Below are 115343 nucleotides of genomic sequence, written 5' to 3'. Positions count from 1 at the left end.
TTGGCTACGCCACCGTTACGCTGCAGCGCGGCGAAGGGGTTGCGACCAAAGCTGCGCACTTTCGCGCAGCGGGTCGGCGCCATCAGCGCACCGTGGAAAAACAGGTGCACGCCGGCGTTCAGGCCTTCGCCCAGCGCGGTCAACGCGCCGCTGACGTTTTCCCAGGCATCGCTGTCAGGCACGCCGGCCGGCAGCATCGAGCCGGTAAACACCACCGGCGCCGGCAAACCCAACAGTTGGAAACTCATGGCCGCTGCGCTGTAGGCCAGGGTGTCGGTGCCGTGCAGGATCAACACCGCATCGCAGCCCTCGTCCACGGCCTCGACCACGGCACTGCGCAGGCGCTGCCAGTAAGCGGGGGTCATGTTGGCGCTGTCGATCAGCGGCGCCATTTCGCGAAAGCGCCAGGCTGGCAATGGCGCGTCGGCCAGTTGCTCGCGCATGCGCGCTTCGAAGCCGGACGCGGGCGCCAGGCCATTCGCGCTGGCCTGCATGCCAATGGTCCCGCCGGTGTAGAGCACCATCACGTTGTTAGCTGGTTGCATGAACAAATCTCCTGAACGAAAAACGCCGCCGGGCCCAGAGCATGCCCAAGGCCAGGCGGCGTGTCATCTATCTAGCTGCGCTCAGCGTTGTACTTGAGCGTTCAGTTCAGCCGATGGGGCCGCGTCCGGTTTTGCCGGGTTGGCCGGCCAGGCCTTGCGGTCCAGATCCAGGTCCGGGAATTGGCTGGAATCGAACACCGGGGTCTTGATGCCCGCAGCGCGTTGGCGGTCGTAGTCGTCCAGCACACGCATGGCGATCTTGAACAGGAACGCCAGGGCGAACAGGTTGACGAAGGCGAGCATGGTCATGGTGATGTCGGCGAAGGCGAATACGGTGCCCAGGTTCTCGATCGAGCCCCAGAAAATCAGCACCAGCACCAGCGCGCGATAACCCATCAGCACCTTACGGTTGTTGCCCACCAGGAAGCGCAGGTTGCTCTCGCCGAGGTAGTAGTTGTACATGATCGAGGTGAACACGAACAAAGCCAGGGCCACCGAGATGAACATGCGGCCCCAGTCACCGACCACAGCGGCCAGGGAGTTCTGGGTCAGGGCAATGCCGTCGCCTTCAAAGCCTGGGGTGTAGAAACCGGAGAGCAGGATCAGCAGCGCGGTGCAGGTGCAGATCACGAAAGTGTCGAGGAAAACGCTGAACGCCTGGACCACGCCTTGGGCGATCGGGTGTTCTACGGAAGCCACCGCTGCCACGTTAGGCGCACTGCCCAGACCGGCTTCGTTGGCGAACACGCCGCGTTTCACGCCCATGATGATCGCGCTGCCTACCAGGCCACCGAAGGCTTGGTCGAGGCCGAAAGCGCTCTTGACGATGGTCGCGAGCATGGCCGGCACGTGGTCGAATTGCAGCACGATCACGTACAGGGTCACGGCGATGTACACCAGGGTTTTGACCGGGACCAGCAGGTCGGCGATGGACGCGATGCGCTTGATCCCGCCGATGAACACCAGGCCCAGCAGCACCGCCAGCGCGAGGCCGGTGTAGGTGGTGTCGAGGCCGAAAGCGTTGTTCAGCGAGTGAGTCACGGCATGGGCTTGCAGGCCGTTGAAGGCGAAGCCAAAGGTCACCAGCAGCAGGAACGCCATGACCATACCCAGCCAGCGCTTCTGCAAACCGTGCTGGATGTAATAAGCCGGGCCGCCACGGTAGGTGCCCTCTGCGTCGGTGCGCTTGTACAGCTGGCCGAGGGAGCATTCGATGAAGCTCGACGACATACCCACCAGCGCGGTGACCCACATCCAGAACACGGCACCCGGGCCGCCGAGGGTTACGGCAATACCGACACCGGCGATGTTACCGGCGCCCACGCGACCGGCGAGGCTGAGCATCAGCGCCTGGAACGAGCTGAGTTGGCCGGAGCTGCTCTTCAAGCTGTCTTTGAACACCGAGAACATGTGGAAAAAGTGACGCAATTGAACGAAACGCGAGCGGATCGTGAAATAACCGCCGAGCCCGACAATGAGCACGATCAGTACTTTCCCTGAGAGGAAGTCGTTGATGACTTCGAGCATGGAGTGTTCCTCGCTGATTTTTCTAATGGCAAACGCAGGACGGTCCGACACGTCGCATGGCACCAGGCAGTGCGCGACAGTTCGACCCCAATCCTTTTGCGGGTGTTGTTATTCATGCGGTTTCGCGCTGTACCGGGCCTCGTTACCGACGGCCGCAGACGCGAGAGGGGCGGCACTATACCTAGGAGTACGTGATACGTCTGCACGGGCCGATTAAAGGTTTCAGCGCCGCTGATTCGGGCAAGGCGGGTTTGCAGGGCGATATTGGAATTTTTATGGGCTTCATTTCACAACCTTGAGGCAAAAAAAAGGGCCTGAAGAACGAGCCTTCAGGCCCTCAAAAGGTGAGAGGTGTCTAGTCCCTCAACCTGGTGAGCGGTGCAACAAACGCTTAGGCCTTCAACGGGACCAAGCGTGGAGCGATCATGTTTTCGGGGCGCAGGATGTCGTCGAGCATGGCGTCGTCGAGCAAGCCTTCTTCGCGCACCAGTTCCAGCACTCCGCGGCCGCTTTCGAGGGCGATACGCGCAATGCGGGTGGCGTTTTCATAGCCGATGTACGGGTTCAGCGCGGTGACCAGGCCGATGGAATGTTCCACCAGTTCGCGGCAGCGTGCTTCGTTGGCGGTGATGCCGACGATGCAGTGCTCGCGCAGCATGTCCATGGCGCGTTGCAGCAGGCGGATCGAGTCGAAGATCTTGAAAGCGATCAGCGGCTCCATCACGTTCAACTGCAGTTGGCCGCCTTCGGCTGCCATGGTCAGGGCCAGGTCGTTGCCGATGACTTGGAACGCTACCTGGTTCACGGCTTCCGGGATGACCGGGTTGACCTTGCCGGGCATGATCGAGCTGCCTGGCTGACGCGCTGGCAGGTTGATCTCATTGATCCCTGTGCGTGGGCCGCTGGACAGCAGGCGCAGGTCGTTGCAGATCTTCGACAGCTTCACGGCGGTACGCTTGAGCATGCCGGAGAACAGCACGAAGGCGCCCATGTCGGAGGTGGCTTCGATCAGGTCGGCAGCCGGTACCAGCGGTTGGCCGCTGATGGTGGCCAGGCGTTGCACGGCCAGGGCCTGGTAACGCGGGTCGGCGTTGATGCCGGTGCCGATGGCGGTGCCGCCCAGGTTCACTTCGGTCAGCAGCTCTGGCGCCAGGGTTTTCAGGCGTGCCAGGTCTTCGCTGAGGGTGGTGGCGAAGGCGCGGAATTCCTGGCCGAGGGTCATCGGCACGGCGTCTTGCAATTGGGTGCGGCCCATTTTCAGCACGTGGCCGAACTCGACGCCTTTGGCGGCGAAGGCTTGGATCAGGCTGTCGAGGCTGGCCAGCAGCGCGTCATGGCCCAGCAGCAGACCCAGACGGATCGCGGTTGGGTAGGCGTCGTTGGTCGACTGCGCCATGTTCACGTCGTTGTTGGGGTGCAGGTATTGATATTCGCCCTTCTGGTGACCCATGGCCTCCAGTGCGATGTTGGCGATGACTTCGTTGGCATTCATGTTGGTTGAAGTGCCGGCGCCGCCTTGAATCATGTCCACCACGAACTCTTCGTGGAAATCGCCGCGGATCAGACGGGCACAGGCTTCGCTGATGGCAGCGTGCTTGGCTTCGCTAAGCTGACCCAACTCGCGGTTGGCATCAGCGGCTGCTTGCTTGACCATTGCCAGGCCGACCACCAATTTCGGGTAATGCGAAATCGGAACGCCCGAGAGGCGGAAGTTATTCACCGCTCGCAGGGTCTGGATGCCGTAATACGCTTGGGCGGGTACTTCGAGTACGCCAAGCAGGTCTTTTTCTGTGCGGAATGATGCAGCGGAGGACATGACGGAAATCATCTCAATATGGACCCGGAACAGGCCGGAACGCTGCGAATGCTAGGCCTGTAGGAAAATTTGGGCCAATGCTGTTAAGCACTGGCCTATGCATAAACGGCATAATGCAGATGTGACCCGGCTATCATGGCGGGCGTGTGTGCCAAAATGGTGCGTACCCGTGGGAGGCAGTGATGAACCTTGAGAGCAAATGGCTGGAAGACTTCAGCGCCTTGGCGGCGACGCGCAGCTTTTCCCAGGCGGCGGAGCGGCGCTTTGTCACTCAGCCAGCGTTCAGCCGACGTATCCGTAGCCTTGAGGCCGCGTTGGGCCTGACCCTGGTCAATCGCTCACGCACACCGGTGGAATTGACGGCAGCGGGGCAACTGTTTCTGGTCACCGCGCGCACCGTGGTCGAACAGCTCGGCGAGGTCCTGCGCCATTTGCATCACTTGGAAGGCGGGCAGGGCGAAGTCATGCAAGTGGCCGCCGCCCACTCCCTGGCGCTGGGCTTCTTCCCGCGCTGGATCGCGCAGTTGCGCAACGAAGGTTTGAACATTGCCACCCGCCTGGTCGCCACCAACGTCGGCGACGCTGTGCACGCCCTGCGCGAAGGCGGTTGCGACCTGATGCTGGCGTTCTACGATCCGGACGCGGCGATGCAGATGGACGCCGAAATCTTCCCTTCGCTGCACCTGGGTAACACCGAAATGCTCCCGGTGTGCGCGGCCGATGCTGATGGCAAGCCGCTGTTCGATCTGGAAGGCGAGGGCAGCGTGCCGTTGCTGGCCTACAGCGCCGGCGCGTTCCTTGGTCGTTCGGTGCACTTGCTGCTGCGCCAGCGCGCGCTGCGTTTTACCACCGTTTACGAAACCGCCATGGCCGACAGTCTCAAGAGCATGGCCCTGGAAGGCCTGGGCATTGCCTGGGTGCCGCAGTTGAGCGTTCGTGCCGAACTTGCCCGAGGCGAACTGGTGGTCTGCGGCGGACCGCAATGGCATGTGCCGCTGGAAATTCGGCTGTATCGCTGCGCATTGGTGCGCAAGGCGAATGTGCGGTTGTTGTGGCGCAAACTCGAAGGTGGTGCGGCACAAAGCACCTGAGCCCAATCTCGGGCCCAACACCGGGCAAATGTGGGAGGGGGCTTGCCCCCGATAGCGGTGTATCAGTGACAGATAAGTGCCTGGCACACCGCCATCGGGAGCAAGCCCCCTCCCACAGTATTTCGCGGTGTATGGGACTGACTCTTAAGTCAATAAAACCGCCGGTTTGCCCCGCTAGACAGATGGTCATCCGAGGGGCTGTTTATCTGGATTATTACGGTATACTGCGCGGCCTTCGGCCGGTCCAACCGGCCAAAATTCGTACAACAAGCCACGCCGGATTTCCCGCGTGGCTTGTTGTTTTTTGACGCGCCTGCGGGCGCCCAGAGAGAAGAGGCACGACGATGAGTGCATTGGTTGGCGTGATCATGGGCTCCAAGTCCGATTGGTCCACCCTTAGCCACACCGCCGATATGCTGGAAAAACTCGGCATTCCGTATGAAGTGAAAGTGGTCTCTGCCCACCGCACCCCGGATTTGCTGTTCCAGTATGCCGATGAAGCAGAATCCCGTGGCATCGAGGTGATCATCGCCGGTGCCGGCGGCGCAGCGCACCTGCCGGGCATGTGTGCAGCCAAGACTCACCTGCCAGTGCTTGGCGTACCGGTGCAGTCGGCAATGCTCTCGGGCGTCGATTCGCTGTTGTCCATCGTGCAGATGCCGGCGGGTATCCCGGTGGCCACCCTGGCAATCGGCAAGGCCGGCGCGATCAACGCAGCCCTACTGTCCGCCAGTATCCTGGGCGCCAAGCACCCGCAGTTCCACGCGGTGCTGAAAAAATTCCGTGCTGAGCAGACAGACAGCGTGCTGGACAATCCAGACCCACGTATCGCCTGAGGTTGTTGACGATGAAAATCGGTGTAATCGGTGGCGGCCAACTGGGCCGTATGCTGGCCTTGGCGGGCACCCCGCTGGGGATGAACTTCGCTTTCCTGGACCCGGCGCCGGACGCCTGTGCGGCGGCCTTGGGTGAACACCTGCGCGCTGACTACAGCGACCCGGACCACCTGCGCCAGCTGGCCGATGAAGTCGACCTGGTGACGTTCGAGTTCGAAAGCGTCCCGGCGGAAACCGTGGCCTTCCTGTCCCAGTTCGTGCCGGTGTACCCGAGCGCCGAAGCCCTGCGCATCGCTCGCGATCGTTGGTTCGAAAAGAGCATGTTCAAGGACCTGGGCATTCCGACTCCAGCCTTCGCCGATATCCAATCGCAGGCGGACCTGGACGCCGCCGTCGCCAGCATCGGCCTGCCAGCCGTGCTGAAAACCCGCACCTTGGGTTACGACGGCAAGGGCCAGAAAGTCCTGCGCACTGCAGATGATGTGGTGGGCACCTTCGCCGAGCTGGGCAGCGTCGCTTGCCTGCTGGAAGGCTTCGTGCCGTTCACCGGTGAAGTCTCGCTGATCGCCGTGCGTGCCCGTGATGGTGAGACCCGCTTCTATCCGTTGGTGCACAACACCCACGACAGCGGCATCCTCAAGCTGTCGGTGGCCAGCACCGACCACCCGTTGCAGGCCTTGGCCGAAGACTATTCCAGCCGTGTGCTCAAGCAGCTGGATTATGTCGGCGTGATGGCGTTCGAGTTCTTTGAAGTCGACGGAGGCCTCAAGGCCAACGAAATCGCCCCGCGCGTGCACAACTCCGGGCATTGGACCACCGAAGGCGCCGAGTGCAGCCAGTTCGAAAACCACCTGCGGGCGGTGGCGGGCTTGCCACTGGGCTCCACGGCCAAGGTCGGCGAGAGCGCCATGCTCAACTTCATCGGCGTTGTGCCGCCGGTGGAAAAAGTCATCGCCATCGATGACTGCCACCTGCATCACTACGGCAAGGCCTTCAAGGCCGGGCGCAAGGTCGGCCACGCCAACCTGCGCTGCAAGGACCGTGCGACACTGCAAGCGCAGATCCTTAAGGTTGAAGCGCTGATCGCTGAGCAATAAGCCTGGTGACGGCGGGAACCATTGGTTGCCGCCGTCTCTCTGATTGCAGGATGGCAAAGCCTGACTAGGCTTTGGCATGACTCACATTCAATCAGAGGGAAATGCCATGGGCATCATCGGAACCATCTTTATCGGCTTTATCGTCGGCCTGCTGGCGCGTTTCCTCAAGCCCGGCGACGACAGCATGGGCTGGATCATGACTATCCTGCTGGGTATCGCCGGCTCCCTGGCCGCGACCTACGGTGGTCAGGCACTGGGTATCTACCAGGCTGGCCAAGGTGCAGGCTTCCTCGGTGCGTTGGTCGGTGCCATTGTGCTGCTGGTGATCTACGGCCTGATCAAAAAGAAGTAATCAGCCGACAAAGTCCTCTGCGCTGCGCAGGCGCAGAGGGCTAGAATGCTCGGCACTTGTACTTGCCGAGCCTCTCCATGCGCCGTCTTCTGTTGACTCTCCTTCTGCTGGGCTCTGGCCTGGCGCACGCCGGCGAATTGCCGGAAACCGACTGGCTCGACCTGATGCCGCTGTCGGACCAAAAGGCTCTCGAAGCCATGCCCGAGATCGATCACAACTCCCCGGAAGCCCAGGGCACCTTTACCGATAAGGGCGGCCTCAAGCAGAGCAAAGGCTTGCCGGCGGTGATGTATTCCACCAAGACCGTGGCTGCGATGAACGGCAAGGACATCCGCATCGGCGGCTACCCGGTGCCGTTGGAAACCGATGCCAAGGGCCGCAGTACGTTGTTCTTCCTAGTGCCGTATCCGGGCGCGTGCATTCACGTCCCACCACCGCCGCCTAACCAGCTGGTGCTGGTGCGTTATCCCAAAGGGTTGAAGCTGGATGATATCTACACGCCGCTTTGGGTTACGGGTACGTTGAAGGTAGAGAAGGTGAATAACGACCTGGCGGATGCGGCGTATGCGCTGGATGCGGGCAAGGTGCGGGTGGTGAAGGAGTCAGATCTCTAAAATCCGGCGCATAACAATGTGGGAGGTGGCTTGCTCCCGATAGCGGTCTATCAGCAATAAATCTGCTGACTGACACTCTGCTATCGGGAGCAAGCCCCCTCCCACATTTTCGATTGGGTTTACAGGGCGATAGAGGTGATGCTCACGCCCAGTGTGTGGCTTTCACCTGGGGCCAAGCTCACCACATCATCCAGCACATTCGCCGTCTCGATGCACAGCATGCCCTGCCAGCCATCGTCGGCCATGTCGTCGAAGGCCTTGGCGCGTTCGGTCCAGGGGTTCCAGATCACGGTCGATTTCGAGCGTTGACTGGTGAGTTGGATTTGGCGCTGCCAGTCTCTGTCGACAATGCTCAACTGCGCGGGCGTATCGAGGTAAATGCGGTCGGTTTCGGCACTGAAGTGCAGCAGGCCGGATTGCTTCTTCTCGCTCCAGCCATCGGCGGTATCGATGTACGCCGAGCCGTCCAGGCCGTCGACCTGCACGTTGCGCACATCGCTCACGGCGAAGTAGGTGTGCAGCGCCTGGCTCAGGGTTACGGTGTCGGTGCCACGGTTATGGCTGGTCAGGCGGATGTGCAGTTGATCGTTTAGCAGCAGACTCAAGGTCAGGTCGACCTGATGGGGCCAGCCGGGAAAGCCGCCTGCAGGAACGGGTAGTTCCAGGTCCACCCGCAGCGTTTCACCTTCAAGTATTGTCCCGGCCAATGCCCAGGTCGCGGTACGCACGAAACCGTGAGCGCCCGCAGGTTGATCACTTTGGCGCATCGCCTTCACGCTTTGCGGGTTGCGGTCGAACACCCCGAACCATGGCCAGCACACCGGTACGCCAGTGCGGATGCCTTTGCCTTGCTTGAATACCGCTTCAGGGTTCGGCCAGATCAGCGGCTGCTCGCCCTCACGCCCGTAACTGAAGATATGCGCGCCCTGCTGGGCAATCATGAGTTCAGCGCCGTTGTGGCGGACACGCCAGCAGTCCAGCTCGTCGATTTTCACGGTTTCAACGTGGGGCGTAGGCATACACAGCACTCTCAATGGCAGGCAATGGGGCAATTGACCGTCAAAACCCGGCGAGGTTTAACGCGCGCGCGACGGTACTGAGCGCGTGCGGCCGCTGCCATCGATAGCGACGAATACAAACACCGCCTCGGTCACCTTGCGCCATTCGCTGGACAGTGGGTCGTCGCTCCACACTTCGACCATCATCTGGATCGAGCTGCGGCCGATTTCCAGGGCCTGGGTATAGAAGGACAACTGCGCGCCCACGGCCACCGGCACCAGGAACGCCATGCGATCAATCGCCACGGTAGCCACGCGACCGCCCGCAACCTTGCTGGCCATGGCGGTACCGGCCAAGTCCATCTGCGCGACCAGCCAGCCGCCGAAGATATCGCCAAAGCCATTGGTTTCACGCGGGAGCGCGGTGATTTGCAGGGCGAGATCGCCTTGCGGGATAGGATCTTCTTGTTCGAGTTCGATCATGCCGTGGGGCCTCTGACCCGTGACGCTTTTATAGGTGGAGCAGGGTGGATAGCCGACTGTTAGAAAAACGTTTCAGCACAAACATACTCCGTTCGATACGTTTCTCGTAAGGCGTACTAAAGGGAAACTCTGCCAAATCGGCTGGATGGCACCCAACGACGTTTTGGCACAGCAGCCCCTCAAGGCTGCGGGTCTTGCGCTCGCAAGGGCCGAGTATATCGAGACCCTGGCGCCACGACGACCTCCCGGCGTTCATTTGGTCGGTAAATAGACGCTGTATCGCGGCTTTTATGCACAACTGTTCTCCTGGCGCTGTGCTTTTACAAGCGATTTGCTATCTTGCCAGACCCGCCGCAAGTCCCGGGCGTGCCGTCCTTATTACGATGATTACTATAAGAGAAGCCTTGCCATGTCCTCCGTGCCCGCAAGCAGTGCGCAACCTTCGCGCCCGCTGACCCGCAACGACTACAAAACCCTGTCGCTGTCTGCCTTGGGCGGGGCGCTGGAATTTTATGATTTCATCATTTTCGTGTTTTTCGCCACCGTGGTCGGAAAGCTGTTCTTCCCTGCCGATATGCCCGAATGGCTGCGAATGATGCAGACCTTCGGCATCTTCGCCGCCGGTTACCTGGCCCGCCCGCTGGGCGGCATCATCATGGCGCACTTCGGCGACCTGCTGGGTCGCAAGAAAATGTTCACCCTGAGCATCTTCATGATGGCCGTACCGACCCTGATCATGGGCCTGCTGCCAACCTACGCGCAGATCGGCCTGTGGGCGCCGATCCTGCTGCTGCTGATGCGCGTCATCCAGGGCGCGGCGATTGGCGGTGAAGTGCCAGGCGCGTGGGTGTTCGTCTCCGAACACGTTCCGCCACGCCACATCGGCTACGCCTGCGGCACCCTGACCAGCGGCCTCACCGCCGGCATTCTGCTGGGTTCGCTGGTGGCTACCGCGATCAACACTATTTATAGCCCTGAGCAGGTCTCGGATTACGCCTGGCGTATCCCGTTCCTGCTTGGCGGCGTGTTTGGCCTGCTGTCGGTGTACCTGCGTCGCTGGCTGCATGAAACGCCGATCTTCGCCGAGATGCAGCAACGCAAAACCCTGGCCGCCGAGTTGCCATTGCGCGCGGTACTGCGCGACCACCGTGGCGCGATCGTACTGTCGATGCTGCTGACCTGGCTGCTGTCGGCCGGCGTGGTAGTGGTGATCCTGATGACTCCGACCGTGCTGCAAACCATCTACCATTTCAGCCCGACCGTTGCGCTGCAAGCCAACAGCCTGGCCATCGTGACCTTGAGCCTGGGTTGCATCGCCTCCGGCGCCCTGGCCGACCGCTTTGGTGCAGGCCGCGTGCTGATCAGTGGTTGCGCGCTGCTGCTGGCGACCTCTTGGACGCTCTACCACAGCCTGCTGACTCACCCGGACTGGCTGTTCCCGCTGTACGCCTTGACCGGCCTGTTCGTCGGCACCATTGGCGTGGTGCCGTACGTGATGGTGAAAGCCTTCCCGCCAGTGGTGCGCTTCAGCGGCTTATCGTTTTCCTACAACGTGGCCTACGCCGTGTTTGGTGGCCTCACGCCGCTGGCGGTGTCGCTGCTGATGAAGGAAAGCCCGATGGGCCCGGCTTACTACGTGGCCGCGCTGTGTGTCATGGGGATGGTGGTAGGTGGCTATCTGTGGAAGCGTGGCCGCTAAAAGCAGCCCGATCCACCCGTGGCGAGAGGGCAAGCTCCCTCGCCACGGGGCAGGTGTCCGTTCATTGATTGCAGTGTGTAGCTGATTCACCGCGTTACCTGCGCATTACCCCCGTTTCTCCGCGCCATACCTTCCTGACCTGCTTGATCTCCCAATGCTGGCCTTTCATCCAATTGTCATATTTCAGACATAGAGTGTTCACACGGCCTCTCGATACTTGGCCCCGATCCAACTATCCCTATCTGCTAGGAGCAAGGCATGAAACTGAAACGTTTGATGGCGGCAATGACTTTTGTCGCTGCTGGCGTTGCGACCGCCAACGCGGTGGCCGCAGGTGTTGATCCGGCAATCCCGGCTTACGTTAAGACCACTGGTGTGTCGGGCAACTTGTCCAGCGTCGGTTCCGATACCCTGGCTAACCTGATGACCCTGTGGGCCGAGGGTTACAAAAAGGAATACCCGAACGTCAACATCCAGATTCAAGCTGCCGGCTCCGCTACCGCACCACCTGCGCTGACTGAAGGCACCTCCAACCTGGGCCCGATGAGCCGCAAGATGAAGGACACCGAACTGGCTGCCTTCGAGCAGAAGTACGGCTACAAGCCAACCGCTATCCCGGTTGCCGTGGATGCCCTGGCCGTGTTCGTGCACAAGGACAACCCGATCCAGCACCTGACCATGGAGCAAGTCGACGCGATCTTCTCCTCGACTCGCCTGTGCGGTGGCAAAGCCGACGTGAAAACCTGGGGCGACCTGGGTGTGACCGGCGACCTGGCCAACAAGCCAGTGCAGCTGTTCGGTCGTAACTCGGTATCCGGCACCTACGGCTACTTCAAGGAAGAGGCCCTGTGCAAAGGTGACTACAAGCCTAACGTGAACGAACAACCTGGCTCGGCGTCGGTCGTGCAGTCGATCAGCTCCTCGCTGAACGGCATCGGTTACTCGGGCATCGGCTACAAGACTGCCAGCGTGAAGACCGTGGCCCTGGCCAAGAAAGGCAGCACTGACTTCATCGAAGACACCGAAGAAAACGCCCTGAACGGCAAATACCCGCTGTCGCGTTTCCTCTACGTTTACGTCAACAAATCCCCGAACAAGCCTCTGGCTCCGCTGGAAGCTGAGTTCGTGAAGCTTGTGCTGTCGAAGCAAGGCCAGGAAGTTGTAGTGAAAGACGGCTACATCCCACTGCCAGCCAAAGTTGCCGCCAAGGCCCTGGCTGACCTGGGTTTGAAAGAAGGCAACTGATTGCCTCCGCGGGGCCGGCTCACCGGCCTCGCATCCGAATTTTTTAGTCCGCTGCCAGCTATGCTTCGCGGCGGATTTGTTGCGTCACTGCACTGTCATCTTTCTGTCATACAGGATCGCTAGGGTGTGCGCATGAATGATCTGGCCAATTCCACCATGACGACGACTTCTCCTCCCAAGCGCATTGATTTCAATACGCCTGAGCTGCAACGCAAGCGCCGCATTCGCGCGCTTAAAGATCGCCTGACCCGTTGGTACGTGCTGGTGGGCGGCCTCGCTGTCCTTGGCGCTATCACCCTGATCTTCTTCTTCCTTGCCTACGTCGTCGCGCCATTGTTTCAGGGCGCCTCGTTGACCAAGGAAGACGCGCTGACCCCGGCCTGGATTCAGGACGCCGGCAAGCCGCTGATGATCTCCCTCGAAGAACAGAACCAAGTCGCCATGCGGGTTTCCGACAAGGGCCAGGCGCTGTTCTTTGAAGTCGAGACCGGTGCTGAACTCAAGCGCGTCGACCTGCCGCTTCCAGCCGGCACCAGCGTTGCTTCTATTGGTGAAGATCAGCCGGGCAGCCCGCTGGTGATCCTCGGTTTGTCCAATGGGCAGTCCCTGGTGTTCCGCCACACCTATAAGGTGTCTTACCCGGACGGCAAGAAAACCATCACCCCGGCGATTGAATACCCTTACGGTGAAACGCCGATCGTGCTGGATGACGCCGGCCGCCCGCTGGAGCATGTCGCCCTCAACGCCACTGATAGCTCGTTGGTGATCGCAGGCTCGGCCGGTTCGCACTTGAACGTGCTGACCCTGAGCCGCGAAGAAAACATGATGACTGGCGAAGTCACCAGTGAGCAGAAGCGTGTCGAGCTGCCGCAAATGACCGAGCCGGTGAAGGCGATCTTCATCGACCCGCGCCAGCAATGGCTGTATGTGATCAACGGCCGTGCCCTGGCGGATGTGTTTAGCCTGCGCGACAAGAGCCTCAACGGCCGCTACAAATTGTTGGAAGACGGCAACGCTGAAATCACGGCCAGCACCCAACTGGTGGGCGGTATCTCGCTGATCATCGGTAACTCCAAAGGCGGCCTGGCCCAGTGGTTCATGGCCCGCGACCCGGATGGCGAACAGCGCTTCAAGCAGATCCGCACCTTCCAGATGGGCACTGCGCCTATCGTCGAAATCACTGCCGAAGAGCGCCGCAAAGGCTTCACTGCCCTGGACGCTTCCGGCAAGTTCGGCGTGTTCCACAGCACCGCCCACCGCACCCTGCTGGTGGACCCAGTGGTCGATGGCCAGGGCGTGTTCGGCCTGTCACCGCGGGCCAACCGCGTGATCGTCGAAGCCGGCGGCAAGCTGCAACCGCTGCTGCTCGACAACCCGCACCCGGAAGTGTCATGGAGCGCGCTGTGGAGCAAGGTCTGGTACGAAAACTACGACGAGCCTAAATACGTGTGGCAGTCGACCGCCGCCAACACCGACTTTGAACCCAAAATGAGTCTGGCCCCGCTGACCTTCGGTACCTTGAAGGCCGCGTTCTACGCCATGCTGCTGGCTGCACCGCTGGCCGTTGCCGCTGCGATCTACACCGCCTACTTCATGGCCCCGAGCCTGCGCCGCAAGGTCAAGCCGGTGATCGAATTGATGGAAGCGATGCCGACGGTGATCCTCGGTTTCTTCGCCGGCCTGTTCCTGGCGCCGTATGTCGAAGGGCATCTGCCGGGGATTTTCAGCCTGCTGATGCTGTTGCCGATTGGCATCCTGGTGGCCGGGTTTGTCTTCAGCCGCCTGCCTGAATCCATCCGCCTGCGCGTTCCCGATGGTTGGGAAAGCGCAATCCTGATCCCGGTGATCCTGTTTGTGGGCTGGCTCTCGCTGTACATGAGCCCGTACCTGGAAACCTGGTTCTTCGGCGGCGACATGCGTATGTGGATCTCCCACGACCTAGGCATTACCTACGACCAGCGCAACGCCCTGGTAGTCGGCCTGGCCATGGGTTTTGCGGTGATTCCGAACATCTACTCCATCGCCGAAGACGCCGTATTCAGCGTGCCGCGCGGCCTGACCCTGGGCTCCCTGGCGCTGGGCGCCACGCCTTGGCAGACCATGACGCGCGTGGTGATCCTGACCGCCAGCCCCGGCATCTTCTCCGCACTGATGATCGGCATGGGCCGTGCAGTAGGCGAGACCATGATCGTGCTGATGGCCACCGGTAACACGCCGGTGATGGAGATGAACCTGTTCGAAGGCCTGCGAACGCTCGCGGCCAACGTCGCGGTGGAAATGCCGGAGTCGGAAGTGGGCGGCAGTCACTACCGAGTGCTGTTCCTCTCGGCGCTGGTGCTGCTGCTGTTCACCTTCGTCATGAACACCCTCGCCGAGCTGATCCGTCAGCGTCTGCGCAAGAAATACTCGTCGCTTTAAGAAAGGTAGAAGTCTGTGAAACAGAACTCCCTGAATGGATGGTTCAAGAGCGGCGCCCCTGGCGTCTGGATCAGCGGTGGCGCGGTGTCCATCGCGGTCATCATGACCATTGGTTTGCTGGCCGTGATTGCCGTACGTGGTTTGGGCCACTTCTGGCCGGCTGACCTGATCCAGGCCAACTACAACGTGCCGGGCCAGGAAAACCACATCGTCATCGGCGAAGTGGTGCAGAAAGAAGAAGTGCCCCGCGAGCGCCTGAAAAGTGCTGGCCTGCCGGTGCCTGATGAAGGCCCGGAGTTCATGACCCGCGAGCTGATCAAGGTCGGCAACCGGGATTTGAATGGCAACGACTTCACCTGGATCGTTGGCGAGTGGTTGAAAGACCAGAGCACACCGAAAAACCTCATGGCCATCGAGCGTCGTGAGTGGGGCAACTTCTACGGCACCCTGGTCAACGTCAAGCAGGATGGCAAGGTTATCGCCGAAGGCGAGGCCGCTTGGCCGGAGCTGCAGGCCCGTGTCGATCGCGTCAACAAGCTCGCCGCACAGCTCAAGAGCCTGGAAAAGACTGATATCGGCGCGATCAACGCCGGACTCGAACGCATTCGTCTGCACGGTCGCAAACTGGAGCTGGAAGGTAAGCTTGATGCCGCCGCCCAGGCCGATATGGATGCTGACCGCGCCGAGCTGAATGCCCGTTACCAGGACATCGAAGCGCGCCTTGCCGATCTGCACGCCCAGTTCAACCGCGATGCCTTGACTGCTCGCGATGGCAACGGCAAGGAAATTGAAATCGGCATCGGCAAAGTGGTCCACGCCTACCAGCCGAACGCCATGGGCACGATGACCAAGATCGGCTTCTACTTCAGCAAGGTCTGGGAATTCTTGAGCGATGACCCACGGGAAGCCAACACCGAAGGCGGGATTTTCCCGGCGATCTTCGGCACCGTGATGATGACCCTGATCATGGCGATGATCGTGACCCCGTTCGGCGTGCTGGCGGCCGTGTACCTGCGTGAATACGCCAAGCAGAACACCCTGACTCGAATCATCCGCATCGCCGTGAACAACTTGGCCGGTGTACCGGCCATCGTCTACGGCGTGTTCGGCCTGGGCTTCTTCGTGTATGTACTGGGTGGCTCAGTTGACCGCCTGTTCTTCGCCGAAGCGCTGCCGGCACCGACCTTCGGTACGCCGGGCCTGCTGTGGGCCTCGCTGACCCTGGCGCTGCTGGCGGTGCCGGTGGTGATCGTGGCCACCGAAGAAGGCCTGGCGCGGATTCCCCGCACCGTGCGTGAAGGCTCCCTGGCTCTGGGCGCGACCAAGGCGGAAACGCTGTGGAAGATCGTGCTGCCGATGGCCAGCCCGGCGATGATGACCGGCATGATCCTGGCCGTGGCCCGTGCCGCCGGTGAAGTGGCGCCGCTGATGCTGGTCGGCGTGGTGAAACTGGCCCCGTCGCTGCCGCTGGACGGCAACTACCCGTACCTGCACCTGGACCAGAAGATCATGCACTTGGGCTTCCATATTTATGACGTCGGCTTCCAGAGCCCCAACGTCGAAGCCGCACGGCCACTGGTGTACGCCACCGCCTTGCTGCTGGTGCTAGTGATCGCCACGCTCAACTTGTCGGCGGTGTGGATTCGTAACCACCTGCGCGAGAAGTACAAGGCGCTGGACAGCTGATCTGAATTGAACGCGGACTTATTTGTGGGAGGGGGCTTGCTCCCGAGCGGTGTGCCAGCCGGCACACATGTTCCTGAAGCATCGCTATCGGGGGCAAGCCCCCTCCCACACAACAGCACAGGGAGCATCCCATGCAACACGACACCCATTCCCATGGCATCAACATGTCTGCCCTGGGTCGCGACAAGCAGAGCCTGAGCCTGGCCCAGGAAACCGTGGCCATCGAAGTACCGGGCTTGAGCCTTTACTACGGTGACAAGCAGGCGCTCTTCGACGTCAGCATGAACATTCCCAAGCAGCGTGTGACTGCCTTTATCGGCCCGTCGGGCTGCGGTAAGTCCACGCTGTTGCGCACGTTCAACCGCATGAACGACCTGGTCGACGGTTGCCGTGTGGAAGGTGCGATCAACCTCTACGGCACCAACATCTACCGCAAGGGCGAAGACGTGGCCGAGCTGCGTCGCCGCGTGGGCATGGTGTTCCAGAAGCCGAACCCGTTCCCCAAGACTATTTACGAAAACGTGGTCTATGGCCTGCGTATCCAGGGCATCAACAAGAAGCGCATCCTCGACGAAGCGGTTGAGTGGGCCCTTAAAGGCGCGGCGCTGTGGGACGAGGTCAAAGACCGTCTGCATGAGTCGGCACTCGGCTTGTCCGGTGGTCAGCAGCAACGTCTGGTGATCGCCCGAACCATCGCCGTGGAGCCGGAAGTGTTGCTGCTCGACGAACCGTGTTCGGCACTCGACCCGATCTCGACCCTGAAAGTGGAAGAGCTGATCTACGAGCTCAAGTCCAAGTTCACCATCGTTATCGTGACCCACAACATGCAACAGGCGGCGCGGGTTTCCGACTACACCGCGTTCATGTACATGGGCAAGCTGGTGGAGTTCGGCGATACCGACACCCTGTTCACCAATCCGGCGAAGAAGCAGACCGAAGACTACATTACCGGTCGCTACGGCTAGGAAGCTGTGGTTCTGTTTGCACTGACGCTGCGGTTCTCCGCACCTTACCGGACGCTCCAAGGACGCCAACATGATTAGCAAAGAAGGCCTTACCCATCACATCTCCGCGCAGTTCAACGCCGAGCTTGAGGAAGTGCGCAGCCACCTCCTGGCGATGGGCGGCTTGGTGGAGAAGCAAGTCAACGACGCCGTGACCGCGCTGATCGAGGCCGACTCGGGCCTAGCCCAGCAGGTGCGTGAGATCGATGACCAGATCAACCAGATGGAACGCAATATCGACGAAGAATGCCTGCGCATTCTGGCCCGTCGCCAGCCAGCGGCCTCGGACCTGCGTTTGATCATCAGCATCTCCAAGTCGGTAATCGACCTGGAGCGCATCGGCGATGAGGCCACCAAGATCGCCCGTCGCGCCATCCAGCTGTGCGAGGAAGGCGAAGCGCCACGCGGCTACGTGGAGGTTCGCCACATCGGCGACCAGGTGCGCAACATGGTGCGCGATGCGCTTGACGCGTTTGCGCGTTTCGACGCCGATCTGGCGTTGTCGGTGGCGCAGTACGACAAAGTCATCGACCGCGAATACAAGACAGCCCTGCGTGAACTGGCCACCTACATGATGGAAGACCCGCGCTCTATCTCGCGGGTCTTGAGCATCATCTGGGTGCTGCGTTCCCTGGAGCGGATCGGCGATCACGCGCGCAATATCTCGGAACTGGTGATCTATTTGGTTCGTGGTACTGACGTACGGCACATGGGCCTTAAGCGCATGAAGGCTGAAGTTGAAGGTTCCGCCGATCAAATCCCTAATGTTCCGGGCGAATCTGACGATAAGTAAGGTTGCCCGAGAAATTAACGCCCGGCCTTTGGCCGGGCGTTTTCGTTTCTGGTGTCTGAATTTTTTGCGCAGCGGAATAAATAAAGTCCAGCTGTGACTACCGAGTTTTGGCAAAATGCCATCAGTCAGGCGTTCTGCGTGCCGAAGTTTTTATAGGATGAAGGGTCGATGAGTAAAGTCAGTGTATTGGTGGTGGATGACGCCTCGTTTATCCGCGATCTGGTGAAGAAGTGCCTGCGCAACTACTTCCCCGGGATCAAGCTTGAAGATGCGGTAAACGGCAAGAAGGCCCAGACCATACTGATGCGCGAGAGCTTCGACCTGGTGCTGTGCGACTGGGAAATGCCGGAAATGTCCGGCCTTGAGCTATTGACCTGGTGCCGTGAGCAACCGCACCTCAAGGCCATGCCGTTTGTGATGGTGACCAGCCGGGGCGATAAAGAGAACGTAGTGCAGGCGATCCAGGCCGGGGTTTCTGGTTACGTCAGCAAACCGTTCACTAACGAGCAACTGCTGAACAAGGTCAAACAGGCCCTGCACAAGGTCGGTCGCCTCGACGCCCTGGTTGCCAGCGCGCCGACCAAAATGAACTCGGCCTTTGGCAACGATTCCCTGAGCGCCCTGACGGGCGGCAAGCCTGAAGCGTTGCGTTCGGCCCCCGTTGCAGCTGCGGCGTCAGCGCCCAGCAAAGGCCTGCTCAACAGCCCGCCAGTGCAAGCCCCTTCCGCCGCGCCGGCCGCCGGTCGTGGCCAGGGTCAACTGCGGCTGTCCAGTGGCACCCAGCAATGTGTCATCAAAGCGCTGAGCATCAAGGAGGCGCTGCTGGTAGTGCGTCGCACTGAAGTCCTGCCTCAGGTGCTGGAAAGTGCGGTGCTCGACCTTGAGCAAGGCGACAACGCCGAGGTGGCCCGTCTCAACGGCTACCTGCACGCCATCGTCGCCTTTGAGCCCAAGCCCGACAGCGACTGGCTGCAACTGACCTTCCGGTTTATTGACCAGGATGCGCAGAAACTCGACTACATTTCCCGCCTGATTGCGCGCGGTACGGCTCAGAAGCATTTTGTGCCGGGTGCCTGATCCTTTAAGGTTCAGCTCACCACAAGATTGTCATTATCCCTTGCTAACCTGCCGCTCAGTCATCCCGGCAGGTTCGCGCCATGCTCCTTCGTCTTTTGATCTGCTGCGGGTTGGCCACGGTCACCACCTCGACCTTGGCCATGACCCTCTACAAATCCACTGACGCCAATGGCGTGGTGTTTTTCAGCGACCGGCAAACCCCCGGCGCCCAGGCGTTTGTGATCCAGGAGCGCAAGGTCGAGCGTCCAGTGCTCGACAGGCCAACCCCCCGTTATCGACCCCAAGCCTACCGCTACCCCTTGCCCTGGCGCGGCGGTCCGTTCCGCTTGACCCAAGGTCCCAGCGGCAGCTTCAGTCACACCGACGTCAAGAGCCGCTACGCCATGGACATCGCCATGCCCGAAGGCACGCCGATCATCGCCGCGCGCAGTGGCGTGGTGGTGAAGACCGAGAACGAGCAGGCCGGGCGGGGCAATGATGCATCGGGGAATTTTGTGCGGGTGCAGCATGATGACGGCACCGAGGGGGTGTACCTGCATCTGAAGCAAGGGTCGGTCAGTGCGAGGGTAGGGCAGCGCGTTGCGGTGGGGAGTCCGCTGGCGTTGTCGGGCAATACCGGCAACAGCAGCGGGCCGCACCTGCACTTTGTGGTACAGCGCGCCACCGAGGCAGGGCTGGTGTCGATCCCGTATGAGTTCAACCAGCCGGTGGGCGCATTGCCCAACTTTGCGTTGGGCAATTGAGGGTCAATCGAGCATCAATACCTTGGCCAGTACGATCTTCGGTCCTTTCATCTTCTTGATGATGATCCGCAGGCCTTCAACCTCCAGCACTTCTTCCTCTTCCGGCACCCGTTTCAGGGTTTCGTAGACCAGGCCGGCCAGGGTTTCGGCTTCGATATGGTCCAGGTCGATGCCGAGCAGGCGTTCCACCTTGAACAACGGGGTATCGCCACGTACCAGCAGCTTGCCCGGCTGGTAGGCCAGGATGCCGCGTTCGGCCTTGCGGTGTTCGTCCTGGATATCGCCGACCAGCACTTCCAGCACGTCTTCCATGGTCAGGTAGCCGATGATGTTGCCGTCGGCCTCTTCGACCACGGCGAAGTGCGAGCCGCCTTTACGGAACTGCTCCAGCAACTGCGACAGCGGCATGTGGCGCGACACGCGCTCCAGCGGGCGAGTCAGCTCGGCCAGGTTGAACGACTCGGGGATATGGTCGAGTTCGGCCAGCTCCAGCAGCAAGTCCTTGATGTGCAGCAGGCCGACGAACTCCTGGCGGACGCTGTCGTACACCGGGTAGCGGCTGAACTTGTGGCGGCGGAACAGTGCGAGGATTTCCTTGAGCGGTGCGTTGAATTCCAGTGTCACTAGGTCTTCGCGGGAGTTGGCCCAGTCGACCACTTCCAGTTCGCCCATTTCCACGGCCGAGGCCAATACGCGCATGCCTTGGTCGCTAGGGTCCTGGCCACGGCTGGAGTGCAGGATCAGCTTGAGTTCTTCGCGGCTGTAATGGTGCTCATGGTGCGGGCCAGGCTCGCCTTGGCCGGCGATGCGCAGGATCGCGTTGGCGCTGGCGTTGAGCAGGTAGATGGCCGGGTACATGGCCCAGTAGAACAGGTACAGCGGCACCGCCGTCCACAGCGACAGCAACTCGGGTTTGCGAATGGCCCAGGATTTGGGCGCCAGCTCACCGACCACGATGTGCAGGTAGGAAATCACGAAGAACGCCGCAAAGAACGACACGCCCTTGATCACTTCCGGCGATTCGACGCCCACGGCGGCCAACATCGGTTCAAGGATGTGGGCAAACGCCGGCTCACCGACCCAACCCAGGCCCAGGGAGGCGAGGGTGATACCCAACTGGCAGGCCGACAGGTAAGCGTCGAGCTGGCTGTGTACGGTACGCAGGATCTGTCCACGCCAGCCGTTGGTGTGGGCGATGGCCTCGACTCGGGTGGAGCGCAACTTGACCATGGCAAATTCCGCCGCAACGAAAAAACCGTTGAGCAGTACCAGGATCAGAGCAAAAAGAATCATGCCGAAGTCGGCGAAGAGTGTAGAGAGGGTGATACCAGGGGAAGGGTCCATGATTGGGTTTTGCAGGTTCCATGTGTTCAATAAGGGGTGACAGGCAGGCCCGAGAGGCAGGCGCAAGTCGGCCAATGTAGCGGCTGGCGGGGCGCTTGCCTAGTACCCGCTGCCGGGCGGGGGCGGAATACGCCCTCCAAAATGATGCAAGTCTGCTGTGGGAGGGAGCTTGCCCCCGATAGGAGTGGATCAGTTACAGATAACTTAACTGACGCACCGCCATCGGGGGCGAGGAGCCCCTCCCACATTATCTTTGTGTCGTCTTCGGGTTATTCATCTGCGGCGATCGCCCGCGAACGCGTCACCTGCGCCGGCGGAAAATGGCAGGTAAAGGTGCTGCCATGTCCCAGCACGCTGCTGATTTCCAGGCGCGCTCGGTGGCGCAGCAGCACATGCTTGACGATGGCAAGGCCCAGCCCGGTGCCGCCGGTGTTGGAGTTGCGGCTGGAGTCGACACGGTAGAAACGCTCGGTCAGGCGAGGCAAGTGCTTGGCGTCGATGCCGATGCCGGAGTCCTGCACGCTCAGGTGCGCGCCTTGCTCGTCGGCCCACCAGCGGATGCGGATGGCGCCTTTGTCCTGTGTGTACTTCACGGCGTTGAACACCAGATTGGAGAACGCGCTACGCAATTCGCCTTCGCTGCCCTTGAGCAACACCTGTGGATCGGCTTCCAGGCTGATCTGCTGCCCGCGCTCGCCGGAAAGGGCCTGCGCGTCATTCTTGATGGTCTGCAACAGGCTTTGCACCGCCACCGGATGATTGTCCGAGGGGTAATCGGTGGCTTCAAGCTTGGCCAGCAACAGCAGGTCGTTGAGCAGGGTCTGCATGCGCGAGCCTTGTTGCTGCATCTGCTGCAGGGCACGGCTCCAGCGTGGGTTGATCTCGTCGACGTTATCCAGCAGCGTCTCCAGATAGCCGCAGATCACCGTCAACGGCGTGCGCAGTTCATGGGAGACGTTGGCGACGAAGTCTTTGCGCATCTGCTCCAGTTGGTGGATGCGCGTTACGTCGCGAACCAGCATCAGGTGCTCGTTGTTACCATAGCGCGTCAGGTACAGCTGGATGCGCACACGGTCGTTGGTCGGCGAGGGGATTTCCAAGGCTTCTTCGTAGTTGTCCTGCTCGAAGTATTCCTTGAAGCGCGGGTGGCGTACCAAGTTGGTCACCGGCTGGCCGCTGTCCTGGGGCGTTTTGAGGCCCAGCAAGGTCTCGGCGGCACGGTTCCACCATTCCAGGTTCCCGTCGCTGTCGAGCATGATCACCGCGTCCTTGAGCGCGGCGGTGGACTCCTGCACCCGGTCGATCACCGCTTGCAGGCGACCGCGTACCCGTTGGTCGCGGCGTTGCAGGTGATAAATACTGTCGAACACCTCGCCCCACAGGCCGTAGCCGTCGGGTGGTGCTTCGTCGGGTTTGTGCTGGCGCAGCCATTCGTGCAGACGCAGCAGTTGCTTGAGGGTCCAACCCAAGTACAGGCCGATACCGATGGCCAGGCTCCAGCCGTAGTAGCCGCTGATCAGCCCGACCAACAGGCAGCCGGTGATCAAAAGAAGCATGTGGCGGATCAGGGTGCCATGCCAGTTCTGGTTCACTTAAACATGCGTCCTTGTCAGCTGCTAAGGAAGTAGAAGGGTTGGCTCAGCTTTTGGTGGAGAACCGGTAGCCAGTGCCGCGCACGGTTTGTACCAGATTCTCGTAGGCGTCGCCCAAGGCTTTGCGCAGGCGGCGGATATGCACGTCAACGGTGCGCTCCTCCACATACACATTGCCGCCCCACACCTGGTCCAGCAGCTGGCCACGGGTGTAGGCGCGTTCCTGGTGGGTCATGAAAAATTGCAGCAGGCGGTATTCGGTCGGGCCCATCTCGGCCGGTGTGCCGTCGATGGTGACGCGGTGGCTGATCGGGTCGAGAATCAGACCGCCGACTTCAATCGGCGCTTCGCCATCGGTCGGGCCGGCGCGGCGCAATACCGCCTTCAGACGCGCTACCAACTCCCGTGGGGAAAAGGGTTTGGTGATGTAGTCATCAGCGCCCACTTCCAGGCCCTGAATCTTGTTGTCCTCTTCGCCCTTGGCGGTGAGCATGATGATCGGAATATCCCCGGTCAGTTCATCACGCTTGAGGCGGCGGGCCAGTTCGATGCCGGAAGTGCCAGGCAGCATCCAATCCAGCAGGATCAGGTCCGGCTTACGGTCGACGATAATGGCATGGGCCTGCTGGGAGTTCTCAGCCTCCAGGCAGTCATAGCCGGCCATTTCCAACGCAACGGCGATCATCTCGCGGATGGGCGCTTCGTCGTCAACAATCAGAATGCTCCTGCCAACCATGCTCAAAAATCCTCTTGTCATTTAACTGTCTTGCGCCGCATTAGATAACGGAATTATTGCAGTCGTGTGACAGTAATTTAGTCGCTTGGGCAAATCACGGCACTCTGGACTACCCTTTGGGTCCGAATCCTGACAACCACAAAAGGAAGGTTCCTATGACTTACCGTACTGTTTCCTGGAAAGCCCTGCTGGTAACGGCCGCGTTGACGCTGCCGACCCTGGCGTTCGCGGCGGAGCCGGCGATGACCAAAGACGGGATGCTGGTGGATCACAAGGAAATGACGCTCTATACCTTTGCCAAGGATGCCGATGGCAAATCCATGTGCAACGACAAGTGCGCGACTAACTGGCCACCGTTGATGGCTGAGTCCACCGACAAGCCAATGGGCAAATGGACTGTTATCACCCGTGATGACCAAAAGAGCCAGTGGGCCTACAACGGTAAGCCGCTCTATACCTTCGTCATGGATAAAAAGGCCGGCGACATGACCGGCGACGGCAAAATGGACGGCGCCTGGAAAGTCGCCAAGCCCTGATTCAGGCCACTCTCGGTGAGGGGCCTCGCCCCTCATCGAAACCCGTAATCCGCCACAATCCCAACAAAAATTGCCAACCCGGCCCAGTGGTTGTGCAAAAACGCCTTGAAGCATTTCAGGCGGTCCCGGTCGCGGGTGTACCAGAACTCCCAAGCGAAACACCCCGCCGCAGCTAGCAGCCCCAGATGGAACCATCCGCCCAACTCAAACCGCGTCCCCGCCAGCAACAGGCACACCAGCGCCAGGCTTTGCAGGGTCAGGATGATCACGCGGTCGGCATCGCCAAACAGGATCGCGGTGGATTTCACGCCAATCTTCAGGTCGTCGTCACGGTCGGTCATCGCGTAATACGTGTCGTAGCCTACCGTCCACAGCAGGTTGGCGATGTACAACAGCCACGCAGCAGCGGGCAGGCTGCCGGTCTCGGCGGTGAAGGCCATCGGCATCCCCCAGGAGAACGCCGCGCCCAGCACCACTTGCGGGTAATAGGTGTAGCGCTTCATGAACGGGTAGCTCGCCGCCAGCGCCAATCCACCAAGGGATAACAGGATCGTGGTGGCGTTGGTCAGCAGCACCAGCAGGAAACTGATACCCATCAGCACCGCAAAAAACACCAGCGCCTCTTTGGAGCTGATCTTTCCGCTCACCAGTGGGCGCTGCTCGGTGCGCTTCACATGGCCATCGACCTTGCGGTCAGCCCAGTCATTGATCACACAGCCGCCCGCCCGGGTCAGCACCACGCCCAACACGAAAATCACAATATTGATGAAAGAGGGAGAACCCTTGCCCGCAATCCACAACGCCCAAAGTGTCGGCCACAGCAGCAAGTAAATGCCGATGGGCTTGTCCATCCGGGTCAACTGAATAAAGTCCCAGGCCCTCGGGTTCAGGCGGTTCAGGGATTTGAGCAGACGTTGGTACATCAGCAGTTCTCCGGATGTTCATGCAGCACGTGCCAGAAGTCCGGCAGGAAGATTTCCGCTACCAACACGCTTAGCGATCCACGATCAAAACGTGAGCGGCGTGCCCATAGCCCATCCGCCTGATCGGCTGTCGGCAGCCATTGCCGTGGGTAATGGCACACCTCGATTGCCTGGCGCGTGAAGGCTTGATCGCAGAACAGCAACTCGCCCAGGGAGCGGCTGCCCAGTTCATCCATGTGCAGCCCATCGCCCTGCAAGGCACTGCGCGCCGCCACGCTGCGGGCAAACACCCACGGCTGATCGTGCCCACGCAAATACACCTCGCGCACCCAGCCGACAGTGGCCGGGGCCAAGTTCAGGGCGGCGCACTCGTCGTCTCGCAGCGGCTGCCAGCCTTCGAACAGTGGCGTTACGCTGAAACTGTCGTTGGACAGCCCTGTCAGCCGCCGTGTCAGCGAGCCGTCATCGAACAGCCAATTGAGGGTCAAAGGTGTAGGCAGAGGGCTCAAACGGCTCTGGATCAGCCATTGGCAAGCATCGGGGAGGGCGATTGAGTGCGGCACGGTGAGTCAGTATTGGCAGCAAAAGAGGCGGCGAGCTTACCATGGCACCCTGGGCTTTTGCCGGGCTCAACCGGCACCTTGCGTCGATCGCGCTTGCATCTGCCGGCCCCGATCAGTACAAAACGCCCTGAGCCGCGCGGCAACGCTGGATCCAACGACCGCCGGCCAAGACGCCTGAACCTGAGGAAGCAAGTAATGAAGAAGTGGCAATGTATCGTCTGTGGCCTTATCTACAACGAAGCCGACGGCTGGCCGGATGACGGCATTGCGCCCGGCACTCGTTGGGAAGATGTCCCTGCAGACTGGCTGTGCCCGGATTGCGGCGTGGGCAAAATGGATTTCGAAATGATCGAAATCGCTTAATCCCGAATTTAAGAAACGTACTACAAGGAGAATGGAATGAACGCACCTGTCGTGATCATCGGCACAGGATTGGCCGGTTATAACGTGGCCCGGGAGTTTCGCAAGCTCGACAGCGAAACCCCCTTGCTGCTGATCACCGCAGATGACGGGCGCTCCTACTCCAAGCCCATGCTCTCCACCGGCTTTGGCAAAAACAAGGAGGCCGACGGCCTTAGCATGGCTGAGCCGGGAGCTATGGCCGAGCAACTCAAGGCCGAAGTGCGAACTCACACCCGTGTCAGCGGCATCGACCCGGGCCACAAACGCCTGTGGATCGGCGAGGAAGCGGTGGTTTACCGTGACCTCATCCTGGCCTGGGGTGCAGAAACCGTACGCGTCCCGGTTGAAGGCGACGCGGCGGAACTGATTTTCCCGATCAACGACCTTGAAGACTACGCACGCTTTCGCGCTGCCGCTGCTGGCAAACGCCGCGTGCTGCTGCTCGGCGCCGGTTTGATTGGCTGTGAATTCGCCAATGACCTGATCTTTGGCGGTTATGAAATCGACCTGGTCGCTCCGTGCGAGCAAGTGATGCCAACCCTGCTGCACCCGGCAGCCGCTGCCGCTGTACAAGCTGGCTTGGAAGGCCTGGGCGCGCGTTTCCACCTGGGGCCGGTGCTCAACCGCCTGCAGCGCACGGCGGACGGGCTGGAAGCGCACCTTTCTGACGGTGAAGTGATTCCCTGCGATCTGGTCGTTTCGGCCATCGGCCTGCGCCCACGTATCGACCTGGCTGCCGCCGCGGGCCTGCAAATCAACCGTGGGATCATGGTGGACCGTCACCTCAAGACCTCCCACGCCAATATCTACGCCCTGGGCGACTGCGCCGAGGTCGACGGCCTGAACCTGCTGTACGTCATGCCTCTGATGACCTGCGCCCGCGCTCTGGCCCAAACCCTGGCCGGCAATGCCACCGCCGTCAGCTACGGCCCGATGCCCGTCACCGTGAAAACCCCGGTCTGCCCGCTGGTGGTTTCGCCGCCGCCAAGGGGCACCGAAGGCGTCTGGAGCGTCGAAGGCCAGGGCGCCGACATCAAGGCCCTGTGCCGCGACGCCAGCGGTCGCCTGCTGGGTTATGCGCTGACGGGCACGGCGGTGATGGAAAAACTGGCCCTCAACAAAGAACTTCCACCTTTGCTGGCGTAAATGCCGGTCGTTCTGTCGGAATTAGCACATTCCTACCCTCAGAAAGGTCGCCGCGAGACTGGCGGAGCGTGCGAGGGCATGCCATCCTCACTCCCGTCTGCCGCAGAGTAGAGCCTGCGGCGCTTTGGGCGCTGCTCCAGAAGAGAGCAGCACGGACATAACAACAAAAAACCGTCAAAGAGGCTTCACACATGCGTAAACCAGAACTCGCAGCCGCCATCGCTGAAAAAGCAGATCTCACCAAAGAACAGGCCAACCGCGTCCTCAACGCCGTTCTCGAAGAAATCACCGGCGCCCTGCACCGCAAGGACAGCGTCACCCTGGTTGGCTTCGGCACCTTCCTGCAACGCCATCGTGGCGCCCGCACCGGCAAAAACCCGCAAACCGGTGAGCCTGTGAAAATCAAGGCTAGCAATACCGTTGCATTCAAACCGGGTAAATCGCTGAAAGACACTGTTAACGCGTAATTGCAGTACCGTCTCGACAGGGGGCGGGGTGGTGGAAAAAATGGGCACGCCGACTGGGTCGGGTGCCCATTTTTTGTGGGGGCGTACCATCCGGCTATGTTGAACAGCGCCAGCATACGGGGCGCGACCCTATCTACCCGAACAAGTGCAACGCTTCTATCCGTTTGTGAGCTCACTCATAAACTCTTCAAATGATTCGCAAACAAATGCAAGCTCCTCTTCGTCCATCAAGTAAATATAAATGTATCCAAAGTCATTCTCCTTTACTGACAGGAGAAATGAGTTGCCGACCCTGTCATAAGCAAAGGGGATCATTTGTTTTAGCGATGGAATATCGTCAGTTAAATCTCTATAGATCGTTTCGACAGGTGCGTCACCATATTTGATAGGTGTAAAACCGCCCAAAAAAAAATCATTGTCGTCATTGCTGTCGGATAGATCACCGCCATTATGCTTTAGATAAAACTGTCTAAAGGCCGTCGGTAATTGCACGTGGAATATTTCTTGGAACTCGTTCAGTTCCTGTACAGAAAGAGCCTGTTTGGAGTCTTCAAGTTTCAGCCGCATTTGGGTGCTCCCTTTGTTCTACTCTTAAAGCGACCTGGGTGGGTGTAAGCCCTGCCTGTCGCTGCTTTGTATTGGGCGGCACCACCTTTATGGGTTATGCCGTTATGAGCATCTTTTTTAATTAGTTGCATAGTGCCTTTGTTGGTCTCCGGGTCGTAATCATCCAGGTGGTGCCAGACATGCCCGGCCGGTGCGCGCTTTTGATTCAATTTTGCCGCTTTGTTGGCGAGCTCTTCGTCTTTTTGATAGTCACCAGTGTATTCAATTCTGACAATTGGATTAACACCGGGTTTTTTATTGTAAAGCGCATTGCTGTTTGAATAGTCGAGCCCTCCGCCGGGGGTCTTCGTAACGCCTGTGTAGCCGCGATCTTTCAGTTTTACCAGCGGGTCAACTGCGAGTCCCAGAGGGTCAGCATAGCCGACAGGGTTAGGTGCATAAGTGTAGAAATTGAGGCCTCCAGCCAAACCTATCGGGTCGGGAGTGGTAAAGCGGCCTATGTCGGGATCGTAGAAGCGTCGGGTGTTGTAGTGCAATCCGATCTCACGATCCAGATACTGCCCCTGAAACCTCAGGTTCTGCTCTTCAATAAAGTAAGGCTCCCGCACCTCCTCCACGGTATTGCCCCACACCCGATAAGTCGCCTGCCACAGGGTGTGCCCATCAGCCTCTGTCAGTTGCTCCGGCAGGCCGTTGAGATCGTTGTGGTAGTAGCGAATTTTTTGCAGCTCCCCGATGCCATCGACGCGGGCCAGGGGTTGGTAGCCTTCGTCTTCATAGACGTAAAGGCTGGTCTGGCTGTGCTTTTGCTCCTGTAACAGACGCAAGCCGTCCCACAGGAACTGGGTTTCGCTCAGTGGATAACCATTGCTGCCGTGTTCGGTCTTGCCGATGCGCCGGCCCAGTGGGTCGTAGGCCATTCGCACTACGCTGCCGCCTTCATTACGCACTTCAATCAGCCGGCTTTCGGCGTCGTACGCAAAGTGTTGTACGCCTCGGGCGCCGCTGCGTTTTTCGATCATCCGCCCAAACGCGTCATAGCGATAACGTTTGTCCTGATAGGTCAGCAGCTTGTTATGCGCCACCAACCCGGCACCGGCCTGCGGGCCGTCGAGCAGGTTGGCGGCGGCGTCGTAGGCGAAGGTTTCGCGTTGGCCGTGCAGGCTGTCCTGGCTGGCGATGATGCGGCCGGTGGCGTCGTAATGCAGCAGTTGGCGATGCTGCGTGGTGGGTTGCTGGTCGAGTTTGCCAATCAGGTTGTCGGCGGGGTCGTATTCGAAGTGCTTCTGTATCGCCGCCGGTACCAACGCCGGCTGGCTGGTGTGGCGGCGTTGGCGTGAGCGCAGGCGGCCGCTGCGGTCGTACTCGCTGCGCGTGCTGATCTGGCCTTGGGTGCGCAGTACTTCACGGTGCAGGCGGTCGCGCTCAAAGTCACTGATGACGTGGCCGTCGAGGTTGATCTGATGCAGATGACCACTGCCGTAATGTAGGCGATTGATCCAGCGCCCATCGGGCAGTTTGCTTTGGATCCGGTTCCCCAGTTCGTCGTAGTGATTTTGCAACGAGCCCGCTTGGCTCCGTTCTTCCAGCATTTACCCGAGAGCGTCGTACGAGAACCCCAGTGTCTGTGAATGACCGCTCGTGTCCATGAAGTGGACGCCAGTCAGTTGGTCCAACACATCGTAGGTGTATTGGGTGTGACCATCATCTGTCACCTTGGCGCTCAAGCGCCCCATTGCATCACGCTTGAGTCGATGAATAATGGGTTTTACAGCTATTTCCGGTACCAGCCCAATGGTGCTATGGCCGGCAGGACCCGTGTCAAAGAACAGGCCAACCGCGTCCTCAACGCCGTTCTCGAAGAAATCACCGGCGCCCTGCACCGCAAGGACAGCGTCACCCTGGTTGGCTTCGGCACCTTCCTGCAACGCCATCGTGGCGCCCGCACCGGCAAAAAACCGCAAACCGGTGAGCCTGTGAAAATCAAGGCGAGCAACACCGTTGCATTCAAGCCGGGTAAATCGCTGAAAGACACTGTTAACGCGTAATTGCAGTACCGTCTCGACAGGGGGCGGGGTGGTATAAAAAATGGGCACGCCGACTGGGTTGGGTGCCCATTTTTTAATGCTTCAAACCACCTAAACACTGCTTGTCTATCTCAACGGCAAAGGCAGTCGTCGGGTTAAAGGCCTGAGGCTTTCACGATCGTTCCAGAGCCCCGGAAAGACTTCATATTTCAAATCATCCCGGTTAACACCGGTATCGAAGTAGCGACACAGTCTGTCGCTGAGGTCCTCATCTCCCCACATGTTGGTCAACTCATACTTTTCGATAATGTCGCGACTGTCCGAAAGTTGCAGATCTTCCTTTAGTGCAGGTACCAGGCTGTAGTCAGCATCGCAGCCGATGCCGAGGTCAACAAGATCAGCATCTCGAAACGGAAAGCCACCCTCAAAGCTGACGTGGGGCCTGAGCCAATAACGCTCATGATCCGAAAGGCTAAATGGCGTGACGGAAATTAGTTTTTCCGTTGCCAATCTCTGGGTCACCACCTTGCCGACAAAACCACTGAACAGGATCATACTGTTGTCCAGCGCAAGATCGGTCCAGACGCCGTCCACGCTTCTCACATCGTAGAAGCGCATGACGGAGTTCTTGATCATCTGGCCTACGGTGTATAAGTCATCTCGCAATTTGAGGCTGACTAGATCGCCTTCCTTCCAGAGGATGCGCTTGGCCATGGGCCCACTCCATTTTCAATAGTCATTGATGATATTCACGAGCAGCGGCCTGCTCGCGCACCTCTGCTTTTGCCTGCGACTTTGACAGGGGCTTTGCCCTTGGTTTTATTCGCGGCTTTTATGCGTTTATCCAGTGCTTTGCCTGAGTCTGTCTGAGACAAATGTTTATCCGCCGCAGCCAGGTATTCTTTCCTTCGGCCATTTCCTTTGCCGACCGGGTTTTGTGCGTTGGCGGTTCCATCTTTTCCTCCCAAGCCTTCATACACTCGTTGTTCCAGCCCTCGTGTAGTGTCCTTGCCATCCTGGCCGTAGGCGGTATGCAGGACTTGAGGTGCTTGGCCGCCAAAGCGATCGAAATTTGACCCGTAGCGATAGTTCAATACGTCTGAACCTACCTGTTTGCCTTGCATGCTGGCATAACCGACATAAGGTTTACCGGTCGCTTTGTCGACGCCCAGGTAGGTGATATGAGTCGCTGTGGTTGGACTGCCTGCCAGCCCCCACGCATCACACCAGCCCATCGGATTAGGCCCGTACTGATAGAGGTTCAAGCCACCGGCGAGTCCTATGGGGTCCGGCGTGATAAACCGACCTATATCGGGGTCGTAAAACCTGAACGTGTTGTAGTGCAAACCGGTTTCCCGGTCCAAGTATTGCCCCTGAAACCTCAAGTTCTGTTCTTCGATGTAAGAAGACTCTCTGGTTTCCTCGGCAGTATTACCCCAAGCGTAATAACTGGCCTGCCATACGCGGTGCCCATCGTGGTCCGTCAATTCGTGCGGCAGTCCGTTAGGATCGTTGTGGTAGTACCTGATTCTTTGCAGTGGGCCGAGGCCATCAACACGTGCCAGTGCTTCATAGCTCCCATCTTCATAAAGATAAAGGCTGGTCTGGTTATTACGGTGCTCTTGTATCAGTTGCAACCCGTCCCAGACAAAACGAGTGGTACCAAGCGTATTACCGTTGCTGTTTTGTTCGGTTTTTGTAATCCGACGACCTAAAGGGTCGTAGGTCATTGTGATGACAGTTTCATTGGCGGCGTGCTGATTTCGTATTTCGACCACTCTGCTTTCAGCGTCGTACTTGAATAGTTGAACGGCGCGACGAGCACTACGTTTTTCAACCAGGCGACCGAAACTGTCATACCGGTAACGCTTGTCTTGGTAGGTTATTAATTTGTTATGTACCACCAGGCCTTCACCCGGCCGGGGACCATCCAGAAGGTTGGCCGCTGCGTCATAAGCAAAGCTTTCCTGCGTCCCATGTATTGGATTCTGGCTGGCAATGATGCGATCAGTGGCGTCGTAGTGAAACGACTTTTGGTGTGCAATTCCTGCTTTTTGTTCGTGGCGGGCGATCAGGTTGTCGCTGGGATCAAAGTCGAAGTATGTCGAGCTCATTCCCGTCAGTGGTCGCGGCAGGGTACTTGGATACCGTACACGAGCGCGCAACCGCCCGCCCCGATCATATTCAGTGCGGGTGCTGATCTGACCTTGTGTGCGAAGTACTTCACGATGCAGGCGGTCCCGCTCGAAGTCACTGATGACTTGGCCATCGAGGTTGATCTGGTGCAAATGACCACTGCCGTAGTACAGACGGTTGATCCAGCGACCATCGGGTAATTGGGTCTGGGTCAGATTGCCCAATTCGTCATAGCGATGTTTCAAACTGCCGGCCGAGCTTTGCTCTTCGAGTGGCTGGCCGAGGGCGTCATAGCGATAACTCAATTTTTGTTCGTTGCCCTGGGCGTCCTTGAACGTGATTGCGATCAATTGATCCAGGAGATCGTATAAATAATCCGTGCGGCCATCGTCGGTGATTTTGACAACCAGGCGCCCGGCAGCGTCACGCTCCAAACAGTGAACAATAGGCTGTTCAGGGAGACCTGGCGCATTGCTGTCGTGAGTTGGTAAAGCAGTAACGCTGGTGATGCTGTTCAATGCATCGTAGTCATAGCGATGGGCGCTGCCATCTAGGTCGCGCTGCTCGACCAGGCGATCATTGGCATTCCACGTGAAACGATAACATTCGCCATTCTCGTTGGTCAGTGCTTGCAGCCGTGCGTAGCTGTCATAGCTGAATTGCACTTTGCGGCCGTGCGCATCCGTGCGCTGGCGAATGCGCCCGCGAGGGTTGTACTGATAATGAGTCGAGTGGCCTGACGGGTCGGTATGGACCGTCAATTGTCCACAGGCGTTACGTTGAAAATACTCGATACGACCATCTGGCAACTGCTGGCTGAGCATCCTGCCCATCGTGTCGTATGTGAAGGTTGTTCGTTCCCCTAGCGGGTCGGTAATGACCTGCAAATAACCGCGCTCGTCATAACTGAAACGCGTCGGGTAACCCGAACAATCAATATGCTCAACCAACTGCCCGAACGGGTTCCAGCGCATCTTCTTGCTTTTGCCGGTGGCGTCGATGATCTCCACGACCTGGCCGTGATCGTCATAGCGGTAGCGGGTGACGTAGCCCAGCGGATCGGTTTCGGCGATGCAGTTGCCGCGCTGATCGTAGCGATACGCCCAGCTATTATCGGCGGCGTCGGTCTCCACCAGCGGCAGTGCCCAGTGCTCAAGCCACAAGGTCGAGTCGCTGCGGCCCAGCGGGTCGGTCTCGCCGATCAGGTTGCCGGCGTCGTCGTAGCTGTATGCAAAGCGCCCGCCCAGCGGGTCGGTGGCGCTGAGCAATTGGCGCTCGTCGTTCCACTCGAACCGCCAGGTTTGCCCGAGGTTATCGCAGTAGCGAACGATCTGGTGCTGGGTGTTCCAGTGGCGGCTACTGACGCGTTGCAAGCCGTCGGTAATCCGCGTGATACCGGCCTGCAAGTCATAGTCGAACTGGTAGGCGTCGCCTTCGTCGGTCCAGTGCCGGACCACGCGCCATTCCACGTCTTCAACCAAGGCCCATTCGTAGAAACAGCGCAGACCGGTCGGCAACTGGTGCTCGACCATGCGCCGGCCGGCATCGTAGCTGAAGCGCCGCTGCACCTGGCCGGTGGCGTCGCGTACTTCAGCCAGATTACCGGCGGCATCATAGCCATAGCTGACCAGTACTTCGCGGCGTTGATCGGGGTAAAGACGTTCGAGCCGCATCACGTGGCCTTGATCGCGGATCAACTCCACTTGCACCAAGTCGAACGTATCGCGCAGCCGGATCAGCCGCCCGGCTTCGTCGTAATCAACATGGATGCGGTTTTTGTTGCGGTTGCCGAGCTGGCTGAGGCGCAGCAAAGCCGGGTTGGTGGAAGGCTCAAATAAGCGATACAGACCGTCATCGCTTTCAATCAGCAACTGCCCGTTGAGGTGTCGCCGCACGGCCAGCCCTTCACCGGCGCTGAACACCGCGCCGCCCAGGGGAATACTGCCCATGTCGATAGGCCGGCCCTGTTCATCGGTGTAGACCAGCGTTTCGCCGCCCTCGGGATGGGGACGAATTTCGACGCACACCTCATACGGCACGCTCCAACCCGCACCGAACAAACCGCCCGTGCGCTCGTCACGGCTGTTGTAGAAACGCTGCCAATCAATCGGCAGGATGCCAGGCAGTACGAAATCCAGCTCATCATCGCCGCCCAACACCTTGGCGCCGGTGGCCGCATGCACCGGGTTCGACGAGCCCATCGCCGCGTTGGCCATGGCCCCCATCGCACTGCTCACGGCCATCGAGGTCGCGCCGCCGATCAACATGCACGGCAGCTTGCTGAAGAACTTGCCCTTGCCACCCTTGAGCATCAACAACGCCGTCACCGCCAGCCCCACACCCGGGGTCTTGCCGCTGCGAATCTCGCGCACCACCACCGAGCCGCCGCCGATGGTCACGTTCGATGAAATCAACCCGGACGACACCACGGTCGCATCGCACGTACTGCGATCACCACTGCGCACCGCCGGCTGGCCGTTGATCGTGACCTTGTTCGAGCCCTCGGCAAGGAACTGCGGTGGCATAGGTGGGTGCTTCATGCACACCACCAGGTCCAGCGGCTTGGGCACGGCGCCGGGAGCGGGGGTTGCCACTGTAGGACGCCACATCTGCGAGAAGAAACTCTCGGCCATGTCCAGGTAGCTGGCTTCTGGCTCAGGCTCGGGTTCTTCCAGCTCGGTGCCGGCCGGCGCGACGTGGGAGCTGATCGCCCCGGCGGCACGGGCGGCGGGGATGTTGTTGGTGAGGGTGTCGGTGGAGCCCGTGAGAATGTTCGCCTGCACCGTGGGCGGGAACAGCGCATTGCTGAAGCTATCGCATAAATTCGTCAGACCTTTATCTGCCCCCGTCTTGCTCATGGCCAGGCCGACAATCGTGCCCACCACCGCGCCCAGCAGGAAGCAACCCAGCCCGCCAGTGGCGACGGTAATGCCGGTGGCCGCAACCACGGCCGCGGTCGCCACGGCGGTGATCGCGATATTGGCCGCCACCTCCAGCACACCGCCAAGGATGTCGGCCATCATCGAAGTGTGGGAAAGCGCATCCCCCATCCGGGCCGCCCATAGGGCATCAGACATAGGCTGCTCTGCTGGGCCAATCGGTGTTTAGCACGTTACCTTCCATAGTCACAGGATCCTTGTGTTTTAAGGCATACAGGTCAACGCGGTCTTCAGGCGCTTGATCAGGATAGGGTTGCCCAGACAATCCAATGGCCTTGACGGCGTAGCGGCTATAGCGAATATAAAATGTTGTAGAACACGGTTGGGCTATCGTTTATTGAGGAAAGATCGTGATCTGTCAGAATATTCCTGAAGCATTCTTTTTTGACAGACATCCGGCGAGAGACGATTGCTTGCACCACTTTTTCGAACACGGCTTTATCACGGGTATGCTTTTTAAGTCTCAATATTTCTTGAGGTTTATTTTTAATAATATAAAAGGCGTAGTTCATTAGGATGATGTTGGAAACAAAAAGATTGTGTGTGGATTGAAGTGGGTTGACCGTATCAACGATAGCGTCAAATAACGTTTGCCTGTCGTTAGCGTAAGCATGCAGAAATACATCTGGATACATAAATTCGCTGTGGCAATCATTAAATCGGAAACGATAATTCGTGTCGTTGGGTTTTGTCAGTAGTGTAATAATACTTTTTTGGTAGTCTTTTAAGACGCTAAAGATTACATTTTCTTTTCGGTCGTCGGCCTTGATTGCCTGATAAATCAGGTCAATAACGTCCAGTAGTGGGGTTGGCCCTAGAATATCTGCGTTTAGTATCAGTTTATTATTTTTGATGCTGAAACGCTTATAAATTTCGTCTTCAATGCTCAGTTCGAAAAGCAGGGATTTGAGTATGTGGTTTTTGAACTGTTCATTCGCATCGATCTGATTGTTTTTCAAAGTGATCAATTGAATTATATAGAAGAAGATAAAGTAGTCTTTATTGGTCCGTTGACGGTTGTCTATTTCAAGTAAATAACCGAAGCGTGACAGGACTGACAGGAGGGCATAACAGTCCGGTTCTGTGAAGCCGAGCTTCGACATGGCTTTTTCGAAGGTACTGATGGAAAACAGGTCATGCCAGCGGCTCACATAAAGCGTAGTCCCATTGAGCTTTCTGGCGGCGACAGAGAGTAGAGAAGGCTCATCTTCTCGGTAAAAAACATCACCGAACTCTGTCGGACATGGCCGGATGTTCAGGAAATTTTCAAGCTTGTATGAAAGGAGGTTGAACAGGTCCATTTTCCGCTATCCGCATGTCTTCCACTTTCCGTTCGGGCCTTTTTTCTCGACTCGAAAGGAGGTAATGGTTTTGTTAAATTTGTCGAGTAATCGGTTACCGATTCCTTTTGCCTTGGGTTCATTCGTTTTTGACAGCACGCCATCTTTCAACCCTGTCTCTTTATAGTCAACGTCAGAAATATCCTTATGATTGTTGAGCATGCTGACCCCTTCATTGTTGACTGTGGCCACTACCCGATACTGTTCCTTTCCAGGGTTGAAGCCGGGGTTGCTGTCATGATTGACCCAGATGGCTTTCTCACCCCTAATATTCGGAACCAAGCCCCCCTTACCGCCGTTGGCAGCCTTAGAGGCGACAGTTTCGCTTTTGCCCATGTAGCGAATGATTTCGTCCTCTTTTAGTCCGAGCGGATCGATCCAGGTGAATGGATTCGGTGCATAGCGATAAAGATTGAGGCTTCCTGTCAGACCCAACGGGTCGGGGCTGGTGAAGCGTCCTATGTCTGGGTCATAGAAACGAAAGGTGTTGTAGTGCAAGCCTGTTTCCCGGTCTAGGTACTGCCCCTGGAAACGCAGGTTCTGTTCCTCAATAAAGTAGGGCTCGCGGGTCTCATCGACTGTGTTGCCCCAAACCTGAAACTCTGCATGCCATAGCGGGTGACCGTCACTTTCCGTCAACGCGTGGGGCAGTCCATTGGGATCGTTGTGGTAGTAACGAATTCGTTGACCTTCACCAATACCATCGACCCTAGCCAGGGGCTCGTGACCATTATTGAGGTAGAGGTACAGGCTGATTTGACTATTTTTATGCTCTTTCAGTAATTGCAGGCCGTCCCAGTCGAAGCGGGTGTGGCCTATGAGCTGCCCTTTGCTGTTATGTTCGGTTTTCTCAATCCGTCGTCCCAGCGGGTCATAGCGCATTCTGACTACGCTTTCTCCCTCTGGTTTTTGCGTTCGGACTTCGATCAGCCGGTGATCAGTGTCATAGCTAAAATGCTGTAAACCGTGTCGTCTGCTGGATTTTTCAATCACTCTCCCGAACCCGTCGTAGCAGTACCGCTTATCCTGATAAGTGATCAGTTGGTTATGCGCTACCTGCTCTGTAGAACCGGATGAGCTGTCGAGAAGATTGGCAGCGGCATCGAAGCAAAATGATTCGTTCTGAGTTTGGCGGCCTCCCTGGGTTGCACGGATCCGCCCTGTCATATCGTAGTGCAGCAGTTGGCGTTGTTGTCCTTGTGGGCCCCGTTCGAGACGACCCACAAGATGGTCGCTGGGATCGAACTCAAAATGTATTTGTTCGGGCGCTGGCATCAAGGCCGCTAGGCTGGCATGCCGATGTTGGCGAGTGCGTAAGCGGCCGCTGCGGTCATATTCGCTTCGCGTACTGATGTGGCCTTGTGTCCGGATGACCTCTCGATACAGTCGATCATGCTCGAAGTCGCTTATTACATGGCCGTCGAGATTTAGCTGATGCAAATGGCCACTGCCATAGTGCAAGCGGTTAATCCGGCGGCCATCAGGCAATTGCGTCTGGATTAGATTGCCGAGTTCATCATAGTGATGCTTCAGGTTCCCGGCGGTGCTCTTTTCTTCGGTGAGATAACCCCGCGCGTCATAAGCGAAGCCCACTCGTTGTTGGTTGCCGTCGTTATCGATAGCGATTGCTTCGACTAACTGGTTCAACGGACTGTAGCGGAAGCAGGACTGTCCATCTGGTGTGATTCGGGTTGTCAGTCGGCCCATCGCATCCCGTTGCAGATGCTGGACGATAGTTTTTTCATTGGTCTGCTGACCTGTTCGCATCGCCGCGATGGTCTCGACTCTGTTTACGTTATCGAGGGCATCGTATGTATAACGTTTCGCGCTGCCATCAAGGTTACGCTGCTCCGTCAACCGATCCCCATCATCCCAGGCAAACCGGTAACGTTCTCCGTTCTCGTTGATCAGCGCTTGCAGCCGACCAAAGTTGTCATACCCGAACTGCACTTGCCGGCCATGGGCATCGGTGCGTTGGCGCACCTGGCCCCGGCGGTTGTGTTGATAGCGCGTGGTGTGGCCGGCCGGGTCGGTATAAGCGGTCAGTTGGCCGCTGATATCTCGTTGGTACTGCTCGCTACGGCCGTCGGGTAATTGGCTGCTGAGCAAGCGGCCTTGGGCGTCGTAGTGGAATTGGGTACGTTCGCCGAGGGCGTCGGTGATGACTTGCAAAAAGCCCTGCTCGTTGTAGCTGAACCGGGTCGGGTACCCCGAGCAATCGATGTGCTCGATCAGTTGCCCGAACGGGTTCCAACGCAGCTTTTTGCTTTTACCCGTGGCGTCGATGATCTCGACGACCTGGCCATGGTCGTCATAGCGATAGCGGGTGACATGGCCCAGCGGGTCAATGGCGGCGGTGCAGTTGCCGCGCTGATCATAGCGGTAGCGCCAACTGTTGCCGGCGGCGTCGGTTTGCGCCAACGGCAGGGCCCAGTGCTCCAGCCATAACGTCGAGTTGCTGCGCCCCAGGGGGTCGGTTTCGCCGATGAGGTTGCCTGCCTCGTCGTAGCTGTATTCATAGCGGCCGCCCTGTGGGTCGGTGGCGTTGAGCAGTTGGCGCTCGTCGTTCCATTCGAACAGCCAGGTCTGGCCGAGGTTGTCGCTGTAGAGGATGATCTGGTGTTGGCTGTTCCAGTGCCGGGTGCTGACACGCTGCAAGCTGTCGGTAATGCGTGTGGTGCCGGCCTGCAAGTCATAGTCGAACCGGTAGGCATCACCTTCATTGGTCCAATGTTTGACCACGCGCCATTCCAGACCATCTATCAGGGCCCACTCATAAAAGCAGTGCAAGCCGCTGGGCAACTGGTGCTCCACCATGCGTTGCCCGGTGTCATAGGCAAAGCGCCTTTGCACTTGGCCGCTGGCATCGCGTACCTCGGCCAGGTTGCCGATGGCGTCGTAATCGTAGCTTGCGAGTACTTCTCGGCGTTGATCGGAGTAGACGCGCTCGATGCGGGTCACGTGGAGTGGGTCGCGAATCAGTTCGACCTGAGTCAGGTCGAAGGTGTCGCGCAGCCGCACCAGGCCGTCGGCCTCGTCATAATCGAGATAGATGCGGTTGTCGTTACGGTCACCCAATTGGCTCAGGCGCAGCAGCGACGGGTTTGTCGGGGTGGGCTCGAACAAGCGGTACGCACCGTCGTCGCTTTCGATCAACAACTGCCCATTGCGGTTGCGCCGTACAGCAAGCCCCTCACCGGCGCTGAACACCGCGCCGCCCAAAGGAATGGTGCCCATATCGATGGGGCGCCCCTGTTCGTCGGTGTAGACCAGGGTGTCGCCGCCTTCGGGATGGGGCCGGATTTCGACGCACACTTCGTAGGCAACGCTCCAGCCCTTGCCGAACAGCGTGTTACGGCGTTCATCGCGGCTGTTGTAGAAGCGCTGCCAGTCAATCGGCAACAGGCCGGGTAGGACGAAATCCAGTTCGTCATCGCCGCCGAGCACCTTGGCCCCAGTGGCCGCATGGACCGGGTTCGACGAGCCCATGGCGGCGTTGGCCGCCGCGCCCATCGCACTGCTCACAGCCATCGACGCCGCCGCGCCGGCCAACATGCACGGCAATTTGCTGAAGAACTTGCCCTTGCCGCCCTTGAGCATCAGCAGCACAGTCACTGCCAACCCGACCCCCGGGGTTTTGCCGCTGCGAATCTCACGCACCACCACCGAGCCGCCGCCGATGGTGACGTCGGGGGAGATCAGGCCGGAGGACACCACTTTCGCATCGCAGGTGCTGCGATCGCCGCTGCGCACCGCGGGCTGGCCGTTGATGGTCACCTTGTCCGAGCCTTCGGCCATGAACTGCGGCGGCATCGGTGGGTGCTTCATGCAAAGCACCAGGTCTTCGGGCTTAGTTTCTGTACCTGGCGCAGGCGAAGCCACGGTGGGGCGCCACATCTGTGAGAAGAACTCGCCGGCCATGTCCAGGTAACTGGCTTCGGCTTCAGGCTCTTCTTCCGGAGCCTGCATCTCCAACTCCGTGCCGGCCGGTGCTACATGGGAAACAACCGCCCCGGCAGCACGGGCAGAGGGGATGTTATTGGTAAAGGTATCGAGGGATCCTGTGAGGATATTGGCCTGTACCGTCGGTGGGAACAGCGCGTTGCCGATGCCCTCGCATAAATTGCTCAGGCCCTTGTCGGCTCCGGTCTTGCTCATCGCGAGGCCCACCACCACGCCGACTACTGCGCCCAGCAGGAAGCACCCCAACCCGCCCGTGACAACGGTGATCCCGGTGGCGGCCACCACCGCCGCCGTGGCCAGTGCGGTAATCGCGATGTTCGCCGCCACCTCCAGCACGCCGCCGAGAATGTCGGCCATCATCGAGGTATGGTCGAGCGCATCGCCCATCCGGGCCGCCCAAAGTGCGTCAGACATGCAGGTCGCTCATCAAAGCGCGTCGAACGACAGCGAGTTCTTGATCAACGCCCAATGCGCCGCCTCGGCATCACCCAGCTTATCCGCCTTCACATAACTCAACGCGAGCATCTTGCGTGTGCCCGGTATCACCAGGGCCAACTGATACTGGAACACCTTGTCATTGCCCTTGTTGAACTGGCTGCGCAGCTCGATGCCTTCGACCTCTTGCGCGGCGCCCAGGCGCACATCGACACCCGGTTGGTAGCGCAAGTCCTGCACCTGTTTTTCCAGGCGCTGGAGTTGGTCGTTGAAGTTGCTGTGCAGGGTTTCGCCTTCGGCCAGCAGGCTGCGGCTGACGATCAGGGACGTGCCCAGTTCGGGGAACTTGAGGATGTTGATCGTCGCGTCCTGCAACTCACTGGCGGGCAGTTGAAACTGGAATTCGTTGATTCGGTACGTCATGGCAAACAGGTCTCGTCAGGAGCTTTTAGGTGCGGGGAACGCTGCCTTGATATTGGCGTCAATGGCGCCTTTCTGGCCTTGGCCATCGGGCGTGGCGCCGGGGCCGCCCCCGTTGTTCAGGTGCAGCACGCCGCCGGTGTTGAACTCGGCATCGCCGCTGGCGTGGAAGCTGATATTGACGCCGCTCAGGTTGATCTGCCCGCTGGCGTTCAACTCCAGAATGCTTTTACCGCAGACCAGGCGTAGGTTTTCGCCCACTTCAATCACGTAGCTCTGGCTGATACTGTCGGTTTTCCTCTTGCCCACAGAAAGGATGTCTTCCTGCTTGACGATGCGCACACGGTTATTCCCAATCGTCACCGTCTCGTTGTGCCCGATGCTCTTGTTGCGGTCATGCCCTACCGAGTGACTTTCGTCCACTTCGACGACGATGTCCTGGTTTCGCTCGGCATGGATATACAACTGCTCCAACCCCTTCTTGTCCTCCATGCGGATTTCATTGAAGTTGGCCGGTGTGCCGCCCTTGCTCGAACGGCTTTTCATGCCGCTCTGGGTCGCGTTTTCCGGCAGGTCGTACGGTACGGTCTGCTCAGCGTTGTACACGCGGCCGGTGATGATCGGCCGGTCGGGGTCGCCTTCAAGAAAGCTGACAATCACTTCCTGGCCAATCCGTGGAATCTGCATCGAGCCCCAGTTCTTGCCGGCCCAAGACTGCGATACGCGAATCCAGCACGAGCTGTTTTCGTTGGATTGGTCGTGGCGGTCCCAGTAGAAGTGCACCTTTACGCGGCCGTACTGGTCGGTCCAGATCTCCTCGCCTTTGGGGCCTACAACCAAGGCGGTCTGCGGGCCTTTGACGATGGGGCGGTGGGTGTTGGCCAGCGGGCGGAAGCTTTGTTGGGCGTCGATGCAGGTCAGGCTGCTTTCGAACTGCGCCGAGCCCGAGCCGCCGCCGCTTTCCAGGCTTTCCTGGACGATGTAATAGCGGCAGCCGACGATCAGGTATTCGCGGTTCTGGTCCTGGCGGCTGAAGCCGGTGAGGCTGAACAGGTGGCCAGAACCTAGCCCGCGCGCGTTGCCGGCGAACTCGATTTGCTCATGCAGGGTTTGCAGGGCTTCGATGCGGGTGCGCGCGTAGTGTTCGCCGTCGGCGCTTTGCACGTAGGTGCCGGGGTAGTCGTACAGCGGGTAGTCGCCGGCAGTGTGCGGGCGCGGCATGGCCGAGCGCACGTCGATGCTGGCGCTGGGGCGCTGGAAGTCGTAGTCGTTGAGCTCCAGGGAGCCCGGTTGCACTTCCTGCGCCAGGTGCCAGTTGTGCATGTGGTCGCGTTCGCGCTGCTGCTCGTCCTTGGGGTAATACGGGATAGACGCGTAGCCTGGCACCGTGGTGTGGGCGCCATAGGCGTCGGCCAGCACCAGCACGTGACGGTCCTGTTCATGGCGGAAGAAGTAGTAGATGCCTTCCTGCTCCATCAAGCGGCTGACGAAATCGAAGCTGGTCTCGCGGTACTGCACGCAGTACTCCCACTCGCGGTACGGCCGGCTCAGGGCGTCTTCGAAGTCGGAAAAACCCAGGTCGCGGAACACCTGCTTGATGATCTGCGGGATGCTCAGGTTCTGGAAGATCCGGCAATCGGAGGTGCGGCTGAGCAGCCAGAACCACGGGCGCAGCGTCACCTGATAACTGGCGAACTGACCCTGATCGATGTTCTGGCTGCAACGCGCGACGATTCCGTGGAAGTGCCGCTCACCACCGTCCGCCAGTTGCACGCCGACGCTCATCGGCTTGCCCAGCAACTGGTTGAGGTCGATGTTGGCGTCCAGGGACGTCAGTTGCAGCTCATAGTTGAACAGTCGGCCCAGCTCTTCGCCGCCGCCCATTTCATTGAGCAGCAGCACATCCGGCCCGAGGGGGCTGGTGATCTTGGCCAGGCGTGAGGCTTGGTTGAATAGCATCGGGCGTCTCGAAAATGACTAAATAACTGAAGAAACTGAGTTCAAATGTGGGAGGGGCTTGCCCCCCGATAGCAGTGTGTCAGTTGAGGTATCAGGCGACTGATTCACCGCCATCGGGGGCAAGCCCCCTCCCACACTTAAACCGCATTCCAACAGTCGTTATTCGGCGTCGCTGAAGTCGTAGTGCAATTCATTATCCCGGCTGCTGATGCGCACACCCGCCAGCGCCTTGCCCTCAAGCATGCGCGTGAGGAACTCACGGCTCATGTCCGGCAGCAGGCTGTTGGTGAGGATGGTGTCGATCATGCGTCCGCCGCTTTCGGTTTCGGTGCAGCGCGAGACGATCAGGTCGACCACCGCGTCGTCGTAGTCGAAGGCGACCTTGTGGGTATTCTCCACGCGCTTCTTGATGCGGTTGAGTTGCAGGCGGGTGATCGCCTTGAGCATCTCGTCGCTCAGCGGGTAGTAGGGGATCGTCACCAGGCGGCCGAGCAAGGCAGGCGGGAAGATCTCCAGCAATGGCTGACGCAGGGCCTTGGCGATTTCTTCTGGCTCGGGGATGTTCGCCGGGTCTTTGCAGACGCGGGAAATCAGCTCGGTACCGGCGTTCGTGGTCAGCAGGATCAGGGTGTTCTTGAAGTCGATCACCCGGCCTTCGCCGTCTTCCATCACGCCTTTGTCGAACACCTGGAAGAAAATTTCATGCACGTCCGGGTGGGCTTTCTCCACCTCGTCCAGCAGCACCACGCTGTAGGGTTTACGCCGCACTGCTTCGGTCAGCACGCCGCCTTCGCCGTAGCCGATATAGCCCGGTGGCGCGCCCTTGAGGGTCGACACCGTGTGAGCTTCCTGGAACTCGCTCATGTTGATGGTGATCACGTTCTGCTCACCGCCGTACATGGCCTCGGCCAAGGCCAGGGCGGTTTCGGTCTTGCCCACGCCGGATGTGCCGGCCAGCATGAACACGCCAATCGGCTTGCTCGGGTTATCGAGGCCGGCTCGGGAGGTCTGGATGCGCTTGGCGATCATCTGCAGGGCGTGGTCCTGGCCGATGATGCGTTTCTTCAGGTGCTGGTCGAGGTTAAGCACCGTCTCCAGTTCATTGCGAGCCATGCGGCCCACCGGGATACCGGTCCAATCAGCGACCACCGAGGCCACGGCCTGGTAATCCACGGTCGGTAGGATCAGCGGAGTTTCGCCTTGCAGCGCGGTCAGTCGCTGTTGCAGATCGACCAGTTTCGCACGCAACTCATCGCTCTCGTTGTTACCCGCATCGCTGTCCACAACCCCGGCCTTTTCACGCAGGGTGGCACGGGTGGCGAGCAATTCATCCACCAGGTTTTTCTCTTCGGTCCAGCGGGTTTCCAGGGTCGCCAGGCGCTCACGCTCGGCGCTTAACAGGGTTTCGCTGTTGCTCTGGCGCGCACCAATGTCGATGCCGATGGCATGCTCGCGGGCGATGATTTGCAGCTCGGTTTCCAGGGCTTCGATGCGGCGGCGGCTGTCGTCCACTTCGGCCGGTACGGCGTGCAGGCTGATGGCGACGCGGGCGCAGGCGGTGTCCAGCAGGCTTACGGATTTATCGGGCAACTGGCGCGCCGGGATATAGCGGTGAGACAGCTTTACCGAGGCTTCAAGGGCTTCGTCGAGGATCTGCACCTGGTGGTGTTTCTCCATGGTCGATGCCACGCCGCGCATCATCAGCAGAGCTTTGTCTTCCGACGGTTCAGCAACTTGCACGACCTGGAAGCGGCGGGTCAGCGCTGGGTCTTTCTCGATGTGCTTCTTGTACTCGGCCCAGGTGGTGGCCGCCACGGTACGCAGGGTGCCACGGGCGAGGGCAGGCTTGAGCAGGTTGGCTGCATCACCCGTCCCGGCGGCGCCACCGGCACCTACCAGGGTATGGGCTTCGTCGATAAACAGAATGATCGGCTTGGGCGAGGCCTGGACGTCTTCGATGACCTGGCGCAGGCGCTGTTCAAACTCGCCTTTCATGCTGGCGCCGGCTTGCAGCAGGCCTACATCGAGGCTGCGCAGTTCCACGTCTTTCAGTGCAGGCGGCACGTCACCGGCGACGATGCGAAGGGCGAAACCTTCGACCACGGCCGTCTTGCCGACGCCGGCTTCACCGGTGAGGATCGGGTTGTTCTGGCGGCGGCGCATGAGGATGTCCACCAGTTGGCGGATCTCTTCGTCACGGCCGACGATAGGGTCGAGCTTGCCGCTGCGAGCCTGTTCGGTCAGGTCGACGGTGAAACGCTTGAGGGCTTCCTGTTTGCCCATCGCACTCGGTGCCATGGCGCCGCTGGCCTCGCCTGGAACACCGGCGTTAAAGCCGTCGCTGGCGCTCAAGGCGTTTTCCGGCGAGTCGCCAACGTATTCATCAAAACGCTCGCTCAGTGCCTCGGCCTTGATCTTGTCGAATTCCGAAGACAACCCCAGCAGCGCGTGGCGCAAGCTTGGCGTCTTGAGGATGCCTAGCACCAGATAACCGGTGCGCACCTGGCTTTCGCCGAACATCAGGCTGCCGTATACCCAGCCGCGCTCCACGGCTTCTTCCACATGGGACGACAGGTCGGTGATCGACGTCGAGCCACGCGGCAGGCGGTCCAGGGCTTCGGTGAGGTCACGGGCCAGGCGCGCCGGCTCGACGTTGAACTGGCGGATGATGCGGTGCAGGTCCGAGTCCTGCAGTTGCAGCAACTGGTGAAACCAGTGGGCCAGTTCCACATACGGATTGCCCCGCAACTTGCAGAACACGGTGGCGGCTTCGATGGCCTTGTAGGCCACGCTGTTGAGTTTGCCGAACAGTGCGGCGCGACTGATTTCACCCATGCTCTGGATTCCTTGAGGTGGTGGCTTGATCGGCGTAATGCCGGGCCAGGATTAGGTCGTTGGCGTCATGCTCGGGATTGCCGAGCCAGGTGTTAAAGCCCAGGCGGAACTGGCCATTGAGTTGCAGCGCCGGTACTTCGGGTTGTTGCAAAACCAGGTTCAAGTCCCAGTCCAATTCATGGCCCAGGTACTCGGCCACCCACGCCACCAGCTCGTTGAACGGCTGACTGCCGGGCAGCATGCCCATGTAGTCGTCCAGCTTGAGCGGGCCCAGGCGGATACGGAATTTGTGCTGGCGGTCCCACACATGGCTGCCCAGGCAAAAGTCCACACCCAGCCGGTTGGCGCTGACACTCACACGGCTGCGCTCTGGCAGTTCCAGCCATTGGCCGACGTATTCTTCAATCTCCACCGGCAGGCCGAAATACTCGCCGAGGATTGCCTTCAAACCGTCTGGGTAACGGGTTTGCGCTGATAAGTGACCGCTGTAATGCAGCTTCGCCGTGTCGGGAATCAGCCCTTGGTTGAGCAGACTCGGCATGCCTCGACCACTTAAGGCGGCGAGGCGTGCAGACCAGTAGTCATCATCCGGTCGGTCATGGCTGACCGTCGGCCGCGCCTCGGCCCAAGCCCGATAAAACAGGCTCAGCAGGCGGTGGTGGAAGACGTCCAGGAACTGCTTGCTGGTACTGTCAGCATTGTTGCGCTGGCGCTCGCGTACGTACTCGGTGATGTGCAGCGGCAACGGGCCGTTCGGGCCGCCGAGGCCAAAGAAGAACTGCTCCAGGCGTGCGGGTTTGCCATCGCCGCCGGGGTCGACCGACGCCAGGGTGGCCGGGGCGAACGTGCAATCGGCCTGTTGCCCCAAGCGTAGCGGGTCGTCTGCCAGGCGCAGGGAATGGCCCAGGCGCGGCAGGTCCGGCGATTCGCACTCGATACGCCGCAGCGCCTGGAAGAAATCGTATTCCCAGGGCTCCTGATGCATCGCATCCAAAGTACTCACAGGGTCGGACGACGCCCGGGCTTGGCTTTCCATCGCATGATCTCGCCGCGTTCGGTGGTACGGATCACCGTCTCGGTAAAACTGTTGATCGACACGTAGCGTGCCAGGAAGCGTTCCAGCACCGCACCGAGCAGGAACACGCCGGTACCGCGAAACGCGTTTTCATCGAACTCCAATGTGATCTCAAGACCGCGGCCAAATACGATCGGTCCGGGCATCGGCAGGCGCCGGGTGACGGCCTTGCTGCTGACGTCGCGCAGACCTTCGATCTGCAATTGCAGGGCGGCGTCATTGCTGTCGCCATACAGGCGCAGTAATTCGCGCAAGGCACCCGCGCCCTGGCCTTGTTCGCTCAGGGACAAATAGTTGAGCGACAACTGGCTGATCAGGCGCCAGGCCTTGGCGTCATGGGCATGGCTGGCGCGCGGGCGACTTGGGCCGGCGACGCAACGCACGGATAAAACCGGCGCGCTGTCGGAGAGGGTGAAGTCGGTCTTGCCATTGCCCACGCTCATGAACAACGGCAAATCGCGATTCGTGCACAGCGCCGTCACGCCCAGTTGGCGCAGGTCGTGGCCGTAGGGCGCCTGGCGGCTGTCCACCAGGCTGACGAAGGTTTCGCTGCCCACGTAGGTAGAGCGTGGGCCATTGCGGCGTTGGTCGCTGGATAGCACGCGCGGCTCGCGACGCACCGTGTAGTACGCCTGGTCGCGGCCATAACGGGATGGATCGCGTACCGCATAGAACGGCAAAAATGGCTGCTCTGGCCCAGTACCGTGGCCGGTGATGCCGCTCAGCGAGTGAATCTCGAAATCCATCGGCCGTGTGCGGTCGGCGATCACGTGGTGTTCGTTGACCCGGTCGGACAAGTGGATGCGGTCCACGCGCTTCGGGAACAGGTTGATCGCCGGGGTGCAGAACGGCAGGAATTGCGCCGCGCCGACGCTGCCTTCCAGGCTCGGTTCGTGACGGTCGAACAGCACGATCAGCTCCAGCTCCTGGCCGTCGCAACGTTTGACCGCGCGGCTCAGTTCGGCGAATTCGACGAACAGGAAACGGTGGGGCAGGGCGAAGTATTCCTGCAACAACCGATAGCCCTGGAATGCGCGCGCAACGACCGGCATAGCCGCGTCGGCATCGTCGAAACCCCGGGAGCGCAGTGCGTCCTGGGGCAACCGCTCAACCCAATCGCCACCGGGCTTGCGCGCAAACACCGCGCAGGCGTTGCCCAGCAGTTGTTCGTAAAGGCGGAACGGCTGCTCGTCGGCGCCGCTGAGGTACAGCGGCAGGTTGTCCAGGTCGAGGCTGTTGAACGGCAATTCTGCGCCGGTGCGTAGGGTCAGGCGCAGGCCGGCCTTGGCTTTCGGCTCACTGGCGGCCAGGCGACCGAGTACGGCGGCGGGGTTGCCGAAGTACTCGGCATTGCTGACCTGCAACGGCCACAACGTCACCGGGTGTGCGGTGCGGTACTCGCAGCAGGTCTGGGTTTCGCGGCCCAGGGCGGCACGCAACACGGTGTCGCGCGGCAGCGGGAAACCGCTGGCCAGGGAGCCTTCGTCGGGGTCGGTCTGCAATTGCACCACGGTCATCGACGGGGTCGGCGCCAGGTAGTGCGGGTAAGCGATTTCCAGCAGGTTGTGGGTGAAGGTCGGGTACTCGGCGTCGAGTTTGAGCTGTACGCGGGCGGTGAGGTAAGCGAAGCCCTCAAGCAAACGTTCGACATACGGGTCGGCGCAGTCCATGCCAGACAACGTCAGCCGACTGGCGATCTTCGGGTATTCCTTGGCGAACTCGGCGGCGCTCTCGCGCACGTGATGCAGTTCTTGGTTGTACAGCTCCAGCAGGCGCGGATTCATGGGCGTCTCCGCTGGTCGGCATTGACCACGCGCACGTGGCCGGATTCAAGGTCGAGGTCGGTTTGCAGCAACAGGCGCAACGGCACTGGCTGCGCCCACAGGTCGCCTTCGATCTCGAAACTCAGGGCGTTGTGATTCATCTCGCCATGGCCGACGCGGGCCTTCACCCGCAGGGTATGGCGAAGGATGCGCGGTTCAAAGGTGGCAATCGCCTGGTAGATCAGGGCTTCCAGAGCCTTGATGTCGACACTGGAAACGCTGTTGCCCGCCAATGCAGGTAGGCCGTAATTGACCACCGAGGTACCGGCCGGGGTGTGCAGCGTGGCGTCGGCATCGAGCAACGACGTGGTATTGAGCAGCCACGCCAGGTCGCGCAGCACCGAGGCTTTCAATTGGGTCAGGGACAGCACGCGTTTGTCGGCGCTTTCCTTGGGATTGGTTGGGTCGTCGTCAGTCAGCCGGTCCAGCAAGGACGGTTGCAGACGGTCGCGGGAAGCGATTTCAGTTACCACCAAAGCAGCTCCACGGACGGGTTGTGAGAGGGACGGTTGTTCTGAGGGGCAGGGCTAGTGGCCGTGGCATGAGACCACGGCCACCAGGGCTATCAGCGCTTGGTGTTGGAACGAATGTTCCAGCCAAACTTGATTGCACCGCCGTCTTTGGTGCCGTCAGCTTTCTGCGGCTGGTAGTCAACCATCACTTGGGCGAAGTTCAGGGTAACGTTCTCGGTCAGGCGGTCATCGGAGCCCGAACCGCCTGTGCTCAGGGACGTGACCAGCACTTCTTCCAGGTTGATCACCATGTACTCGACCTGGCTTTCACCACCGGCCTTGCGCACAGTCAGCTTGACCTTGTCGATGTGCTTGCCGCTGGCGCAGTGCATCATCAGGTTCGGCGAAGCTTTGTCGACGTACTTGGTCAGCGACAGGTCCTGGATATTCACCTTGCCTGCACCACCACCACCGCCCACGTGCATGTTGCCGGACTGGGCCATGCCCCAGCTCCAGTTCAGTACGTCGATTTCGTCCTTGTGGGCCTTGTCCATGGACTCGCCCTTGATGTCGCCGATCTTGATGAAAATATCAACAGCCATGTTTTCTCCCTGTGTGGCGCTTGCCACTGAATTTGAGTAACTCCAAATGGGCAGTGCCTTTGTGTGGGAGGGGGCTTGCCCCCGATGCAGGCACCTCGGTGTGTCAGTCACACCCCAGTGATGCTATCGGGGGCAAGCCCCTCCCACAGAAGAGCCAGCTCATCCGTGGGTTAGGCGCTTTTCGCCGAAGGCAGTTTCGATACCAGGCGCAGCGACACGGTCAGCCCTTCGAGCTGGTAGTGCGGGCGCAGGTAGAACTTGGAGTTGTAGTACCCCGGGTTGCCTTCGACGTCTTCCACGATCACTTCGGCGGCAGCCAATGGGTGCTGGGCCTTGGTGGTTTCGGTGGAGTGCGCCGGGTCACCGTCGACGTAGTTGAGGATCCAGTCCTGCAACCAGCGCTGCATCTCGTCCTTCTCTTTGAAGGAACCGATTTTGTCGCGCACGATGCACTTCAAGTAATGCGCGAAACGGCAGGTGGCGAACAGGTACGGCAGGCGCGCGGCCAGGTTGGCGTTGGCGGTGGCGTCCGGGTCGTCGTATTCGGCCGGTTTCTGCAACGACTGGGCGCCGATGAACGCGGCGAAGTCGGTGTTTTTCTTGTGCAGCAGCGGCATGAAACCGTTCTTCGCCAGCTCCGCTTCACGGCGGTCACTGATGGCGATTTCGGTCGGGCACTTCATGTCCACACCACCGTCGTCGGTAGGGAACGTGTGGGCCGGCAGGTTTTCCACTTCACCACCGGACTCCACGCCACGGATGCGCGAGCACCAGCCGTAGTGCTTGAACGAACGGTTGATGTTCACCGCCATCGCGTATGCGGCGTTGGCCCAGGTGTACTTGGAGCTGTCGGCGCCGTCGGTATTTTCTTCGAAGGCGAAAGCTTCCACCGGGTCGGTCTTGGCGCCATACGGCAGACGCGCCAGGAAGCGCGGCATGGTCAGGCCGATGTAGCGCGAATCTTCCGATTCACGCAGCGAGCGCCAGCCGGCGTATTCCGGGGTGGTGAAGATCTTGGTCAGGTCGCGCGGGTTCGACAGTTCCTGCCACGAGCCCATGCCCATCACGGTTGGCGAGGCCGCAGCGATGAACGGGGAGTGCATGGCCGCGCAGACTTTCGATAGCTCGCCCAGCAACTCGACGTCCGGAGGCGACTGATCGAAGTAGTAGTCGCCGACCAGGCAACCATACGGTTCGCCGCCGAACTGGCCGTATTCTTCTTCGTACATTTTCTTGAAGATCGGGCTCTGGTCCCACGCGGTGCCCTTGAATTTCTTCAGGGTCTTGTGCAGGTCCGGCTTGGAGATGTTGAGCACGCGGATCTTGAGCTGCTCATCGCTCTCGGTGTTGTTGACCAGGTAGTGCAAGCCACGCCAGGCGCTTTCCAGCTGCTGGAAGTCCTGATGGTGGATGATCTGGTTGACCTGGGCGGTGAGCTTGGCGTCGATGGCGGCGATGATCGATTCGATCGACTTGATCGCGTCGTTGGACACCAGGTCTGTTTGCGCCAGAGCCTGTTCGGCCAAGGTGCGCACAGCGGTTTCCACGGCTTCGCGGGCACGCTCGGTCTTGGGTTTGAACTCTTGCAGCAGCAGGTTGGCGAACTCGCTGGCTTCTTCGGTGGCACCCAGGATCTGGCTGCCTTCGCGGGCGGTATTGTCAGTCATGATTATTGGTCCCCTGCAGGCTTAGGCGCGCTGGCAAGTGCCTGAAGCAGTGCCGGGTCCTTGATTGCCTTCATGATGATTTCTTCAGCGCCGGTCTTGCCGTCCATGTAGGTCAGCAGGTTGGCCAGCTGGGTGCGGGCTTCGAGCAACTGGTTCAGCGAGTCGACTTTGCGCGCCACGGCGGCCGGGCTGAAGTCGTCCATGCTTTCGAACGTGATATCCAGGCTCAGGTTGCCTTCGCCGGTCAATTCGTTCGGTACGTGGAACGCTACGCGCGGCTGCATGGCCTTGAGGCGCGAGTCGAAGTTGTCGACGTCCACTTCAAGGAACTTGCGATCAGCCACTGGCGCCAGAGGCTCGGCAGGTTTGCCGGCGAGGTCGGCCATCACACCCATCACGAAGGGCAGCTGGACCTTTTTCTCGGCGCCGTAGAGCTCGACGTCGTACTCGATCTGCACCCGAGGCGCGCGGTTGCGCGCGATGAATTTCTGAGAACTTTGCTTCGCCACGTTGCTGCTCCTGGTCGCTTGAGCGACGGTGTTGTTACTGCGCAGTCGGACGGCTTACTCGCCGTCCGGCCCGCGCAGGTTTTCAAATTGGGACATGCCATCGGGAATCAGATTGCGCACGATCGCGGCAAAGTCGGCATGCACCAGATTCTTCGCTCGGTTCAACAGCACCGGCAGCGGGCTCGAAGGCTCGTGACGGGTGTAGTACGCAAGGATCTTGTCCAGGCTGCGCAGTACATCATCGCGGCTGGCGATATCGCCGGCCGGGCGCGATGCCGCAGGGGCAGCGGCGTACTCGACCGAGGGGGCATTGTCGTCACTGACGGCCTCGGGTTCGCTGCTGCCTTGGGTGTCTGGAACCGCTTGATTAAGCACTTGCAGCGCCTGCTTGAGCGGTTGCTTCAAGAGGGTCAGGTCCACGCCTTGGGCTGAACCGACCTGGTCGCTGACCTGCTGCTCGATGGCTTCGCAAGCCGCACGCGCGGCGCTCAAGGCGTCGCGGGTGGCTTGCAGGTGTTCGGGGTCGCTGTCGAGGAACGCGGCGTTCAGTTGCTGGGCGCCGAGCTGTTCGTCGGGGAAATTCATCAGGCCGCTGGCATTCAGCGCGGCGCGCAGGCTCACGGGGCCGAAGGTGCGCGAGCGCGTGAGGATGCTTTCGCGCAGCAGGCGAATGGTCGCGTCACTGGTCAGGCCAGACAGGGCGTTGATGCGCACGGTCGGGTCGTTGTCGTCGTCGGCATCCAGGCGCGGGTGCAGGTCGGACCAGTATTCGCGCAACAGGGCGTCGATCAGTTTCAGAACGTCGGCCAGCCCGGCCACACCCTGGAGGGCGAGGGAACTTTGCAGGAGGAAATGGGTGATGCGCAGGTCTTTGCTGCGCTGCAGCAAGTCGAGGCTCTGCTGCTGGATGCTGCGCCAGTCCGGCGGCTCGGCGGGCAAGATGGAATCACCCATGCTGCGCTCAGGCTGGCCCTTGGCATCACGCTCCAGTTGGAGAAATTGCGCGTCATATTCCATGTCTTCGCCACAAGGCGAAGTCGCGGAAACGGCGGTGAGCAGCAACGGCACATCCACTGAAATTGATCTCCCTATCAGCCCGTTATATGGCGGGCAATTCATGCATTAGTTGCGCGAGGAACTTTGCATGTTTTCTTGGTCATATAAGCACGGTGCTACTAATGTGCCATCATTGGTGTTCAAGAAGTTGTGCATTTTTGGTGTAGTAGTTAGGGCTTGTCAAGGTAAGCTATTCGCCCTCTGTGACAGATGTGCGGTGCTTAACAACCTGCGCGACTGGTGGGTCGAACGGCGCACCGGGACAGGATTTTTGTCATAGAGCCCAGTTAAGATCAGCGATCATGCTGGCATCGGCAGGTTGTAGACGGTCGGAGGCACGATCTGATGGGGAACTCGCGGGATTCTCTGTCCCGTGAATCGCTCGCGCGCGAAGTATCAGCAAGGAGGCAAGATGTCGCTGTGTTTGACTATCACTAGTTATCACAAGATTACCCCAGGGCAGTGCGCCGAAAAGTCCATGAATCAGGGCTCGATGGCGATCGGCCGCAGTTCGGATAATGACTGGGTATTGCCTGATCCTGAGCGGCTGGTGTCTTCACAACATTGCGTAATTCAATACAAAGATGGCCGTTATTATTTAACCGATAACAGCACAAACGGTGTGGAGTTGGTTAACGCCGGTGTTCGCATGCGCCGGGGTAATAGCGAGCTGCTGCAAAATGGCGAGCTGATCCGCATCGGCGATTACGAGATTCAAGCGCGTATCGACTTCAACGTTCAGGTCGCCGATAGCCAGCCGTTTGCCGGTGAATCGCCGAACAGCTTTGAAGCACTGATGGGGGCCGTGGTGAACGCTCCGCTGGCGACCCCAGTAATTGCGCCGCAGTTTCAGGGCGCCTCGTCGATGGACACCTTGCCGGACCTGTTCGACTTCCTCAGCCCCACCGCCGTGCCGCCGCCGACCGTGCCGGACCACGTGCCCTGCGAACAACACGACTTCCGTCCGCCGACACCTGTGGCTGTACCGGTGGTCGAAGCGCCCCCAGTGTCGGGCTCGGTGATTCCTGAAGACTGGGACTTGTTCGGCGACGCGCCAGCGCCGTTGGTCAGCGCGCCGCCACCCCCACCTCCAAGCGCGCCGATCATCCCGCCGCCACCCGTGGTCGAGCCTATGCTCCCCGTGGCCGACAGCCAACAACCCGACCTCTTGCAAGCCTTCCTGCGCGGCGCTGGCCTCGACCAGTTGCGTCTGGACAAAGCCCAAGCAGAAGCCCAGATGGAAAGCATCGGCCGCAGCTACCGGCTGATGGTCGAAGGCTTGATCGATGTGTTGCGCGCACGCGCCAGCCTCAAGGGCGAATTCCGCATGCAGCAGACGATGATCCAGCCTGCTGAAAACAATCCGTTGAAATTTGCCCCGAATGCCGAGGAAGCGTTACTGCTTTTGCTTCGTCATGGAAACCAAGCGTTTATGGCGCCGGACCTTGCCGTGCGGGACAGTTTCGACGACTTGCGTGCCCATCAGTTGGCCGTGATGGCCGGGGTGGAAGCCGCAATCAAACACCTGCTCACGCGCTTCGAACCGGCCCAGCTGGAGGAACGCATGGGCAAGCCCGGCGGGCTATCGAGCATTTTCAACGGCTCGCGCCAGGCCCAGTACTGGCAGCAGTTCACCGAGCTCTACAGCAATATTTCCCGCGAGGCCCAGGAAGACTTCCAGGACCTGTTCGGCCGCGAATTCAGCCGAGCCTACGAAGAACACAGCGCACGACAGCGTCGCTAATCGCGGCGCCGCAACAATGGATCAACGGATAGCTAAGTACGTCATTGAGGACGCAGGATGATTCCCAGGTTTTTACTCGCAGTCGCCACCGCGCTGCTGCTGACGGCGTGTGCCAATGACGCCGTCAAACCCGAAGCGGCGGCCGAGGAGCAAGCGGATACTGCTGCGGTCGAGTTGCACTTCCATGCGATTTCCGGGCTTAACCCCGGCCCCAACGGCCAGGCCGCGCCGGTTCGGGTGCGCATTTTCGAGCTGAAAAACGCCGCCACCTTCGGCCGCTCCGACTACTTCGCCCTGGCGGACCGCGCCCAATCTACCCTCGGCCTGGACCTGCTGGACCAAGACGAAGTGATGGTCCAGCCCGGCCAACAATTGAGTATCCAGCGCGATCTCGACCCGTCCACGCGCCAGATCGGCTTGCTGGTGGGTTACCGCGAGTTGGACCGCGCGCAATGGCGCACGGTGATCAACGTGCCGGCGCGCCAGTACACCGAATACCAGATCAGCCTCGATGTGCGTGCCGTGCGCGCCGACGTCGTGGTTTCCCCATCCAGCCCTGCCCAATAACAAGCAATCGGAGCCCCCATGTCCTGGAACAATCGCGTGGTCTGGTCGGAAGGCATGTTCATCGGAACGCAGCACTTTCAGCAGCATGACCGTTACCTGGAAAACCTGATCGACGCCCGCAGTCGCCCGTTGGCCGCTGGTGCCTGGGGCTTTTCCGAGTTGCTGATCGACCAGGGCCTGCTGGCCCAGGGCAAGCTGGCCATCGTCTCGGCGCGTGGCCTTTTGCCCGACGGCACGCCGTTCAATATCCCCCAGGACGACCTGGCACCAAGCCCGCTGAACATCGACGACAACCTGCGCGATGGCCTGGTCTACCTGGCCTTGCCGCTCAAACGCGCGGGTGCGCGGGACACGGTTGACGAAGGTGAAGCGCTGGAAGCCGCACGTTACGTGAGCCAGGTGCGCGAAGTGCGCGACGACAACGCCCCGTTCGAAAACCGTGCGCCCGTGGCCGTGGGGTCCCGTGCCCTGCGCCTGCTCACTGCCCAGGATGGCGTCAGCGATTACGCCGCCATCGGCCTGGTGCGTATCAAGGAAAAACGTGCAGACCGCGCCCTGGTGCTCGACGACACCTACATCCCTCCGGTACTGGACGTGGCCGCGAGCAAGCCGCTGACCGCGTTTCGCAGCGAACTGCTGGGCCTGTTGCACCAGCGCGGCGAAGCCCTGGCCGGCCGCGTGGTCGCCTCGGGCGCCGGTGGTGCGTCGGAGATTGCTGACTTCATGCTGCTGCAATTGGTCAACCGCGCCCAGCCGCTTATCCAGCATTTCAGCCAGTTGAGCCCACTGCATCCGGAGCGCTTCTTCAGCGAACTGGTGAGCCTGGCCGGTGAGTTCTCGACCTTTTCCACCTCGGGTCGTCGTCCCCACGAATACCCGCAGTACCAGCACGATGACTTGGCCCTGAGCTACGCCCCGGTGATGGCGGCTCTGCGTGAAGCGCTGTCGATGTTGATCGATAGCAAAGCCACACCGATCCCGATTGTCGAGAAAGCCTACGGCATCCACGTGGCGATGCTCGCCGACAAAACCCTGCTCGACAACGCCAGTTTCATCCTGGTGGTGCGTGCCGATGTGCCTGGCGAAACCCTGCGCGGCCGCTTCGGCCAGCAGAGCAAGGTCGGCGCGGTGGAGCACATCCGCGACATGGTCAACCTGCAACTGCCGGGCATTGGCCTGGTGCCGTTGCCGGTGGCGCCGCGCCAACTGCCGTACCACGCGGGCAGCACTTATTACGAGCTGGACCGGGGCAGTGAGCATTGGCAGCAACTAAGCAACTCCGGCGGCTTTGCCTTCCATATCGCCGGGCAGTTCCCGGGCTTGAACTTGGCCTTCTGGGCGATCCGAGGATAATCTGCGATGCATCCCAATGATGACGACCGCACCCAGTTCATGCCCCGCCCAGGTGGCCGCGCGCCTGAACCTGTGCGCGCAGAGCCGGCTCCGCTGTCGATGCCGGCAGCACCGATGCTCACCGGCAAAAGCCAGGGCCTCAACCCGCTGGAAAGCGCCGCCGGCCCGCTGCTGGCTTTGCTGACGCGCCTGCGCAACACCATCGCCCACCCCGCGCCAGCTAGCCTGCGTGCGCAGTTGCTGGCCTACCTGCGTCAGTTCGAAGAGCGCGCCGAAGCCGCCGGCGTGGCGCGCAACGAAGTGCTGCTGGCGCGTTATGCGCTGTGTACCGCCCTTGATGAAGCCGTATTGAGCACGCCGTGGGGCAGCACCAGCGATTGGGGTAAGCAAAGCCTGCTGATCACTGTGCACAACGAAGCCTGGGGCGGCGAAAAAGTCTTCCAGTTGCTCGACCACTGCCTGCAAAGCCCACGGGAACGTCTGTACCTGCTGGAGCTGTTGTACCTGTGCATGTGCCTGGGTTTCGAAGGCCGCTACCGCGTGATGAACGACGGTCGCAGCCAGTTGGAAGCCCTGCGCGAGCGCACCGCTGCGGCGATTCGCAGTGCTCGTGGCGAGCATGAGCGCGAGCTGTCGCCGCACTGGCGTGGGGTGACTGTGGCCCGTGATCGCCTGGCGCAATTCATGCCGCCGTGGATCGCCGTAGCCATTGGCGTGGCGCTGTTGTTGGCGTTGCTGTTCACCTTGCGCATGCTCCTGGCGTCGCAGGCGGAGCCGGTGTTCAAGAATATCCATGCCCTGGGCGAGATCCCGGTGCAGGCCATCGACCGTCCGGTGGCGCAGCCTAAAGTCATCGAGCGGCCGCGTTTGGCGGGGTTCCTGGCTGAAGACATCAAGGCTGGTCGCGTTGCCGTTGAAGATAAAGTCGACCGTTCCGTGGTCACCATTCGTGGCGATGAACTGTTCGCATCGGCCAGCTCCAGCATTGTCGATGACTACCAGCCGCTGATGCTGCGCATCGCCGATGCCATTCGCAAAGTGAAGGGCCAGGTGCGCGTGACCGGCCACAGCGACAATCGTCCGATTGCCACGCTGCGCTTCCCGTCCAACTGGGCGCTGTCCGAAGCACGGGCCAAGTCGGTGCTGGAAATCCTCGCGGCCAAGACTGGCCAAGCGGATCGCTTCAGTGCCGAGGGCAGAAGCGACACCGAGCCGTTGGCCACCAACAGCACAGCCGAAGGCCGCGCCCGCAATCGTCGGGTTGAAATCACCGTATTGGCGGAGGGCGTCGAGTGAAGGCGTTTTTCAGTTTTATGATTCGCTGGGTGATCCCGCTGCTGGGCCTGATCGCCTTGAGCCTGATCATCTGGTTTGTCGGGCCGTTGCTCGACGTGCTGATGCCGGAAGGGCGCCGTTGGGCGCTGATCATCCTGGTATTCGCGGTGTGGATCGCCTACCGCGTGTTCCGCATCATCCAGGCGCGGCGCCAAGCGGCCGAAGTGATGCGCAGCCTGGCTGCCGAAACCCCGGCCGACCCCAACAGCGTGGCCACTGCCGAAGAGCTCACCACTCTGCGCCAGCGCATGGACGAAGCCCTGGCGCTGCTGAAAAAAGCCAAGCTCGGCGGTGACGAGCGCCGCAATCTCTATGAGCTGCCGTGGTACGTGATCATCGGCCCGCCGGGTTCGGGCAAGACCACCGCGCTGGTCAATTCCGGTTTGCACTTCCCGTTGGCTGCGCAGTTGGGCGCCGGTGCGGTGCGTGGCGTCGGCGGTACGCGCAACTGCGATTGGTGGTTCACCGATCAAGCAGTATTGCTCGACACCGCTGGCCGCTACACCACTCAGGACAGCAACTCCACGGTGGATAAAGCCGCGTGGCTGGGCTTCCTTGACCTGCTGAAAAAGCAGCGTTCACGCCGCCCTATCGACGGCGCATTTATCGCCATCAGCCTCTCGGATTTGCTGCTCGGCACTGATGCCGAGCGCGCTGCCCATGCGGCCGCGATTCGCCTGCGCATCCAGGAGCTGTACACCCAATTGGGCGTGCGTTTCCCGATCTACCTGATGCTGACCAAGCTCGACCTGGTGCCGGGTTTCATGGAGTACTTCGACAACCTGAGCAAGGAAGAGCGCGCCCAGGTGTGGGGCATGACCTTTGCCTTGGACGACGGTAAAAACAGCGACAGCCCGCTGGCCCATTTGCAAAGCGAATTCGCGGGTCTGGAGCAACGCCTCAATGAGCGTTTGGTTGAGCGTCTGCAACAGGAACGCGACCCGGCGCGGCGCGACCTGATCTACGGCTTCCCGCAGCAGTTCGGCGCGTTGAAGGATTGCCTGCAAAGCTTCCTCGAAGGCGTGTTCAAACCCAACGCCTTTGAAGAGCGCGTGTTGCTGCGCGGTGTGTATTTCACCAGCGGTACCCAAGAAGGCAGCCCGATTGACCGCCTGATCGGCGCCATGGCCCAGAGCATGAACCTGGACCGCCAGCACCTGGCACGGCAGAGCGGCACCGGGCGCAGTTACTTCATCGAAAAACTCTTCACCGCGGTGGCGTTTGCCGAGCGTGGCTTGGTGGGGGTGAACCCGAAGGTCGAGCGGCGGCGCAAGTGGATTGCGCGCGGCGTGCTGGCGGCCACCGTGGCGTTGGTGGTGGTGGTCAGCGGCCTGTGGTGGGTGAGTTATCGCGCCAACCAGGCGTATATCGCCCAGGTCGACCAAAAGGTCGCGCCGTTGGGCCAGACCGTGCAGAACCTAAGCCCGGCGCAGCGTGAAGTCCTCGCCGTACTGCCGTTGCTCAACGCGGTGAAGAACCTCGCGGGCGACTCGCCGAGCTGGTCCGAAGGTCTTGGCTTGTATCAGGGCGACATGCTCGAAGCCGAATCCGCCAGCGTGTACCGCAAGTTGTTGATCGCGGTCTTCGCGCCACGCTTGGTGACGCGCATCGAGGAGCAGCTGCACGGCGGTGGCAATTCCGATTTCCTCTACGAAGGCCTCAAGGCCTACCTGATGCTCGCCGACAGCGAGCATTACGACCCGGACTTCATCAAGGCCTGGATCGCCCTCGATTGGGACCGCAACCTGCCGCGCGACCTGCCGGCCGATCAGCGCCAGGCGCTGACCGGCCACTTGCAGGCGCTGTTTGATCGTCACCCTCCGAGCGCACGCCTCGATCCGCGCTTGATTGATGACCTGCGTCGCCAGTTGCAACAGCTGCCGGTGGCCCAGCGCGTCTACGACCGGGTCAAACGCCAGAAACTGCCTGAAGGCATCCCGGACTTCCGTATCAACGAAGCCGCCGGCCGCGATGCCGCGCTGGTGTTCAGCCGTAAAAGCGGCAAGCCGTTGGGCGAGCCGTTGAGTGGTTTTTTCACCGCCAAGGGCTATCGCCAGGCATTCCTGCTGAGCAGCCTGAACCAGACCGGCACCTTGGCTGAAGAGCAGTGGGTGTTGGGCCGCGAGCAGGCCGATCAGCAGAACGTGGTCAGCCTCGCCGCCGATGTGCGTCGCCTGTACTTCCAGGACTACCAGCGCCAGTGGGATGCCTTGCTCGCCGACATCGACTTTGTGCCGATCACCAGCGTGGCCCAGGCGGCCGATGTCCTGCGGGTAATTTCCGGGCCGACTTCACCGCTGAAAAAGCTGCTGGTTGCGGTGGCCAAGGAAACCGATCTGCAAACTGAAGAGCGCCAATTGGCCGCCAAAGGCGTGCCGGTGGAAGGCGGCGTCGACAAGCTCAAGGAGCGCCTCGGCAGCCTGCTCGGCCAGGAGCAACCGACGGCCAATGCGCCGGCGGCGGCGGATGATCCAGTCACCGCGCACTTTGCCGAACTCAACAGCATCGTCAGTAAAAATGAAGGCGAGCCAGCCGCTATTGATGGCTTGTTGTCGGACATGAACGCGCTGTATGTGCAGGTCAGCGCCATGGTCGGTGCCAGTGGCGACGCGTTGCTCGGTGAGGCGAAGAACCAGGCGGCCGCTGCTGCCACGCGGGTCAGCCTGAACGCCGAACGCCAGCCGCCGCTGGTGCAGGGCATGGTCAAGTCGGTGGTCAACTCCACCACCAACAGCATGATGGGCGGGGTGCGTAACCAACTGAACGCGGCATGGGTCAGCGAAGTGGTCAACGTGTATCGCCAGTCCCTGGCAGGGCGTTATCCGATGTCGCCGGGCAGTGCGCGGGACGCCACGCTGGATGACTTCGGGCAGTTCTTTGGTGTGGGCGGGGTGATGGATAACTACTTCCGCAAATACCTGCAGCCGTATGTGGACACGTCTGCGCAGACTTGGCGCTGGCAGCCGGGCGCGGCGCAGAAGCTGGGGATCGCGCCGGGTGTTCTGCAAACCTTCCAGCGCGCCGCGACAATCCGCGATGCGTTTTTCCGCTCCGGGGGCACGCAGCCCATCGTCCGCTTCGAACTCAAACCGGTGTCGATGGACCCGACCATCACCCAGTTCTTGCTCGATCTCGACGGCCAGCAACTGAGCTACGACCACGGTCCAAGCCGTCCGGTGGCGATGCAATGGCCGAACCCCGGCAGCATTGGCGTGGTGCGCATTTCCATCATGCCGCCATCGGCCAGCGGCCGTTCGGGCGTGACACTTGACGGCCCATGGGCGTGGTTCCGCCTGTTGGAGCAATCTGACCTCACCGCTGGCAACTCGCCGGACCGCTTCAACCTGCGGCTGCGGGTCGACGGCGCGAGCATCGCCTACGAGTTGCGCGCCAACAGTGCTTTCAACCCGTTCAAGAGCCGCGTGCTCAGTGGCTTCAGCCTGCCGGAGCGGCTATGACGACACTGGGTTTCTACGGCAAGTTGGCCAGTCGCGGGGATTTTGTCAGCCGCGCATTGCCCCAGAGTTTTGTCGGTCCGTGGGACAGTTGGCTGGCCGCGGGTTTGCTGGCCAGCCAGAACAGCCTGGGCGGTGATTGGCTCAACGTTTACCTGGTCAGTCCGCTTTGGCGTTTTGTACTGGCGCCGGGCGTGTGCGGGCCGGATGCGGCGGCGGGTGTGGTGATGCCGAGTATTGATCGGGTCGGGCGCTATTTTCCGTTGGCGGTGGTGGCCTTGCTTGATCACGACACCAATCCCGCCTCATTGGTAGGCGGGCCGGACACGTGGTTCGAGCATGCCGAAGAGCTGTTGCTCAGCACGTTGGACACCGGCGCGACCTTTGAAAGCTTCAACGATGGCCTCGATACCCTCGGCTTTCCAGCCAGTGAGCCGCGCGCGGTCGATAGCCGTTTCGCGGGCCTGCAAAGGGTGTCCGCCACCGTGCCCCATGGGCGCATGACCGCGCTCGCCGAACAGGCCTGCGAAGGCGCAAGCCTGTGGTGGGGCCGAGGGTCGGAACGTATTTCCCCTGGTTTATTACGGTGTCAGGGCTTGCCTGCCGCCGGTGATTTTGCGCAGTTTTTGCTCGGACAAGAAGGTGTGGTGTAGATGGGGGCGACGTACAAATCCGCGAGCAAAAGCCATGTGGGCATGGTGCGCCAAGTTAACGAAGACGCGTGCCTGGACCTGCCGGAAAACCGCCTGTGGGTGGTGGCCGATGGCATGGGCGGGCATGCGGCAGGGGACTATGTCAGCAGCCTGATCGTCGACAGCCTGCGCAGTGTGCCGTTGGGCCGTTCTCTGGACGAATACTCGGCGGCCCTGCGCAATGACCTGATCCGCATCAACGCCGCCGTGCGCGAAGAAACCGCCAATCGTGGCGTGACCATGATGGGCAGCACCGTGGTCGTACTCGCCACGCGTGGCTTGCGCGGTGTATGCCTGTGGGCTGGTGACAGTCGCCTGTACCGCCTGCGCGATGGCGTGCTCGAAGGTATTTCCCGCGACCACAGCTACGTGCAAGACCTGCAAGACAGCGGCCTGCTCAGCGAAGCCGACGCCCGCGTGCATCCGCGCGCCAATATCGTCACTCGCGCCATTGGCGTGGAAGCCCAGCTTGAAGTGGCGGTAGTCGACCTGTTGATCGCCCCCGGCGACAGCTACCTGCTGTGCAGCGATGGCTTGAACAAGACCGTCGAAGACCATGAAATTCGCGAAGTGCTCAGCCACGACGCGCCGGATGAAATCGTGCGCAGCCTGGTGCACCTGGGGCTCAATCGCGGCGCGCCGGACAACATCACCGCCATCGTTGTGAAGGTATCGGCATGAACATTGTGATTCCTGGCTACGACATCGAAGGCGAGATCGGCGAAGGCGCCATGGCCAGCGTGTACCTGGCGACCCAGCGCTCGCTGGAGCGCAAGGTGGCATTGAAGGTGATGGCGGCGGCATTGGCCGCCGACCCGAGCTTCTGCGAGCGCTTCCTGCGCGAGGGCAAGACCCTGGCGCGCCTGTCGCACCCGCATACGGTGACCATCCATGACATCGGCAATGTCGGTGAGCTGTATTACATGGCCATGGAGTTCCTGCCCAACGGTACGCTCAAGGAGCGTATCGCCGCGGGTATGACGCCGGAACAGGGCGTGACATTGATCCGCCAGATCGCTTCGGCGCTGGGGTATGCCCACGCTCAAGGATTGGTACACCGGGACGTCAAGCCGGCGAACATCCTGTTCCGCGCTGACGGTACGGCGGTGCTCTCGGACTTTGGCATCGCCAAGTCCCTGGACGACCGCACCCAGTTCACCCAGGCCGGTTTCGCCGTCGGTACGCCGAGCTACATGAGCCCGGAACAGGCGCGGGGCCAGGAGATCGACGGGCGCGCCGACCTGTATGCGTTGGGCGTGGTGCTCTATGAAATTCTCGTCGGCAAGCTGCCGTATAGCGGCACCGACGCGCTCTCCACCGCGCTGGCGCACCTGACCGAACCGTTGCCGGAATTGCCGGTGCACCACGGTCGTTATCAGGGCGTGTTGCGTAAGTTGTTGGCCAAGGATCCGGCCGAGCGGTTCCCGGATGCAGCGGCGTTGCTGCTGGCCCTGGACCAACTGCCGGCGGATTCGCCGGAAGCCACGCTGGTGCGACCACTGCCGATCCCGGTGAGTTTTGACCTGGCGGGTATCACGCCGGAGTCCATCGAAATCCCGACAGCCAAACCCGAGCCAGTGCGCCAACCGGTGGTGCCGCCGACGCAGCACAGCGAGCAGCGTCGCGGGCCTGTGTTGGCGCTGGCAGCGGTGGCTGTGGCGGTTGCCCTGGCGATTGGCGGCGCTTCCTATTGGTGGCTGAGTGGCGATGATGAACCGGCCAAACCACCGGCCGCCGTAGTCCCCGCAGCAACACCCCCAGCAACACCTGCAGCGGCAGTGGTTGAGGCGGATGGCGGTCAACGTCCGCTGTTGATGGCGGGCAAGAAAACCCTGTTCCAGCGCGTCCTCAGCAAGCCGGGCGCGAAGCTTTCGGATGAGGCAGGCAGCGCGGCGGGCAAGGCTCTGCCCGCGTTCTCAGTGCTTTACGTGTACCAACGCAAAGACATTGAGGGGCAACCGTGGGTACGCGTCGGCACCGCCACCGATGGGCGCAGCGACGGTTGGTTGCCGGCCTCGCAAGTTAGCGACTGGAAACAAAGCCTGGTGCTCAAGTTCACCGAGCGCTCGGGCCGTGCGCCGGTGATGTTCCTGCGGCAATCGGGGGAAGTGGAAAAGCTGCTCGCCGACCCGGCCGCCGCCAAGAGCGCGCTGGCCAAAGCGCAGAAAAACAGCGAAGACAACGGGCAAATTCTTGCCCTGGAACCGACGGCCAGCGCCGTGCCGCAGAACCAGTTTTACCTGTTGCCGATCTTTGACTCCAAAGAGAGCTTCGACGAAAACGGTCAGCCGGTGCAGTTGCTCAATGTCGCTTCCATCGACCCCGGCAGCAGCGCCGTGGCCAAGCCCGCCACGCCGGTGATCAACGCCAATGCCGATGCCTTCCGCACTGCGGTGGTGCTGGTAGTGGATACCACCGTGTCGATGCAGCCGTATATCGACCAGATCCGTGACGTGGTTCATGAGCTGCAAACCCGCATCGCCGAACGCGGCGAACTCGATAGCGTCAGCTTCGGCATGGTCGGTTTTCGCAGCAGCATCAAGAAAACCCCTGGCCTGGAATACGTGGCCAAAACCCTGATCAGCCTCGACCAGGGGCGTGATCCACAACGCTTCCTCGACATGGCGCGGCAAGTCAAAGCGTCCAGCGTTTCCAGCCATTCGTTCAACGAAGACGCGTTTGCCGGGGTGATGCAGGCTGTGGACGGCATGGACTGGTCTGGTTATGGCGGGCGCATCATTCTGCTGGTCACCGATGCTGGCGCGCTGCGCAAGAACGACCCGTTCGCCGCCACCCAGATGAACGAAGCCGAAGTGCGCCAGGCCGCGCTGGGCAAGCAGATCAAGATTTACGCTCTGCACCTGCGCACCGACGCCGGCAAGAAAACTCACGCTGGCGCCGAGAGCCAGTACCGCATCCTCACCGCCGACGCCAACCCGCAGATCGGCGACTTGTACACACCGGTGCCCGGTGGTGATGTGCGCAAGTTGGGTGAGCGCGTCGATGAGATCGGCAGCGTATTCGCCAACCTGGTGCATCAAGTGCGCAGCAACACGCCGCAACCGGTCCCGCTGCTCAGTTCGGCACCGACCTTGGCGGATAAATCTGCCGCTGTTGGTTACGCCATGCACATGGACTTCCTCGGCCGCAAAACCGCGAGCCAGGCGCCGCAGCTGGTTAGCGCCTGGACTGCCGATCGCGACCTGACCAACCCGGCGCTGCCGGCGTTCCAGGTGTGCGTGATGCTGACCAAGTTGCAGCTCAACGATTTGCAGCAGTCGCTGAAACTGATCGTCGACGCGGCGCGCAAGACCCAGACGTCACCCAAGGATTTCTTCCAGGAAATTGCCAGCGCCTCTGCCTACATGAGCCGCGACCCGCAAGCCCTGCGCAAGGGCGGCAACTTGGCCGATGGCGGCATTCTCGGCGAATACCTGGAAGGCCTGCCGTACCGCAGCAAGTCGCTGAACATGACCCAGGACTTGTGGTTGTCGTTGAGCGTGGCCGAGCAGGAAGACTTTATCGACGAGCTGGATTCGAAAATCCGCCTCTACGAAACCTTCCATAACGACGTGGCCAACTGGGTCCGTTTCGGCGATGCCGAGCCGGGCGATGCGTTGTACCGCGTGCCGTTGTCGACGCTGCCGTAATGCTGACCCTGAGCGCGGTGCACAAGAGCCGGGGCGTCGGTAGCCAGCGCTATAGCCTGGTGATCCCGGCGCTGGCGCTGCGCGCGGGTGAGCAAGTGGCGATCGTTGGGCCCAGCGGTTGCGGCAAGAGCACCTTGCTGGATTTGCTGGCGTTGGTCCTGGCGCCGGATCAGGTGGGGCACTTCGAATTTAATGCGATCGACATTGGCAGTCTGTGGCGTGCGGATCAGCAATCGCGGCTGGCGCAGTTGCGCAGCCAGCACTTGGGCTACGTGCTGCAAACCGGTGGCCTGCTTGGCTTTCTCGATGTGCGCGGCAACATCGCCCTGTCCCGGCAACTGCTGGGCTTGAAAGACGATGGCAGTGTGGCGCGCCTGGCCGAGCAGTTGGAAATCAGTGACCAGTTGGCGAAGAAACCCTCGGCGCTGTCGGTGGGCCAGCGCCAGCGCGTGAGCTGCGCCCGAGCCCTGGCCCATGCACCGCAACTGGTGCTGGCGGATGAGCCGACCGCGTCCCTTGACCCGTTGAATGCCGAGCGCGTGATGCACGCCCTGTTGGCCCAGGCCCATGAGCACCGCGCCGCCTGTGTGATCGCCACCCATGACGAACCTCTGGCCCGTGCCAGTGGCTTGCAGATTCGGCGTATCAGTTGCCGCCGCGATGCCGACGGTGGCGTCACCGCCACCCTTGGGGAGGCGTGCTGATGCGCATCCCCTTGATCGCTTCCCTGGCCTGGCAGGATTACCGCAACGACGCGTGGCTGTCGGCCTGTTCGGTGCTGGCATTGGTGGCGGTGATCGCGCCGTTGCTGGTGTTATTCGGCCTGAAATTTGGACTGGTTAGCAGTTTGACCGAACGTTTACAGACCGACCCCGCCACCCGTGAAATTATTCCGTTGGGCGGTGGTCGATTCAGCAGCGCATTGATTGAGCAGCTTGCCCAGCGCCCCGATGTGGCGTTTGCCATACCGCGTACGCGGCAGATTGCGGCGACGGCGCAGGTGGGCGCGCTGACGTTGGAGATGCTGCCGACAGCGCCGGGTGATCCGTTGTTGGGTGCGCTGGTGCTGCCGCATGGCCTGAACCAGATCGTGCTGAGCCACACCGCTGCCGAGAAGCTTGCAGCGCGGCCAGGGGATCTATTGGAAACCCGCTTTGCCCGCCAGGTAGCAGGACGTGTCGAGGAGCAGCGCACAAAGGTACAGGTGGTTGCGGTACTGCCGCTGGAAGCCTTCGCGCGGGACGCTTTGTTCGCCGATCTGGCCCTGCTGGAAGCGGCGGAAGATTACCGCGATGGTCGCGCCGTAACGGCGTTGGAATGGACGGGCGAAGAGGTGGCGGTGGGTGAGCAGCGGGTGTACCCGGCGTTTCGCTTGTACGCGCGCAATCTCACCGATGTAGAAACCTTGCGGGTGTATTTCGCTGGGCAGAACGTGTTGGTATCGACCCAGGCGAACACCATCGCCCAGGTGCAGTCGTTGAGCCGCAACCTGTCGATCGTATTCTGGGTGATCGCCGGGCTGGCGTTGGCGGGGGCGTTTGCGGCGATCTTCGCTGGGGCCTTGGCCGCCGTGGCGCGCAAGCGACGGGAATTGTCAGTGCTGCGCCTGTTGGGGTTTTCCACCGGCGGGTTGTTGTTGTTTGTAGTGGTGCAGGCGCTGTATAGCGCAGGGTTTGCGGCCTTGCTCAGCGCCGGGCTGTATGGCTTGGCCGAAGCAGCGTTGAACAAATTATTTGCGCAGGTGCCGGGCGAGTACGCCAGTCATCTGCTGGCGCGTCATTACGGCCTGGCCCTGGTTGCAGTCCTCGGCGTCAGCGCCGTGGCGGCGGCGTGTGGTGGCTGGCGAGTGGCGCGTATCCAGGCTTCTGAAGGAATCAGAGATGTATAAGTTACTGGGCGCCGTCGTGGCGCTGAGCCTGGCCTCGATGGCCTGGGCCGATGAAGCAAGCGATAAACTGGACAACCCCAAACCGTTGCCAGATGACGTGAGCCTGCCGCTGCCATGCGAGGGCAACATGGTGTTCCGCTACGCCTACGTACTGGCCCAAGGCACGCTGGATGACCGCGAAATCAGCCTCGGCTACCCCTTCGCCGAAGGCGAGGCCGGTTACCAGCAGTCGTTTATTTCCGGCTATCGCCGCGACTTTATCAACGGCCAGTTCACCCTCAAGGATTTGCCGAAAGACTGGAACAAAGTCATCGCGCCGTTGATGCCGAAGACAGACGCCAAGACCCCACTCAAGCCAATGCTGTACTTCATCGGCAAGTACGAAGTGACCGCTCGCCAATACGCCCAAGTGATGGCCCAGGCGCAGTCCCTGGCCAGTGGCGAGCCGGCGCCGGCCTGCGATGCGCCGACCGGTATGGCCGGGCGTTTGCCCAAGGTGAAACTGTCGCGGTTTGAGGCCGAGCGGTTCTCTGCGGTGTACAGCGCCTGGCTGATGAAGTACCACCGCGACTTGCTACCGGTGAGCGGGCGCGGTTCGTCTGCGGAAGACGGCGGCCTTGGCTTTGTGCGCTTGCCCACTGAAGTGGAGTGGGAGTTTGCCGCACGCGGTGGCCAGGCGGTGAGCCGTCAGGATCTGGAGGGGCGTCTGTTTCCTCGTCGCACTGAAGGCAGCGAAAGCGATGGCCCTCTGGGTGATTACGCCGTGTTCAACCAAGTCGCCGGCGGTACTGGCCAGGCGGCGCGCCTGATGCCCATTGGCACCAAACTACCCAATCCAATTGGCATGTTCGACGTGATCGGCAATGCGGCGGAAATGGTCCAGGAGTCTTTCCAATTGGTCCATGCCGGTCGACGCCAGGGCACTTACGGCGGCTTTGTGGTCAAGGGCGGCAACTACCTGGAAGGCGAGGGCACGCTGTTCACTGGCATGCGCCGCGAATACCCGCTTTTCGCCGCCGACGGCACCGAGCAAAGCAATGAAACCACCGGTTTCCGCGTGGCGATTGGTGCGTTGTCGGCCCCGCGTTCACGTTACAAGGAGTTGTTTGCGCAGTGGCAAAAGGAAGGGCGCCTGGCCGCGCTGACCGACGCCATCGATGACGCCCAAGACCCGACCAAACGCCTGGACAGCATCATCGCCGCCAGCGTCGACCCCAAGCTGCAAGCCGAATTGGGGCTGGTTAACGAAGAGCTCAAGCGCAACGTCTCGCTGATCGCCCAGCAACGCGAAGAAGCGGCGGGCAACCTGATTCAGTCGGCTGCATTGGTGGCTGAGACCATCAGCAACTACAACATCCGCCTGGCCAACCTGCAGAAGAGCCGCCAACAGTCTCTGGACAATAAGGATGAGGCCAGCGCGAAGCTGTTTGATATGGCCATTGCCAACGGCCGCAGTGCCCTCGACGGCGCGGTCGCGATTTACATCGACAACTTGGCGACGGGCACGCGCTACACCGATGCGGTGATCCAGGCGCAGTTTCAAAGGATCAAGGAAGAGTTGGATCGCAAGCCAGTGCTCGGCAAGAGCCTGGTGACGCGCGCGACACTGTTCGTCCGCCATGTCGGCAACTACCGCAAACAACAGCGGGCTGACCCGGCGACGATCTTGAAGGAATTGCTCGCAGCGAGCGGTCAGCGGTCTTGATCGTTGGCTGTATAGCGAGCTTGGAAGGGACTCAGGCGGCAGTTGCCGCGCTGGGCAAGTCAAACTTAGAAGAGAACACAACCTATGCTTTTTTCCCGTAAGGCGGTTTCCAAGCGTCACCTGTTGCTGATTGCCGCTGGCTTCAGCACCGTGCTGACAGGCTGCGCCACATCGCCGGCCTCCAAGGTGGCGTCCAGCACCAAGGTCGAGTACTACCCCAACTGCTACGAGCCGGTGCAGCATTTGCGCGCCACCGACTCGAACATGACCAAGTCGGTTGTCACCGGCGCGGCCATCGGCGCGGCCGGCGGTGCACTGCTGGGCGCCCTGACCGGCGACTCCGAAAAGCGCGGCCGTAATGCTGCCATTGGCGCAGCGGGCGGCGCCCTCGCCGGCGGCGCGGCGGGTTACTACACCGAGCGTCAGAAGCAGATCGCCGACGACAACCAGCGCATTGCTTCGTATGCGGCTGACGTAAACAAAAGCGCCTCCGACATCGACCGCAGTACCGCGTATGCCAAAGCGTCGCAACAGTGCTATCAGAGCGCGTTCACCAAGCTGGTGGCTGACCGTAAGGCCAAGACCGTCAACGACACCGAAGGCCGCAAGCGCCTGGCGGAAATCGTCTCGGGCTTGAAGGAGTCCAATGACCTGATCGTTGCAGTCAACGGCAAGGCCAGCGAAGACCTGAACAACTACACCCAGGCTTACGAGAAAGACCTGCAGCAGGTTGGCGTACAGCGTGCCGACGTGGTCACCGTGGCCCAGGCCGATGTAAAACCCGTTGTGACGCCGGGCAAGAAGAAAGGTACAGGCACTAAACCGCCGAAGAAGCCGCCTCTTCCAACCGTCCCAACAGAAGCAGTGAGCACCGAAAAAACCTTCCAGACTGCCCAGACCAAGCAAGATGAGAGCAAGAAGGTCGCCAGCGCCGGTAAAGCGCAGATCGAAGGCACTTGCCGCGATCCAAACCTGGCCGACTGGGCGCCGGTGCCTTGCCCTAACGTTTAAGTCACAGCCTTAGGTTACGCTGAGCATTGAAAACGGCCGCCTCACTTAACAGTGGTGGCGGCCGGTATTCAGGCTGACTTATTGATGTTGAATTCTGTTTAAACGTCTAAGCCAGTGACTTTGAAAGCCTTACTGGAAAACGTTATCTTTGTTGGGATTGCGTTAGTTCCCGTGGCTTGGAAAATAATATCGCCGGTGAGCGTTTGGGTGTGCTCGTTGTAGTTGAATGTGATTTCACCTGACTCTGCATGATATACATCACCATAAAGTAAGGTTGATAGCGCGGACTTTCCACTTTCGTCCTTATTGATGGGTAGCGTTTGCGTGGTGCCGTCGCCAAGTTTTGCTTTAGGGATATGAACAAACAGACGCTGGTTACCCACCGCTGCATCAAGCGTAAGGAAGCCAGGGTGGTCGGGTGCCTCGACGAACTGCATTGAAAAAGTCTTTGGCGTAAAACTGGAGTTGCCAGGTTCAATAGTTCCCGTCAGCTCGCCGGTTGTTGTAACTTCAAGCGGCTGATGGAACGCTATTTTACCTAGACTTAGGTACGCTTCTTCCGTGATCAGGGGATTTACGTTTTTCGCCACACAGTTGAACGTAGCGTCAATGCGTTCAATAGTAGCAGTTGTGTTCAGATAAAATGAGCCGCTCTCTGAGTGGAACGAGTTCAATATGTTAGTCTTTGGTGCTATGTAAACTAGATCTACGAGATTGTTTGATCCATTATCCAAACTGTAGTTTCCTGGGCTCAAGCCATCGGTAATTCTTGCTTCAAAAGTATGCAGTCCACCTGCTGGGCCGCCACCCAATACCAATCTGGAGCCATTAATTAATAGTTTTCCATTTTTCAAGGTTATGCTTGGGGAAATGACAATTGTGTGATCTATTTCGCCGAGCTTTATATGAAATTCTATCTCTTTGACGCGTGCATTTTGTTCGGGCTTCATGGCGCGGGTCCTGTTTCAATATAGACAGATGTAGGGGTGATAATCTTGGCTTTCAGCAGGTCTTTTAAATACTGTTAGGATTCACAGTCTTTTATATTGATTTCGAATACTTATTATTCCGTTAGTGAGCACGTCAGGTGTGTAGCGTTTAAAGTGACTCATTAGTCAGCACTTAAGAGGCGTGTTGAGTTGTCCACTCTGCTATGACGAAGTGGCGTTCTCCCGGCGAATCGCTAAACTGCGCCAGTCCTTATTATTCCGAGGCTGTGCATTTATGAAATTTCGTCTTCTCCTCTGGGTGCTGGGCCTGATGATGGGCAAAGCCAGCCGGACCAATCCCGCCTTCCAGCAACAGTTGGGTGATAAAGACCTGGCGTTCCAGTTGCAGACCCTCGACGGCAAGGTTGCCCGTCACTTCATCGTCAAAGACCAACGTATTACCAGCCGCTCAGGTGTTCATCCTGCGCCGGCGTTCGCCATTGCGTTTAAAGATGCCGCGTACGGCTTCGCCACGATGCAGGCAAAGAACAAGCAACTGGCGTTCATGACGGGGATTCAGGACAAGTCGATCCAGATCAAGGGCAACCCGGCGCTGGTGATCTGGTTCCAGGGGTTGACCAAGTATTTGAAGCCGAAGAAAAAGAAGTAGGCGTTCAGGGAAACCAAGTTGGATTCATCGGGGGCAAGTCGCACCGCCCCCGATAGCTATCTGAGAGGCGACAGATTCAGTTTTGAGTGAACTGGGACGCCAACTCACGCAACAGCACTTCTGCATCCAGCACCTTGCTCACCACTTCTTCAGCCTTGTCACGGCTCAACCCCAGGCGCTCCAGCAACGCATCCGGGATCGCCTCATCCGGCCCAGAGCCAATCCCTCGGCTGCGCAACAGGCGCACAGCCAGGCATACCAGATTCGGGTATTCGGCATATTGGCCGTCGTAGGTTGGGTCGTGCTGAAAGCGCAGGGCGGTGGACAGTTCGTCCGGCATGTCCCAGTAGCGCATCAACCAGGCACCGATCTGCTCGCGACTGATGCCCAGCAAATGTTGCTCCACGTAGCTGTGGCACAGATGCGGGTTGACCTCCAGGTGGCGGCAGATCAGCGAGAAGTGCGGCGGGAACACGTGGGCCAACAGCAGGTAACCGAAGTTATGCAGCAGGCCGGCCAGGTAGGTCAGGCCTGCTTCCGGGCGCTGGGCGCGGGGCATGGCACGGGTCAGGCCTTCGATCACGGCGGCGGTGTAGATCGACTGGTGCCAGTACGGCGTGGCCTGGTGAGGGTGGTCTTTGGGCAGGCTCAAGGTCTTGCCGAGGGCCAAGCCCAGTGCCAGGTTGATCACCAGATCGAAACCCAGTACGCGCACGATGGCGTCTTCTACTGAACGGATCTTGCCGGGCGACGCGTAGTACGGTGACGCGGCCCAACTGACCACTTGTGCCGCCAAGGCCGGGTCGGTCTCGACCACGCCGGTGATGTCGTCGATGGTGGCGTTAGGGTCGACGCGCAGCTTGATGATCTTCTGCGCGGTGTCAGCCAGTGGTGGAATCTCGATGGTCGCTTCCAGGCGCTGCTGGATACGGCGAGCGGTGAACGCCTGCATCGCCTGGGTGATTTCCTCACGGTCATCATTGGGGCGGTCGAGGTTCGGTCGGATATTACTCAGCGGCTCGCCGAAGTTTGCGGCGCTGGCTTTGGTGAGCATGGTCTTGAACGCATCGCTGGCGATCTCCAGCAGCAGCCCTGGCTCGCCCGAATGCACCAGCAGGCTCGGCTCGTCGAGCAGGCTGCCTTCGTACAGGCACGGCGAGCTGGTGAGTGCCGGCAGGCCTGGCAGCAGGCTCAGCTCATGCTTGTCCAGCATACGCTTGACGCGATCCGGCGACACCGCGATGAGGCGGCGACCGGTGAGTTCGGCGAGGCGGTTGAGGTCGAGCAACTGGTTTTGGGGGAACAGCACCATCAGTGCACCCACCGCATCTTCCAGCAGCACAGCCTGCACCTTTTGCGCAGGATTCAGGCCAGGGTGTTCAGCAACTTCCGTGTAGGGGATGGCGAGCTTTGCGAGCAGAGCCCGGATGACCGGTGGGGCGGTCAGCGGGGCTGTGGCGAGGGCAACTTCTGACATGGCCTGATCCAATTTCTTACAGTCATCGGAGTATAACCAGCTTGATACATTTGTAGGTCGCTTAAGTGAGTCAGGCGTCACACTTGGCCGTATTGCTGCCCATGGCGTAGCCAGCGATCCAACAGCGGGCTGACGTGATCCGGCCAGCGCTCCATCAGGGCCTGTGCCGCATCGCGCACGGCGGGCAGCAGGTCGGCGTCGCGCATGAGGTCGGCGACTTTGAATTGCAGCAGGCCGGTCTGGCGGGTGCCGAGCATTTCGCCGGGACCGCGCAGTTCGAGGTCTTTTTCGGCAATGACGAACCCGTCGTTGGTCTCGCGCATGATGCCCAGACGCTGGCGACCGATCTGCGACAGCGGCGGGTGATACAGCAGCACGCAGTGGCTGGCCGCGCTGCCCCGGCCGACGCGGCCGCGCAGTTGGTGCAGTTGCGCCAGGCCCAGGCGCTCGGGGTTTTCGATGATCATCAGGCTGGCGTTGGGCACGTCCACACCGACTTCGATCACCGTGGTGGCCACCAGCAGTTGCAGGTTGCCGGCCTTGAAGTCGGCCATCACGGCGGCTTTTTCGGCGGGCTTCATGCGCCCGTGGATCAGCCCGACCTTGAGTTCGCCGAGGGCGCTGGTGAGGTCTTCATAGGTGGTCTCGGCGGCCTGGCAGGTCAGTTCTTCAGACTCTTCGATCAGCGTGCACACCCAGTAAGCCTGGCGCCCTTCGGCACAGGCGCCGCGTACCCGTTCGATCACTTCGACACGCCGGGTATCGGTGACCAGTACGGTGTTGACCGGGGTGCGGCCGGGCGGCAGTTCGTCGAGGATCGAGGTGTCGAGGTCGGCGTAGGCACTCATGGCCAGCGTGCGCGGGATCGGCGTGGCGGTCATGATCAACTGGTGCGGGTTCATGCGACCGCCCACGCCTTTCTGGCGCAGGGCCAGGCGCTGCTGCACGCCGAAGCGGTGTTGTTCGTCGATGATCACCAGGGCCAGGTTCTTGAACTTCACCTCCTCCTGGAACAGCGCATGGGTGCCCACCACCATCGGGGCGCCGCCGGCGATCTGCTCCAGTGCCGCTGCGCGGTTCTTGCCCTTGAGCTTGCCCGCCAGCCACGCGACTTCCAGGCCCAAGGGTTCGAGCCAGCGCTTGAAGGTGATGAAGTGCTGCTCGGCGAGAATCTCGGTGGGTGCCATCAGCGCCACTTGGTAACCGGCTTCCAGCGCCTGCAAGGCGGCGAGGGCGGCGACCACTGTTTTGCCTGCACCCACGTCACCCTGAATCAACCGGAGCATGGGTTCTTTTTGGCTGAGGTCGTAGGCGATTTCATTGCCTACACGTTGCTGGGCACCGGTCGGCGCGAAGCCAAGATTGGCCAGGTATTGCGCAGGCAGGCGCGTGGCCTTGGGCATCGCTGGGGCGCGCAGGGAACGCATGCTTTCGCGCAGGCGCTGCTGGGACAGTTGATGAGTGAGCAGTTCTTCGAAGGCCAGGCGGTGCTGGGCCCAGTGGTGACCCAGGGCCAACTCGTCGACGTCGGCGTCGGCCGGCGGGTGATGCAGGTAGCGAATTGCGTCGTCCAGCGGCGCCAGTTGGTAGTCGCGAGCCAGCTCCAGTGGGAGCCAGTCGGGCAGGCTTTTCGGGCCGAGCATGGTCAGGGTCTGCGTGCACAGTTGGCGCAGGCGTTGCTGGGTCAGGCCTTCGGTGAGCGGGTAGATCGGCGTGAGGGTGGTGTCCACCGGAGGCGGTTCGTCGCCGGTGATCGCGCGGTATTCCGGATGGTAAATTTCCAGGCCCGAGGCACCGGGTCGCGCCTCGCCATAGCAGCGCACGCGTGTGCCGCGTTTGAGGCCTTCCTTCTGCGCGTTGCTGAAATGGTAGAAGCGCAGGCTCAGGCCGCCGGTGCCGTCCTGCAGGCGCACGACCAGGCTGCGGCGCTTGCCCATGACCACGTCGGCCCCGCTGACGGTGCCTTCCACTACAGCGTCTTGCCCTGGGCGCAACTGGCCGATGGGCACCACGCGGGTGCGGTCCTGATACCGCAAGGGCAGGTGGAACAATACGTCCTGGAGATTTTCCAGCCCGACCTTGGCCAGCTTCTCGGCCATGGCTTCACCGACACCCTTGAGTGCCGTCACCGACACCTGCGACAGCTCAGTCATACGGCTACTTAGCTCGCAGCAGGCGGCTTGGCCACCGAACAGAGGCGGATCGAGTCGGCGAGGATCTCAATGGCTTTAGGCCGTGGGAAGCTGGCACGCCAGGCGATTGCCACGGTGCGGAAGGGCACCGGAGGTGTGAGCGGGCGTACTGCAATCACGCCGGGGGCGTAGTGGTGGCTATCCACCGCTGACAGCGGCAGGATCGAAATGCCCAGGCCGGAAGCGACCATATGGCGAATGGTTTCCAGGGAGCTGGATTCCACGGTGGTGTGCTTGGCGCCGTCGTTGCCTTTGGTCAGCGTCGGGCAGGCTTCCAGCACTTGGTCGCGGAAGCAGTGGCCCTCGCCAAGCAGCAGCAGGCTCTTGTCATTGAGCAGGCCGGCGTCGATGGTGTCTTTCTGCGTCCACGGGTGGGAGGCGGGCATCAGCACGTAGAACGGCTCGTCGTAGAGCGGCAGCGTGAGCACGTCGGCCTCGTTGAACGGCAGGGCGATGATGATCGCGTCCAGCTCGCCGTTGCGCAGTTTGTCGCGCAGCACGTGGGTGAAGTTTTCTTCGATATACAGCGGCATCTGCGGTGCGACGCGGTGCAGTTGCGGGATCAGGTGCGGGAATAGGTATGGGCCGACGGTGTAGATGGCGCCGACTTTCAGCGGAGCGGTCAGCTGGTTCTTGCCAGCCTGGGCCAGCTCGCGAATGCTTTGCGCTTGTTCCAGGACTTTCTGGGCCTGGGCAACGATGCCCTCGCCCACAGGGGTAAGGCGCACGGCGCTTTTGCTGCGCTCGAAAATCAGCACACCGAGTTCGTCTTCAAGCTTTTTCACGCCCACCGACAACGTCGGCTGGCTGACGTGGCAACGCTCGGCCGCATGGCCGAAGTGCTGCTCTTGGGCGAGGGTAACGATGTAGCGTAATTCTGTAAGAGTCATAGCAGGCGTCCATGAAGTTGCGGGCCAAGCATACCGGCTGCAATCGATAGACGCACGTTATCAGAAGTTTGTTGGGGATTGAGCGGGGGATGCGGAGGATTTTGCTGTTTGCTGAGAATGGCAAGGGTTGCCCCTTGCCACAGTCATATCAGCGGCGACGCTTTTCGATGTTGTACACGAATGGTGCAACGATCTCGACACTGCCGCTTTTCACCATGTCGGCCGGTGGCTTGGGCAGCGGTTGGGCACGACGGATCATGTCCAGGGTTGCACGGTCCAGGTCAGCGTTGCCGGAACGGCCCACCAACTCGTAGGACAGCACGTTGCCTTCGGCATCGACCACGAAGCGCAAGCGGTTCAGGCCTTCCTTGCCACGGGCCTGGGCGCCTGGCGGGTACTTTTTGTACTTCTGCAAATGCGCCAGCAGAGTGCCTTCCCAAGAGGCCTTGGCTGCAAGCTGCTGCGGCGACGGGCCTGGAGCCGGCTGCGCCGATTTTTCGGCCGGCGCTTTGGTCGGCGGAGCATCGCTCGGCGGATCCTCGGAAGGTTTCTCCTTGGGTGGCTCGATCTTTTTCTCTACCGGCTTGGGCGGCTGAGGTTTGGGCTTGGGCTTGACCGGCTTGGGCACCTGGATCGTCGGCTTGGGTGCCTCGGCCAGTTTCGGCAAAGGCAACTCTTCCACCGGTGCGGGCGGTTGCGGTGGCGTGACCACTTTCGGTGGAGCCGGTGGCGGCGGTGCTGGCATCGGCGCCAGGTCAATGACCATGGCGGCCGGCGGCAGCTGCACAGTGCGCGGCGCCGACCAATGGAGCGCGATAGCAATCGCGACGGCGTGCACGCCCAGCACGACGGCAAGGCTGGTGCCATAACGCGTCAGTTTGTGGCGCGTCGTGATCATTTCTTGGCTGCCGTCTCAAGTCCGACCAAGCCTACCTTGAGGTAGCCGGCTGCCCGCAGGGCATCCATCACGCTCATCAGGTCGCCGTAGTCCACGCCCTTGTCGGCCTGGAAGAAGATCGTCGTGTCTTTCTTGCCTTGGGTCTTGGCGTCGAGGACCTGGCCCAAGGTTTCAGCTTTGACTTCTTCTTCGCCCAGGAACAGGCGTTGGTCCGCCTTGACGCTGAGAAACACCGGTTTCTCGGGCCGCGGCGCAGGCTTGGCGCTGGACGCGGGCAGGTCGACCTTGATATCCACGGTGGCCAAGGGAGCGGCCACCATGAAGATGATCAGCAGTACCAACATTACGTCGATAAACGGCGTGACGTTGATTTCGTGGTTCTCGACGAGTTCATCGTCGCCTTGATTCAAATGCAGGCCCATGGCCGATTACCCCACTTTCACCATGTGCGGTTGCGAGCTGCGCTCGGTAGGCAGGTGATCGAGGTCGCGGCTGACCAGCAGCAGGACTTCTGCCGACGCGTCGGATACCTGAGCTTTATAGCCGGCAATCGAACGGGCGAAGACGTTGTAGATCACCACCGCAGGAATTGCAGCAACCAGGCCCAAGGCGGTTGCCAGCAGGGCTTCGGCGATGCCGGGGGCAACGACGGCGAGGTTGGTGGTCTGGGTTTTGGCGATGCCGATAAAGCTGTTCATGATGCCCCACACGGTACCGAACAGACCGACGAACGGCGCGGTGGAACCGATGGTAGCGAGTACGCCGGTGCCGCTGCTCATGTTACGGCCGCAGGCTGCTACCAGTCGCTCCAGGCGGAACGCCACGCGCTCCTTGATGCCTTCCTTTTCACGGGTGTTGGCCGACAGGCGCATTTCTTCCAGTGCGTCATGCACTAAGGTATTGGCCAGGGTGCCCTTTTTGGTCGCGCTCTCGCTGGCTTCCTTGAGGGTAGTGGCCTTTTTCAGGTGGACGATTTCAGTACGCAGACGGCGCTTGGCACCCAGCAACTCGAAGCCTTTGGCGATCCAGATGGTCCACGTGATGATCGAAGCGATGGCCAGACCGATCATCACGGCCTTCACCACGACGTCTGCGTTCTGGTACATGCCCCACGGCGACAGGTCATGGGCCATGCCCAGGGTGTTGTCTTCTTCCAGCACGACGCCAGTTTCGTCTGTGGCGGCTGGGGCAGCAGCTTGGGCTGGATCGGTGGCGGCTGGAGCGGCCGGGGCCGCAGCGTTTTGCTCGACGGCCGCCGGCGTGGCTGGGGCGTTGGCATCAGCGAATGCGGCGGTCGGCGCCAGCAGCACGCTGAACAGCATCGCAGCAATCGCGCGCCAGGCGCGGGACGGGCTGTGAAGCTTGGTTGGCGAAGCGGGGGTGGTATTACGTGTCATGCTGGCCGGACCTGAGAAGAAAAAATGAGTGATCGTCCTACCAGACCCTAGGCGGCCGAGGACAAATGGGCGGTCATTATTGCAAGTAATTCTTGTTAACAAAAGTAATACAGTAACTTTATTTGTGCTTTTTCTGGCCGCTGGTCAGCCGAGAAGGCTAACCTAGACCTTTGAGAATGGAGTTTTGTGATGTCTGCACCTTCTGTTGTGATTGCCGGATGCGGCGATGTGGGTAGTCGCCTGGCTAGCCAATTGCTGGCCTCGGAATGGGAGGTTTATGGCCTGCGACGCGACATTTCGCGTTTGCCCAACGGCGTGATCGGCATTGCCGGCGACCTCTTCAACAAGGATTGCCCCGACACCTGGCCTATTGGCGGGGTGGATTACCTGGTGTATTGCGCTGCCGCGACGGATCACGATGAGGCCGGTTATCGCGCGGCCTACGTGCAAGGATTGCAGCATGTGTTGGAGTGGCTAAAAGATTATGGTCAGGAACCCAAGCATTTGTTGTTTGTATCCAGCAGCAGCGTATATGGGCAACTGAATGGCGAGTGGGTCGACGAAACCTCTGAAACCAAGGCGAAGGGCTATTCCGGGCAGGTCATGCTGGAGGCCGAACAGGTCGCACTCAATAGCGGCATTCCTTCGAGCATTGTGCGTCTGACCGGCATTTACGGTCCGGGCCGCGAGTGGCTTCTGACCCAGGTACGCCAGGGTTATCGCGTGGCGATCGATCCGCCTTTATATGGCAACCGCATTCACGCGGACGACGCGGCGGGTTTGCTGGCCTTCTTGTTGCGCCATGTGGAGCAGGGCGGTTCTCTGGATAAAATCTATATCGGCGTCGACGATGCGCCGGCTCCCTTGGCCGAGGTGGTGGCCTGGTTGCGTGACTACCTGGGCGTAACGGAGTGGTCCGAGGACGCCAGCGTGCGGCGTGCTGGTAGCAAGCAATGCAGCAATGCTCGCATCAAAGCGCTGGGTTGGGTGCCGACGTATCCGAGCTATCGAGAAGGGTATGCGGCCATTCTAAAAGGCTGAAGCCCCTCCCCACCGTTGGATCTGTGTTATTGCTGTTCTAGCAGCCATTGGCGCGGGCCGGGCGTGAACGTGGGTATTTCGTCGCTTTGCGCGCCGTTGATTGCCTGGAGGATTTCCATCTGCTTGCCCTTGCGCACGAAGATCCAGGTATTACCGACGTCTCCATTGGTCAGGAAAAGGGTGTTATTGCCTGCGCCTTGGGAGGCGCAGTCACCGTCCAGGCATAGTTCGTATCTGTCCGTTTTTGCAAGCCCTGAGACCTGGCCATCCGCGGTGAACGTTACAGTTTCACCTGTTCCTGGCCCCTCGATGATGCGCCATTTTCCACCCATGTAAGCTGCGTTCAGGGCCCTCCTGAAAGTGCTGCCCCACCTTTCTTCGGTTTTAGCGGTGTCGATAGGGCGGCTGAACACCTGTTCCTTCATATGCTCTTTGCCCAGTTGGATGAGCTGTTTGCCGTCGAGGCGCAGTGCGTCACTGCTATAGCCGCCATAGTCGACGGTCCAGGCGTCAGGGGATGTTTGCAACAGGTTGCCTTCGGCCATTTCGAAGCCGCTGCTCACCTGCGCCTTGCCGGCGTGGATATCGATATTCCATTCCAGATTTGAGCCCTGAGTGTTCAGCGATTGGCTCAACGCAGCGGCATCAAGGATTGTCTGGTTGATCCAGATGCCGCTGATATCCGTTTTCGGCGACGTATGGGTGCATCCGCCAAGCAGTAGCAGGCCGAAGGTAAGCAATGCGCGCATGGAGCCATCTCTGAGGGTAAGAAACCGTGGCGCAGGCTAAAGAAAAAGGAGCCTTTGGGCTCCTTTGTTCTGTATCACTATTTTTCCAGCAACCACTGACGTGGCCCAGGCGTAAACGAAGGCACTTCATCGGTCTGTGCAGTGTTGATCGCCTGGAAAATTTCCAGCTGTTTGCCTTTGCGGGCAAAAATCCATGGGTTACCCACGCCGTTGAGTTGCAGCCACATGCTGTCGTAGCCGCCGCTCATGGATGCGCAATCACCTGCCAGGCACAGTGAGTACCGATCGACGCCAGGTAAGCCGGCGACTTTGCCGTCAGACTGGAACTGTACTCTGGCCCCGCTGCCGAAGCCGTCGGTGATCTTCCAGTCGCCGCCCATATAGGCCGCATATAGCGCGCGTTCGAAGTTCGCGCCCAGTGGCGCGCCTTCCGGAGCTGGATCTTTGGCGCGAGCAAACAGCTGTTCGGGCTCATTGTCGTTCGCCACTTGCAGCAGTTGTTTGCCTTTGCGCTTGAGCTCAGTGGCGGAGCTGCCGTAGAAATCCACGCTCCAGGCGCCGGATTGCTCTCCGAGCAGTTTGCCTTCGGCAACCTCAAAACCGTTGTAGTAGCGCGCCTGCGCCGCCTTGGAGTTGACCTCCCATTCGAGGTTCGGGCCAAAGCTCTGCAGTGCTTCGCGCAAAGGGCCGCCTTTGGCTGCCGCATCGATGGCGACCTGGTTGATCCAGGTGCCGCTCACATCCAGGTCGGCCGGGTTGCTGGCGCAGCCGCCGAGCATCAGGGCGAGCAACGAAGTGGCTACAAGCGCTTTGCGCATCATGAAATCCTTTTAAAACGAAGTCGGCGCGGCCTGTGAGGGCTGCGCCGGGTGTTTTACTCGATGACCAGAATCGCGTCCATCTCAACCTGCGCGCCCTTTGGCAGAGCAGCAACGCCGATGGCGGCGCGGGCTGGGTAAGGCTGTTCGAAGTACTTGCCCATGATCTCGTTGACCTTGGCGAAATGGCTCAGGTCGGTAAGAAAGATGTTCAGCTTGACGATGTCCTTGAACGAACCGCCGGCAGCTTCGGCGACGGACTTGAGGTTCTCGAAAACTTGCACGGTCTGTGCTTCGAAGCCTTCCACCAGTTCCATGGTCTTCGGGTCCAGGGGGATCTGGCCGGACATGTAGACAGTGTTGCCCGCCTTGATTGCCTGGGAGTAAGTACCGATGGCGGCCGGGGCCTTGTCGCTGGTGATAACAGTCTTGGTCATGAATGACTCCTTGTAATGGGGCGATGACTTATCTGAACAGCTATGCGCGCATGCGGGTGATGCGGATCACGCCGGTCAAGGCACGCAGCTTCTTGATCACGCGGGCCAGGTGCACGCGGTCGTGCACGCTGACCACCAGTTGGACAACGCTGATGCGACCATCGCGTTCGTCCATGCTGATTTTCTCGATATTGCCGTCGGCCGCGTTGACGCTGCTGGCCAGCAAGGCGATCAGGCCGCGCTGGTGTTCCAGCTCCACCCGCAGCTCAACGTTGAATTCGCCGGTGACATCCTTGGCCCACGAGAGCTGGATGCATTTTTCCGGGTTGTGGCGTATTTCGGTGATGTTGCGGCAGTTGTCCAGGTGCACGACCATGCCTTTGCCTGCGGACAGGTGGCCGACAATAGGGTCGCCCGGGATCGGCGTGCAGCACTTGGCGTAGCTGAGTACCAGGCCCTCGGTGCCGCGAATTGCCAGTGGGCCTTCGGGGCTTGGCAATTGCTCGCCTTCGCCAAGCAGGCGGCGGGCGACCACATAAGCCATGCGGTTGCCCAGGCCGATATCTTCCAGTAAGTCTTCGACGGTTTCCTGGCGATACTCGTGGAGCATCGCTTGCACACGCTCCTGCGGGATCTTATCCAGAGCACTGTCGAAACCGTTGAGCACCTTGTTCAGTAGGCGTTCGCCGAGGCTGATGGACTCGGAGCGGCGCTGCAGTTTGAGGGCGTGACGGATGTGCGTACGCGCCTTGCCGGTGACCACGAAGTTGAGCCACGCCGGGTTCGGGCGTGCGCCAGGCGCGCTGACAATCTCCACGGTTGAGCCGCTTTGCAGCGGCTCGGACAGCGGGGCAAGGCGACGGTTGATCCGGCAGGCGATGCAGCTGTTGCCCACGTCGGTATGCACTGCGTAAGCGAAGTCGACCGCCGTGGAGCCTTTGGGCAGCTCCATGATCCGGCCTTTGGGCGTGAACACGTAGACCTCGTCCGGGAACAGGTCAATCTTCACGCTTTCAATGAATTCCAGGGAGTTGCCAGCACGTTGCTGCATTTCCAACACGCCTTTGACCCATTGGCGGGCGCGGGCATGGGTGCCTTTTGGCTGCTCGTCGCCACTGGACTTGTACAGCCAGTGGGCGGCGATGCCGTTGTTGGCCATCTCTTCCATTTCGCGGGTGCGGATCTGGATTTCTATCGGCACGCCGTGCATACCGAACAGCGTGGTATGCAGTGACTGATAGCCGTTGGCCTTGGGAATCGCGATGTAGTCCTTGAAGCGGCCCGGCAAGGGTTTGTACAAATTATGTACAGCGCCCAAAACGCGGTAGCAGGTATCAACCTTGTCGACGATGATCCGGAACGCGTACACGTCCATTATCTCGTTGAAGGCCCTACGCTTGCCGCGCATCTTCTTGTAGATGCCGTAGATGTGCTTCTGCCGCCCGCTGACTTCGCCCTCGATTTCGTCGATCGCCAGGCAATGGCTTAGCGACTCTTCGATCTTGTTGACGATTTCCTTGCGGTTGCCACGGGCACGCTTGACCGCTTGGTAGATGCGCGCCGAACGCATCGGGTGCATGGCCTTGAAGCCTAGGTCTTCGAACTCGATACGAATGGCGTGCATGCCCAGCCGGTTGGCGATGGGCGCATAGATTTCCAGGGTTTCCTTGGCGATGCGCCGACGTTTTTCGCCGGACAGCACTTCCAGCGTGCGCATGTTGTGCAGCCGGTCGGCCAGCTTGACCAAGATCACCCGGATGTCCCGGGCCATGGCCATGGCCATCTTCTGGAAGTTTTCCGCCTGGGCTTCAGCCTTGGTTTCGAAGTTCATCTGGGTCAGTTTGCTGACCCCGTCGACCAGTTCGGCCACGGTTTCGCCAAATTGCGCGCTGAGCGCTTCCTTGGCAATACCGGTGTCTTCGATCACGTCATGCAGCATCGCGGCCATCAGGCTCTGATGGTCCATGTGCATGTCGGCCAGGATATTCGCCACCGCAAGAGGATGGGTGACGTACGCCTCACCGCTTCGGCGGCGTTGGCCGTCGTGGGCTTGTTCGGCGTAGAAATACGCTCGGCGGACCAGGTTAACCTGGTCGGGGCCGAGGTAGGTCGATAAGCGATCGGCGAGGGCGTCTATGCTCGGCAAAGTGTGAACTCCTGCCGAAGGCTGTGACTCCGCGCCGTGCTACGTCGACCAGGCATAGGCTTAGACGGCCTCGTTGGACTCGTCCTCGAACGCTGCAAACAGCGGTTCGTCTTCAACGATCTCAGCGTTGGCGATGAACTCGTAGCTCATCAGGCCTTCAGCGATTTCACGCAGGGCTACAACGGTAGGTTTGTCGTTTTCCCACTGGACCAGGGGCTCTTTGCCGCCAGTGGCCAGTTGACGGGCACGCTTGGTAGAGAGCATGACCAGCTCAAAGCGGTTTGCCACGTGGTCTAGGCAGTCTTCAACGGTTACGCGGGCCATGATATTCCTCGGAGCGAATGCAAGATGCGCGCTGCCCGGTTGGGCGAGCGGACTGAGCAGTTTAAAAAATCACCAGCGTTTAGGGAAGCGCTGATTTTTCGCAGGCCCTCGCAAAACCGCTACAAGGGCCAATGTAAAGCCCTTGCAGCCGTTTTGGGAAGACCCAATCAGCCAAGCAGTTCGGCCAGTAATTTGCCGAAACGCTGCTGTTGACGCTTTTGCTGGAGCTGATTTGTGCGAAAAATCGCCTTCAGGTCGTCCAGTGCGTGGGAAAAATCGTCGTTAATGATCAGGTAGTCGTAGTCGACGTAGTGACTCATTTCACTGACGGCTTCACGCATGCGGCCTTCGATGATCTCGTCACTGTCCTGACCACGATTGGTCAGGCGCTGATGCAAGGCTTCGAGCGACGGCGGCAGGATGAAGATCGAGCGTGCCTTGGGCATCAGCTGGCGAACTTGCTCGGCGCCCTGCCAGTCGATTTCCAGGATCAGGTCGTGGCCTTCGTCCAAGGTCTGCTGCAGGTGGCTCTGCGAAGTGCCATAGAGGTTGCCGAACACTTCGGCACGCTCCAGGAAGTCGCCGTGCTCAATCATTTTGACGAACTCGGTACGCTCGACGAAGTGGTAGTGCACGCCGTTCACCTCGCCCGGGCGCATGGCACGGGTGGTGTGGGAGACCGAGATGCGAATCTGCTCGTCAGCGTCGGTCAGGGCCTTGACCAGGCTGCTCTTGCCCGCGCCCGAAGGGGCGGAAATGATGTAAAGGGTGCCGGTGCTGTGGGTCATGTAGGTTGCCTTACTCAATATTCTGTACTTGTTCGCGCATTTGCTCGATCAACACTTTGAGGTTGACGGCAGCCGTGGTGCTGCGCGGGTCAAATGCCTTGGAGCCGAGTGTATTGGCTTCGCGGTTGAGTTCCTGCATCAGGAAGTCCAGGCGCCGACCGGCGGCGCCGCCGGATTTGAGCACGCGACGCACTTCGAGGATGTGGGTGCTCAAGCGGTCCAGCTCTTCGGCGACGTCGCTCTTTTGGGCCAGCAGGACCATTTCCTGCTCCAGGCGCGTCGGGTCGAGGTCGGCCTTCATGTCGGTGAAGCGGTCGAGAACCTTCTGACGTTGGGTGGCGAGCATCTGCGGCACCAGCTCTCGCAAGATGACCACGTCTGCTTCGATCGAAGTCAGGCGCTCGTTGATCAGGCGTGCCAGTTCGGCACCTTCGCGTTCGCGGCCGGCCTTGAGCTCCTTCAAGCCCTGATTAAACAGGGCGAGGGCTTCGGCATTGAGGGCTTGCGGATCGGAGGCGTCGGCCACCAGCACGCCGGGCCAAGCCAGCACTTCCAGAGGGTTTAGCGCTGCGGGCTGCTTGATCAGGCCGGCGATGGTTTCGGCGGCAGCGACCAGTTGCGCGGCGCGCTCGCGGTCTACCTGCAGCGGCTTGCCGGTGGTTTCTTCGGTAAAGCGCAGGGTGCATTCCAGCTTGCCGCGGGAGATGCTCTGGCGCAGAGCCTCACGCACGGCGCCTTCGAGGTCGCGGAAGGATTCCGGCAGGCGCAGGTGCGGCTCCAGGTAGCGGCTGTTGACCGAGCGCAGTTCCCAGCTCAGGGTGCCTTGGGCGCCTGCTTTTTCGACGCGGGCGAAGGCGGTCATGCTGTGCACCATGGAGGTACCTCGCGATGCAGTCCCGCAAACACGGGCTGATGGGTAAATTGAAGCCGACAGGCTGCGAAGGCGCAGGATTGTAGCGCAGTGGGGCGAGTGCGCCCAAACAATGGGCGATAGGCTGACCATTCGTAACCAGATTTTTAGAAGTGCCCCGAATCGGCTCGCGGCTCTATAATGCTCGGCAGTTTTTCGTCCTCAGTACAGGTATCCCCTATGAAACGTCCAAGTGGTCGCGTTGCCGATCAGCTCCGCTCGATCCGCATCACCCGCAACTACACCAAACACGCCGAGGGATCTGTACTGGTCGAGTTTGGCGATACCAAGGTTATCTGCACCGTCAGCGTTGAAAATGGCGTGCCGCGTTTCCTTAAAGGCCAGGGCCAGGGTTGGTTGACCGCCGAATACGGCATGCTGCCGCGCGCCACCGGTGAACGTAACCAGCGTGAAGCCAGCCGTGGCAAGCAAGGCGGCCGCACCCTGGAAATCCAGCGCCTGATCGGTCGCTCCCTGCGTGCAGCCCTGGACATGTCCAAGCTGGGCGACGTGACCCTTTACGTCGACTGCGACGTGATCCAGGCCGATGGCGGCACCCGCACTGCATCCATCACTGGCGCGATGGTGGCCTTGGTCGACGCACTGAAAGTGATCAAGAAACGTGGCGGCCTGAAAGGCGGCGACCCGCTCAAGCAAATGATTGCCGCTGTATCGGTGGGTATGTACCAGGGCGAGCCTGTGCTGGACCTGGACTATCTGGAAGATTCGGCTGCCGAGACTGACCTGAACGTCGTGATGACCAGCACCGGTGGTTTCATCGAAGTGCAGGGCACCGCTGAAGGCGCGCCATTCCAGCCGGCCGAGCTGAACGCCATGCTGGCCCTAGCCCAGAAAGGTATGACCGAGATCTTCGAACTGCAGAACGCCGCACTGGCTGACTAAGCCGACTTCAAGGAGAAGCGCCATGAGTGACAGTCAATTGCCGGTTCCGGCACCGACCAAGGAAGTTCGCCAATGGGCGATGTTGTGTCACTTCGCGGCGTTTCTGGGGTTGGTATTCCCCTTTGGCAGCCTGTTGGGGCCGTTGATCGTGTGGCAGATCAAGAAGGATATGGACCCGCTTATCGATGATCAGGGCAAGGAAGCCCTGAATTTCCAGATCACGGTGGCCATCGCCTGGCTGGTCTGCATGGTGCTGGGGTTTGTGGTGATCGGCTTTGTGTTGATGTTGGTGCTCGTGGTTGCGGCGCTAGTGCTGACGATCATTGGCGGCGTTAAAGCCAACAACGGCACAGCCTACCGATACCCATGGACCTGGCGTTTGGTCAAATAGTGATCGCCCACAAAAAAACCGACAGCGATGTCGGTTTTTTTGTGCCTGGAGAAAGACCTTAGATGGTCAGTGTCCAGTCGTAGTCCACGATCAGCGGCGCGTGCTGCGAGAAACGCGGCTGGCGCGGCAAACGTGCACTGCGTACGAACCGGCGCAGACCTGGGGTCAGCAACTGGTAGTCGAAGCGCCAGCCCAGGTTGAGCATTTCAGCCTGTTCATTGTCTGGCCACCAGCTGTACTGGTCGCCTTCGCGGCTGACTTCACGAAGGGCATCCACATAGCCCATGTTGCCGACAATCTCGTCCATCCAGGCCCGTTCCGGCGCCAGGAAACCTGGGGATTGCTGGCTGTCGCGCCAGTTCTTGATATCCAGCTTTTGTTGCGCCACGTACAGCGAGCCACAGTAAATGTACTCGCGACGTTTACGCCGCTGTTTATCCAGATAACGGGCGAAATCGTCCATTAGCTTGAACTTCTGGTTCAAGTCTTCATCGCCGTTCTGCCCCGAAGGAAGCAGCAAGGTCGCGATGCTGACCTTGTCGAAATCGGCTTGCAGGTAGCGCCCGTAGCGGTCGGCTGTCTCGAAGCCGAGGCCGCTGATGACCGCCTTGGGTTGCAACCGCGAGTACAAAGCCACGCCACCTTGGGTGGGCACTTCGGCATCGCAGGCATAAAGGAAGTAGCCATCCAGTTGGAAGGCTGGGTCGTCCAGTTCAAAGGCGGAGGCGCGGGTGTCCTGCAGGCAGATGACGTCGGCATTCTGAGCTTGCAGCCAACTGAGCAAACCACGCTCGACTGCAGCCTGAATACCATTAACGTTCACACTGATGATCCGCATAAATGGCCCCAAAAATCGCGTGCGTGTATGATACACGCCGTCTACCTAATTAGCTAAATCCGTGGTATCTGAGGCTTTTTTCATGCAGGCGTATCAACGCGATTTCATTCGTTTTGCCATCGATCGCGGGGTTTTGCGCTTCGGTGAGTTCACCCTCAAGTCCGGGCGCACCAGTCCGTACTTCTTCAATGCGGGCTTGTTCAACTCGGGTTCGGCCCTGGCTCAGTTGGGGCGTTTCTACGCGGCAGCCATTGTTGAAAGCGGTATTTCCTTCGACGTGCTGTTTGGCCCGGCCTACAAGGGTATCCCCCTGGCAGCTGCAACAGCCGTGGCCCTGGCGGAACACCATGGGCGCGATCTGCCATGGTGCTTCAACCGCAAGGAAGCCAAGGCTCATGGCGAAGGCGGCAGCCTGGTGGGCGCGCCGCTGACCGGCGACGTGCTGATCATTGACGACGTAATCACCGCCGGCACCGCCATCCGTGAAGTGATGCAGATTATCGCTTCCCAAGACGGCGCCAAGGCTGCTGGCGTGCTGATCGCGCTGAACCGCCAGGAGCGCGGCAACGGTGAGTTGTCGGCGATCCAGGAAGTGGAGCGTGATTTCGGTATTCCGGTGGTAAGCATCGTTTCGTTGAACCAGGTGTTGCAGTTCCTGGAAGATGATCCGCAGCTCAAGCAGCACTTGCCGGCAGTTAAGGCGTATCGCGAGCAGTTCGGCGTTCAGTAATCGCCGAACCATAAAAAAGCCCCGCTCAACCAAGTTGAGCGGGGCTTTTTGTTTTCAGCGTTTTAAGGGCGCTTGCGGTTGCTGATCAGCGTACCCACACCTGTATCGGTAAAGATTTCCAGCAGGATTGCATTCGGTACACGGCCATCCAGAATCAGCGAGCTGCCAACGCCGCCTTGCACTGCTTCCAGCGCGCAACGGATCTTCGGCAGCATGCCGCCGTAGATGGTGCCGTCGGCGATCAGTTCGTCTACCTGTTGAGTGGTCAAGCCGGTCAGCACCTTGCCTTCCTTGTCCATCAGGCCGGCGATGTTGGTCAGCAGCATCAGCTTTTCAGCCTTCAGCGCCTCGGCGACCTTGCCGGCGACGAGGTCAGCGTTGATGTTGTAGGACTCACCGTTCGCACCCACGCCGATCGGCGCGATCACCGGGATGAAGTCACCCTTGACCAGCAGGTTCAGCAGGTCGGTGTTGATGCCGATCACTTCGCCTACCTGGCCGATATCGATGATTTCCGGCTGGGTCATTTCCGGCGTCTGACGGGTAACGGTCAGTTTTTTCGCGCGGATCAGCTCGGCGTCCTTGCCGGTCAGGCCGATGGCGCTGCCGCCGTGGCGGTTGATCAGGTTGACGATGTCTTTGTTCACCTGGCCGCCGAGGACCATCTCCACCACGTCCATGGTCTGCGCGTCAGTGACACGCATGCCATCGATGAAGTGACTCTCGATCGACAAGCGCTTGAGCAGGTCGCCGATTTGCGGGCCGCCACCGTGCACCACCACAGGGTTGATCCCCACGGCTTTCATCAACACGATGTCGCGGGCAAAGCCGGTTTTCAGCTCTTCGCTTTCCATGGCATTGCCGCCGTACTTGATCACCAGCGTCTTGCCGACGTAGCGTCGAATGTAAGGCAACGCTTCGGACAGGACCTTGGCGGTGTTGGCAGCGGCTTCGCGTTCGAGGGTCATTCAGGGCTCCGGTAAAAAATCAGAACGGTAATTGGAGATCAGGGGCAACACGTTTCAACTGGGCGTGGAACACGTCCTTGATGCGCTGCAACTCAGCCTCGGTATCCGCCTCGAAACGCAGCACCAGCACCGGCGTGGTGTTGGACGCGCGAACCAGGCCCCAGCCTTTGGCGTAATCGACTCGCACACCATCAATGGTGGTCAGGTTGGCGCCTTCGCCCCATTGCGCGTCGTGCAGTGCGTCAATGATGCTGAATTTGCTCTCCTCGGTCACATGGATATTGATCTCTGGCGTAGAAATATCATTCGGGAAGGTCTGAAACAGCTCTTCTGCAGTGGATTTTTCCTTGCTGAGGATCTCCAGCAGACGAGCGGCGCTGTAGATACCGTCGTCAAAACCGAACCAGCGCTCTTTGAAGAACACGTGACCGCTCATTTCACCGGCTAACAGCGCGCCGGTTTCCTTCATTTTCTTTTTGATCAACGAGTGACCGGTCTTCCACATTAGCGGGCGGCCGCCGTATTCCTTGATCAGCGGCGTGAGGCGGCGGGTGCACTTCACGTCGAAGATGATTTCTGCGTTGGGATTGCGCGCCACTACGTCACGTGCGAACAGCATCAGCAGGCGGTCGGGGAATACGATCTCGCCGGTCTCGGTCACCACACCTACGCGGTCACCGTCACCGTCGAAGGCCAGGCCTACATCGGCGCCGGTTTCCTTGACCTTGGCGATCAGGTCCACCAGATTTTCTGGCTTGCCTGGATCCGGGTGGTGGTTGGGGAAGTTGCCGTCAACCTCGCAGAACAACGGGATTACTTCGCAGTTCAAGGCTTCGAGCAGTTGCGGCGCGATCACACCGGCCGCGCCGTTGCCGCAGTCCACTACCACTTTGAGGCGGCGGGCGAGCTTGACGTCGCGGGTGATTTCGTCGGAGTAGCGCTGCAGGATGTCGACTTTGGTGATGCTGCCTTTGCCGCTGGTCAGGTCGTTGGTTTTCAGGCGGGTATGCAAGGCCTGGATCTGTTCGTTAGCCAGGGTGTCGCCAGCGATGACGATCTTGAAACCGTTGTAATCCGATGGGTTATGGCTGCCAGTGAGCATCACCCCGGACTTGCCGGCCAGGACGTTGGCGGCGTAGTACAGAGCTGGCGTTGGTACCAGGCCGACGTCGCTGACATGGCAGCCGGCGTCGGCCAGGCCCTGGATCAGTTGCTCCACCAGCTCCGGGCCGGACAAACGACCGTCACGGCCGACCGATACGTTGGGCTCATCCTGAGCCAGGCTCTGGGCGCCGATGGCGCGGCCGATCCAGTAGGCCGTTTCGGCAGTCAGGGTCTTGGGCACCACGCCACGGATGTCATAGGCGCGAAAGATGCTGTCGGGGAATGTCGGGGCTACTCGGGCTGCGGTACTCATCGCGGGGGGAAACTCCATCTGAAGGGGGCAAGGCTGGCCTTAAAGTGGCTGACCGGCAGGCTCAAACTGAAGGGTATGACGGTGTTTTCGGCAGAGAGTTCGTGGTGCAAAAATGCCATCGGCGTTTGGAAGCCAGGCTTATTTCTGCGTAATACGTTGATTTAGCTAGGGAAATCTCGCTGATAAATTCCGCGCATTCTTCATCCTGAAAAGCCATGCGGTGGCGTCTGGCCGGGCAAAAGCACCCGGCCACGTTCAGCTTAGTCAGAGACTGCCTGAATGCCCAAAGCCGCCTGCACCACGTTGGGTTTCGTCGAATTCCTGCACCAGTTCGAAGTGCGCCTGTACCACCGGCACAAGAACAAGCTGGGCAATGCGCTCGCCGACCACGATGTTGAATGCGGTTTGGCCGCGGTTCCAGCACGACACCATCAACTCGCCTTGGTAGTCCGAGTCGATCAGGCCTACCAGGTTGCCCAGCACGATGCCGTGTTTGTGGCCCAGGCCGGAGCGCGGCAGGATCAGTGCAGCCAGACCAGGGTCGCCCACGTAGATCGACAGGCCGGTAGGGATCAGGACGGTCTGTCCCGGCTCAAGCAGGGTGTCTTGCTTGAGCATGGCACGCAGGTCCAGGCCGGCAGAGCCTGGGGTGGCGTAGGCCGGCAGTGGGAATTCGGTGCCGATGCGTGGGTCGAGGATCTTGGCTTGCAAAGCGTGCATGGAAATTAAACCTGGTTCAGCCGTTGGGCGATAAAAGAGATCAGTTGGCGGGCAATCTTGCCCTTGCTGGTCTGGGCGAAAAGGGTCGCGTGCAGGTCGCGGTCAATCACGCTGCAGGCGTTTTCCTCGCTGTTGAAGCCGATGCTCGGGTTGGCGACATCATTGGCAACGATCAGGTCGAGGTTTTTGTCTTTCAATTTGCGTGCGGCGTAGTCCAGCAGATGCTCGGTCTCGGCGGCGAAGCCGACGCTGAACGGGCGGTCAGGACGTGTGGCGATGGTGGCCAGGATGTCCGGGTTGCGCACCATTTGCAGGAGCAGGCCGTCGCCGCTTGTAGGGTCTTTCTTGAGCTTTTGCGGGGCGACGACTTCCGGGCGGTAGTCCGCAACCGCTGCCGAGGCGATAAAAAGGTCGCAGGGAATAGCCGCTTCGCAGGCCGCGAGCATGTCTCGGGCGCTGACTACATCGATTCGCGTGACGCGATCAGGGGTCGGTAGATGTACCGGTCCGGTGATCAGCGTGACGCGGGCGCCTGCCTCGACCGCGGCTTCTGCCAGCGCAAAGCCCATTTTTCCTGAGCTATGGTTGGTGATGTAACGCACCGGGTCGATGTTTTCCTGGGTCGGGCCGGCGGTGATCAACACGTGCTTGCCGGTCAGGGCCAAGTGCTGGAAGCACTCGGCGGCACACAGGGCCAGGTCGGTGGCTTCGAGCATGCGGCCCATGCCCACGTCGCCACATGCTTGGCTGCCCGATGCCGGGCCGAACACCTTGAGGCCACGGCTTTGCAGGAGTTGGGTGTTGGCCTGGGTGGCCGGATCGCGCCACATGGCCTGGTTCATAGCGGGGGCAATGGCGACGGTGGCGTCGGTGGCCAGTACCAAGGTAGTCAGCAGGTCATCGGCGATACCTTGGGCCAGGCGGGCGATCAGGTCGGCAGTGGCCGGGGCGATCAGCACCAGGTCGGCCCATTTGGCCAGTTCGATGTGGCCCATGGCGGCTTCGGCCGCCGGGTCCAGCAGGTCCAGATGAACCGGGTGGCCGGACAGGGCCTGCATGGTCAGGGGTGTGATGAACTCGCTCCCGCCACGGGTCATGACCACGCGCACTTCGGCACCTTGGTCCAGGAGCCTGCGAACCAACTCTGCGCTCTTGTAGGCGGCAATGCCGCCGCCGACGCCGAGAACGATGCGTTTCCGATACAGACGCTGCATTGGTTTGCCTTTCCAGTTCAGTGAAGCCAGTTCAGTGGTGCGTGCGATCTCCCCTCCCCAGGTGAAATCGCACGCAAAAAAGAGGGCCTACGATAACACAGCGTCTGCCCCGCAACAGCGGCGCACATGCACAGGGAGGTGGGATGAGTATTCGTGATTGGCCGGCGGCAGAGCGGCCCAGGGAGAAGCTTTTGGCGTGGGGCGCGGCGAGTCTGTCGGATGCTGAACTGCTGGCAATCTTCCTGCGCACCGGTGTCGCAGGTCGGAGCGCGGTGGACCTGGCGCGCCATCTGCTGGCGCAATTTGGCGGCTTACGCCCGCTGCTGGAAGCAAGCCAGGCGCTGTTCAATCAGCAACTGGGCTTGGGGCCGGCGAAGTTTGCCCAGTTGCAGGCGGTACTAGAGATGTCCCGGCGGCATATGGCCGAACAGTTGCGCAATGAATCGGCACTGGAAAGTCCGGAAGTCGTGCGGGGATACCTCAAGGCGCTGTTGCGTCATGAGCCCCACGAGATCTTTGGCTGCCTGTTTCTCGATTCAAAGCATCGGGTGTTGGGCTTCGAGGCGTTATCCGAGGGCACCATCGATGCTGCTGTGGTGTACCCCCGGCAAGTGGTCAAGCGCGCGTTGGCTTACAACGCGGCGGCGTTGATCCTTTGTCATAACCATCCTTCGGGAAGTGTGGAGCCGAGTGCAGCTGATCGAAAATTGACCAAAGTCCTGCAAAAAGCGCTGGAGATGGTGGATGTGCGGGTGCTGGATCACATCATCGTGGGAGATGGTGATCCGTTATCGATGGCGGAATACGGATGGATGTAACCCCACCCTTTCAGGTGGGGTTACGGTTCAGGGCTTGACGCTGACCTTCGAGAAATCCTGGCGCCCGAACGGACTTACTTGATAGCCGTCGACACTCTTGCGCGCGAGGGCGAACGCCGTCGGATGCGCCAGTGGCAGCCACAGCGCCTGCTGCTGGATTTGCGCCTGGGCCTGTTGATACAGCTTGCTGCGCACCCCTTGCTCGCTGGTGGTTTTGCCAGCACTGATCAGTTTGTCCAGCGCCGGGTCGCAGTAGCGAGCGAAGTTGGTGCCTGACTTCACTGCTGCGCAGGAAAACTGCGGGGTCAGGAAGTTATCCGGGTCACCGTTGTCGCCGGCCCAGCCCATGAACAGCAGGTCATGCTCGCCGGCTTTGGCGCGGCGAATCAGTTCGCCCCATTCGATCACTCGGATCTCGGCCTGGATGCCGACTTTGGCCAGGTCGGCTTGCAGCAATTGCGCGCCGAGGTTTGGGTTAGGGTTCAGCAGGCTGCCAGTGGGACGTGTCCAGATGGTGGTCTTGAAGCCGTCCTTGAGCCCGGCGCGATTCAGCAGGGCCTTGGCCTTGGCGAGGTCCTGTGGATAACCCGGCAAGTCCTTGGCGTAGCTCCAGGTGTTGGGAGGATAAGGGCCGTTGGCGGCTTCGGCGGTGCCTTCAAATACGGCTTTGAGGTAGCTGGCCTTATCGAAGGCCAGATTGATCGCTTGACGTACTTCGGGTTTATCCAGGGGAGGGTGCTGGCTGTTGATCGCCACGAATGCAGTCATGAATGCAGCGGTCTTTTCCACCTTGAGGGCTGGGTCTTTCTCTGCCTCGCCTACATCCAGAGGCTTGGGCGACAGGGCGATCTGGCACTCATCGCGGTGCAGCTTCTGCAGGCGCACGTTGGCATCCGGCGTGATGGCGAAGATCAAGTTATCCACAGCCGGTTTGCCGCCAAAGTAGTCCGGGTTGGCTTTGTAACGAACCACAGCGTCTTTCTGGAAACGGCTGAAAATGAACGGGCCGGTACCAATCGGTTGGCTGTTGAGTTTCTCCGGCGTGCCGGCCTTGAGCAACTTGTCGGCGTATTCGGCCGGGTAAATCGAGGCAAAGCCCATGCTCAGGGCTGCGAGGAAAGTGGAGTCGGCATGATCCAGAGTGAAGCGCACCGTCAGCGGGTCGAGGGCATCGATCTTCTTGACCAGTGTTGGCAGTTGCAGAGACTGGGCATGAGGGAAGCCGCTCTGGGCGATCTTGTGCCACGGGTTGGCCGGGTCGAGCATGCGTTCAAAGCTGAAGCGCACGTCTTCGGCGGTCAGGCTTCGGCTTGGGGTGAAATACTCGGTGCGGTGGAACTTCACATCCGGGTGCAGCTTGAAGGTGTAGGTCAGGCCGTCCGGCGACACTTCCCAGCTGTCCGCCAGACTTGGCACCAGCTTGCCGCTGGCGGCATCGAAGTCCACCAGGCGGTTCATCAGCACGTCGGCGGAGGCGTTGGTGGTGGTCAGCGAGTTGTATTGCACCACATCAAACCCTTCAGGGCTGGCCTCGGTGCACACGCTCAGGTTGGTGGCGGCAGAGGCCAGCGGCGCGATAAAGAGAGGGGCAAGCAACAGCGGTAGGGCAGCGAGGCGCATATTCGGTTTCCTTTGCAGATCGAAGGCCCATCTGCGAGTGCAGTCTGGAAAAGTCCTACCGTAGTGCTCTGATTGATAAATGACTAGCCCATTTTTGCCTGTGCTTTTGGCTCAAATGCTGTTTTGATGGCGCCTCAGATTGTTTCGCCGTGCACTTTACGGTGCGTGCGGGCGCTGAAAATCATTCTGTGCGACGAGCGGTCGGCTGTTGTGTCGGCCCCTCCTGGCAACGGTTCAGGCGCCAATGGTCGAGATTTACTCCGGTAAAAACACACTCGCTGTTGTTGCACCAAGGTCTTTCTGGTATAAAGCAGCGCTCTTTTCTAGGGGCCCGGTTCCTTCGCTTGTAGGTGTAGCCGGTAAGACCCTAAAGAAACGCGGCGCCTGGCGCCAAATGACTGAGAGATTAAGCGGCCAACCCATGCCGGGTTGGGCATGTGGTTTTAGAGGGCTGAGGCATGTCGAGAGTCTGTCAAGTTACCGGTAAGGGTCCGGTGACTGGGAATAACATTTCCCACGCAAATAACAAAACCCGTCGTCGTTTCCTGCCGAACCTGCAGCATCACCGCTTCTGGGTTGAAGAAGAGAAACGTTTTGTTCGCCTGCGTGTATCTGCTAAAGGCATGCGTATCATCGACAAGCGTGGCATCACTGTCGTGCTGGCCGAAATCCGTGCCGCTGGCAAGATCTAAGGAGCTCTATCATGCGTGAATTGATTCGAATGATCTCTAGCGCCGGTACTGGTCACTTCTACACTACCGACAAGAACAAGCGTACTACCCCGGACAAGCTCGAAAAGAAAATGTTCGACCCGCGCGTTCGCAAGCACGTGATCTACAAAGAAGGCAAAATCAAGTAATTGATTTTCTTCCTTGTGAAAAAAAGCCCGTCTCTCACGAGTCGGGCTTTTTTTTGCGTGGAATTTGGTTGATCAGGTCTTCTGTTCAAACACCACGTAGATCTTGCGGCATGGTTCCAGTACTTCCCAGGTGCCGCTGAAGCCAGCAGGAATCACAAAGCGGTCGCCGGCGCGCAAGGTCTTGGCATTTCCCTCGGCGTCGCGCAGCACGGACACACCCTGCACGATTTCGCAGTACTCATGCTCGGTGTAGCTGACCGTCCACTGCCCGACATCACCTTCCCAGACCCCGGCGCTCATCTGGCCGCATGGGCTGTTGTAGTGGTTGTAGACCGTTTGTTCGGGATCGCCCTTGAGGATTTTTTCGGCGGCAGGGCGATAGCGGTCGGGGGCGGTGGTGGCTTGGCTGAAGTCGACGATGTCCTGGATGCTCATGTGCGTGTCCCGTCTGGCCTGGGGTTGAAGTGCCCAAAGTCTATGTTTATTAAAATGAACATCGCAAGGGCGTTTACCCGCGTTATGTCAAATATATTGAAACATCCCCAGCCGCTGGTTTAGGGTGGCAGCTGCCTTTGAGCCGAACAGCTGGTTGGCGGGCAAGCATTCTTTGAGGCTGCCGGGGGACATCGCCTGGCCCTTGTATTCAATAAGAGGAGGACACTCGCATGACCACCCTGACCCGTGCCGATTGGGAACAACGCGCCAAGGATCTGAAGATCGAAGGCCGCGCCTACATCAATGGCGAGTACACCGACGCTGCTTCTGGCGACACCTTCGAATGCATCAGCCCGGTCGATGGCCGTCTGTTGGCCACTGTCGCCAGCTGTGACGCCGCCGACGCCCAGAGCGCAGTGGAAAATGCCCGCGCCACCTTCAATTCCGGTGTCTGGTCGCGCCTTGCGCCGGCCAAACGCAAAGCCACCATGATCCGTTTCGCTGCGCTGCTCAAGGCCAATGCCGAAGAGCTGGCACTGCTTGAAACCCTGGACATGGGCAAGCCAATCAGCGATTCCCTGAACATTGACGTACCCGGCGCGGCGAATGCCCTGAGCTGGAGCGGCGAGGCCATCGACAAGATCTATGACGAAGTCGCCGCCACGCCGCACGATCAACTGGGCCTGGTGACCCGCGAGCCGGTCGGCGTGGTTGGCGCCATTGTGCCGTGGAACTTTCCGCTGATGATGGCGTGCTGGAAACTCGGCCCGGCGCTGTCCACCGGTAACTCGGTGATCCTCAAGCCTTCCGAAAAATCTCCCCTGACGGCCATCCGCATCGCGGCCCTGGCTGTTGAGGCCGGTATTCCGAAAGGCGTTTTCAACGTGCTGCCGGGCTACGGCCACACCGTCGGAAATGCCCTGGCGCTGCACATGGACGTCGACACGCTGGTATTCACCGGTTCGACCAAGATCGCCAAGCAACTGTTGATCCGCTCCGGCGAGTCGAACATGAAGCGCGTATGGCTGGAAGCTGGCGGCAAGAGCCCTAATATCGTGTTCGCCGATGCGCCGGACCTGCAAGCTGCCGCCAACTCCGCAGCCAGCGCCATTGCCTTCAACCAGGGCGAAGTCTGCACCGCGGGTTCGCGCTTGCTGGTGGAGCGCTCGATCAAAGATACATTTCTGCCGCTGGTTATCGAGGCCCTCAAGGCCTGGAAACCTGGCAACCCGCTGGACCCGGCGACTACCGTCGGCGCGGTGGTGGATACCCAGCAGATGAACACCGTGCTGTCTTACATCGAAGCGGGTCACACCGATGGCGCCAAACTGGTGGCCGGTGGTAAGCGCATCCTGGAGGAAACCGGCGGTACTTACGTGGAGCCAACGATTTTCGATGGTGTGACCAACGCCATGAAGATCGCCCAGGAAGAGATCTTCGGCCCAGTCCTGTCGGTAATTACGTTCGACAGCGCCGAAGAGGCTATCAAGATCGCCAACGACACGGTGTATGGTCTGGCCGCAGCCGTGTGGACTGCTGATATTTCCAAAGCGCACCTGACCGCCAAGGCCCTGCGCGCCGGCAGCGTGTGGGTCAACCAATACGACGGCGGTGATATGACCGCGCCGTTCGGTGGCTTCAAGCAGTCGGGTAATGGTCGCGACAAGTCGCTGCACGCGTTCGACAAATACACCGAGCTGAAGTCGACCTGGATCAAGCTCTAAGCAACACCGCAGGCCAAATGTGGGAGGGGGCTTGCCCCCGATAGCCGTGTGTCAGGCACTAAAAGTGCCCAATGATTCACCGCGATCGGGGGCAATCCCCCTCCCACACTGCTTTGTGTGTCCTCAAGAATTATCCACAGGAGTGTGGCAATGCGTTGGGCGACCTATTTCGCCGTGTTGGCCTCGGTACTCAGTGTCGGTCTGGCCCTGGGGGTGAGCATGCCGCTGGTGTCCCTGCGCCTGGAAGGCTGGGGTTACGGCAGTTTCGCCATTGGCGTGATGGCCGCCATGCCGGCCTTCGGCGTATTGCTCGGTGCCAAGGTCTCCAGTCGGCTGGCCTCCTGGCTCGGCACTGCCAACCTGATGCGCCTGTGCCTGTGGGCCGGGGCTGTGTCCATCGGTTTGCTGGCGATTCTGCCCAGTTACCCGGTATGGCTGGTGCTGCGGCTGATGATCGGGGTGATCCTGACCATTGTGTTTATCCTCGGCGAAAGCTGGATCAACCAACTGGTGGTGGAGCAGTGGCGCGGCCGCCTGGTGGCGTTATATGGCTGCAGTTATGCCCTGAGCCAGCTCTCGGGCCCATTGCTGCTAGGCCTGATTGGCACCGACCATGACTACGGCTTCTGGGTCGGCGTTGGCCTGTTGCTGGTGGCGCCGCTGTTGCTGCTGGGACGCTCAGGTGCGCCCACCGCTGACTCGTTCAGCGTGACCTTCGCTGACCTGTGGCGCTTCTGTAAGAGCCTGCCGGCGATCGCCTGGGCGGTGGCGCTGTTCGCCGCGTTCGAGGCAATGATCCTGACGCTGCTGCCGGTGTATTGCCTGCAACAGGGTTTTACTGCCGAGATCGCCTTGGCGATGGTCAGCACGGTGGTGGTCGGCGATGCGCTGCTGCAATTGCCCATCGGTGCGCTGGCCGACTACCTGCCTCGACGTACGCTGTTTCTGAGTTGCGCGGTGCTGTTACTGGCGTCCAGCCTGGCGATTCCGTTGACGTTGCACACGCTGTTGATCTGGCCGATATGGGTAGTGTTCGGCGCCAGTGCTGGCGGGTTGTTTACCCTCTCGTTGATCCTGATTGGCGAGCGCTATCGTGACGATGCGCTGGTGCGCGCCAATGCCCATATCGCTCAGTTGTGGGGCATCGGGTGCCTGGTCGGCCCGCTGGTGGCCGGTGCGGGCAGCCAGTGGATCAACGGGCATGCGCTGCCGCTGTTAATGGCAGCCGGGGCGTTGGGGTTGGTGGTGCTGTTGCTGCGCCAGGGCGCATTCGGTACCGCACAGCCAGCCTGATTTGAAAGGCGATCAAGTGTGGGAGGGGGGGGCAAGCCCTCTCCCGCATTGGATCTTCATTGTGCTTAGAGCATGCGTTCCAGGCCGACCGAAGTGGCAAACCAGGCATTGAAGCGCCGCCACCAACTGCCAGGTTCGCGTGTCAGGGTGTGCAGTTGACCGTTATCTTCGGTCACCCACACCACGTTGCCGTCCTGCAGTTTCGCCTCATAACTCAAGGCGGGCGCCATGCCTTGCAGCGCCAGTTTGCGCACGTGTTCCGCCAGTTCGGGGCTGTCCACCAGGACACCGACTTCGGTGTTCCACAGCACAGAGCGTGGGTCGAAGTTGAACGAGCCGATAAACGATTTCGTCCGATCAAAGATCATTGCCTTGCTGTGCAGGCTGGAATCCGAACCTCGGAAGGTGCCCCGGCGAAACAAGTGCGGGCCGCTGCCACCCCCGTCGCCCGGTTGGCGGCGTAGTTCATAGAGTTTGACTCCGTGCTCCAGCAGCGCCTTGCGATACGGCGCATAGCCACCGTGCACCGCCGGCACGTCGGTGGCTTCAAGGGAGTTGGTCAGCAGGCTCACGGATACACCCGCGTCGGCGCGCCCCGTTAGGTACACCAGTCCTGGCTGCCCCGGTACGAAGTACGCCGAGATCATTATCAGCTCTTGGTTGACACCCTCCAGCTCCGGTGCCAGTTGGGTGGTCAGCAGCAGGCGTGGGTCTGGGTCGGCCTTGGACAGGACCTTGCTCGGCGCGTCCCACAACGCCTGATTCCAGGCCCAGATCAGCTCGCGACGCCAGATGTCCATGCGCGGTTGGGTCTGGTAGGCGCGCAGGCGGTTGTACAGCGCGTGATTCTGCTGGCGCGACTCGGCCAACGACGCCTCCAGGCGCACGCGCGCGACGGCCAGGTCGCCTTTGGAGGGGCTGTTTGAGACGAAGTCGTCGATGGGTTTGCTCAGGGCGCTGTTCCAGTACTGATCGAAACTGTGCCCGAGCTGCTCGGCCACCGGCCCGACGCTGAGCATGTCGATATCGGTGAAGTTCAGATTGGGCTCGGCGTCGAAATACTCATCCCCCAGATTTCGCCCGCCGACGATGGCCACGCTGTTGTCCGCCAGCCACAACTTGTTGTGCATGCGCCGGTGTTGCAGCGACAGGTCGAACAGGCGACCCATGGCCCGCGTCACACCCATGCTGCGCCCCAGGTGCAGGGGGTTGAACAGGCGAATTTCGATCTTGGGGTGGGCGGCGAGGGTGGCGATGATTTGGTCGAGGCCGTCGCTGGTGGTGTCGTCCAGCAGGATGCGCACGCGCACGCCACGGTCGGCGGCTTTGAGCAGTTCATCTACCAGCATGCGCGTACTGATGCCATCGTGGACGATGTAGTACTGCAGATCGAGGCTGGTCTGGGCGTTACGGATCAGCTCGGCGCGGGCCATGAAGGCTTCGCTGCTGTTGGGCAGCAGGCGGAAACCGGAGCGCCCTTGGTAAGGCGCGGCCTGGGCCTGGATCGAGCGGCCGAACGACGACTGTGCAGCCGGCAGTGCGTCGCTGGGGATGCGCTCAGTGCTCACCGTGGCGCAGCCACCCAGGCTCAGTGCTCCCAGCAGGAAAAGCGGTAAAAGCCGTCGAATCATCAAGGGAGGCGCTTCCAGATCAGGGCAGTTGTCGGCATATGACGGCAATTTCCCGCGAAAGGTCAGTCGGTCGACTCGGCCAACATCTTTATCGCGGCGGCACCGACCTTGCGTACCGCTTCTTCAATCTGCGGGGTTGGTTTAGCACCGTAGTTCATGCGCAGGCAGTTGCGGTACTTGCCCGACGCAGAAAAGATACTGCCTACCGCAATCTGTACACCCTGTTCCACCAGCACCCGGTTGAGCTTGAGGGTATCGAAGCCTTCCGGCAATTCCACCCAGAGCATGAAGCTGCCTTGGGGACGGCTGGCGCGGGTGCCCGCCGGGAAATAGCGGCTGACCCAATCGAGCATCAAGTCGCGATTACGCTGGTATTGAGTGCGCATCCGCCGCAAATGAGGTTCGAAATGCCCGCCCTTGAGAAATTCGGCAATCGCGATCTGCGGTTGGGTCGCGGTGGAGCCGGTGCTGATGTATTTCATGTGCAGTACCCGCTCAAGGTAGCGCCCCGGTGCTACCCAGCCAATACGCAGGCCCGGCGCGAGGGTTTTCGAGAAGGAGCTGCAGAGCAGCACTCGGCCGTCTTCGTCGAAGGATTTGATAGTGCGCGGCCGCGGGTAGCTGTAGGCCAATTCGCCATAGACGTCGTCTTCGATGATTGCCACGTCAAAGCGTTGGGCCAGGGTCAGCAGTGCGCGTTTGCGTGCCTCCGGCATGATGTAGCCTAAGGGGTTATTGCAGTTGGGGGTCAACTGGATGACCTTGATCGGCCACTGCTCCAAGGCTAGTTCCAGTGCTTCAAGGCTGATGCCGGTGATGGGGTCGGTGGGAATCTCCAGGGCTTTCATGCCCAGCCCCTTGAGGGTCTGCATGGCGCCGTGAAAGCTCGGCGAGTCCACCGCGACGATATCGCCAGGATCACAGATAGCGTGGATGCTGGCGGACAGCGCCTCATGGCAGCCAGTGGTGATTACGATGTCTTCGGCGGTCAGTTGGCAGCCGGAATCCAATGACAGCCGTGCGATTTGCTCACGTAATTCCATACAGCCGAGGATGTTGTCGTAGTACAGCCCGGGCAGATCCTGACGCCGGCTTACGCGGGCGAGGCTGCGCAACAAGGGCTTCAGGGTGGGCGACAATACATCCGGCATGCCCCGGCCCATCTGTATGACGTCTTTGCGTGGCACGGCGCGAATCAGTTCCAGCACTTGGTCCCACTGGGAGATTTCCACCGGCCGCTGTGCTGGCCGGCCCACCTCCGGCAATGCCGGCAGCTCGCGGCCGACGGGTACAAAGTAGCCGGACTTGGGCTTGGGCATCGCCAGACCGTTGTCTTCCAGCACGCGATAAGCCTGTTGCACGGTGCTCAGGCTGACCCCGTGTTCCACGCTTAAGGCCCGTACAGATGGCAATCGATCACCGGGGCGATAGAAGCCCTGTTCGATACGAGTGCCCAGCAATTCGGCGAGGTTGACATAGAGGGTCATGACGGTCGCTCCCAATGGACCAGTACAGATAGGGGGAAAATACAGGATTCAGCCGCTCAGAGGCAGTGTCTGTATGGATTTAATAAAGCTTGGTTGAATCTGTAATGGTTTTTGCCGATTGCCCATTCTTGTCACTCAAGGCAACACGCCACTGAGGGGCAACAAAATGAACGGCATGAGCGATGTGAGGCTGGCGTTACACGGTCAGGAACTGGAAGCAGGGCAGCAGCGGGTACTGTCTGCGCTCACGGGTAACCGCTGGAGCCTGTTCTGGCATCGTCGCCATACCCGCAAGGCCCTGCTGACGCTGACCTGCGAGCAATTGCAGGATATCGGGCTGACTGTCGAACAGGCACGCCAGGAAGGCTTGAAGCCTTTCTGGCGCGGTTGATCACACCAGCTCTTTGAGGCGGTGCCAGAGCATCCCCAGCGCCAGAAGCGGCGAGCGCAGGTGCTTGCCGCCGGGGAAGGTGATGTGCGGCACCCTTGCGAACAGATCGAAACGCCCTTGCTGCTGGCCGCTGATGGCTTCGGCCAGCAGCTTGCCTGCCAAGTGCGTGGCGTTCAGGCCATGGCCCGCGTAGGCCTGGGCGTAATACACGTTGGGTTGATCCGCCAACCGGCCGATCTGCGGCAAGCGATTGGCGCCGATGCCGATCATGCCGCCCCACTGATAGTCGATTTTTGCGTCGGCCAACTGTGGGAACACCTGTAGCATTTTCGGCCGCATGTAGGCGCTGATGTCCTGGGGATCACGACCGGAGTAGTGGCACGCCCCCCCGAACAGCAGGCGACGGTCGGCGGACAGGCGGAAGTAGTCCACCGTCACTCGTTGGTCGCACACCGCCATGTTTTGCGGCAACAGGCTGGCGGCCTGAGCTTCGCTCAAAGGTTCGGTGGCGATGATGTAGCTTCCGGCGGGCAGCACTTTGCCGCTCAGGTGCGGGTTGAGGCCGTTGAGGTAGGCGTTGCAGGCCAGCACCAGAGTCTTGGCACGCACATGGCCATTGGCGGTATACACCTTGACCTCGGGGCCGTAGTCGATGCGCGTCACTTCGGACTGCTCAAACAACTGCACGCCCAACCCCTGTGCGGCGGCCGCTTCGCCGAGCGCCAGGTTCAGCGGGTGCAGGTGGCCTGAACCCATGTCGATCATGCCGCCCACATAGCGGTCGGAACCGATCACACTGCCCATCTCGGCGGCTTGCAGCAGGCGCACTTCATGGCGATAGCCCAGGCTGCGCAGTTCTTCGGCGTCTTCGGCCAGGCCGTGCAGGTCACGAGGCCTGTTGGCAAGGTCGCAGTAGCCCCACGTCAGGTCGCAGGGGATCTGGTAGCGCTCGACACGCTCGCGCACGATCTCCACAGCCTCCAAGCCCATCAACTTCATCTCGCGCACGCCATCGGCGCCGATCACGTTGGTGAACTGGTCCAGGCCGTGGCCGACGCCGCGAATCAGTTGCCCGCCATTACGTCCGCTGGCGCCCCAGGCGATCTTGCGCGCTTCCAGCAACACCACGCGCAAGCCGCGCTCGGCCAGTTCCAGGGCGGTGTTAAGCCCGGAAAACCCCCCGCCGATCACACACACGTCGGCAGTCACTTCGCCTGTCAACGCCGGGTAATCGGGTTGCGGCACGCTGCTGGCGGCGTAGTAGGAAGCGGTGTGCCGGGCGCTGGCGATCATGGGCGGAATCCCTGTTTGGAAAATTTGACGCAGGATACAACGGTCGGGCGAAGCTGTCTGTGCGGGGCGTTTTGCGTCAGAATCCACGCCTATTTGCCGTTCGGTACGTGTTTCGATGAGTTGCAACAGTCAGAAAGTCAGCGCATTGCGCCGTCAGATTCCTTCGTTCGAGTGCGTCCCCGGTTGTCACGACTGCTGTGGGCCGGTGACCACATCGCCCGAGGAAATGTCGCGCCTGCCGCGTAAGACCGCCGCCGAGCAGGACGCGGCCATGGACGAACTGAACTGTGTACACCTGGGGCCCAACGGTTGCACGGTGTATGACGAACGGCCGCTGATCTGCCGGTTGTTCGGTACCACTTCGACCTTGCCGTGCCCCAATGGGCGGCGGCCGGTGGAGCTGATTCATCCTCGGGTGGAGAAGCAAATCCATGAGTACATGGCGAGCACCCGGCAAGTACTCGTCTAGTGGGTGAGCTCGATCAAAATTTCGTCGGTTAGTCAGGAATCGGCAGGTTCAGGCTCTCTTTCACCTCTTCCATCACGATATAGCTCTTGGACTCCCGCACATGGGGCAGCTTGAGCAGAATGTCCCCCAGCAATTTGCGGTACGACGCCATCTCGGAAATCCGCGCTTTCACCAGGTAATCGAAGTCGCCGGACACCAGGTGGCATTCCAGCACATGGGGCAGTTTCAGTACGGCGCGGCGGAACTCTTCAAAGGTGTCGCCGGATTTGTAATCGAGGCTGATCTCGACAAATACCAGCAAACTGCCCTTCAAATGCTGGGGATTGAGCCGCGCGTTATAGCCCATGATGATCCCTTCACGCTCCAGCCGGCGGACCCGTTCGGTGCATGGCGTGGTCGACAACCCGACCTTTTCCCCCAGCTCTGTGAACGAGATACGCCCGTCGGTCTGCAGGATGCGCAGGATGTTGCGGTCGATCTTGTCCAGTTCCCGTTTGGTCTGAGTGTTGGTACGCATAGGGGATACGCCTCTGTGAAAAGGGTTTTTGCCGAGAATTGTCGCCAAATATAGGCATTTATATAGTGAAATGCACTGGTGATTGCTTTTTATACTGCGCCCATCATTGCTCGAATAACACACGTCAGCGGCTAAGCCCGCGATGAGGATATAAAAATGCGCGTTCTGGTCTTGGGTAGCGGCGTCATTGGTGTGACCAGTGCCTACTATTTGGCTCGGGCTGGCTTTGAAGTCGTTGTGGTCGACCGTCAGCCCGCTGCTGCCATGGAAACCAGTTTCGCCAACGCCGGCCAAGTGTCCCCAGGCTACGCTTCGCCATGGGCCGCGCCAGGCGTGCCGCTCAAGGCCATCAAATGGCTGCTGCAACGCCACGCGCCGCTGGCGATCAAGGCCACGGCCGATATCGATCAATACCTGTGGATGGCGCAGATGCTGCGCAACTGCACCGCCAGCCGTTATGCGGTGAACAAGGAGCGCATGGTGCGCTTGTCCGAGTACAGCCGTGACTGCCTCGACGAATTGCGCGCCGAGACCGGCATTGCCTACGAAGGTCGCAGCCTGGGGACTACTCAACTGTTCCGCACTCAGGCCCAGTTGGATGGCGCCGCCAAAGACATCGCGGTATTGAAAGAATCCGGCGTGCCCTTCGAACTGCTCGACCGCGCCGGCATTGCCCGCGTTGAGCCGGCCCTGGCCAATGTCACCGATATCCTCGCAGGTGCCTTGCGCCTGCCGAACGACCAGACTGGCGACTGCCAGATGTTCACCACCCGCCTGGCCGAGATGTGCAAGCAGTTGGGCGTGGAGTTTCGTTTTGAACAGGACATCCAGCGCCTCGACCGCGCCGGTGACCGCATCAACGGCGTGTGGATCGACGGCAAGCTGGAAACCGCCGACCGCTACGTGCTCGCCCTCGGCAGCTACTCGCCGAAGCTGCTCAAACCGCTGGGAATCAAGGCGCCGGTTTACCCGCTCAAGGGCTACTCGCTGACAGTGCCGATCACTAACCCTGCGATGGCGCCGACTTCGACCATTCTCGACGAGACCTACAAGGTCGCGATCACCCGTTTCGACAACCGCATTCGCGTCGGAGGCATGGCTGAAATAGCCGGTTTTGACCTGTCGCTTAACCCGCGTCGGCGTGAAACCCTGGAGATGATCGTCAACGACCTTTATCCTCAGGGCGGCGATCTGGCAACCGCCGAGTTCTGGACCGGCCTGCGCCCGACTACACCCGACGGCACACCAATTGTCGGTGCCACCCCGTTCAAGAATCTGTTCCTGAACACCGGCCACGGCACCCTCGGTTGGACCATGGCCTGCGGTTCCGGTCGTTTGCTGGCTGATCTGATGGCTAAGAAAACCCCGCAGATCAGCGCCGCAGGCCTCGATATTTCCCGTTACGGCAACCACCAGGAGTCCGCACAACATGTCAATCCAGCGCCAGCTCACCAATGAGCGCATGAGCCAGATCGTTGTCCACAGCGGTACCGTGTATCTGGCCGGGCAAGTCGGCGACGACATGAACGCCGGGATTGAACAGCAGACCCGTGAAACCCTCGCCAATATCGAGCGTTTGCTGGACCTGGCCGGCACCGACAAGACCAAGCTGCTGTCGGTGACGATCTACCTGAAAGACATCGACGCCGATTTCGCCGGCATGAACGCGGTGTGGGACAAGTGGCTGCCAAAAGGCGTCGCTCCGGCCCGCGCCACTGTCGAGGCCAAATTGTGCGAACCAGAAATCCTGGTAGAGCTGTCCGTCGTGGCCGCGCTGCCTTAAACAACGATCCCTCTCCCGGTGCCGAAGCTGTTGGTCGGTGCCGGTTTTTTCTTCACTTAGCCGCCTAGAAGCCTGCCGCCATGCGTCCTGCCCGTGCCCTGATCAACCTCCAAGCCCTGCGCCACAACTACCAACTGGCCCGTGAAATTACGGGGGCCAAGGCCCTTGCCGTGGTCAAGGCCGACGCCTACGGCCATGGTGCTGTGCGTGTGGCCCAGGCGCTGGAAGCCGAGGCAGATGGGTTTGCCGTGGCATGCATCGAGGAAGCCCTGGAGCTACGTGCCGCCGGTATTCGGGCGCCGGTGCTGCTGCTGGAAGGTTTCTTCGAAGCCGACGAGTTGCCGCTGATCATCGAGCATGATTTGTGGTGCGTAGTGCATTCTTTGTGGCAACTGGAGGCGATCGAACAGGCCAAACTGAGCAAGCCCCTGACCATCTGGCTCAAACTGGATTCGGGCATGCATCGCGTCGGCCTGCATCCAAAGGATTATCACGAGGCCTACCAGCGCCTGCTGGCCAGCGGCAAAGTCGCGAAAATCGTATTGATGAGCCACTTTGCTCGCGCCGATGAACTCGATTGCGTCAGCAGCAACGAGCAAGTCGCGGTGTTTGAGGCGGCGCGACAAGGCCTGGCGGCCGAGGTCAGCCTGCGCAATTCGCCGTCGGTGCTGGGCTGGCCGAGCATGACCAGCGACTGGGTGCGCCCCGGCATCATGCTTTATGGCGCGACGCCGTTTGGCGAAGACCATTCCATTGCCGCACGTCTGCAGCCGGTGATGACCCTGGAATCGAAAGTGATCTGCGTACGCGAACTGCCGGCCGGCGAGCCAGTGGGCTACGGCGCCCGGTTTATCACGCCTAAACCGATGCGTATCGGCGTGGTTGCCATGGGTTATGCCGACGGCTACCCGCGCCACGCGCCTACCGGCACGCCTGTGTTGGTGGCGGGGCAGCGCAGCCAATTGCTGGGGCGCGTGTCCATGGACATGCTGTGCATCGATCTGACCGACGTCCCTGAGGCAGGTCTTGGCTCTACGGTGGAGCTGTGGGGCAAGAACATCCTCGCCAGTGACGTCGCGGTTGCCGCTGAGACCATTCCCTACCAGATCTTCTGCAACCTGCGCCGGGTGCCAAGGCTCTATTCCGGCGCTTGACGGTCAGGCACGAACACAGCTTCCTGGGATTTAGGCCCAAGTGTTGTAAATACTGAACGCTGTCGCCATGATAACGCTCAATTACAACAAAGCCTGAATCCTAGGAGGCTCCCGCATTGGACGTCGGCGAACGACTGCAATCCATCCGCAAGCTGAAGGGTCTTTCCCAGCGTGAACTCGCCAAGCGCGCGGGCGTCACCAACAGCACCATTTCGATGATCGAAAAAAATAGTGTCAGCCCCTCGATCAGCTCCTTGCGCAAGGTGCTGGGCGGCATCCCCATGTCCATGGTCGAGTTCTTTTCCGAAGAGATCCTCCAGGAAATACCGACACAGATCGTCTATAAAGCCAATGAGCTGATCGACATCTCTGACGGCGCCGTCACCATGAAACTGGTGGGTCGAGCGCACCCGAGCCGGGCCATCGCGTTTCTCAACGAGATCTACCCACCGGGCGCCGACACTGGCGAAGAAATGCTCACCCACGAAGGCGAAGAAACCGGGATTCTGGTGGAAGGTCGCCTTGAATTGGTGGTCGGTCTTGAAACTTTTGTGCTCGAAGCTGGCGATAGCTACTACTTTGAAAGTACCAAGCCCCATCGTTTTCGCAATCCGTTCGACGTACCGGCGCGACTAATCAGCGCAGCCACACCCGCGAACTTTTAAGAATAGAGGCGTCCTGCCAGCGTTGCAGAGACACCCGAGCTGTATTCCGCGAGGCTGAATCTCCCTTTATTTAATAGGGTTGTTTCGGCCCGGCGGGCTAACCGTTATACTTTCGCCGCCTGCGAAACCGTGGCCGCAGGCGTGAATAGCCACCATTGAGGGTGAACGCGTGAACCTAATTATGAAAATGCTGGCTGCACCAGCAACCGTATTGGCCCTATGGGCTGTGAGCGCACAAGCTGCGACCAATGATGATATTGCCAAGCGTCTGGAGCCGGTGGGCCAGGTCTGCGTCCAGGGTGAGGAATGCAAAGGCATGGAAGTCGCCGTGGCAGCGGGCGGCGGCGGCGGCGCGAAAACCCCGGATGACGTCATCGCCAAACACTGCAACGCGTGCCACGGTACCGGCCTGCTGAACGCGCCGAAAATCGGCGACACCGCCGCCTGGAAAGAACGCGCCGACCACCAGGGCGGCCTCGACGGCATCCTGGCCAAGGCGATCACCGGCATCAACGCAATGCCACCTAAAGGCACCTGTGCTGATTGCTCGGATGAAGAGCTTAAAGGCGCGATCAAGAAGATGTCCGGCCTGTAACCTGCCGATCTTCGCCAAAAAAGCCGCTTACGAGCGGCTTTTTTGTGCCTGTGATTTACCCGTCGAGGCTGTTCTTTGCAGCAAAGACCCGGCAAGCTCGGTCCAACCCCTAATCATGGAATGTTCAGGAGGGTCGGATGGTGCAGTTGTGTTCAATCGAGCAAGCAGTTGACGACGTATTGGCGCGTTTGCCAGCGCATATTCACATGGGCATGCCGCTGGGCCTGGGCAAGCCCAATCTGTTCGTTAATGCGCTGTACCGGCGTATCGCCAAGCTGCCGGAGCGGGCGCTGACGATCTATACCGCGTTGAGCCTAGGCCGTCCGACAATGGGTGATGGCTTGCAGAAGCGCTTTCTTGAACCCTTTATCGAGCGGGTGTTTGGGGATTACCCGGAGTTGGAGTTTCTCGCCGCGCTGCATTCAGACAGCTTGCCGAAGAATATCCACGTGCAGCAGTTCTTCATGCAGCCCGGTAGTCTGCTGCACAGCACGTCGGCCCAGCAGGATTACGTCAGCAGCAACTACAGCCACGCAGCCCGCGATATCAACGCCGCTGGCCTGAACCTGGTGGCACAACTGGTCGCGAGCAGCGCGGAACACCCGGACCGCCTGAGCCTGAGCTGCAACCCCGACATCACCCTCGACCTGCTGCCCATGATCGCCAAGCGCCGTGAAGCGGGCGAAACCGTTTTGATCGTTGGGCAGGTTCACACCGATTTGCCCTACATGCCCGGCGATTCCGAGTTGGGCATGGACGCGTTCGACTACCTGATCGATGCTAAGGACAGCACCACACTGTTCTCCACGCCGAACATGCCGGTGGGGTTTCAGGACCATTTCATCGGCCTGCATGCCAGCACTTTGGTGCGCGATGGCGGCACCTTGCAGATCGGTATTGGCTCCATGGGCGATGCGTTGACCGCCGCCTTGCTGGCGCGCCAAGCCGATAACGAAGCTTACCGCCTGCTGCTGACGGATCTGGATGTGTATCAGTGGGCACCGCTGATCAGCCATGAAGGGGGTGTCGATCCCTTTGCCCGTGGCCTTTACGGTTGCAGCGAAATGTTCGTCAACGGCCTGCTGGTGCTGGCGGATGCGGGGATTATCCGGCGCAAGGTCTACCCGGATGTGGCCACTCAGGAACAAGCCAACGCCGGTTTGCTGGACGATGCGGCGCAGCCCGATGGGGTATCGATCCACGGTGGCTTCTTCCTCGGGCCACGCAGTTTTTACCAGCGTTTGCAGGAAATGACCCACGCCAAACGCCTTGAATTCAACATGACCCGCATCAGCTATATCAACGAGCTGTACGGCCAGGAAGAACTCAAGCGTTTGCAGCGCCAGGATGCACGGTTTATCAACAGCGCGATCACGGTGACGTTGCTGGGCGCAGGCGTGGCCGACCAGTTGGAGGACGGCCGCGTGCTCAGCGGTGTGGGCGGACAATACAACTTTGTGGCTCAGGGGCATGCGCTGGAAGGCGCGCGCTCCATCCTGATCCTGCGCAGCTGGCGTGAGTCGGCGGGGGAGGTCAGTTCCAATATCGTCTGGGAGTACGGACACTGCACCATTCCCCGGCACCTGCGGGACATCGTCATCACCGAGTACGGCATTGCCGACCTGCGCGGGCAGACGGATGCCAAGGTCATTGAGGCGTTGCTCAACATCACCGACTCGCGCTTCCAGGCCGACTTGATTGAGCAGGCGCAAAAGGCTGGCAAGTTGCCCAAGGATTTCCAGATGGATCCGCGCTTCACCGACAACACGCCGGAGCGGCTCCAGGGTATCCAGGCGCGGCATCGGCGTTTGTTCCCGGAGTATCCGCTGGGCAGCGATTTCACGGACGAAGAGCGGGATCTGTTGCGCGCATTGAACTGGCTCAAGAGCAAATTCAAGCTGACGGAAATTCTGGAGTTGGGCAAGGCGGCGCTGGATGCACCGGAGCCGGAGGCGTTTCCCGAGCACCTGAAACGGATGTGCCTGGATAAGCCGGAGGGGTTGAAGGAGGATCTGTATCAGCGCTTGTTACTCGCCGGCCTGCAGGCCACCGCGCACTAACAGACAAAAGAGGGCAAATGTGGGAGGGGACTTGCCCCCGATTGCGGTGTATCAGTCACCGAAAATATTGGCTGACCCACTGCTATCGGGAGCAAGCTCCCTCCCACATGTTGAGCGGTGTTGGCTTCAGATGAAGGTAACCACGCCACCGGCCAGCGATTTCACCCGCGCCAGCGACTCAACCCGATAACCCTGCGCATCCAGCTCTGCACGGCCACCCTGGAACGACTTCTCAATCACAATCCCCAAACCGGCAACGGTCGCACCGGCCTGCTTGATGATCGAAATCAGCGCCTGGGACGCCTTGCCGTTGGCCAGGAAGTCATCGATCACCAGTACGCGGTCGCTGCTGGTCAGGTGACGCGGCGAGATGGCCACGGTGCTCTCGGTTTTCTTGGTGAAGGAATACACCGTTGCCGACAGCAGGTTTTCGGTCAGGGTCAGGGACTGCTGCTTGCGGGCGAAGATCACCGGCACGCCCAGGTTCAGGCCGGTCATGATCGCCGGCGCAATGCCCGAGGCCTCGATAGTGACGATCTTGGTGATGCCCGAGTCCTTGAACAGTGCGGCGAATTCATCACCAATCAGCTTCATCAGCGCCGGGTCGATCTGATGGTTCAAAAAGGCGTCGACTTTGAGTACCTGATCGGAAAGCACGATGCCTTCTTCGCGAATTTTCTTGTGCAGTGCTTCCACGGAAAGCTTCCTCTAATGGCGCGGTCTGCGCCGAAAGTAGATTAAAAAGTAGTCGATTCTAGCGCTTTAACATCGCGCGTATGTCCGCCAGGGCGGTGTTGCCGCGTACGGCTTTCACCTCGGTCGGGGTGTCGTCATTGCCTTCCCAGGCCAGGTCATCCGGCGGCAGTTCATCCAGGAACCGGCTGGGGGCACAATCGATGATCTCGCCGTATTGCTTGCGCTTAGCGGCAAAGGTGAAGGCCAGGGTCTGACGCGCGCGGGTAATGCCCACGTAGGCCAGACGGCGTTCTTCCTCGATAGTGTCGGCTTCAATGCTGGAGCGGTGCGGGAGGATTTCTTCTTCCATCCCCATGATGAACACGTAGGGGAATTCCAAGCCCTTTGAGGCATGCAAGGTCATCATCTGCACACCTTCGGCGCCGTCTTCCTCTTCCTGCTGACGTTCGAGCATGTCGCGCAGTACCAGCTTGCCGATGGCGTCTTCGACGGTCATCTCGCCGTCTTCGTCTTTTTCCAGGGTGTTCTTCAGGGCTTCGATCAGGAACCAGACGTTGCCCATGCGGTAATCCGCAGCTTTGTCGCTGGAGCTGTTGGTGCGCAGCCAGTTTTCGTAGTCGATGTCCATGACCATGCTGCGCAGGGCGCTGATCGGGTCTTCGCCGGCGCACTGCTCGCGAACCTTGTCCATGAAGCGCTTGAAGCGCGCCAGGCGATCGGTGAAGCGCGTGTCCAAGTGCTCGCCCAGGCCGATCTCGTCGGTGGCGGCGTACATCGAAATCTTGCGTTCGGTCGCGTAGTTGCCGAGTTTTTCCAGGGTCGTCGAGCCGATTTCCCGGCGCGGCACGTTGATCACGCGCAGGAAGGCGTTGTCGTCGTCCGGGTTAACGATCAACCGGAAGTAGGCCATCAGGTCTTTCACTTCCTGGCGTCCGAAAAAGCTGTTGCCCCCCGACAGACGATATGGAATCTGGTGGTGCTGCAACTTCAGCTCGATCAGCTTGGCCTGGTAGTTACCGCGATACAGGATCGCAAAGTCGCTGTAGGGCCGATCGGTACGCAGGTGCAATGTGAGCAGCTCGACGGCCACGCGCTCGGCTTCGGCGTCTTCGTTGCGGCAGCGGATTACGCGGATCTCATCGCCGTGGCCCATCTCACTCCACAGCTGTTTTTCAAACTCGTGGGGGTTGTTCGAGATCAGCACGTTGGCGCAACGCAGGATGCGGCTGGTGGAGCGGTAGTTCTGCTCCAACATCACCACTTTCAAGGACGGGTAGTCGACCTTGAGCAGCATCAGGTTCTCCGGGCGGGCGCCGCGCCAGGCGTAGATCGACTGGTCATCGTCGCCCACCACGGTGAACTGGTTGCGCTTACCGATCAGCAACTTCACCAGCAAGTACTGGCTGGCGTTGGTGTCCTGGTATTCGTCCACCAGCAGGTAGCGCACCTTGTTCTGCCACTTTTCGAGGATGTCGGCGTGTTCCTGGAACAGCTTGACCGGCTGCAGGATCAGGTCGTCGAAGTCCACCGCATTGAACGCCTTGAGCGTGCGCTGGTAGTGGGTGTAGACGATGGCCGCGGTCTGTTCCTTGGGGTTGCGCGCGTTTTCCAGGGCCTCGGGGGGGAGGATCAGGTCGTTTTTCCAGGCGCCGATCATGTTTTTGATCTCGTCGACGCCGTCGTCGCCTGCGTATTCCTTCTGCATGATGTCGGTCATCAGGGCCTTGACGTCGGTCTCGTCAAAGATCGAGAAGCCCGGCTTGTAGCCCAGCCGCGCATGCTCCTTGCGGATGATGTTCAGCCCCAGGTTGTGGAAGGTACACACCGTGAGGCCACGGCCTTCGCCACCCTTGAGCAGGCTGCCGACGCGTTCTTTCATCTCGCGCGCGGCCTTGTTGGTAAAGGTCATGGCGACGATGTACTGGGCGCGGATGCCACAGCTCTGGATCAGGTGCGCGATCTTGCGGGTGATCACGCTGGTCTTGCCGGAGCCTGCACCGGCGAGCACCAATAGAGGGCCGCCGACGTAGTTCACGGCTTCTTGCTGCCGGGGATTGAGTCGGGACAT

Annotated in this window: 99 protein-coding genes and 2 pseudogenes (1 of these 101 running past the window's edge); 48 read left to right on the top strand and 53 right to left on the bottom strand. The window is 60.3% G+C overall.

From position 1 onward, the window contains the following. The 3 genes from LRO94_RS00505 to aspA form a co-directional block, all read right to left on the bottom strand. A protein-coding gene (locus LRO94_RS00505) for an asparaginase (protein ID WP_032884468.1) crosses the window boundary here: on the bottom strand, nt 1–545 show its 5' portion. Its footprint begins 433 nt before the window's first position; 545 of the gene's 978 nt are visible here — the first part of the coding sequence; the start codon lies at nt 543–545; its stop codon lies beyond the left edge, outside the window. An 81-nt stretch (nt 546–626) separates the two neighbouring features. Continuing rightward, nucleotides 627–2072, bottom strand: a complete 1446-nt coding sequence (locus LRO94_RS00500) for an alanine/glycine:cation symporter family protein (protein WP_095185233.1) — start codon at nt 2070–2072, stop codon at nt 627–629. Between the two features lie 391 nt (nt 2073–2463). Next, nucleotides 2464–3888 (bottom strand): aspartate ammonia-lyase, encoded by a 1425-nt coding sequence (gene aspA / locus LRO94_RS00495; RefSeq protein ID WP_032884466.1) that lies wholly within the window; start codon nt 3886–3888, stop codon nt 2464–2466. A 182-nt stretch (nt 3889–4070) separates the two neighbouring features. Here aspA and LRO94_RS00490 point away from each other — a divergent pair, with 182 nt between their 5' ends. The 5 genes from LRO94_RS00490 (at nt 4071) to LRO94_RS00470 (ending at nt 7878) form a co-directional block, all read left to right on the top strand. Next, entirely contained in the window at nt 4071–4979 is a 909-nt protein-coding gene (locus LRO94_RS00490; protein WP_053127569.1) for a LysR substrate-binding domain-containing protein, read from the top strand. A 344-nt stretch (nt 4980–5323) separates the two neighbouring features. Further along, the gene (gene purE / locus LRO94_RS00485) at nt 5324–5815 is read left to right on the top strand and encodes a 5-(carboxyamino)imidazole ribonucleotide mutase (protein ID WP_003176980.1); all 492 of its coding nucleotides are present in this window, start codon (nt 5324–5326) and stop codon (nt 5813–5815) included. Nucleotides 5816–5826: 11 nt separating this feature from the next. After that, nucleotides 5827–6912, top strand: coding sequence for a 5-(carboxyamino)imidazole ribonucleotide synthase (locus tag LRO94_RS00480; protein WP_095185232.1), 1086 nt, complete (start codon nt 5827–5829; stop codon nt 6910–6912). 106 nt (nt 6913–7018) lie between these two features. Continuing rightward, nucleotides 7019–7264: a GlsB/YeaQ/YmgE family stress response membrane protein gene (locus LRO94_RS00475; RefSeq protein ID WP_032884464.1), complete on the top strand. Its 246-nt coding sequence runs from the start codon at nt 7019–7021 to the stop codon at nt 7262–7264. 77 nt (nt 7265–7341) lie between these two features. Continuing rightward, nucleotides 7342–7878 (top strand): DUF3299 domain-containing protein, encoded by a 537-nt coding sequence (locus tag LRO94_RS00470; protein ID WP_032884463.1) that lies wholly within the window; start codon nt 7342–7344, stop codon nt 7876–7878. 119 nt (nt 7879–7997) lie between these two features. Here LRO94_RS00470 and LRO94_RS00465 read toward each other — a convergent pair whose 3' ends face one another. Both LRO94_RS00465 and LRO94_RS00460 read right to left on the bottom strand, forming a co-directional pair. Further along, the gene (locus LRO94_RS00465; RefSeq protein ID WP_179179737.1) at nt 7998–8897 is read right to left on the bottom strand and encodes a D-hexose-6-phosphate mutarotase; all 900 of its coding nucleotides are present in this window, start codon (nt 8895–8897) and stop codon (nt 7998–8000) included. 57 nt (nt 8898–8954) lie between these two features. Continuing rightward, nucleotides 8955–9359 (bottom strand): acyl-CoA thioesterase, encoded by a 405-nt coding sequence (locus LRO94_RS00460; RefSeq protein WP_003176975.1) that lies wholly within the window; start codon nt 9357–9359, stop codon nt 8955–8957. Between the two features lie 409 nt (nt 9360–9768). Here LRO94_RS00460 and LRO94_RS00455 point away from each other — a divergent pair, with 409 nt between their 5' ends. The 8 genes from LRO94_RS00455 (at nt 9769) to LRO94_RS00420 (ending at nt 20024) form a co-directional block, all read left to right on the top strand. After that, nucleotides 9769–11058 (top strand): MFS transporter, encoded by a 1290-nt coding sequence (locus LRO94_RS00455; protein WP_032884461.1) that lies wholly within the window; start codon nt 9769–9771, stop codon nt 11056–11058. 258 nt (nt 11059–11316) lie between these two features. Further along, nucleotides 11317–12303 (top strand): phosphate ABC transporter substrate-binding protein PstS, encoded by a 987-nt coding sequence (locus tag LRO94_RS00450; RefSeq protein ID WP_179179738.1) that lies wholly within the window; start codon nt 11317–11319, stop codon nt 12301–12303. Between the two features lie 384 nt (nt 12304–12687). Then, the gene (locus LRO94_RS00445) at nt 12688–14721 is read left to right on the top strand and encodes an ABC transporter permease subunit (protein ID WP_177326410.1); all 2034 of its coding nucleotides are present in this window, start codon (nt 12688–12690) and stop codon (nt 14719–14721) included. A gap of 15 nt (nt 14722–14736) precedes the next feature. After that, on the top strand, nt 14737–16407 hold the full coding sequence (gene pstA, locus LRO94_RS00440; protein ID WP_032884458.1) for a phosphate ABC transporter permease PstA: 1671 nt from the start codon (nt 14737–14739) through the stop codon (nt 16405–16407). A gap of 131 nt (nt 16408–16538) precedes the next feature. After that, nucleotides 16539–17372, top strand: a complete 834-nt coding sequence (gene pstB / locus LRO94_RS00435) for a phosphate ABC transporter ATP-binding protein PstB (RefSeq protein WP_032884457.1) — start codon at nt 16539–16541, stop codon at nt 17370–17372. 70 nt (nt 17373–17442) lie between these two features. Next, complete coding sequence (gene phoU / locus LRO94_RS00430) at nt 17443–18204, top strand: phosphate signaling complex protein PhoU (protein WP_032884456.1); 762 nt, start codon at nt 17443–17445, stop codon at nt 18202–18204. 168 nt (nt 18205–18372) lie between these two features. Further along, on the top strand, nt 18373–19281 hold the full coding sequence (locus LRO94_RS00425) for a response regulator (RefSeq protein ID WP_032884455.1): 909 nt from the start codon (nt 18373–18375) through the stop codon (nt 19279–19281). 80 nt (nt 19282–19361) lie between these two features. Beyond that, on the top strand, nt 19362–20024 hold the full coding sequence (locus tag LRO94_RS00420) for a M23 family metallopeptidase (RefSeq protein WP_179179739.1): 663 nt from the start codon (nt 19362–19364) through the stop codon (nt 20022–20024). Between the two features lie 3 nt (nt 20025–20027). On the opposite strand, the gene LRO94_RS00415 is transcribed toward LRO94_RS00420, so the two are convergent. The 3 genes from LRO94_RS00415 to phoB all read right to left on the bottom strand — a co-directional run bounded on the left by LRO94_RS00415 (nt 20028) and on the right by phoB (nt 23696). Beyond that, nucleotides 20028–21368 carry a hemolysin family protein gene (locus LRO94_RS00415; RefSeq protein ID WP_032884453.1) on the bottom strand — a complete coding sequence of 447 codons (1341 nt, stop codon included), beginning with the start codon at nt 21366–21368 and terminating at the stop codon, nt 20028–20030. A 269-nt stretch (nt 21369–21637) separates the two neighbouring features. Further along, the gene (phoR, locus tag LRO94_RS00410) at nt 21638–22924 is read right to left on the bottom strand and encodes a phosphate regulon sensor histidine kinase PhoR (protein WP_185160015.1); all 1287 of its coding nucleotides are present in this window, start codon (nt 22922–22924) and stop codon (nt 21638–21640) included. Between the two features lie 82 nt (nt 22925–23006). Continuing rightward, nucleotides 23007–23696, bottom strand: a complete 690-nt coding sequence (phoB, locus tag LRO94_RS00405) for a phosphate regulon transcriptional regulator PhoB (protein ID WP_032884451.1) — start codon at nt 23694–23696, stop codon at nt 23007–23009. A gap of 155 nt (nt 23697–23851) precedes the next feature. Here phoB and LRO94_RS00400 point away from each other — a divergent pair, with 155 nt between their 5' ends. After that, nucleotides 23852–24232 carry a COG4315 family predicted lipoprotein gene (locus tag LRO94_RS00400; RefSeq protein ID WP_032884450.1) on the top strand — a complete coding sequence of 127 codons (381 nt, stop codon included), beginning with the start codon at nt 23852–23854 and terminating at the stop codon, nt 24230–24232. Between the two features lie 32 nt (nt 24233–24264). Here the strand turns inward: LRO94_RS00400 and ubiA are convergent, their stop codons facing one another. Both ubiA and LRO94_RS00390 read right to left on the bottom strand, forming a co-directional pair. Beyond that, entirely contained in the window at nt 24265–25155 is an 891-nt protein-coding gene (ubiA, locus tag LRO94_RS00395) for a 4-hydroxybenzoate octaprenyltransferase (RefSeq protein WP_032884449.1), read from the bottom strand. Continuing rightward, nucleotides 25155–25718 (bottom strand): chorismate--pyruvate lyase family protein, encoded by a 564-nt coding sequence (locus LRO94_RS00390; protein ID WP_032884448.1) that lies wholly within the window; start codon nt 25716–25718, stop codon nt 25155–25157. Before LRO94_RS00390 ends, ubiA begins: the two co-directional genes overlap by 1 nt. Nucleotides 25719–25913: 195 nt before the next feature. Between LRO94_RS00390 and LRO94_RS00385 the strand changes: the two genes are divergently transcribed. From LRO94_RS00385 to LRO94_RS00375, 3 genes are all read left to right on the top strand, one after another. After that, nucleotides 25914–26081 carry a rubredoxin gene (locus tag LRO94_RS00385; RefSeq protein ID WP_032884447.1) on the top strand — a complete coding sequence of 56 codons (168 nt, stop codon included), beginning with the start codon at nt 25914–25916 and terminating at the stop codon, nt 26079–26081. Nucleotides 26082–26117: 36 nt separating this feature from the next. After that, nucleotides 26118–27266, top strand: coding sequence for an NAD(P)/FAD-dependent oxidoreductase (locus LRO94_RS00380; protein WP_179179740.1), 1149 nt, complete (start codon nt 26118–26120; stop codon nt 27264–27266). A 191-nt stretch (nt 27267–27457) separates the two neighbouring features. Then, nucleotides 27458–27733 (top strand): HU family DNA-binding protein, encoded by a 276-nt coding sequence (locus LRO94_RS00375; RefSeq protein WP_003176958.1) that lies wholly within the window; start codon nt 27458–27460, stop codon nt 27731–27733. A 156-nt stretch (nt 27734–27889) separates the two neighbouring features. On the opposite strand, the gene LRO94_RS00370 is transcribed toward LRO94_RS00375, so the two are convergent. Further along, nucleotides 27890–28300 carry an SMI1/KNR4 family protein gene (locus LRO94_RS00370; RefSeq protein ID WP_032884445.1) on the bottom strand — a complete coding sequence of 137 codons (411 nt, stop codon included), beginning with the start codon at nt 28298–28300 and terminating at the stop codon, nt 27890–27892. Further along, nucleotides 28291–30087 (bottom strand): annotated as a pseudogene (locus tag LRO94_RS00365) (RHS repeat-associated core domain-containing protein); the annotation flags it as partial. The pseudogene LRO94_RS00365 and the gene LRO94_RS00370, both read right to left, overlap by 10 nt. Before the next feature lie 15 nt (nt 30088–30102). On the opposite strand from LRO94_RS00365, the gene LRO94_RS00360 reads away from it, so the two are divergent. Continuing rightward, a complete protein-coding gene (locus LRO94_RS00360; protein ID WP_032884527.1) occupies nt 30103–30348 on the top strand; it encodes an HU family DNA-binding protein in 246 nt (81 codons plus the stop codon). A gap of 105 nt (nt 30349–30453) precedes the next feature. Here LRO94_RS00360 and LRO94_RS00355 read toward each other — a convergent pair whose 3' ends face one another. From LRO94_RS00355 to tssA, 14 genes are all read right to left on the bottom strand, one after another. Continuing rightward, nucleotides 30454–31041 carry a hypothetical protein gene (locus tag LRO94_RS00355; protein WP_032884444.1) on the bottom strand — a complete coding sequence of 196 codons (588 nt, stop codon included), beginning with the start codon at nt 31039–31041 and terminating at the stop codon, nt 30454–30456. 35 nt (nt 31042–31076) lie between these two features. Next, nucleotides 31077–35540 (bottom strand): RHS repeat-associated core domain-containing protein, encoded by a 4464-nt coding sequence (locus LRO94_RS00350; RefSeq protein ID WP_179179741.1) that lies wholly within the window; start codon nt 35538–35540, stop codon nt 31077–31079. Between the two features lie 152 nt (nt 35541–35692). Continuing rightward, entirely contained in the window at nt 35693–36703 is a 1011-nt protein-coding gene (locus tag LRO94_RS00345) for a hypothetical protein (protein ID WP_032884443.1), read from the bottom strand. Between the two features lie 6 nt (nt 36704–36709). Continuing rightward, nucleotides 36710–41119: an RHS repeat-associated core domain-containing protein gene (locus LRO94_RS00340; protein ID WP_179179742.1), complete on the bottom strand. Its 4410-nt coding sequence runs from the start codon at nt 41117–41119 to the stop codon at nt 36710–36712. A gap of 12 nt (nt 41120–41131) precedes the next feature. Continuing rightward, nucleotides 41132–41563 carry a DcrB-related protein gene (locus LRO94_RS00335; protein WP_032884442.1) on the bottom strand — a complete coding sequence of 144 codons (432 nt, stop codon included), beginning with the start codon at nt 41561–41563 and terminating at the stop codon, nt 41132–41134. 15 nt (nt 41564–41578) lie between these two features. Then, on the bottom strand, nt 41579–43519 hold the full coding sequence (locus LRO94_RS00330) for a type VI secretion system Vgr family protein (protein ID WP_122681902.1): 1941 nt from the start codon (nt 43517–43519) through the stop codon (nt 41579–41581). A 159-nt stretch (nt 43520–43678) separates the two neighbouring features. Next, a complete protein-coding gene (gene tssH, locus LRO94_RS00325; protein ID WP_179179743.1) occupies nt 43679–46354 on the bottom strand; it encodes a type VI secretion system ATPase TssH in 2676 nt (891 codons plus the stop codon). After that, nucleotides 46347–47390 carry a type VI secretion system baseplate subunit TssG gene (gene tssG / locus LRO94_RS00320; RefSeq protein WP_032884439.1) on the bottom strand — a complete coding sequence of 348 codons (1044 nt, stop codon included), beginning with the start codon at nt 47388–47390 and terminating at the stop codon, nt 46347–46349. Before tssG ends, tssH begins: the two co-directional genes overlap by 8 nt. Next, nucleotides 47354–49213, bottom strand: a complete 1860-nt coding sequence (tssF, locus tag LRO94_RS00315; protein ID WP_095185221.1) for a type VI secretion system baseplate subunit TssF — start codon at nt 49211–49213, stop codon at nt 47354–47356. Before tssF ends, tssG begins: the two co-directional genes overlap by 37 nt. Beyond that, on the bottom strand, nt 49210–49725 hold the full coding sequence (gene tssE / locus LRO94_RS00310; RefSeq protein ID WP_005792513.1) for a type VI secretion system baseplate subunit TssE: 516 nt from the start codon (nt 49723–49725) through the stop codon (nt 49210–49212). Before tssE ends, tssF begins: the two co-directional genes overlap by 4 nt. Nucleotides 49726–49817: 92 nt before the next feature. Continuing rightward, on the bottom strand, nt 49818–50306 hold the full coding sequence (locus LRO94_RS00305; RefSeq protein WP_017735732.1) for an Hcp family type VI secretion system effector: 489 nt from the start codon (nt 50304–50306) through the stop codon (nt 49818–49820). Nucleotides 50307–50476: 170 nt separating this feature from the next. Further along, nucleotides 50477–51973, bottom strand: coding sequence for a type VI secretion system contractile sheath large subunit (gene tssC / locus LRO94_RS00300; protein ID WP_032884437.1), 1497 nt, complete (start codon nt 51971–51973; stop codon nt 50477–50479). Nucleotides 51974–51975: 2 nt separating this feature from the next. Further along, nucleotides 51976–52482, bottom strand: coding sequence for a type VI secretion system contractile sheath small subunit (gene tssB, locus LRO94_RS00295; protein WP_010207547.1), 507 nt, complete (start codon nt 52480–52482; stop codon nt 51976–51978). 54 nt (nt 52483–52536) lie between these two features. Continuing rightward, the gene (gene tssA, locus LRO94_RS00290; protein WP_099601763.1) at nt 52537–53556 is read right to left on the bottom strand and encodes a type VI secretion system protein TssA; all 1020 of its coding nucleotides are present in this window, start codon (nt 53554–53556) and stop codon (nt 52537–52539) included. Nucleotides 53557–53950: 394 nt separating this feature from the next. Here tssA and tagH point away from each other — a divergent pair, with 394 nt between their 5' ends. The 12 genes from tagH (at nt 53951) to tagQ (ending at nt 70938) form a co-directional block, all read left to right on the top strand. Continuing rightward, nucleotides 53951–55282: a type VI secretion system-associated FHA domain protein TagH gene (gene tagH / locus LRO94_RS00285; protein ID WP_179179744.1), complete on the top strand. Its 1332-nt coding sequence runs from the start codon at nt 53951–53953 to the stop codon at nt 55280–55282. A gap of 57 nt (nt 55283–55339) precedes the next feature. Then, complete coding sequence (gene tssJ / locus LRO94_RS00280) at nt 55340–55849, top strand: type VI secretion system lipoprotein TssJ (RefSeq protein WP_122681905.1); 510 nt, start codon at nt 55340–55342, stop codon at nt 55847–55849. Nucleotides 55850–55867: 18 nt separating this feature from the next. Next, entirely contained in the window at nt 55868–57202 is a 1335-nt protein-coding gene (tssK, locus tag LRO94_RS00275; RefSeq protein WP_179179745.1) for a type VI secretion system baseplate subunit TssK, read from the top strand. Nucleotides 57203–57208: 6 nt separating this feature from the next. Beyond that, nucleotides 57209–58498, top strand: a complete 1290-nt coding sequence (locus LRO94_RS00270; protein WP_032884432.1) for a DotU family type VI secretion system protein — start codon at nt 57209–57211, stop codon at nt 58496–58498. After that, nucleotides 58495–61995 carry a type VI secretion system membrane subunit TssM gene (gene tssM, locus LRO94_RS00265; protein WP_122681907.1) on the top strand — a complete coding sequence of 1167 codons (3501 nt, stop codon included), beginning with the start codon at nt 58495–58497 and terminating at the stop codon, nt 61993–61995. Before LRO94_RS00270 ends, tssM begins: the two co-directional genes overlap by 4 nt. Next, nucleotides 61992–62645 (top strand): type VI secretion system-associated protein TagF, encoded by a 654-nt coding sequence (tagF, locus tag LRO94_RS00260; RefSeq protein ID WP_095185215.1) that lies wholly within the window; start codon nt 61992–61994, stop codon nt 62643–62645. Before tssM ends, tagF begins: the two co-directional genes overlap by 4 nt. Beyond that, nucleotides 62646–63365, top strand: coding sequence for a PP2C family protein-serine/threonine phosphatase (locus LRO94_RS00255; RefSeq protein ID WP_032884427.1), 720 nt, complete (start codon nt 62646–62648; stop codon nt 63363–63365). Then, nucleotides 63362–66334, top strand: coding sequence for a serine/threonine-protein kinase (locus tag LRO94_RS00250; protein WP_095185214.1), 2973 nt, complete (start codon nt 63362–63364; stop codon nt 66332–66334). Before LRO94_RS00255 ends, LRO94_RS00250 begins: the two co-directional genes overlap by 4 nt. Further along, complete coding sequence (locus tag LRO94_RS00245) at nt 66334–67038, top strand: ABC transporter ATP-binding protein (RefSeq protein ID WP_032884425.1); 705 nt, start codon at nt 66334–66336, stop codon at nt 67036–67038. The genes LRO94_RS00250 and LRO94_RS00245 overlap by 1 nt, the downstream gene beginning before the upstream one ends. Continuing rightward, entirely contained in the window at nt 67038–68222 is a 1185-nt protein-coding gene (locus LRO94_RS00240) for an ABC transporter permease (protein WP_179179746.1), read from the top strand. The genes LRO94_RS00245 and LRO94_RS00240 overlap by 1 nt, the downstream gene beginning before the upstream one ends. Continuing rightward, on the top strand, nt 68215–69927 hold the full coding sequence (locus tag LRO94_RS00235) for a formylglycine-generating enzyme family protein (protein ID WP_032884423.1): 1713 nt from the start codon (nt 68215–68217) through the stop codon (nt 69925–69927). The genes LRO94_RS00240 and LRO94_RS00235 overlap by 8 nt, the downstream gene beginning before the upstream one ends. A gap of 84 nt (nt 69928–70011) precedes the next feature. Beyond that, nucleotides 70012–70938, top strand: a complete 927-nt coding sequence (tagQ, locus tag LRO94_RS00230) for a type VI secretion system-associated lipoprotein TagQ (protein ID WP_122681911.1) — start codon at nt 70012–70014, stop codon at nt 70936–70938. Nucleotides 70939–71036: 98 nt separating this feature from the next. Here the strand turns inward: tagQ and LRO94_RS00225 are convergent, their stop codons facing one another. Continuing rightward, the gene (locus LRO94_RS00225; RefSeq protein WP_122763974.1) at nt 71037–71888 is read right to left on the bottom strand and encodes a hypothetical protein; all 852 of its coding nucleotides are present in this window, start codon (nt 71886–71888) and stop codon (nt 71037–71039) included. Nucleotides 71889–72162: 274 nt separating this feature from the next. On the opposite strand from LRO94_RS00225, the gene LRO94_RS00220 reads away from it, so the two are divergent. Then, nucleotides 72163–72537: a hypothetical protein gene (locus LRO94_RS00220; RefSeq protein ID WP_003195530.1), complete on the top strand. Its 375-nt coding sequence runs from the start codon at nt 72163–72165 to the stop codon at nt 72535–72537. A 76-nt stretch (nt 72538–72613) separates the two neighbouring features. Here LRO94_RS00220 and LRO94_RS00215 read toward each other — a convergent pair whose 3' ends face one another. From LRO94_RS00215 to exbB, 6 genes are all read right to left on the bottom strand, one after another. Next, complete coding sequence (locus LRO94_RS00215; RefSeq protein ID WP_032884419.1) at nt 72614–74014, bottom strand: aminoacyl-tRNA deacylase and HDOD domain-containing protein; 1401 nt, start codon at nt 74012–74014, stop codon at nt 72614–72616. Nucleotides 74015–74091: 77 nt separating this feature from the next. Beyond that, the gene (gene recG, locus LRO94_RS00210; protein ID WP_032884418.1) at nt 74092–76167 is read right to left on the bottom strand and encodes an ATP-dependent DNA helicase RecG; all 2076 of its coding nucleotides are present in this window, start codon (nt 76165–76167) and stop codon (nt 74092–74094) included. Between the two features lie 8 nt (nt 76168–76175). Continuing rightward, a complete protein-coding gene (locus tag LRO94_RS00205; RefSeq protein WP_003213305.1) occupies nt 76176–77096 on the bottom strand; it encodes a hydrogen peroxide-inducible genes activator in 921 nt (306 codons plus the stop codon). A 148-nt stretch (nt 77097–77244) separates the two neighbouring features. Further along, nucleotides 77245–77994, bottom strand: coding sequence for a TonB family protein (locus LRO94_RS00200; RefSeq protein ID WP_032884417.1), 750 nt, complete (start codon nt 77992–77994; stop codon nt 77245–77247). Beyond that, nucleotides 77991–78416, bottom strand: coding sequence for a TonB system transport protein ExbD (exbD, locus tag LRO94_RS00195; RefSeq protein ID WP_032884416.1), 426 nt, complete (start codon nt 78414–78416; stop codon nt 77991–77993). The genes LRO94_RS00200 and exbD overlap by 4 nt, the downstream gene beginning before the upstream one ends. A gap of 6 nt (nt 78417–78422) precedes the next feature. Continuing rightward, a complete protein-coding gene (gene exbB / locus LRO94_RS00190) occupies nt 78423–79391 on the bottom strand; it encodes a tonB-system energizer ExbB (RefSeq protein ID WP_032884415.1) in 969 nt (322 codons plus the stop codon). 189 nt (nt 79392–79580) lie between these two features. Between exbB and LRO94_RS00185 the strand changes: the two genes are divergently transcribed. Then, nucleotides 79581–80432 carry an SDR family oxidoreductase gene (locus LRO94_RS00185; protein ID WP_032884414.1) on the top strand — a complete coding sequence of 284 codons (852 nt, stop codon included), beginning with the start codon at nt 79581–79583 and terminating at the stop codon, nt 80430–80432. Nucleotides 80433–80458: 26 nt separating this feature from the next. Here LRO94_RS00185 and LRO94_RS00180 read toward each other — a convergent pair whose 3' ends face one another. The 7 genes from LRO94_RS00180 to LRO94_RS00150 all read right to left on the bottom strand — a co-directional run bounded on the left by LRO94_RS00180 (nt 80459) and on the right by LRO94_RS00150 (nt 86568). Then, entirely contained in the window at nt 80459–81181 is a 723-nt protein-coding gene (locus LRO94_RS00180; RefSeq protein ID WP_032884413.1) for a hypothetical protein, read from the bottom strand. Nucleotides 81182–81258: 77 nt separating this feature from the next. After that, a complete protein-coding gene (locus tag LRO94_RS00175; RefSeq protein WP_032884412.1) occupies nt 81259–81999 on the bottom strand; it encodes a hypothetical protein in 741 nt (246 codons plus the stop codon). Between the two features lie 56 nt (nt 82000–82055). Then, on the bottom strand, nt 82056–82436 hold the full coding sequence (locus LRO94_RS00170) for a RidA family protein (RefSeq protein ID WP_003176922.1): 381 nt from the start codon (nt 82434–82436) through the stop codon (nt 82056–82058). A 40-nt stretch (nt 82437–82476) separates the two neighbouring features. Beyond that, nucleotides 82477–84582 carry a bifunctional GTP diphosphokinase/guanosine-3',5'-bis pyrophosphate 3'-pyrophosphohydrolase gene (spoT, locus tag LRO94_RS00165; protein WP_032884411.1) on the bottom strand — a complete coding sequence of 702 codons (2106 nt, stop codon included), beginning with the start codon at nt 84580–84582 and terminating at the stop codon, nt 82477–82479. A 60-nt stretch (nt 84583–84642) separates the two neighbouring features. Continuing rightward, nucleotides 84643–84906 (bottom strand): DNA-directed RNA polymerase subunit omega, encoded by a 264-nt coding sequence (gene rpoZ, locus LRO94_RS00160; protein ID WP_017735757.1) that lies wholly within the window; start codon nt 84904–84906, stop codon nt 84643–84645. A 167-nt stretch (nt 84907–85073) separates the two neighbouring features. Then, entirely contained in the window at nt 85074–85694 is a 621-nt protein-coding gene (gene gmk, locus LRO94_RS00155) for a guanylate kinase (RefSeq protein ID WP_032884410.1), read from the bottom strand. Between the two features lie 10 nt (nt 85695–85704). After that, nucleotides 85705–86568 carry a YicC/YloC family endoribonuclease gene (locus LRO94_RS00150; protein ID WP_032884408.1) on the bottom strand — a complete coding sequence of 288 codons (864 nt, stop codon included), beginning with the start codon at nt 86566–86568 and terminating at the stop codon, nt 85705–85707. A gap of 216 nt (nt 86569–86784) precedes the next feature. Here LRO94_RS00150 and rph point away from each other — a divergent pair, with 216 nt between their 5' ends. After that, entirely contained in the window at nt 86785–87507 is a 723-nt protein-coding gene (rph, locus tag LRO94_RS00145; RefSeq protein WP_017735760.1) for a ribonuclease PH, read from the top strand. Nucleotides 87508–87529: 22 nt separating this feature from the next. Further along, nucleotides 87530–87898 carry a DUF4870 domain-containing protein gene (locus LRO94_RS00140; protein WP_032884406.1) on the top strand — a complete coding sequence of 123 codons (369 nt, stop codon included), beginning with the start codon at nt 87530–87532 and terminating at the stop codon, nt 87896–87898. A 58-nt stretch (nt 87899–87956) separates the two neighbouring features. On the opposite strand, the gene LRO94_RS00135 is transcribed toward LRO94_RS00140, so the two are convergent. Then, nucleotides 87957–88736 (bottom strand): exodeoxyribonuclease III, encoded by a 780-nt coding sequence (locus tag LRO94_RS00135; protein ID WP_003195493.1) that lies wholly within the window; start codon nt 88734–88736, stop codon nt 87957–87959. 82 nt (nt 88737–88818) lie between these two features. On the opposite strand from LRO94_RS00135, the gene pyrE reads away from it, so the two are divergent. Then, nucleotides 88819–89466, top strand: coding sequence for an orotate phosphoribosyltransferase (gene pyrE, locus LRO94_RS00130; protein WP_027608288.1), 648 nt, complete (start codon nt 88819–88821; stop codon nt 89464–89466). Between the two features lie 62 nt (nt 89467–89528). Here pyrE and argB read toward each other — a convergent pair whose 3' ends face one another. The 4 genes and pseudogenes from argB to coaBC form a co-directional block, all read right to left on the bottom strand. Next, nucleotides 89529–90434: an acetylglutamate kinase gene (gene argB, locus LRO94_RS00125; RefSeq protein WP_017735763.1), complete on the bottom strand. Its 906-nt coding sequence runs from the start codon at nt 90432–90434 to the stop codon at nt 89529–89531. Nucleotides 90435–90453: 19 nt separating this feature from the next. Then, nucleotides 90454–91875, bottom strand: a pseudogene (locus LRO94_RS00120) (phosphomannomutase/phosphoglucomutase); the annotation flags it as partial. 240 nt (nt 91876–92115) lie between these two features. After that, nucleotides 92116–92571, bottom strand: coding sequence for a dUTP diphosphatase (dut, locus tag LRO94_RS00115; RefSeq protein ID WP_032884403.1), 456 nt, complete (start codon nt 92569–92571; stop codon nt 92116–92118). Nucleotides 92572–92576: 5 nt separating this feature from the next. Then, nucleotides 92577–93785, bottom strand: coding sequence for a bifunctional phosphopantothenoylcysteine decarboxylase/phosphopantothenate--cysteine ligase CoaBC (gene coaBC, locus LRO94_RS00110; protein WP_016970585.1), 1209 nt, complete (start codon nt 93783–93785; stop codon nt 92577–92579). 143 nt (nt 93786–93928) lie between these two features. On the opposite strand from coaBC, the gene radC reads away from it, so the two are divergent. Further along, nucleotides 93929–94603 carry a RadC family protein gene (gene radC, locus LRO94_RS00105; protein ID WP_032884400.1) on the top strand — a complete coding sequence of 225 codons (675 nt, stop codon included), beginning with the start codon at nt 93929–93931 and terminating at the stop codon, nt 94601–94603. Between the two features lie 27 nt (nt 94604–94630). Here the strand turns inward: radC and LRO94_RS00100 are convergent, their stop codons facing one another. Further along, complete coding sequence (locus LRO94_RS00100; RefSeq protein ID WP_032884399.1) at nt 94631–96223, bottom strand: ABC transporter substrate-binding protein; 1593 nt, start codon at nt 96221–96223, stop codon at nt 94631–94633. A 458-nt stretch (nt 96224–96681) separates the two neighbouring features. On the opposite strand from LRO94_RS00100, the gene rpmB reads away from it, so the two are divergent. Beyond that, on the top strand, nt 96682–96915 hold the full coding sequence (gene rpmB, locus LRO94_RS00095) for a 50S ribosomal protein L28 (RefSeq protein ID WP_003176907.1): 234 nt from the start codon (nt 96682–96684) through the stop codon (nt 96913–96915). Nucleotides 96916–96926: 11 nt separating this feature from the next. Then, a complete protein-coding gene (gene rpmG, locus LRO94_RS00090) occupies nt 96927–97082 on the top strand; it encodes a 50S ribosomal protein L33 (protein ID WP_003176906.1) in 156 nt (51 codons plus the stop codon). A gap of 72 nt (nt 97083–97154) precedes the next feature. Here the strand turns inward: rpmG and LRO94_RS00085 are convergent, their stop codons facing one another. Further along, a complete protein-coding gene (locus LRO94_RS00085) occupies nt 97155–97517 on the bottom strand; it encodes a cupin domain-containing protein (RefSeq protein WP_032884397.1) in 363 nt (120 codons plus the stop codon). A gap of 230 nt (nt 97518–97747) precedes the next feature. On the opposite strand from LRO94_RS00085, the gene LRO94_RS00080 reads away from it, so the two are divergent. Further along, a complete protein-coding gene (locus LRO94_RS00080; RefSeq protein ID WP_032884395.1) occupies nt 97748–99241 on the top strand; it encodes an aldehyde dehydrogenase in 1494 nt (497 codons plus the stop codon). A 150-nt stretch (nt 99242–99391) separates the two neighbouring features. After that, on the top strand, nt 99392–100534 hold the full coding sequence (locus LRO94_RS00075; RefSeq protein WP_095185205.1) for an MFS transporter: 1143 nt from the start codon (nt 99392–99394) through the stop codon (nt 100532–100534). A gap of 65 nt (nt 100535–100599) precedes the next feature. On the opposite strand, the gene LRO94_RS00070 is transcribed toward LRO94_RS00075, so the two are convergent. Both LRO94_RS00070 and LRO94_RS00065 read right to left on the bottom strand, forming a co-directional pair. Further along, nucleotides 100600–102165, bottom strand: a complete 1566-nt coding sequence (locus LRO94_RS00070) for a phospholipase D family protein (protein WP_032884392.1) — start codon at nt 102163–102165, stop codon at nt 100600–100602. Between the two features lie 62 nt (nt 102166–102227). Further along, nucleotides 102228–103652 (bottom strand): aminotransferase-like domain-containing protein, encoded by a 1425-nt coding sequence (locus LRO94_RS00065; protein WP_032884391.1) that lies wholly within the window; start codon nt 103650–103652, stop codon nt 102228–102230. A gap of 166 nt (nt 103653–103818) precedes the next feature. On the opposite strand from LRO94_RS00065, the gene LRO94_RS00060 reads away from it, so the two are divergent. After that, complete coding sequence (locus LRO94_RS00060) at nt 103819–104043, top strand: DUF1127 domain-containing protein (protein WP_032884390.1); 225 nt, start codon at nt 103819–103821, stop codon at nt 104041–104043. Here the strand turns inward: LRO94_RS00060 and LRO94_RS00055 are convergent, their stop codons facing one another. Beyond that, nucleotides 104044–105336, bottom strand: a complete 1293-nt coding sequence (locus LRO94_RS00055) for an NAD(P)/FAD-dependent oxidoreductase (RefSeq protein ID WP_179179747.1) — start codon at nt 105334–105336, stop codon at nt 104044–104046. It abuts the gene before it with no gap. Nucleotides 105337–105451: 115 nt separating this feature from the next. Here LRO94_RS00055 and LRO94_RS00050 point away from each other — a divergent pair, with 115 nt between their 5' ends. Further along, entirely contained in the window at nt 105452–105805 is a 354-nt protein-coding gene (locus LRO94_RS00050; RefSeq protein ID WP_032884386.1) for a YkgJ family cysteine cluster protein, read from the top strand. A gap of 28 nt (nt 105806–105833) precedes the next feature. Here LRO94_RS00050 and LRO94_RS00045 read toward each other — a convergent pair whose 3' ends face one another. Further along, entirely contained in the window at nt 105834–106322 is a 489-nt protein-coding gene (locus tag LRO94_RS00045; RefSeq protein WP_003176896.1) for an Lrp/AsnC ligand binding domain-containing protein, read from the bottom strand. Between the two features lie 156 nt (nt 106323–106478). Here LRO94_RS00045 and dadA point away from each other — a divergent pair, with 156 nt between their 5' ends. The 6 genes from dadA to LRO94_RS00015 all read left to right on the top strand — a co-directional run bounded on the left by dadA (nt 106479) and on the right by LRO94_RS00015 (nt 112579). Continuing rightward, nucleotides 106479–107780, top strand: coding sequence for a D-amino acid dehydrogenase (gene dadA, locus LRO94_RS00040; RefSeq protein WP_032884384.1), 1302 nt, complete (start codon nt 106479–106481; stop codon nt 107778–107780). After that, complete coding sequence (locus tag LRO94_RS00035; RefSeq protein WP_017135862.1) at nt 107752–108105, top strand: RidA family protein; 354 nt, start codon at nt 107752–107754, stop codon at nt 108103–108105. Before dadA ends, LRO94_RS00035 begins: the two co-directional genes overlap by 29 nt. Nucleotides 108106–108185: 80 nt before the next feature. Beyond that, complete coding sequence (gene alr / locus LRO94_RS00030; protein ID WP_179179748.1) at nt 108186–109259, top strand: alanine racemase; 1074 nt, start codon at nt 108186–108188, stop codon at nt 109257–109259. 116 nt (nt 109260–109375) lie between these two features. After that, nucleotides 109376–109924 (top strand): cupin domain-containing protein, encoded by a 549-nt coding sequence (locus LRO94_RS00025; RefSeq protein ID WP_003176893.1) that lies wholly within the window; start codon nt 109376–109378, stop codon nt 109922–109924. 181 nt (nt 109925–110105) lie between these two features. Further along, entirely contained in the window at nt 110106–110519 is a 414-nt protein-coding gene (locus tag LRO94_RS00020) for a c-type cytochrome (RefSeq protein WP_179180108.1), read from the top strand. A gap of 137 nt (nt 110520–110656) precedes the next feature. Further along, a complete protein-coding gene (locus LRO94_RS00015) occupies nt 110657–112579 on the top strand; it encodes an acetyl-CoA hydrolase/transferase C-terminal domain-containing protein (RefSeq protein ID WP_032884379.1) in 1923 nt (640 codons plus the stop codon). Nucleotides 112580–112705: 126 nt separating this feature from the next. Here the strand turns inward: LRO94_RS00015 and LRO94_RS00010 are convergent, their stop codons facing one another. Beyond that, nucleotides 112706–113275, bottom strand: coding sequence for a xanthine phosphoribosyltransferase (locus tag LRO94_RS00010; protein WP_003176890.1), 570 nt, complete (start codon nt 113273–113275; stop codon nt 112706–112708). A gap of 58 nt (nt 113276–113333) precedes the next feature. Beyond that, nucleotides 113334–115343 carry a DNA helicase Rep gene (gene rep, locus LRO94_RS00005; protein ID WP_095185200.1) on the bottom strand — a complete coding sequence of 670 codons (2010 nt, stop codon included), beginning with the start codon at nt 115341–115343 and terminating at the stop codon, nt 113334–113336.

It is taken from the genome of Pseudomonas sivasensis, assembly GCF_021391435.1.
GTDB classification, from domain to species: domain Bacteria; phylum Pseudomonadota; class Gammaproteobacteria; order Pseudomonadales; family Pseudomonadaceae; genus Aquipseudomonas; species Aquipseudomonas sivasensis.
This window is presented reverse-complemented; position numbering and strand designations above follow the sequence as displayed.

Bases quoted from the DNA above. Each gene is read 5' to 3' on its own strand.
- LRO94_RS00215 (WP_032884419.1), bottom strand. From the start codon at position 74,014: ATGTCAGAAGTTGCCCTCGCCACAGCCCCGCTGACCGCCCCACCGGTC.
- tssH (WP_179179743.1), bottom strand. From the start codon at position 46,354: ATGGGTGAAATCAGTCGCGCCGCACTGTTCGGCAAACTCAACAGCGTG.
- LRO94_RS00235 (WP_032884423.1), top strand. From the start codon at position 68,215: ATGTATAAGTTACTGGGCGCCGTCGTGGCGCTGAGCCTGGCCTCGATG.
- LRO94_RS00360 (WP_032884527.1), top strand. From the start codon at position 30,103: ATGGCCGGCAGGACCCGTGTCAAAGAACAGGCCAACCGCGTCCTCAAC.
- LRO94_RS00415 (WP_032884453.1), bottom strand. From the start codon at position 21,368: ATGGACCCTTCCCCTGGTATCACCCTCTCTACACTCTTCGCCGACTTC.
- LRO94_RS00480 (WP_095185232.1), top strand. From the start codon at position 5,827: ATGAAAATCGGTGTAATCGGTGGCGGCCAACTGGGCCGTATGCTGGCC.
- exbD (WP_032884416.1), bottom strand. From the start codon at position 78,416: ATGGGCCTGCATTTGAATCAAGGCGACGATGAACTCGTCGAGAACCAC.
- LRO94_RS00015 (WP_032884379.1), top strand. From the start codon at position 110,657: ATGGTGCAGTTGTGTTCAATCGAGCAAGCAGTTGACGACGTATTGGCG.
- LRO94_RS00250 (WP_095185214.1), top strand. From the start codon at position 63,362: ATGAACATTGTGATTCCTGGCTACGACATCGAAGGCGAGATCGGCGAA.
- LRO94_RS00175 (WP_032884412.1), bottom strand. From the start codon at position 81,999: ATGCGCAAAGCGCTTGTAGCCACTTCGTTGCTCGCCCTGATGCTCGGC.
- LRO94_RS00370 (WP_032884445.1), bottom strand. From the start codon at position 28,300: ATGCGGCTGAAACTTGAAGACTCCAAACAGGCTCTTTCTGTACAGGAA.
- radC (WP_032884400.1), top strand. From the start codon at position 93,929: ATGAGTATTCGTGATTGGCCGGCGGCAGAGCGGCCCAGGGAGAAGCTT.
- LRO94_RS00035 (WP_017135862.1), top strand. From the start codon at position 107,752: ATGTCAATCCAGCGCCAGCTCACCAATGAGCGCATGAGCCAGATCGTT.
- LRO94_RS00460 (WP_003176975.1), bottom strand. From the start codon at position 9,359: ATGATCGAACTCGAACAAGAAGATCCTATCCCGCAAGGCGATCTCGCC.
- recG (WP_032884418.1), bottom strand. From the start codon at position 76,167: ATGACTGAGCTGTCGCAGGTGTCGGTGACGGCACTCAAGGGTGTCGGT.
- LRO94_RS00075 (WP_095185205.1), top strand. From the start codon at position 99,392: ATGCGTTGGGCGACCTATTTCGCCGTGTTGGCCTCGGTACTCAGTGTC.
- LRO94_RS00335 (WP_032884442.1), bottom strand. From the start codon at position 41,563: ATGACGTACCGAATCAACGAATTCCAGTTTCAACTGCCCGCCAGTGAG.
- rph (WP_017735760.1), top strand. From the start codon at position 86,785: ATGAAACGTCCAAGTGGTCGCGTTGCCGATCAGCTCCGCTCGATCCGC.
- LRO94_RS00330 (WP_122681902.1), bottom strand. From the start codon at position 43,519: ATGCTATTCAACCAAGCCTCACGCCTGGCCAAGATCACCAGCCCCCTC.
- tagQ (WP_122681911.1), top strand. From the start codon at position 70,012: ATGCTTTTTTCCCGTAAGGCGGTTTCCAAGCGTCACCTGTTGCTGATT.
- LRO94_RS00080 (WP_032884395.1), top strand. From the start codon at position 97,748: ATGACCACCCTGACCCGTGCCGATTGGGAACAACGCGCCAAGGATCTG.
- LRO94_RS00500 (WP_095185233.1), bottom strand. From the start codon at position 2,072: ATGCTCGAAGTCATCAACGACTTCCTCTCAGGGAAAGTACTGATCGTG.
- LRO94_RS00490 (WP_053127569.1), top strand. From the start codon at position 4,071: ATGAACCTTGAGAGCAAATGGCTGGAAGACTTCAGCGCCTTGGCGGCG.
- LRO94_RS00070 (WP_032884392.1), bottom strand. From the start codon at position 102,165: ATGATTCGACGGCTTTTACCGCTTTTCCTGCTGGGAGCACTGAGCCTG.
- LRO94_RS00065 (WP_032884391.1), bottom strand. From the start codon at position 103,652: ATGACCCTCTATGTCAACCTCGCCGAATTGCTGGGCACTCGTATCGAA.
- ubiA (WP_032884449.1), bottom strand. From the start codon at position 25,155: ATGTACCAACGTCTGCTCAAATCCCTGAACCGCCTGAACCCGAGGGCC.
- LRO94_RS00340 (WP_179179742.1), bottom strand. From the start codon at position 41,119: ATGTCTGACGCACTTTGGGCGGCCCGGATGGGCGATGCGCTCGACCAT.
- LRO94_RS00170 (WP_003176922.1), bottom strand. From the start codon at position 82,436: ATGACCAAGACTGTTATCACCAGCGACAAGGCCCCGGCCGCCATCGGT.
- LRO94_RS00135 (WP_003195493.1), bottom strand. From the start codon at position 88,736: ATGCGGATCATCAGTGTGAACGTTAATGGTATTCAGGCTGCAGTCGAG.
- LRO94_RS00225 (WP_122763974.1), bottom strand. From the start codon at position 71,888: ATGAAGCCCGAACAAAATGCACGCGTCAAAGAGATAGAATTTCATATA.
- LRO94_RS00385 (WP_032884447.1), top strand. From the start codon at position 25,914: ATGAAGAAGTGGCAATGTATCGTCTGTGGCCTTATCTACAACGAAGCC.
- dut (WP_032884403.1), bottom strand. From the start codon at position 92,571: ATGCACGCTTTGCAAGCCAAGATCCTCGACCCACGCATCGGCACCGAA.
- dadA (WP_032884384.1), top strand. From the start codon at position 106,479: ATGCGCGTTCTGGTCTTGGGTAGCGGCGTCATTGGTGTGACCAGTGCC.
- pyrE (WP_027608288.1), top strand. From the start codon at position 88,819: ATGCAGGCGTATCAACGCGATTTCATTCGTTTTGCCATCGATCGCGGG.
- LRO94_RS00350 (WP_179179741.1), bottom strand. From the start codon at position 35,540: ATGTCTGATGCCCTATGGGCGGCCCGGATGGGGGATGCGCTTTCCCAC.
- gmk (WP_032884410.1), bottom strand. From the start codon at position 85,694: ATGACCCACAGCACCGGCACCCTTTACATCATTTCCGCCCCTTCGGGC.
- LRO94_RS00380 (WP_179179740.1), top strand. From the start codon at position 26,118: ATGAACGCACCTGTCGTGATCATCGGCACAGGATTGGCCGGTTATAAC.
- LRO94_RS00020 (WP_179180108.1), top strand. From the start codon at position 110,106: ATGAAAATGCTGGCTGCACCAGCAACCGTATTGGCCCTATGGGCTGTG.
- LRO94_RS00455 (WP_032884461.1), top strand. From the start codon at position 9,769: ATGTCCTCCGTGCCCGCAAGCAGTGCGCAACCTTCGCGCCCGCTGACC.
- LRO94_RS00345 (WP_032884443.1), bottom strand. From the start codon at position 36,703: ATGGACCTGTTCAACCTCCTTTCATACAAGCTTGAAAATTTCCTGAAC.
- LRO94_RS00060 (WP_032884390.1), top strand. From the start codon at position 103,819: ATGAACGGCATGAGCGATGTGAGGCTGGCGTTACACGGTCAGGAACTG.
- LRO94_RS00245 (WP_032884425.1), top strand. From the start codon at position 66,334: ATGCTGACCCTGAGCGCGGTGCACAAGAGCCGGGGCGTCGGTAGCCAG.
- tagF (WP_095185215.1), top strand. From the start codon at position 61,992: ATGACGACACTGGGTTTCTACGGCAAGTTGGCCAGTCGCGGGGATTTT.
- tssF (WP_095185221.1), bottom strand. From the start codon at position 49,213: ATGAATCCGCGCCTGCTGGAGCTGTACAACCAAGAACTGCATCACGTG.
- LRO94_RS00055 (WP_179179747.1), bottom strand. From the start codon at position 105,336: ATGATCGCCAGCGCCCGGCACACCGCTTCCTACTACGCCGCCAGCAGC.
- LRO94_RS00185 (WP_032884414.1), top strand. From the start codon at position 79,581: ATGTCTGCACCTTCTGTTGTGATTGCCGGATGCGGCGATGTGGGTAGT.
- pstB (WP_032884457.1), top strand. From the start codon at position 16,539: ATGCAACACGACACCCATTCCCATGGCATCAACATGTCTGCCCTGGGT.
- LRO94_RS00140 (WP_032884406.1), top strand. From the start codon at position 87,530: ATGAGTGACAGTCAATTGCCGGTTCCGGCACCGACCAAGGAAGTTCGC.
- LRO94_RS00200 (WP_032884417.1), bottom strand. From the start codon at position 77,994: ATGATCACGACGCGCCACAAACTGACGCGTTATGGCACCAGCCTTGCC.
- LRO94_RS00470 (WP_032884463.1), top strand. From the start codon at position 7,342: ATGCGCCGTCTTCTGTTGACTCTCCTTCTGCTGGGCTCTGGCCTGGCG.
- coaBC (WP_016970585.1), bottom strand. From the start codon at position 93,785: ATGCAGCGTCTGTATCGGAAACGCATCGTTCTCGGCGTCGGCGGCGGC.
- LRO94_RS00355 (WP_032884444.1), bottom strand. From the start codon at position 31,041: ATGGCCAAGCGCATCCTCTGGAAGGAAGGCGATCTAGTCAGCCTCAAA.
- LRO94_RS00420 (WP_179179739.1), top strand. From the start codon at position 19,362: ATGCTCCTTCGTCTTTTGATCTGCTGCGGGTTGGCCACGGTCACCACC.
- phoU (WP_032884456.1), top strand. From the start codon at position 17,443: ATGATTAGCAAAGAAGGCCTTACCCATCACATCTCCGCGCAGTTCAAC.
- LRO94_RS00305 (WP_017735732.1), bottom strand. From the start codon at position 50,306: ATGGCTGTTGATATTTTCATCAAGATCGGCGACATCAAGGGCGAGTCC.
- LRO94_RS00400 (WP_032884450.1), top strand. From the start codon at position 23,852: ATGACTTACCGTACTGTTTCCTGGAAAGCCCTGCTGGTAACGGCCGCG.
- LRO94_RS00205 (WP_003213305.1), bottom strand. From the start codon at position 77,096: ATGACTCTTACAGAATTACGCTACATCGTTACCCTCGCCCAAGAGCAG.
- LRO94_RS00475 (WP_032884464.1), top strand. From the start codon at position 7,019: ATGGGCATCATCGGAACCATCTTTATCGGCTTTATCGTCGGCCTGCTG.
- tagH (WP_179179744.1), top strand. From the start codon at position 53,951: ATGTCGCTGTGTTTGACTATCACTAGTTATCACAAGATTACCCCAGGG.
- tssJ (WP_122681905.1), top strand. From the start codon at position 55,340: ATGATTCCCAGGTTTTTACTCGCAGTCGCCACCGCGCTGCTGCTGACG.
- LRO94_RS00375 (WP_003176958.1), top strand. From the start codon at position 27,458: ATGCGTAAACCAGAACTCGCAGCCGCCATCGCTGAAAAAGCAGATCTC.
- LRO94_RS00255 (WP_032884427.1), top strand. From the start codon at position 62,646: ATGGGGGCGACGTACAAATCCGCGAGCAAAAGCCATGTGGGCATGGTG.
- purE (WP_003176980.1), top strand. From the start codon at position 5,324: ATGAGTGCATTGGTTGGCGTGATCATGGGCTCCAAGTCCGATTGGTCC.
- LRO94_RS00050 (WP_032884386.1), top strand. From the start codon at position 105,452: ATGAGTTGCAACAGTCAGAAAGTCAGCGCATTGCGCCGTCAGATTCCT.
- rpoZ (WP_017735757.1), bottom strand. From the start codon at position 84,906: ATGGCCCGCGTAACCGTTGAAGACTGCCTAGACCACGTGGCAAACCGC.
- argB (WP_017735763.1), bottom strand. From the start codon at position 90,434: ATGACCCTCGAACGCGAAGCCGCTGCCAACACCGCCAAGGTCCTGTCC.
- LRO94_RS00465 (WP_179179737.1), bottom strand. From the start codon at position 8,897: ATGCCTACGCCCCACGTTGAAACCGTGAAAATCGACGAGCTGGACTGC.
- phoB (WP_032884451.1), bottom strand. From the start codon at position 23,696: ATGGTTGGCAGGAGCATTCTGATTGTTGACGACGAAGCGCCCATCCGC.
- phoR (WP_185160015.1), bottom strand. From the start codon at position 22,924: ATGCTTCTTTTGATCACCGGCTGCCTGTTGGTCGGGCTGATCAGCGGC.
- aspA (WP_032884466.1), bottom strand. From the start codon at position 3,888: ATGTCCTCCGCTGCATCATTCCGCACAGAAAAAGACCTGCTTGGCGTA.
- tssK (WP_179179745.1), top strand. From the start codon at position 55,868: ATGTCCTGGAACAATCGCGTGGTCTGGTCGGAAGGCATGTTCATCGGA.
- LRO94_RS00180 (WP_032884413.1), bottom strand. From the start codon at position 81,181: ATGCGCGCATTGCTTACCTTCGGCCTGCTACTGCTTGGCGGATGCACC.
- LRO94_RS00100 (WP_032884399.1), bottom strand. From the start codon at position 96,223: ATGCGCCTCGCTGCCCTACCGCTGTTGCTTGCCCCTCTCTTTATCGCG.
- exbB (WP_032884415.1), bottom strand. From the start codon at position 79,391: ATGACACGTAATACCACCCCCGCTTCGCCAACCAAGCTTCACAGCCCG.
- LRO94_RS00085 (WP_032884397.1), bottom strand. From the start codon at position 97,517: ATGAGCATCCAGGACATCGTCGACTTCAGCCAAGCCACCACCGCCCCC.
- LRO94_RS00240 (WP_179179746.1), top strand. From the start codon at position 67,038: ATGCGCATCCCCTTGATCGCTTCCCTGGCCTGGCAGGATTACCGCAAC.
- LRO94_RS00270 (WP_032884432.1), top strand. From the start codon at position 57,209: ATGCATCCCAATGATGACGACCGCACCCAGTTCATGCCCCGCCCAGGT.
- rpmG (WP_003176906.1), top strand. From the start codon at position 96,927: ATGCGTGAATTGATTCGAATGATCTCTAGCGCCGGTACTGGTCACTTC.
- tssG (WP_032884439.1), bottom strand. From the start codon at position 47,390: ATGGAAAGCCAAGCCCGGGCGTCGTCCGACCCTGTGAGTACTTTGGAT.
- LRO94_RS00425 (WP_032884455.1), top strand. From the start codon at position 18,373: ATGAGTAAAGTCAGTGTATTGGTGGTGGATGACGCCTCGTTTATCCGC.
- rpmB (WP_003176907.1), top strand. From the start codon at position 96,682: ATGTCGAGAGTCTGTCAAGTTACCGGTAAGGGTCCGGTGACTGGGAAT.
- LRO94_RS00220 (WP_003195530.1), top strand. From the start codon at position 72,163: ATGAAATTTCGTCTTCTCCTCTGGGTGCTGGGCCTGATGATGGGCAAA.
- tssC (WP_032884437.1), bottom strand. From the start codon at position 51,973: ATGACTGACAATACCGCCCGCGAAGGCAGCCAGATCCTGGGTGCCACC.
- rep (WP_095185200.1), bottom strand. From the start codon at position 115,343: ATGTCCCGACTCAATCCCCGGCAGCAAGAAGCCGTGAACTACGTCGGC.
- alr (WP_179179748.1), top strand. From the start codon at position 108,186: ATGCGTCCTGCCCGTGCCCTGATCAACCTCCAAGCCCTGCGCCACAAC.
- LRO94_RS00150 (WP_032884408.1), bottom strand. From the start codon at position 86,568: ATGGTGCACAGCATGACCGCCTTCGCCCGCGTCGAAAAAGCAGGCGCC.
- LRO94_RS00045 (WP_003176896.1), bottom strand. From the start codon at position 106,322: ATGCGTACCAACACTCAGACCAAACGGGAACTGGACAAGATCGACCGC.
- LRO94_RS00450 (WP_179179738.1), top strand. From the start codon at position 11,317: ATGAAACTGAAACGTTTGATGGCGGCAATGACTTTTGTCGCTGCTGGC.